Raw genomic sequence first — 115343 nt, 5'->3', positions numbered from 1 at the left:
CGCCACATCCATCGCGTAATAGGAATCGAGATCGGGATCGAGAATCAGATTGGACCCGTCTCCCACCCGGGCGATGACTCCCCGCGTCGCGACGACCGCCGCCTCGATATCGGCGACGGTGGGGTGGGGAAGGGTCGCGGCGGTCAAAGCCTGTTTCAGCGGAAGGATCGTATCGCCGGTTCCCATCGTCTTGCCCAACTCGGCGTCTTGGCGCAGCACGGCATCGACCATCGGCGGCAATAACGAGGCGGTTTCCGCATGGAGCTGCAAGGCGACAAGTCCGACCTCTAGCTCCGCCAGGCGATTGAGATAGGCGACGCCCTGGCGTTCCTTTGCCGCGAAGTCGATATCCTTCGCCGCCTGGGTCAGATAGAGCCCGGCCAGGAAAAGAACGGGAAGAATGAAAACAACCGAAAGTAGGGCCAGTTTGATGCTGAGACGGAGATTATGAAACACCGGTCCCCCCAAATAAGAAAATACTTTCGCACGAAATAACATCTTACAGGCGAGATCGGATCTGCTCATCCTGTGACGGTAAATATCGAATTTACTCCGCCAGAGGGGGGTAAACTTTTCCCGGCGGTGCAGAAAGCAATCCTCGCGGAACTATTTTTTCGGTGGTTGGGGCGGATGGGGCATGGAATAATGCGGCGTGATGTGATGCAGAGAGTCAGGGTTTAGCGCTGCAAACAGACCTTCTCCTGATTGACGATTCCTTGACCGATCTTCGTCTTTTGATGGAGATGCTGGCGGCGCGCCAGTTTAAGGTCAGCGTCGCCTTCGACGGAGCCAAGGGCTACCAGCAGGCGGTGCTGCAACGGCCCGCGCTGATTTTGCTTGATGTCTGCATGCCGGGAATGGATGGCTTTGCCACCTGTCGCCATCTGAAAGCCAATCCGGTCACCCAAATGATCCCGGTCATTTTTCTGACCGCAGCCAATGCGCTCGACGAGCGGTTGGGCGGATTTGCGGTGGGGGCGGTCGATTATATCGGCAAGCCGTTCGATGAGAATGAGGTGCTGGCCCGCGTCGGGGTGCATCTGCGCCTGATGCCGAAGCTGGCGGTCGAACATGCCGCCGCCAGCCCGCTTCCGCCTGCGATGTCGCGCAACAACGCGTTGGTTCAGGCGGCGCAGAAAATCATGGCCGACCAGATCGCCAATCCGCCGTCGCTCGAGGATCTGAGCCGCCTGCTCGGCACCAATCGCCGCCGGATCAACCATGCCTTCCAGGAATGTTGCGGTCAGCCCGCCTTTGGCTGGCTGCGCGAAGAGCGCCTGCGTCAGGCCCGCAATCTGGTTTGTCAGACCGATACGCCGATTTCGCTGATCGGCGACCTGCTCGGCTATTCGTCCCCGGCCAATTTCACCCGAGCCTTTCGCGAGCGGTTCGGCTTCGCGCCCCGCGATCTGCGCTGTCTGGTCCCGTCCTTCGATGGCGCGGGATCGGGGGCGGGCGAAACCGGCCGACGTTGAGCCGGTCGGCCGGGTTGTGTACAGTCTGTGGCCCTGGGCTTATCGTTTCCCGCCCGCGACACCGGATGAGCTGATCTTATGATTGTTGGACTCGGCCTGCTGTGTCTTGCGTATTACGGGGCAAAGAAACTGCCCGAAGACAGCCCGATTGCGATCAAGATCAGGGAGGTAAGCGAAACCGCGATCCGCTATTTGACCGACGAGAAGCCGCCGCCCGAAAATCTTGAAGACGACAAAGAAGCGGAAAAGAAATACGTCCCCGAACCCGCCGAGGTGATCCAGGGGCATTACACCAACGCCAGCGCGTTCTGCCTGGGGGCGCTGGCGGTCCGGCGCTTCGTTCCGCTGGCCGGTCCGATCGGATTTGCCGCCTACGTCTACGGAATGGGGCCGCATCTGCGCGATGTCGAAGCGTCCCTGCTCAAGGAAAAGAAGATCGATTGCGACAGTCTGTTTCTGTTCGCCGACGTCCTTGCCCTGGTCACTGGGAATTATGTCGCCGCCGCTCTCAGCCTGTACATGATCCATCTGGGAAAGCTGGGCGTGCTCCGGGCCAAGGATCTGAGCCGCAAGGAACTGCGTCATCTGTTCCTCGATCTGCCCGGCAAGGTGTGGGTGATCCGCGACGGGTGCGAAATCGAGGTCGATCTCGAATCGGTGCAGAAGGACGAATGCATCGTTCTGCACGGCGGCAACGTGATCCCGGTCGATGGGGTGATCGTCCAGGGCATCGCCGGGATCAATCAGCAGGCTCTAACCGGCGAGGCCCAGATCGTCGAGAAGGGGCCGGGTGAGTCCGTCTTCGCCAATACCTTCGTCAGTTGCGGTCGCATTCTGGTCAAAGCGGAACGGTCGGGGTCCGAGACCACCTCCAATCAGATCGCCGACATCCTTCTCAATTCGATCAGCTACAAGTCCGACGCCCAGTTGAAGGGCGAGAAATGGGCCGATCAATTGACGATGCCGCTGTTCTATTCCTCGCTCGGTCTGCTGCCGATCATCGGTCCGGTTTCGACCTCGGTGTTCATCAACTCGCATATCGGGATGCGAATCCGCGTCTTTGCCCCGATGGTCACCCTGAAACATATCAGCATGGCGTCGAAGAACGGTCTGCTGGTCAAGGATGGGCGGGCGCTGGAACGGTTGATCGAGGTCGATGCGATCTTGTTCGACAAGACCGGGACGCTCACGCACGAAGATCAGGATGTGACCCGCATTCACTGCGTCAACGGGTGCGACGAGGCCGAGTTGATCCGCTATGCCGCGATCGCCGAGCAGAAACAGACCCATCCGATCGCCCAGGCCATCCTGCGCAAGGCGCGCGAGATGGAGGTGTCGTTCCCCGATATCGAGGATTCGAACTATTCGATCGGGTACGGGATCACCGTCGTCTGCGGCGACGAAATCATTCAGGTCGGCAGCGTGCGCTATCTGGAAGGGGAAGCGATCCCGTTGCCCGACGATCTGCGCCAGTTGCAGATCCGCGAGCAGACCGCCGGGCATACCTTCGTGTTCCTCGCGGTCGATGGGCAGGTGCGGGGCGCGGTGCAACTGGAGGCGCAAATCCGCGCCGAGGTCGAACAGGTCGTCGCCGGACTCCGCCAGCAGGGGATCGGCTATATGGCGATTGTTTCCGGCGATCACGACGGTCCGACCCGGGCGCTGGCCGAGCGATTGGGGATGGATGCCTATTTCGCCAACGTGCTGCCCCAGCAGAAGGCCGAGATCGTCACCAGATTGCAAGACGAGGGCAAGGTCGTCTGTTTTGTCGGCGACGGGATCAACGATTCGATCGCGCTGAAGCAGGCCGACGTTTCGATTTCGGTGGCCGGGGCCTCGACGATCGCCAAGGACATGGCCGAGATCGTGCTGATGGACGGCCATCTCCATGAAATGAACCTTCTCCACGACATTTCGTCGTCGCTCGACCGCAATCTCAACAAGAGCCTGTGGTTCTGCATCGCCCCCGGCGTGGTCAATCTGTTCGGCACCTTCGTCGTCAAATTCACGACGCTGACCTCGCTTTTGGTCAACACGTCCTTTGCCGGGATCGGGATGGCGGCGGTTTCCTCGACCCCCGACGTCGTCCGCGAGCCTGCGCCCGAGCCCGAGGATGCGGAGGCGGAGTCCGGTCGATGAGGGACGCGGTCGAGGGGACGCGCGGGCGGGTGGCGGTGTGGTGGCTGGCGGTCGAGTCGGTGGCCGAGAGCCAGTGGCCTGCCTTGGCTGCGCTGCTGGACGAGGCCGAACGCGAGCGCGCCGCCCGCTTTCATTTCGAGCGCGACCGCCACAGCTATATCGCGGCCCATGCCCTGGGGCGGCGGCTGCTGTCGTCGTGGGCCGGCGGCGCACCGCAGGATTGGCGCTTTTCCGTCGGCGAGCACGGCAAGCCCGAAGTGGTGGTGGCGGAGGGAGCGCCGCTCCTGCGGCTCAATCTGTCGCATACGCGGGGGCTGGCGGCGGCGGCGCTGACGGAGGGCGGCGATATCGGCATCGACGTCGAGTGGCTCGACCGCAAGGCGGCCAGCCTCGATCTGGCCCAACGCTTCTTCGCCCCCGCCGAATGCGCCCAACTGGCCCGGATCGCGCCCGAGCAGGCGGGCGAGGCGTTTTTGGACTTCTGGACCTTGAAGGAAGCCTACGTCAAGGCGATCGGCAAGGGGCTGGCCCATGCGCTGGACCAGTTCGCCTTTACCCTGGCCCCGCTCGCGATCCATTTCGAGCCGACGCCGGGCGACGATCCGGCCGACTGGCTGTTCCGCCAGTTCCGGCCGACGCCGCGCCATGTGATGGCGCTGGCGCTGCGTCCGTCCGGGGCGGGCCAGCCCGAGATCGAAGCGGTGGCCCGCACCGCCGCCGACCTGATCGGCTCGGGGTGAGAGGTCTTGACGCTGTTTGCCGCATTGGGGACAATGGTTGTCCTGTTTCCTGGCAGGCAATGCGCCCTTGGGGCAGATCAGGGTGGAGTTCCCGATGCAATCCGCCGTTTTGCCCGATGGCCGTCAGATTTATTGCGTCAATGCCTATGAAGTCGAGTTCGGAATCCACGAAATATTTTCCGACGATCTGACCGCGCGTGGTCTTCGCCTGCCCGCGAACGGCACCTATCTCGACGTCGGGGCCAATATCGGTCTGTTTTCGCTTTATCTGCGCGATCGCTGTCCCCAGGCCCGCATTATCGGCTTCGAGCCGATGCCCGCCGTGTTCGCGCCGCTGGCGGCCAACCTCGCCGCACTGACCCCGCCCGGCGAAGCGGTGGAACTGGCGCTGGGCGACCGGCCGGGCTGGGCCGAGTTCGACTATTTCCCCGGCATCGCCGCACTCTCGACTCAGAACCGCGCGGTGGGCCAGACCATGGCGGCCGGGCTGCGGGCGCTGTTGGGCGGCCATCAGGCCGGGAGCGAGGTTCAGCACATCGTCGAGCGCACCGGGGCGGCCGAGGCGGTGGCCGATGACGGCTTTCTCGACGCCCTGCTGCGGCCCGAGCGGGTGCGGGCGCAGGTCGATACCTTGTCGGCTCAGATCGCGGCCCTGGGGGTGGAGGCGGTCGATCTGCTCAAGATCGACACCGAAGGGTCCGAGCGTGAGGTTCTGGCCGGGCTGGCCGAGGCCGACTGGCCCAAAATCCGCCAGTTGCTGGTCGAGGTTCATTTGGGACCGGAGGTGACGGAAACGATGGCGGCCGATTTGCGCGGCCGGGGCTTTTCCACCACGATCGGTGCCCATCCCCTGTCCCAAGGCGGGGCGGCGGTTTTTCACATCTATGCGGCACGGCCTTAAGCGCCGGGAGGGAGAGGAATGGTTGAGACCGTAGCGGGACCGGTGACCGGACACGATTGGTGGCGGATGCTGAGCGATAAGGCGTTCCTGGCCAACCCTTATCCGGATTTGCACCGCCTTCTGGCGCAGGGACCGGTTCACCTCGACGACCAGTCCGGGATTTATTTTGTGCTGGGCCACCAGGCCTTCGCCGAAGTGGTCCGCTCGCCCGCGATCGGCCGCGACACCCATTATTGGAAGCCGGGCTGGAATTGCGACGATTTCCGCACCCGCGATCCGGTCGGCTATGCCCTGTTCCAGGGCGTTCAGCCGCAGATGATCAACGTCGATGGGGCCGACCATCAGCGGATGCGCGGGATGTGGGAGAAGTCGTTCCGCCCCGGCGCGATCAACGAATTGACCCCGATGATCCAGGCCGAGGCCGACCGTTTGCTGTCGGCCCTGCCCGACGAAGGCGAGTTCGACATCGTCGCCGCCTTTGCCGCGCCGATGCCGTTGCGGGTGCTCGGGAACCTGCTCAACCTGCCCCCCGAGATGGACGACACCATCCATCGCTGGAGCGAGGCGCTGATCCGCATCGCCGACGTTCTGCTCTCGCCCGAGGACAAGCAATCGGCGCTGGACGCGCTGATCGCCTGCAAGGCCTATCTGCGCGACTTCCTGGCCGAGCGCCGGGCCGCCGCCGATACCAGCCTGACCAGCATCATCCTGCGCGCCCAGGACGAGGGCGTGTTGAACGAGGAAGAGACCCTGGTCAACATGGTGTCGATGCTGATCGCCGGGCACGAAACCACCGTCACCCTGATCGGCAGCGGCCTGTTGCTGCTGCTCGACAATCCCGATCAGATGGAGCGGCTGCGGGCCGACCGCTCGCTGGTGCCGCTGGCGGTCGAGGAATTCATGCGCTGCGAGCCGGGCGGCAACATGATTTTGCGGGTGGCGCGCGACGACGTCACCATCTGCGGCACGCCGATCCCCGCCGGTTCGCCGCTTCTCGGCATGATCGGTGCCGTCAACCGCGATCCCGCCCGCTTCGAGGATCCCGATCGCTTCGACGTCGGACGGCAGCCCAATCCGCATTACACCTTCGGCGGCGGGGCCCATTTCTGCCTGGGCGCGCCGCTGGCCCGGCTGGAAGGACTGATCGCCGTCAACGCTCTGCTTGATCGCTGGCCCTCGATCCGCCGCGCCGGTCCGGTCGAGTGGCGGGTCGATCGCATCAACGCGCGCGGTCTGGTCAACCTGCCGGTGCGGGTCGGCAGCGCATGACCCGCCCGGTCGGCGTCGAGGCTCTCGGTGTCTATGGCGGTGCCGCGAGCCTGGACGTCCGGGCGCTTTGTCTGCATCGCGGTCTCGACATGCCGCGTTTCGACAATTTGCTGATGCGCGAAAAGACGGTGGCGCTGCCGTTCGAGGATCCGGTCACCTTTGCCGTCAACGCCGCCAGACCGCTGGTCGAGGCGATGTCGGCCGAGGAGCGGAACCGGATCGAGATGGTGGTGACCTGCACCGAATCCGGCATCGATTTCGGCAAGTCACTCAGTACCTATATCCACCATTACCTCGGACTTTCCGGCCATTGCCGCCTGTTCGAGATCAAGCAGGCTTGTTATTCCGGCACCGCCGGGCTTCAGATGGCGGTGAATTTCATCCTGTCGGGCACCTCGCCGGGGGCCAAGGCGCTGGTGATCTGCACCGATCTGTCGCGCTTTGCCCTGGCCGATGCCGAGGCGATCCAGGAATGGGCCTATTCCGAGCCCAGTTCCGGCGCGGGCGCGGTGGCGATGGTGGTCGGCGATTGTCCCCATATCCTGCGGATTGATCCCGGTGCCTATGGCAATCACGGTTTCGAGGTGATGGACACCTGCCGCCCCGGTCCCGACACCGAGGCGGGCGACGCCGATTTGTCGCTGATGGCCTATCTCGATTGCGCCGAGCGGGCGTGGAAAGACTATGCCCGCCGGGTCGAAGGCGCCGATTTCCGCGACAGCTTCGCCTATCTCAGCTTCCACACCCCGTTCGGCGGCATGGTCAAGGGCGCTCACCGCACCTTGATGCGCAAGCTCTACAAGGCGCGGCCCGACGAGATCGAGGCCGATTTCGCCCGCCGTCTCGGCCCCAGTCTGGCGTTCGGCCAGCGCGTTGGCAACACCGCCGGCGGTTCGGTCTTCCTTGGTCTGGCCGGTCTGCTCGAAACCGCCCCGATCGCCGCGCCGTGCCGGGTCGGCCTGTTTTCCTACGGTTCGGGCTGCTGCTCGGAATTCTTCAGCGGCGTCGTCACCCCGGAAAGCCAGCGCCGGGTCCAGGCCAGCGGGATTGCCGCCGCGCTGGATCGCCGCCACCCGCTGACGATTACCGAGTACGAACATCTGTTGCGGGGCGATCAGGTGATCCGCTTTGGCCAAAAGGATGCCACCATCACCCCCGATATTCTTCCGGCGGCCTGGGCGGCGATCGAAGGGACGGGGCGTCTCGTTCTCGATGGCATGGTCGGCTATCATCGCACCTATCGTTTCGTATGACGGGGAGAGAGATGGACAGCGATCAAATCCTGGACCTGCTGACCGCCGAGATCGGCGAGGTGGTGCCCGATCTGGCTGGGCGGTCCTTCACCCGCGCCGAATCGATGGCCGAATTGGGAATCGATTCGATCGAGCGCAGCGAAATTCTGATCAACACCCTGGAGAAGATCGGGCTGGTGCTTCCCCTGGTGCAGTTGCACGGGCCGCGCAATCTGGGTGAACTGGCCGATCTGATCCATGCCAAACTCGCCGCCGCCTGACATCGTTATCAGCGGGATCGGCGTCGCCAGCGGTCTGGGCTATGGCAAGGCCAGCCTGATCGAGGGCTTGCTGGCTGGGCGCGACGTCTTTGGAATCCTGGCCCGGCCGGGGCGGCAGGCTCAGGACGGCTCGACCGCCTTTATCGGGGTCGAACTGGACGAGCCGCCCGCGATCCTGTCGCCTCGGGTGGCGCGCACCGCCGGGTTTGGTGCCCGGGTCGCGATGGCGGTGCTGGACGAGGCTTGGCGCGAGGCCGGTCTGGACGCGGTCGATCCCCTCCGCATCGGGCTGGTGGTGGGCGGCGCCAACCTGTTCTCCCGCGACTATCTGCTGATGGCGCAGCAAACCGCCGGGCGTCTCGCCTTTGTGCCGCCGCGCGCAGGCCATGTCTATTTCGACAGCGATCTGGGCGGGCTGGCCGCCAGCACCTTCGCCATTCGCGGTTTCGTCCACAGTGTCGGCGCGGCCTCGGCCAGCGGCGCGGTGGCGACGATGATGGCGGCCGAGGCGGTGCGGTCGGGCCGGGTCGATGCCTGTATCGCGTTGGGGGCGATGCAGGACGTCTCCTATCTCGATCTGCTTGGCCTGCGGGCGTTGGGCGCGATGGGCTCGGTCCGTTTCGGCGGCCAGCCGGGCCGAGCCTGCCGACCGTTCGATGCCGATCACGACGGCTTTCTCTTTGGCGAATCCTGTGCCGCCCTGGTGCTGCGCCGAGGCTGCGATGTCGGAGCGGGCTATGGCACCCTGGTCGGTGCGGCGGCGGTGGCCGATGGCCAGCGCGGTCCCGAGCCCGATGGCGCCGGTCAGCGCCGGGCCATTCTCCAGGCGCTGACCCAGGCCGGACTGACCACCGCCGAGATCGACTATGTCAACGCCCACGCCACCAGCACGCCGAAGGGCGATGAGGTCGAGGCGGCGACCCTGCGCGATCTGGGACTGGGGCATGCCTGGGTCAACGCGACCAAATCGGTTCTCGGCCATGGCCTGTCCGCCGCCGGAGCGGTCGAACTGGTGGCGCTGCTGCTGCAAATGCGGGCCGGGATGCTGCATCCCACCCGCAACCTCGACAATCCGCACGAACCGGAATTGCGCTACGTGCGGGGCGAGGCGCAGCCGCATTCGATCCGCCACGCGCTGAAACTGTCGTTCGGGTTCGGCGGCACCGATGTCGCGCTGGCGATCCGGAGCCCGTGATGACCTTCGAGACACTGACCGCCGAGACTCGCGACGGCATCTGCACCGTCACGATGACGCGCGAGCATAGCGGCAACGTCCTCTCCGCCGCCTTGCTGGCCGAGCTTGACCACGTGGTGGCGCGAGCCGAGGCGGCCGACGGCCCGTCCGTGCTGGTGCTGACCGGCGGGGCCCGGGTGTTCTGCGCCGGGGGCGATTTCCAGGCTTTGGCCGAGGGCGACGGCATTCTCGATCCCGCGCCGCTTTATGCGCTGTGGCAGCGTCTGGCGACGGGGCCGTTCGTCTCGGTCGCGGTGACGCGGGGGCGGGTCAATGCCGGGGGAGTCGGGCTCGCTGCCGCCTGCGACATCGTCCTGGCCGAGTCCGGTGCCAGCTTCGCGCTGTCGGAATTGCTGTTCGGCCTCTATCCCGCTTGCGTGTTGCCGTTCCTGATCCGCCGGGTGGGGGAGCAGCGCGCCCATTACCTGACCCTATCGACCCAGCCGGTCGGGGCCGAAACCGCGCTGTCGTGGGGGCTGGTCGATGCGATCGAAGACCCGGTCGAATCGCTGCTGAGGAAGCATCTGCTGCGCCTGAAGCGGCTGTCGAAGCCCGCGATCGCCGCCTACAAACAATATCGCGCCCACCTGTCGCCAAGTCTCGACGCGGCGCGTCCGGCGGCGCTGGCGGCCAACCGGGCGATGTTCGACGATCCGGGTCTGCGGGCCGGAATCCGCCGCTATGTCACCGAGGGGACGTTTCCCTGGGAGGGTTAACACCAAATCCCGATGAGTGGACCTCATAAGGATTTGGTTAGGCGGCGCTGCGCAGATCGACGAGGTGCGTCGGCCGCAAGGCCGGGCGGGCGATATCCTGGCCGGGGACGCCCTCGCGGCGGACGAAGAACCGGTGCAGCAGGACGATCGACAGCAGGAACAGAAAGGTCTGGTTTTCCTTGGGGCTGATCTCGGCGGCGGGGCGGCTTAACACCTTGGCGGTGAGGCGGCGGGCGAACCCGGCATCGAGGAAGGGCAGACCGGCCAGTTCGGTCTCGGACTGGACGAGGTCGAGATAATCCGGCCGGGCGGCGGCAAAGGCGGCGACGTCGGGGGCGCGATAGGGGAATTTGCGCTTGTTGACGACGCAGGCGGGCAGTCCGTCGGCAAAAGCCCGGCGCAGCAGCCGCTTTTCGTCGAAACCGTCGTCGAATCTGAGGTTGCTCGCGTTGGCGGCGTCGATCACGCCGGGATCGAGGAACGGGCAGCGATTTTCGACGCCATGGGCCAGCGCCGGGCGGTCGCCCTGGGTCGAGAGCAGATAGCCGGGCAGCAGCGTCTTGTATTCCAGCCATTGCGCCCGCTGAACCGGGCTCATCGCCGCCAGTTCGGGGTGGGCCTGGACCAGGGCGGTGATCGGGCCGAACGGATCGCCGTCCGGTTTCAGCAGGCGGGCGGAGAAGCGGCCGTTCTGGAAGCGGAGTTCGTGCGAGAACAGGCCGGGCATCCGCTCGGTAGAAAATTGCTGATACAAGCCGGTCAGCGCCACCACTTCCTGCGGGCCGTAATGATCGAGGTGGGGATAAAGCCGTGCCAGTATCTGGCTTCGGGTCGCTTCGTCAAAGCTGTCCCAGCGTCCCCGCACCTGGGTTTCCTTGAACAGATCGTAGCCGAGGAAGGCTTCGTCGGCCCCTTCGCCACTGAGAATCACCTTGATCCCGGCCTCGCGGGTCAGCTTCGACAGCAGGAACATCGGGACGAAGGCGCTGCGGAAGGCGGGGATTTCGCTGTGATAGACCGCCGCCGGACAGGCATCGGCGATCGCGGCGCCGTCGATCCTGAGAGCGTGGTGACGGGTGCCAAGCGCCTCAGCCACCGCGTTCTGCTCGGCCGATTCGTCCAGGGAGGGATCGTCGAACGTCACCGAGAAGGTGGCGGGGGGGCGGGGCGAGAGGTCGGTGGTCAGGCGGGCGACAATCGCGGAATCGATGCCGCCGCTCAGATAGACCCCGACCTCGACATCGCTTCTGAGCCGCAGCCGCACCGATTCGGTCAGGCGCTGGTGGATCAGTTCCTGGGCCTCGGCCTCGGTGGCGGGGGCCGTGTCGGTGGCAAAGCCCAGCGGCGCATAGGTGTGGCGGCTGACCGCGCCGCGCCGGACCTCCAGCCACGCCGCCATCGGCAGGGATTCGATGCCGCGAAAGCCGCTTTGGTCGGGCAGCGGGGTCCAGGTCGCCAGGATCGAGGCCAGTTGCGCCGGGTCTTGCTCGAACGCGAAGCCGGGCACCGCCAGGAACGCCTTCATTTCCGAGGCGAACAGCAATCCGCCGCCATGACGGGCGAGAAACAGCGGCCGCTTGCCGAAGCGGTCGCGCGCCAGCACCAGCCTCTCCTCGCGCCGGTCGTAGAGGGCGAAGGCGAAGCCGCCATTGAGGCGGGGCAGGCAGGCGGCATCCCAGGTCAGCCAGGCCTGGAGCAGCACCTCGGTATCGCAATGCGTCGCAAAGACGACGCCCAGCGCTTCCAGTTCGGCACGCAGTTCGCGGTAATTGTAGATCTCACCGTTATAGGCCAGCCAGAACCGCCCGCTCGGGTCGCTCATCGGCTGGGCTCCGTCGGCGATGTCGATGATCGCCAGCCGGGCCGCGCCCAGCGCCCAATCGTCGCCAACGACCGCCCCCAGCCCGTCGGGGCCGCGATGGCCGATCCGGTTCAGCATCGCTGCGACGATGTCGGGCAGCGCGCCTGACGGCTGATTGGTTCCGACCAGCCCGACTAGGCCGCACATGGGCCGACACCAAGGGGGCCGACACCGGTCATTGCTGCGCGCCTTGGGCCAACTTGGCGGCGACGGTGTCGCGGATCTGGGTCAGGCTGACCAGCACGTTGCCGGTCATCTCGGCCTCGGTGAAGTGAATGCCGAATTCGCGTTCGAGAAAGCGGCAAAGATGGACATAGCCATAGGAATCCATCACCCCTTCCTTGAACAGATTGCTGTCCTCGGGAAAGCTGTCGTCGAATTCGATCAGGCATTGCTCTTCGATAAAAGCGCGGATCTTATCCATGGGCATTCGACCATCGTTTCAGAGGGCGGGAGCAAGCATACCCTGGAACTTCCGGCCTGTCTTGAGCCAGGATCACGCCGCGAGGTGGCGCAGCGCCGCCAGCGTCTTGTGCAGGCGTTCGCTATCGCCGCCGAACGGCGACAGCACGCTGAACAGCCGGGACTGCGAGCCCTTGGCCAGGGTCTGGCGGAACAGCGCGGCCAGGGTGCCCGAGGGGCTGAGATCGACATAGACCGCGCCGCCGCGCGCCTCCAACTCAGCCAGGGTGGTTTGCACGTTCATCGGCTGGCGGACGATCCGCCACACCAGATCGGGACTGGCCGGACCGGTCGGCGTGCCGGTGCAGCAGGACCAGACCGGCCAGAACGCGCTTTCGCGGCGCAGCCCGGCGGTGGCGGCGCGGCAGGACTCTTCGACCGGGTCGATGAAGCGGGAATGAAAGGGATAGGGGACCGGCAAAGGCTGGAACAGAATCTCGCGCCGTCGCAATTCGGCGGTGACCGCCTCCAAAGCTTCGGCCGGGGCCGACAGGACGAAATGGGTGTGCGAGGTGACCCCCGCCACTTCGCTCAAGGATTGCAGCAGCGGGCTTTCGTCGTACAGGGCGGGCGAGGCCAGCACCGCCACCATCCCGCCCGGCGGGCAGGCGGCGCGGAATTGGGCGGGCTGGTCGGCCACCGCCGCCAGCGCGGTCTCGAACGGAATCATTCCGGCGACGCTTTGGGCGACGATCTCGCCCAGGCTGACCCCCAGCAGCGCGTCGGGGCGCAGGCCGTGATGCTGGACCGTCTTGGCCAGGGCGTATTGGACCAGGAACAGCGCGGGATGAGTCTCTTCCAGCCGGTCGAACGGCTGGCTGGGGCGATGGAGGCCGCCGTAAATCGCCTCTCGCACCGAAAAGCCGTGACGGGCCGCGACCAGCGCGTCGCCCGCTTCCATCCAGTGGCGAAACACCGGCTCGTCCGCCATCAACTGGGCGGCCATGCCGTAATATTGCGCGCCCTGACCGGCGAAACAGAACATGACGGGAAGGGGTGGCACGGGCGTCGGTCCTGTTATCGGGACGGGGAAAGCGCGATGTCGCTCGCGGCCAGGGCGGCGTCGAGACGGGCGGCGCAGGATTCGAGATGGGGCGGCCGCAGCAGCGAATCGTGGTCGCCCGCGACCGGCAGGACGGTTAATCCGGCGGCGGCCAGGGTGCGCCAGGCGGTTGGGGCCGCCGCGTCTCCTCCGCCCGCCCGCAGCAGGGTCAGCGGGACGTCAAGCGGCGCGGGGACATAGGCCATCAGCGCCTCGTTCTGGGCGCAAAAGGTCGCGAACAGCGGATGCGACCGCACTTCGTCTCCGGGCAAAAGGACGTCTGTGCCGCCCAGCACGTCGCGGCGGAACGCCCGCTCGACCGGGTCGCCGTCCCCGCCCGCCAGGGCGGACTCGAAACGGGCGATCTCGGCGGGAAGATAGCTGTCGATCAGGCAGAGCAGGGAGACCGTCTCGCCGTTCCGGTGCAGGTGCCGCGCCATCTCGAAGGCGAGCACGCCTCCCATCGACCATCCGGCCAGACGATAGGGGCCGTGCGGCTGAAGCCTTTGCAGGGCGGCGACATGGCGGGCGGCCAACGCGGGCAGATCGGCGGCGGGCGGCGACCCGTCGGCTTCCAATCCATAGACCGGCACAGCGGGAGCGAGACGGCGGGCCAGATCGCGATAGCAGGTCACGGTTCCGGCGGCGGCGTGGACCAGGAACAGCGGCAGTCGCGCCGTGCCCCGGGCCGGGCGCAGCGCCACCGGTGCGCCGCTGTCGGCCGGGTGGTCGGGACGTCCGGCCCGCAGCACTGCAGCCTGTTCGGCCACCGTCTGGGCGGCCAGGATGTCGGCGGCGGCGGGACGCCAGCCGAAGCTGCGGCCAATCTCGTTCAGCAGCCGGACCCAGGCGAGGGAGTGACCGCCGCACAGGACGAAATCGTCGTGGATGCCGATGGTGGCGGGCTCGCGTCCCAGCACCCGCGCCCAGATTTCGACCATTTGCCGCTCCAGCCCGTCCTGGGGGACGTCGCCGGTGATCACGGCGCGGGCCGGTTCGGGCAAGGCGGCGCGGTCGAGCTTGCCGTTGGCGGTCAGCGGCAGTGCCGTCAGCCGCACATAGGCGGACGGGAGCATGTGAGCGGGCAAGCGGGCGGCCATGTGGGCGCGCAGGGCGGCTTCGTCCCAGCTTTCGCCGAAGGGAACGGCGTAGGCCAGCAGCCTGCCGTCGGGACGCGCCACCACCGCCGTCTCGCGTAGGCCGAACCCGGCCAGGGCGGCTTCAACCTCGCTCAATTCGACGCGGAAGCCGCGAATCTTGACCTGATCGTCGATCCGGCCGTGAAAGGCGACCCTCGGCTCGTCGCCCGGACTCCACGCGCCCAGGTCGCCGGTGCGGTACAGCCGCCCCCAGCGGCTGTCGATAAACCGTTCGGCGGTCAGGTCGGGACGGTTGTGGTAGCCCAGCGCCAGCCGGGTTCCGCCGACATACACTTCGCCGATCACCCCTTCGGGCACCAAAGCCCCGGCGGAATCGAGGATCAGCACGCGGGTGCCGGGCAGGGGACGGCCGATCGGAACAGCGGCACCGGGTGGCACGGTCGCCTCGACCGCGTGGGTGAGGCAGGTGATGGTGGCCTCGGTCGGACCATAGGCGTTGAGCAGTTTTACGCTGGCCAGCGGGCCGCGTTGCCACAGCCGCACGGTGTCGGCGGACAACGCCTCGCCGCCGACGATCAACAGCCGCAGCGCGGGCGGCGGCGGTACGTCGCCCCAGGCCAGCAGCACCTCGCGCAGATAAGCAGGCGGCAAATCGGCGACGCTGACCCGCTCCTCGCAGAGGACCCGGGCCAGATCGTCGGGGCTCCAGGCCGGGCAGGTCCGCATCAGCACGCGGGCCCCGGCAACCAGGGTCGGCACGATCTGCTCCAGCGCGGTATCGACGAACTGGGGGGCGAAATGCAGCACCCGGTCGGCGGCGGTCAGTCCGAATTCGTGGGCGATCGCGCCGACATGGTCGGCCAGCGCGCGGTGCGACACCACGACGCCCTTGGGCGCGCCGGTCGAGCCCGAGGTATAGATCATGTAGGCCGGATCGGACGGACGCGGCCCCGATCTTGGACGGCGGGCCGGGCGGGCGGCGATCGCCGCCGCGTCGCGGTCAAGGTCGATCGAGTCCGGCGCGGCCAGGGTGCCGGACCGGGTGACCACCGCCTTCGCGGCGCAATCGGCCAGCATCGCGGCCAGTCGGGCGGGCGGCGCGTCGATGTCGAGCGGCACCCATACCGCGCCCAGGGTCAGGCAGGCGAGCAGGACGACTATGCTGTCGGCCTCGCGCCCCAGCGCCACCGCGACGCAATCGCCGCGCCGCACGCCGTGGGCGCGCAGATGGCGGGCCAGCCGGTTGGCGCGGCGGACGAGGCGGCGATAGCTCAGTTGTTCGTCACCCGCCTGGACGGCGATGGCGTCGGGATCGGTCTTGGCCCGGTCGGCGATCCAGTCGGCGACCAGACCGGACCGGCGGGCCAAAGCGGGCGGGTTGCTGTGCCGTCCCAGCAGCCGCTTGCGCTCGGACGGGGCGATCAGGTCGAGATCGCGCACCCGTTCCTGCGGGTGGCGGGCCATCGCCTCGGTCAGGCGGACGAAGCGGTCGAGCAGGCATTCGATCGTGGCGGGATCGAAGCGGGTGCCATCATATCCGGCGACCAGCCGCCAGCCATCGCCGACTTCGTGGATTTCCAGCCCGAACAGGCTGTCGCCGGGCTGGCGCAACGCGGGCAGGAAGGCGGCGTGGCCGCTGCCGGGCGGCAGCGGGGCGGCGGCGGCCAGCGGGAAGTTCTGATAGGCGAAGCTGATCTGATAGGGCGGCTCGCCCGGGGCCGACCGGCTGAGATCGCGGGCGATCGCGGCAAAGGGAACGTCGCTATGGTCAAGCCCCTCGATCAGGCGGGACTGGACCGCGCGGACCAGACGGTCGGCGCGGTCGCTTCCGCTCAGTCCGACGCGCAAGGCGATCATGTTGACGCAATAGCCGACGGTGCGGGCGAAGCGCCGTTCCGGACGGCGCAGGGTGGGGACGCCGATCACGATGTCGTCGAGCCCGGTATGACGGTGGATCAGCGCCGCCAGCGCCGACAGCAGGAACGCCGCCGGGCTGATTCCCAGCCGCGTTGCCGCCGCCTTGATCGGGCTGGTCCGCTCCGGCTCGATCCGGCGTTCCAGGCTGCGGCCATCAATCGCCGCGCCGGGTTGGCCGGGGCGGTCGGCGGGCAGCTCCACCACCGGCAACGGCCCGGCGAGGTGCCGCCGCCAATATTCGGCCTGGGCCACACCGGCGGGAGAGGCGGCCCGCTCGCGCTCCCACGCCGCGAACGCGCTGAAATCGGCTCCGTCCGGGGCGACCGGCTCCAGCCCCTGGGCCAGTCGGCCATAGGCATCCCACAGCGCCGCCGCCACCACGGCACCCGACGCTCCGTCGAACACGATATGATGGACCAGCAGCAGCAGGATCTGGCTGCCGCCGCCCAGCGCGCCGCCATGCAACAACTCGATCCGGCAGGGCGGCCCGGCACCAAGGTCGAACGGCCGCAGCGAGCGGGTGCGGGCGAAATCGACCGGGTCCATTCCCTTGGGCAGTTCGACCCGCTCCAGCGGGCGAGCGACCGGCTGAGCCACCAGAGCGGGGGCGTCGCCGGGATCCTCGACCCGGGCGGTCAGCACCGGATAGGTCTCGAGCAGCCAGCGGCAGGCCCGCTCCAGCAGGCCGAGATCAATCCCGTCGAGGCGGAAGGCGAGCGGCACGTTATAGACGACGCTGTCGGGATGGAGCGACTGGACCACCCACAGACCCTTCTGTCCCTCGGTCATCGCGATCCGCCACGGCCCGGCGGCGCGGACGGGCGGCGGCGGGGCGCTCTCCGGCCGCGCTTGCCCGGCCAGCCACGCGATCAGACCGGCGGGGGTTTCGGCCTGTTCGACGGCGCGACGGTCGAGCCGGATGCCGGTGGCCTCTTCGACCGCATAGCCCAGCCGCAACAGGATCATCGAGTCCAGACCCAGCGCGGCAAAGCTGGCGGCGGGATCGAGTGCCGTCACTCCCAGTTCGGCGGCGAGGCACCCGGTGACAAGGGCGGCGAGGTCGGTGCCTTTGCGGTGCGCCTGCCGGGGCGGCGGCAGCCACGCCCGCTCGCGGGCAAAGGGATAGGGCGGCAGCACCAGCATCGGTCCCGCCTCGTCGCGGTCAATCTCGTCGGGATCGGGCGCGCCTTTCGTCTCGGGCGGGTCGCCGGGCCGGGCGCGCTCCAGTTTGGCGGCCAGATCGTCGCGGTCGGACGCCACCACGCACATTGCGTGCTCCATCGTCTCGCGGCCCAGGCGCAGGGTGGCGGACAGTCGGGCCAGCGACAGAGCGGGGGTGGCGCGGACGAAGGCGGCCAGTCCGCGCAGCCGCTCAGCCAGTTGCTCGGGGGTACGGGCCGACACCGGGAACCGGCGCGGTTGGCGGGGTTCGGGGGCGCTTTCCCTGGCCCAGGCCGGGGCTTCCTCGATTACCAGATGGACGTTGGAGCCGCCTGCGCCGAACGAACTGAGCGCGGCGCGGCGCGGCTGGACTGTGCCGCCGATCTCCGGCGCGGGCCAGTCGGTGTTCTCCCACACCGGGCGGAAGGGCGAGGCGGCGAAGTCCAGCGCCGGATTGAGCCGGGCCGGGCGCCGCGTCGCCGCCAGCCGGTGGTGCTGCAATTGCAGCAGCACCTTGGTCAGTTGGGCCAGACCCGACGCCGCCTCGGCGTGGCCCATATTGGATTTGACCGCGCCCAGGGCGACGCTGCCATCGGCCCGGCCCAACCGGCGAAAGGCGCGGGTCAGCGCCCGCAACTCGATCGAATCGGCCAAGGCGGCCCCGTTGGCGGCGGCCTCGACATAGCCGATCGTGGCGGGATCAATCGCGGCGGCGCGGATCGTCTCCTCGATCAGCCGGGCCTGGGCGTCGGCGCTGGGGACGCCGAACCCGGCGGAATGGCCGCCATGATTGGCGGCGCTGGCCTTGATCACCGCCAGCACGGCATCGCCGTCGCGCCGCGCGTCGGCCAGCGGCTTCAACAGCACCGCTCCCACCCCCTCGGCGGGAAGATAGCCGTCGCCCTCGGCGAAACTGCGGCTGTCGGGGGCGCTGCCGACCAGCCCGGCGCGGCTGAGGCCCTGGTACTTGGCCGGGCCGAGCGACAGGTTGACCGCCCCGGCGACGGCCAGTCGGCATTCGCCCGCGCGCAGGCTCTGGACCGCCTGATGCACCGCCTGAAGACCGGACGAGCACATCGAATCCACCGCGACGCTGGGGCCTTGCAGGTCGAAGACGAACGACACCCGGTTGGCGATCGCCGAATAGGAGGCCAGTTGCACCAGCGCCTTGCTGTCGGGATCGGTGTCGAGGGTGCCGTAATGCTGGTACATCGCGCCGACGAACACGCCAACTCTCGATTCGTAGCGCTCGCGGCGGCGGGCCTCCGTCTCGCCCGCCCGTTCCAGTAGATCCCAGACGGTTTCAAGGAACAGCCGTTCCTGCGGATCGGCCAGGGCGGCGGCACGGGGCGAATAGCCGAAGAAAGCGGCATCGAAGCCCTCGATGTCGTCCAGGAAGCCGCCCCATTTGCAATGGCTGGTCCCCGGCTGTCCCTTGATCGGCGAATAAGCGGGGTCCCAGCGGTCGGGGGGGACTTCGCCGACAAGGTCGCGCCCGTCCTCCAGCGCCGCCCACAGCGCCTCGGGGCTGTCGGCACCGGGATAGCGCCCGGCCATCGCGACGATTGCGATATCGCCGGTCTGAATCTGGGCCTGGGTCGGTACGGCGGGGGGCGCCGGCTCGGGCCGGGCCGCGTCGTCGCCGAGTGCCGTCGCCAATTGGGCCAGGGTGGGATGCTCGAACAAGATCGTGGGCGGCAACGGCCCGACCTGACGCTCCAGCGCGGCGACGATCTCCAGCGCCGACACCGAATCGACGCCGAAACGGTCGATTGTCGCGTCGGGGGCGAGCCGGTCGGGAGCGATCCTCAGCACCTCGGCGAAGCAGGCGGTGACGAGGGCGAGCGTGGCCGGAGACGGGGACGGGGACGGGCTCGCCGGGGCCTGCGCGCGGATTGGGGCGGCGGGCGGGGCCGCGTCCAGCATCGCGTTGATCCGGGCGGGGTCGCCCTCCAGCACCAGCACCTGATCCTCGCCCGCATGGCCAAGCAGGGCGTCGAACCCGGCCAGACCGGCCGCACTGTCGAGGGGGCGGATGCCGGTTGCGCGCTCGATCGCGGCGATGGTCTCCGCCCCCTGGCGCATGCCGCCGTCTTGCCAATAGGGCCAGTCGATCGACAGGGTCCGGCCGTGCCGCTCGCCCTGCGCCACCAAAAGGTTGCGGTGGGCGGCGAAGGAATCGAGATAGGCGTTGGCGGCGGCGTAATCGGCCTGCCCCGGATTGCCGAGCGCGCCCGAGGCCGAGGCGAACAGCGCCAGGAAATCAAGCTTAAGCGACGCGGTGGCGGCATCAAGCGCCAGGGTTCCGGCGACCTTGGGGGCAAGGACGGCGCGCAGATCGGCCTCGCTCTTGCGGATCAGCAGGCTGTCGCGGGTGATCCCGGCGGCATGGACGATCCCGTCAAGACCGCCGCGCTTGGCAACGATCTCGGCCACCAGCGCCGCCATCGCGGCCCCGTCGCCGACGTCGGCTTGACGATACTCCACTCCGACGGGGCAATCGGCGGGGGCCGAGCGTCCGACCAGCCACAGGCTGGCCTTTGGGGCGTGGCGACGGATATGGGCGCAGAGATGGCGGCCGATGCCGCCCAATCCCCCGGTAATCAGATAGGTTCCCTCCGCCCGCCACGGCGATGGCGCGGCGGCGGCGGGGCGCAGGCTTTGCCAGTGGCGGACCCGGCGCTCGGCCCCGCGATGGCGGATCTCGGCGTCGCCGCTGGCCTGATCGGCGCGGAGCCGCGCGGCGGCATCGGGGTCGGACAGATCGAGCGCGACCGTCTGGGTAAGGAGGCCGGGCCGTTCCAGCCGGGCGCAGCGCAGCAATCCCGCCAGTCCCTCGTGGCGGCTGTCGGGTGGCACCACCAGTTGGACCAGGGCGCTCTCGGGGCGGCGGCGGAACAGGGCCTGGATCAGGTCCAGCAGCCGGGCGGCCTGATCGGGATAGGGGGCGGGGGCCAGCGTCACCACCTCGGCCGGAGCCAGTGCCTCGGTCAGCCCCGCCACGGCCGTGGCGGGCGGCTCGACCAGCACGACCAGCCGGGTTTCGGCGAGCGGGAGCGCCCCGGGGGCGGCTGCGCGTTCGCTCCAGCGGGGGGCAAAGAACAGCGGCAGGGCCGGGGCGGCATCGACTGTCCGGGGCGTGGCGGGCGTGGCGGCGAGGGGCAGTCCCGGCACCCAATAGCGTTCGCGGGCAAAGGGATAGGTCGGCAGCGCCAGACGGGTGGGAACCGGCCCGACCCACAGCGCTCGCCAGTCGATTTCGGCCCCGCCGACCCAGGCGGCGGCGAGTGTCGCCGCCTCGCCCGTCGCGACCCGGCCCTGGCCGCGTTTGGCCCGGCCGCGCACGCCGTCGCCGCGATCAAGCGCGGCGATCAGCGCCTCTTTGCTATCGGCAACGATCGCCAGCCGCTCCTCGAACCCCTCGCGCCCGGTCTGCAAGGTCCAGGCCAGCGCGGCCAGATCGGCCTCCGCCAGCCGGTCGAGCCGGGCGCGCAGCCGCGTTGTCGCCTCCGCCAGCCGGTCGGGATCGCGGGCCGACAATACGAAGACGTGACGGCGCGGCGGCTGGACCGGCTGGGGCGGCGGTAGATACTCTTCAACGATCACATGGGCGTTGGCCCCGCCCGCGCCAAAGGACGACAGCCCGGCCCGACGCGGTTCCTCGCGCTCGCCTCGGCGGGGCTGGGGCCAGGGCGCGGCCTGCTGCTGGACGACGAAGGGGGTTCGGGCAAAATCAATGCCGGAATTGAGCACCCGCGAATGCAGCGACGGCACCAGGGTGCGGTGGCGCATCTGCAACAGCACCTTAGCCAGCCCGGCGATTCCGGCAGCGCTTTCGCAATGGCCGATATTCGACTTCACCGACCCGATCGCGCAAAAGCCGGTGTCGGCGGTATACGCGCCAAAGGCTCGGGTCAGCGCGGCGATCTCGATCGGATCGCCCAATTTGGTTCCGGTGCCGTGGGCTTCGACATAGCCGATCAGGCGCGGGTCGAGGCGGGCGGCCGCCAGCGCCCGGCCGATCACCGCCGCCTGCGCCGCCGGATTGGGGACGGTATAACCGTTGGTGTGGCCGCCATGGTTGAGCGCGCTGGCGCGGATGATCCCCAGGATGCGGTCGCCGTCGGCTTCGGCCTCGGCCAGCGGCTTCAACAGCACCGCGCCCACGCCTTCCCCCGGCACATAGCCGTCGCCGCCTTCGCCAAAGCTGCCGCAACGTCCCGATGATGACAGGAAGCGGCCCTGGGCCAGGGCCAGATATTTGTTGGGGTGCAGCGTCAGGTTGACGCCCCCGGCCAGCGCCATCCGGCACGATCCGGCCCGCAGCGACTCGCAGGCGAGATGCAACGCGGTCAACGACGACGAACACATCGTATCGACGGCGAGGCTGGGGCCGTGGAAGCCGCAGAACGACGACACCCGGTTGGCGATCGAGGCGGCCGAGCCCGACAGCGCCAGCGGTTGACCGGCCTGGGTCCGCTCGGCTCCGTACAACTGGTATTCCTCGTACATCACCCCGACGAAGATTCCGACATCGCCGCCATCCATCGGGGACGCGGCGCGGGGCAGGCTGGCGCGGGTATAGCCCGCATTCTCCAGCGTTTCCCAGGCGCATTGCAGGAACAGGCGGTCCTGCGGGTCGATATAGTTCGCCTCGCGCGGGGCGATGTTGAAGAACAGCGGATCGAAGCACTCGACGCCGTCGAGAAAGCCGCCCCATTTGCTGTTGGTCTTGCCCGGGATACCCGGTTTCGGGTCATAGAAGCGGGCATGGTCCCACCGCTCGGCCGGGATTTCGGTGATGCCGTCAAAGCCCGATTCGAGCCGGTGCCAGAATCCATCGAGATCGTCGGCTCCGGGAAAGCGCCCGGCCATCCCGATGATCGCGATCGGGGTCTCGGCGGCGGCGACCAGCGGCGCGGCGCGGGCCGGGTCGGGCGGAGTGTTGCCGCCCGCAGGCGGCGGGGCCAGTGGCGGGGGCGGCGGAGGGGGCTCGGCTCCGCCCAGCAACCGGACCAGGGCGTCGCGATGGTGGGCGAGGAAATAGCCGCTCAAATGCTCAAGGGTGCGGTATTCGAAGAACAGCGTCTTCGGCAACGGACTGAAATCGGCTTCCAGCGCGTCGGTCAGCCGGACGATCATCACCGAATCTATGCCATAGGCATCAAGCGTCGCCTCGGCTTCGACCTCGGCTTCGGCGACATTGGCCTCGCGCGCGACCAATCCGGCCAGATGGGCGAGGGTGGCGGCGCGAAGCCCGCTGTCGCTCTCGCTCCGGGCCGTTTTCTTCAATTCGCGCAGCGAGAAGCCGGAGAGGCGCTGGCAGAGCCGTCCGCTGTCGTCGGCGAGGTCGATGTCGAACCGGTGAACCTGAGCGCTGCTCTCGGCCCGGCGGACAAAGGCCCACATCGCGGCTTGGGTGGGGGCGAAAACCTCGGCTTCATCCAGACCGAACGGGATCGCCGTACTGGTGCCGCCCTCGGCGGGGAACAGGCCCAGCACGGCCTGGAAGGCGGCATCGACGATGCTGGGATGTAGCGCGAACGAGGTTCCCGCCGCCGCGTCGGGCAGGCGGATTTGCGCCAGCACCGCCCCTTCGCCGACATGCAAGGCCGCCAGCGCCCGGAAGGCCGGGCCATACTCCAGCCCCAACGCGCGGAAGCGCCGGTACAACGTCTCGACATCGAGGCTGTCCGGGCAGCGTTGGCGCAGGGCGGCGAGATCGAGCGGAGCCGGAGCGGGCGCACCGAGCGGCGCGATCAGTCCCAGCATGTGGGGAATCGAATCGGGGCCGCCGCTCAGCAGGCGGACGGCAAAGGCACCGTCCTCGGCCGGGCCGAGCGGCAGTGTCGCGGTGACGCTGCCCTGGTCCAGCCGCAACGGCGATTGCCATACCACCCGGCGCAGCACCACCGGGGCGAATCCGGCTCCGGCGGCAAAGGCGGCGCGGGCCAGTTCCAGCCCCATCGCGCCGGGAAGGAGGCGGGCTCCTCCGACCCGGTGGTCGCGCAGGACGAAATCGTCGCAGGACAGACGCCAGGTGAAGGCCCCGCTTTTCCGCACTGCCGCTGCCGATCCGGCGAAGCTGGCGTTGATGTGGTAGCTGTCGCGGGCGAAGGGATAGGTCGGCAGGCGCAGCCGTCGCCGCCCGTTTCCCGCCCGCGCCGCCCAATCGACCGTGTCGCCTGCCAGCCAGCGCGTCGCCAGCGTCGCCGCAGGCAGGGACGGATCGAGCGGCGCGCCCGCTTTGTGTCCGGCCTCCAGCTTGGCCGTGTCGCCGGTCTCTCCGTTCAGGAAGGCGGTCAGCCGCTCCCGCAATTGCGCCAACGAGTCGATAGCCGCCGCCCAGCGGACCCGCATCGCGTCCCGCCCAACCTGAAGGGTGTAGGCGAGATCGTCGAGGTCGGTCTCGGCGATCCTGCCCGAGGCGACCACCTCCAGCAGATTGCGGGCCTGATCGCGCAGCCGGTCGCCGTCCCGGGCCGACAGCACGATGACGACCGGGCCGGTCCGGGGCCGGGCCGGGGCGGGGGGGTGTTGGTAATGCTCGAGGATCACATGGGCGTTGACGCCGCCAAAGCCGAAGCTGCTGAGCCCGGCGCGGCGGGGCAGCGGGCGGCCCTGGCCGTCCGTGGCCGGTTGCCACGCTTCGGCGGCGCGGACGATGCGGAACGGCCCGTCGCCAAGGTCGATATAGGGGTTGATTTCGGCGCAATGGAGGCTGGGGGCCAGGGTGGCGTGCTCCATCTGCAACAGCACCTTGATCAGCCCGGCGGCTCCGGCGGCCAGTTCGAGATGGCCGATATTGGTCTTGACCGAGCCGATCCCGATCCGGGCGCCCGTGGTGTCGCGGAAGGCCGCTTTCAGCGCGTTGATCTCGACCGGATCGCCAAGCGGGGTACCGGTGCCGTGGGCCTCGATATAGCCGATGGTGGCGGGGTCGAGCCCGGCGCGGGCCTGGGCCTCGCGCAGCAGGTCGGTCTGGGCGGCGGTGTTGGGCGCGGTCAGCGAATTGGCCCGGCCGCCGTGATTGACCGCCGATCCCCGCACCAGTGCCAGGATCGGGTCGCCGTCGCGTTCGGCCTCGGACAGGAATTTCAGCACCACCATGCCGACGCCTTCGCCCCGGACATAGCCGTTGGCCTGGGCCGAAAAGGTTTTGCAGCGGCCATCGGGCGACAGCATCCCGGCCTTGGCGAAATTGATGTGGGCCTCGGGGGTGACGATGGTGTTGACGCCGCCCACCACCGCCATGTCGCAATCGCCGCCCCGCATCGCCTGAATCGCCCGGTGCAGTGCCACCAGGGTGCTGGAGCAGGCGGTTTCGACCGGCTCGCTCGGGCCATGCCAATCGAGGAAATAGCTGATCCGGTTCGGGCCGATCGACGGCACCGCTCCGGTCGCGACATAGCCCTCGGCCCCGGTGTCGTCGCCGATGATGTCGCGATAGCCGCTGGACGAGGTGCCGACGAACAGGCCGACGCGGCGACCGGCGAGGCTGCGCGGGGCGTGACCGGAATCCTCGATCGCCTTCCACACATGCATCATCACCAGACGCTGCTGCGGGTCCATCAGCTTGGCTTCGCGCGGGCTGATGCCGAAGAACAACGGGTCGAACTCGAACACGCCCTCGATGAAGCCGCCCCAATGGATGTTGGTCTTGCCCTGCTCGACCTTGGGGTCGCCGTCGAAGGCCTGCCAGTCCCAGCGGTCGGCGGGAATGCGGGTGATGCAATCCTGCCCGTTCTTCAGATTGTCCCAAAAGGCGTCGCCGTCCCGCGCCTTTGGAAAGCAGCAGGAAAAGCCGACGATCGCGATCGGATCGCCCGCGTCGGGGGCAGGCGCGCGCGGAACCGGGGCCGAGGCGACGACCGCCGGAATCGGCGCGACCCGGAGCGGGGCGGCGGGACGGGGCGCGGCCGGTTTGGGCTGGCGCGGCACCGTGACGCTGCCCGCGATATGGCGGGCCAGCCGGTTCAAGGTGGCGAATTCGAAGAAGTCGGCCGGGGTCAGCGACAGGCCCAGCTCGGCGTTCACCTTGGCGGCGAAGCCGGTCATCGTGATCGAATCAAAGCCGAATTCGCCCAGTTCGGCGTCGGGGTCGAGCACCTCCGGCCCGACCTCCAGCACGCGGGCGGCGATTTCGGTCAGGGCCGCCCGCGCGGCGGCGACCGGATCGGCTTCGTCGCTCCGCTCCTCTTCCACGCTCTCTTCGACCGGTTCGGGCTGGGGCGTCGGGGGGAGTACCGCCGCGACCGGCTGGGGGGCGGCGACATGGTCCGGCCAATAGCGGGTCTCGGCCAGCGGATAGCCCGGCAGATCGACGGCGCGGGGCCGGGATTCGCCATAGAGCAGGGTCCAATCGACCGGGAAGCCCTTGGCCCAGACCTCGATCAATCCGTCGGCGCGGCCGCGTCCGGCCAGCCCGGCGATGGCGCGCGCCACCTCGGCATCGCTTTCCAGCACCGACACCGCGCTCCGGCTGCGGCGGACCCGGCCGAGATGAAGGGCGGGATCGTCGGTTCCGGCCAGGAAGGCATCGAGCCGCAGCGCCGCCTCGGCGGGCGACCCGGCGACGAAGCCGAGCCGATGCTCCAGCGCGTCGCGGCGGGTTTGCAGGGAAAAGGCGATGTCGGCCAGATCATGGCGGTCGAGCATCCCGCGCAGATCGAGCGCCATCCGCCGCAGCGCCTCTTCCGACTGGGCCGACAGCACCAGCAGGGCCGGGCCGGGGGACGCGCGTCCCGTCTGCTCCGGTTCGGGCGGCATTTCCTCGATGACGACATGGGCGTTGGTGCCGCCAAAGCCGAAACTGCTGATCCCGGCGCGGCGGGGCAGGGGCCGCCCCGCGCCATCGACCGGCGGACTCCATGGCCGGGTCTCGCGGATCACCTCGAACGGGCTGTCGTCGAGCTTGAGATAGGGGTTGAGCCGCTCGCAATGCAGCGTCTTGACCAGGGTGCCATGCCGCATCTGCAACAGCACCTTGATCAGCCCGGCGATCCCGGCGGCCAGTTCGAGATGACCGATATTCGATTTGACCGAGCCCAGCCCGCACGCCATCGCCGGAGCCGGGCCAAAGCGGCGTTCGGCGTCGCGGGTCAGATCGGCGAAGGCGGCGCGCAGCGCTTCGACCTCGATCGGATCGCCGAGCGGGGTGCCGGTGCCGTGGGCCTCGATATAGCCAAGCGTTCGGGGGTCGAACCCGGCGCGAGCATAGGTGGCGCGCAGCAGGTCGGCTTGGGCGCGGGGATTGGGTGCGGTCAGCGAACTGGCGCGGCCGCCATGATTCTCGCCGCTGGCGCGGATCACGGCGGTAATCCGGTTGCCGTCGCGTCTGGCTGCGCTGAGGCGCTTCAGCAGCACCAGACCGACGCCTTCGCCGCGCGCATAGCCGTTGGCGGCGTCCGAGAAGGTCTTGCAGCGTCCGTCCGCCGCCAGCATCCCGGCCTTGGCGAAACCGATGAACGAATCGGGCAGCAACAAGGTGTTGATGCCGCCCGCGATCGCGACCTCGCAGGTGCCGTCGCGGATTGCTAGGGCGGCGCGGTGGAGGGCGACCAGCGCGCTTGAGCAGGCGGTCTCGATGGCGACGCTGGGGCCGTGCAGGTCGAAATGAAAGCTGATCCGGTTGGGGCCGAGCGACGGGGCCAGACCGGTCATCGCATAGCCTTCGATCCCCGCCCCGCTTTGGGCCAGCAGGCGGCCATAGCCGGTATCGGCGATGCCGATGAACACCCCGGTATCGGTTCCGGCCAGTTTGCGGGCGGGAATCCCGGCATCCTCGAACAGCCGCCACGCCTGGGTCAGCAGCAACCGCTGTTGCGGGTCGATCATCCGCGCTTCCGGTGCCGACAGGCCGAAGAATCCGGCGTCGAAGCGGTCGATTCCGTCGATGAAGCCGCCCTGGGCCAGGGTGCCCGCTGCCTGCCAGTCCCAGCGCTGGGACGGAACCTCGCCGATGCAATCGCGCCCCGCTTCCAGGTTGGCCCAGAAGGACGAGACGTCGGCGGCCTGGGGAAAGACACCGCTAAAGCCGATGATCGCGACCGGATCGTCGGCGGCGGCGGGCGGGGTCGCGCGCGCAATCGCGGGGGTGGCGAGGGTGACCTGAACCGGAGCGGGCGTCGGCGTTACGACCGGGATGGGCGTTACGACCGGCGCGATTCCAAGCTGTTCGGCCAAGCTTGCGCCGTTGCTCGCGCTCAGATGGGCGGCCAGCGCCGCCAGGGTCGGGTATTCGAAGAACAGGGTGGGGGTCAGGTCCAACCCGAAGCGGAGGTTGAGGGCGTTGGCGAATTGGGTAAACCCGATCGAATCGAAGCCATAGGCGGTCAGTTCCTCGTCGCTGGCGAGGTCGGCGGCCGATACCTTCAATTGGTGGGCAGCGGCGCCGATCAGCGCCGCCAACAGCTTTTCCTCGAGGCCGGGCGGGGCGGCGGCCGGACCGGCGGCGACGGTCGCGGCAGGTTTGGCGGCGGGAGGCCCCTCCATCCGGCGGCGCAACCGCTCGGCATCGCCCGCCAGCACCAGCAGGCGCGGCTCGCTCCCGACCAGGGCGGCGGCCAAGGCGGCCAGTCCCTCGGCGGTGCCGAGCGGCACCAATCCGGTGGTGCGGGTCATCATTGTCCGCGTTTCGGCGTCGATCGTCATCCCGCCCTCGGCCCATAACGGCCAGGCAATGGCGACGGTGCGGCCATGGACCAGACCGGCGCGGCGGCGCACCTCGCGCGCGGCGGCGAAACCGTCGAGGAAGGCGTTGGCGGCGGCATAATCGGCCTGACCGAAACTGCCCCACACCCCAGCCACCGACGAGAACAGCACGAAGAAATCAAGCGGCGCATCGCCCAGGGCGCGGTCGAGGTGAAGGGTGCCATCGACCTTGGGGGCCAGCACCTCGGCCAGGGTCGCCGCACTCTTGCCCGCGACCGTTCCGTCGCGCAGCAGCCCGGCGGCATGAATCACCCCGTCCAGCCTGCCGTCGCGGCGGCGGATGTCCTCGATTAGGGCGGCGACCGCGTCGGCATCGGTCAGATCGACCGGGACGAAGCGGACCGCCTCCCCCTGAGCCGCGAGCCAGCCCTGCGCCTCTTCGCCAAGGCGGCGTCCGGCCAGCACCACCACCGCCTGTGGCGCGGCGGTGCGGATGGCGCGGGTCAATTGGCGGCCCAGCCCACCCAGCCCGCCGGTAATCAGATAGACCTTGCCGTCCCGCCACGGCGGCGATGCCGGGGCGGCGGCGACGTCCTCCCATCCCTCCTGCCACAGCGTTCCGTTTTCCAGCCGCAGCCGGGCTCCGGCTCCGGCTAGGGCGGCCTCCTCCAGCCGTGCCGCGACCAGTGCGCGGTCGAGCCCGGCGGGCACGATCACGACCTGTCCGCCGATCTTCGGCCGCTCCTGGGTGGCGCTCCGCAGCAGGCCCAGCGCGCCCGACAGCGGCTCGCCGGCGGGATCGTCGGTGCAGACCAACTGCACCAGCCCGTCGGCCCCCTGCATCTCGGCCAGCAGCGCCGTCGTCACCAGGGCGTAGCGGGTCTCGAGCGGCACAGCCGGATCGGCGATGTCGTCGGCCCACAGAACCCGGCGGGCGGCGGGCGGCGCGCTCATCGCCCGGAGGGGCTGCCAGCGCGGGGCGAAAGTCAGCACGCTTTGCGGCTCGGGCAGGCGGGTGGCGAACCCGCGCAGCCGCACCCGCACCGTGCCGTCCTCGCCGATCAGGTCGATATCATGGCTGCGGACACGCAGGGCGGCGTCGGACTCGGCGGCGGGGCGAAGATAGGCCCACATCACCGGGGCCAGCGCTCCCACCGGCTCGACCCGGTCGATCGCGAAGGGCAGGGCGGCGCTGTCGCTCGGCCCCTCGGCCAGTGCCATCCCCAGCGCGGACTGGAAAGCGCCGTCGAGCAGGCTGGGATGCAGACCGAACGACTCGAGCGACCCGGCCAGCGCGGGCGGCAGGGTCAGACGGGCCAGCACCTGGGGACCGGGACCGATCGACAGATGCTCGATGGCGCGGTGACCGGGGCCGTAATGAAGCCCCATCCGGTCGAAGATCGCATAGACCTGTTCGGCGCTGTAGTGCGCGGTCTGGGCCGCCTCCAGAGCGGCGAGGTCATGGCGCTCTCCCGGAGCGGGGGCGGCAAAATCCAGCCGGATCTGGGCGTGCAGGATGTCGTCGCGGCCCAGGATTTCGATCCGGGCGGCGGCGCGGTCGAGCCTGATCTCGATCTCGGTCGGAGCGGTCACGCTCAACGGCCTGATCCACACCACGTTGCGGAGCGCGCCCACGGTCAGACCGGCCCGCCCCGCCGCCGCCCGCGCCAGTTCGAGATAGACGACGCCGGGCAGCACCGGCGTTTCGCCCAGGCGATGGTCGGTCAGGAAGACTTCGCGTCCGGTCAGCCCGACGCGCCAGCGATCGGGGCCGCTTTCCTTGAGCGGCGGCAGACCGACCCGTTCCGGGGTCGCTGTCGCTGTCGCTTTCGTCTCCGTCTCCGCCACCGGCAGCCAGAAGCGCTTGGACTCGAACGGGGTCGGTGGCAGCGCCAGCCGATGGCGGCGTCCCTCGCTCCACAGGCGCGACCAATCGACAAAGTCGCCCGCGACCCAGCGGGCGGCGATCCGGGCGGGGTCGCTGTCGGTAATCGTCGAGACCGAACGGCGCCGATCCGGCGTGCCGTAGGCGATGCCGTGGTGCGATCCGGCGACGAAAGCGTCCATCTGCCGGGCCAGATCGGCCGCATCGCGGACGACGAAGGCGACGCGGACGGAGAGGGCATCGCGGCCAGTCTGAAGGGTATAAGCGAAATCGTCGAGATCGGCGGTCGCGACCAGGGGGCGGAGTGCGGCGACGAGGCGGCGCAATCCGTCCTCACTCCGCGCCGACACCGGCACCACCAGCGGGCGGGGACCGGGGGCCGGGGCGGTGGCCTTGGCCGGGCGGTATTCCTCAATCACCAGATGGACGTTGGCTCCACCAGCCCCGAACGAACTGAGACCGGCGCGGCGCGGCATCTCGGCTCCGTCGATCACCGGGCGGGTCCAGGGCCGCGCCTGATCCAACAGACGGAACGGGGTGCCGGTCAGGTCGATCAGCGGGTTGGGCGGCTCGCAATGGAGCGAGCGGTACTGGGTGCCGCTGCGCATCGCCAGCAAGATTTTGATCAAACCGGCCAGACCGGCGGTGGTTTCGCTATGGCCAATGTTCGACTTGATCGAGCCCAGGCCGCAATGGGGCTGGGCGGCGGGGGGAAGGCCACGTTCGGCGTACAGATCGGCGAAGGCGGTCTTTAGCCCCTCGATCTCGACCGGATCGCCTAACCGCGTTCCGGTGCCGTGACATTCGACCAGGGTGACGCTGCGCGGGTCGATCCCGGCCTGGCGGTGAGCGTCGGCGATCATCCGCGCCTGGGCGGCAGGATTGGGCGCGGTCAGCGAGGTGGCGGTGCCGCCATGATGCTCGGCGCTGGCCAGGATCACCCCCAGGATCGGGTCGCCGTCGCGCTCGGCCAGATCGAGACGCTTCAGCAGCACCGCGCCCACGCCGTCGGCGCGGGCATAGCCGTCGGTGTCGCGGCCAAACGGGCGGCAGCGGCCGCCCGGCGACAGCATCCCCAATTGCGAGAACAAGATGTGCTGCTCGGGCGACAAAATCAGGTTCGAGCCACCGGCGATCGCCATCTCGCACCCTTCATGGCGGATGCTCATCACCGCCCGGTGCAGGGCCACCGCCGCACTGGAGCAGGCGGTGTCGATCGCCTGACTGGGGCCGTGGACGTCCAGCAGGAACGACAGCCGGTTGGGGCAGAAGCAATGACCGAGCCCGGTCATCTTCTGGGCATCCATCAACCCGGCCCGATTGATCATCGCGGTGTAATCGAGCAGGTTGATGCCAAGGAACAGCCCGACCCGCTTGCCGCTCAATCCCCCCGGCGCATAACCGCCGCGTTCGATCAGCGACCACACGCATTCGATGAACAGACGGTGCTGCGGGTCGATCAGCTCGGCCTCGCGCGGCGCGATGTTGAAGCTGGCGGCATCGAACCGGTCGATCCCATCGACGAAGCCGCCCCATTTGACCTGAGTGAAGGGGCCTTGGCGCGGATCGCCCCACACTGCCCGCCAGTCCCAGCGCTCGGGCGGCACCTCGCTGATGCAATCGTCTCCGGCGGCGAGGTGACGTTCCAGCGCGTCGAGGTCGGGGCTTTGGGGAAAGCGTCCCTCCATCGCGATGATTGCGACAGGGGCGTTGCCGTTCCCCGTCTCGGCCCGGACCGGGGCCGGACGGCGGAGCGCCCGGTGACGGCGCAGCCAGTCGCCGATCTCGGCTGCGTCGGACGAGACCTGAGCCGGGGCTGGTGCTGGGGGGGCGGGCGGCGGGTCGCGGCGGGCGTAATGGGCCTCGATCGCCGTGCCGTGGCGCTGGCGCAGAATCCGGGCGAGATCGTTGAGGTGGCGGGCTTCGAAAAAGGTGGTGGGGGCTACCGAGATCCCAAACACCCGCGAAATCTGCACCATGATCTCGGTGATAGCGATCGAATCGATGCCGAAATTGGCCAGATTTTCGGTGGGGAGCAAGTGTTCGACCGGCATCCGCAACGCGGCGGCGGCAATCGCCACCACGTCGTCTTCCAGGCGATTGTCCACCACCCCCGGGGCGGTCGCCGCCGCCGCCGCGGGGCGGTCGGCGGCTGGGGCAACGACGCCGATGCTCGCCATCAGCTCCTGCTCAAGCAGGCGGCTCATCGCATCGGCCATGTCGGGGGTGGTGGTCTCGGTCATCGCATGGTCACCGTTGTTTAGTTCCCCGCCAGCATGTCGCGATAATGGCGCATCGCGGCCAGCAGCTTCCACAAATCCGCCTCCCACAGGTGGCGGTAGGATTTGACGAAATATTCCTGGCCCAGGTCGGGCTTATCGACCTGCTTGGCGGCGAGGAATTTTTCCAGCCCCGGCGTCCGCCCGGCCAGGGCGCGGGCGTAATTCTGCACGAACAGACCCTGGGTCTTCAGCCCGTCTCCCAGCCCGGCGGCCGAGTTGATGAAGCCCATGAACAGCAGATTGTCGAGATTGCGCGGGGTGGAATGGAGGAACAGATCGGGGATGCCCGCTTTCCACTCCAGCAGGTCGCGGTCGAGGAAGGGGAACTCGCGGCGATAGCCGGTGGCATAGACGATCAGGTCGAACTCGGACTGGCTGCCGTCCTTGAAGGTGACGGTCTTCCCGGCGAAGCTGTCGATGTCGCCCTTAGGCGTGATGTCGCCGTGGCCGATGTAATAGAGGATCAGCGAGTTCATCACCGGATGCGCCCCGTCGAGGGGATAATCGGGGCGGGGCAGACCGTAATCGGTGGCGTCGTACCCGGCCAGTTTGAACACCTGCTCGATATAGGCCATCGTCTCCTGGCGGGTCTTGAACTTGGCCCCCAGTTCCATCATCCATTGCGGCGTCGGCTTCCCGGCGATGAATTTCGGCTGGTAGTAATAGCCGCGCCGGGTGCTGTGGCTGACCTCGGCGGCGGCGTGGGCGGCATCGACGGCGATGTCGCAGCCGGAATTGCCGCCACCCACCACCAACACCCGCTTGCCGCGCAACTGGTCCAGGCTCTTATAGTCGCGGGCATGCAGCACCTCGCCGGTAAAGCTGCCGGACGGCGCCGGGTCGGGGAACAGCGGCTGGTTATGCAAGCCGGTGCAGACCACGACCAGATCGTAATGCTCGTCGTGACCGGCCCCGCTCTTCAGCCGCCAGCCCTCGCCCTCGCGGTCGAGCCGGGTGATCGGGGCGTTGAAGCGGGCATGGTCGCGCAGACCGAAATGGTCGGCATAGGACAGGATGTAGCGCCACATCAGCTTGTGATTGGGATAGACCGGATACGCGTCCGGCATCGGGAAATCGGGCACCTGGGTGTTGAATTTGGGCGAGATCAGGTGCAGCGACTCGTAGGTGCGGCCGCAGGGCGCTCCGCTGTTCCACACGCCGCCGAAATTGTCGCACGCTTCGTAGAGGTCGAACGCGATGCCGCCGTCGATCAATTCTCGTCCGACGCCGATGCCGGTGGGGCCGCCGCCGATGATGGCAACCTTGAAGGCTTTATTCATGATGTCGTGTTCTCCTCAAGCGTGATGTCTGGCAAATCGGTTGCAGATAACAGTCTCAGTCCGTCGAGGCTCAGGCAAGGCTGGCCGTGCGGATCGAACAGCGTGATCGAAAGGGCGGCGTCGGCGGGGTGGCGCACCCGGACCAGGATCGTCGCGGGCAGGGCTGCGAAAAGGGCGATGCGTTCCACTGCCAGCGGGGAAAGCGTGGCCTCGCCCCGGGCAAAACCGGCCAGACGCAACGCCAGGGTCAGCGCCGCCGGATCGAAGCCACTGGCCGGGGAGTCCAACTCGATCCGGGCCAGCCAATCGGCACCGTGGCGCCAGACGGCGCGGACGGCGCGGGTGTCGGGGGCGAAGCGGTGGAACGCCGCCGTGACGTCGTCGCCGCCGGACCGCGCTTCGACCGGCAGCAGCGGCGGCGGGGCGGAGGGGGCCTCGCTCACCTCGCCGACGGCGCAGGGCGTCGCCTCCGCTCCTTGGGCGACGATCCGGAACAGCAGGCCGAGCGCGTCGCGGTCGATTGCGACCTCCAACCGGCGCTCCCCGTCCTGGGGTCGCCCCCACACCACATGGCGCAATTCCCGCACCTTCCGTCCCGTCTCGCTCTCGGCGGCGGCACGGGCCAGATCGGGCAGGGTCAGCGCCGCCAGGACGGGGAGCGGAGCCGCTGTTTCCCCGACCGGCGCGGGCGGCGCGGTCTCGACCCAATGGCGGTCGCGGGCGAAGGGATAGCCCGGCAGATGGAGGCGGCGGCCCTGGATCGGACGCTGCCAATCGACCTTGGCTCCCCCGGCCCAGGCGGCGGCGAGTGTTTCCGGGCTGGTCCCGCTCGGGGGCGGATTTGTGTCCGACTGGACCAGGGTCCAGTGACTTCCGGCCGGAACCTGCCCCGCCGCCACCGCCGCCAACGGGGCGAGCAGCGAGGCGCGGTCGGTGAAGACGAAGGCCAGCCGGGCCGGGAGCGCCTTGCGCCCGACCTGAAGGGTCAGGGCCAGCGCGGCCAGATCGAGGTCGGGGCGCGCGGCGACGAAGCGGTGCATCTCGGTGGCATAGGCGATCAACCGCTCGCGGCTCCGCGCCGACAGCACGAACACCAGCGGACCGGGCAGGCGGGGCGGGGTGGATGGGCGGGACGGGGCGCTTTCCAGCACCAGATGGGCATTGGTGCCGGAAAAGCCGAACGAACTGACCCCGGCGCGGCGCGGCGCGTCGCCTTGCCACGGACACAAGGCGGTATTGATCCGCAACGGGGTGCCAGAGAGGCGGATATGCTCGTTCAATTGCTCGAACTGGATCGTGGGCGGGATTTCGCCCCGTTCCAGCGCCAACATCGCCTTGATCGCGCCCGCCACGCCCGCCGCGCCCAGCAAATGGCCGACATTGCTTTTGACCGAGCCCAGCGCCACCGTGCCGGGGCGGTCGGCGATTTCGGCGAAGGCGTCGGTCAGCCCCTCGATCTCGATCGGATCGCCGAGCGGCGTGCCGGTGCCATGGCACTCGACCAGCCCGATGCTGGCCGGGTCGATCCCGAACCGGCGGTGGACGTCGGAGATCAGCCGGGTCTGCGCCTGCGGATTGGGGGCGGCGATGCCGTTGGTGCGGCCGTCCTGGTTGATCCCCCAGCCCCGAATCACCGCGTGGATCGGGTCGTGGTCGCGCTCGGCCTCTTCCAGCCGCTTCAGCAGCAGCACGCCGACGCCCTCGCCGGGGACGAAGCCGTTGGCGCGGTGGTCGAAGCTGTAGCAGCGCCCGTCTTTCGACAACATGCCGACCTTGGCGGTGTCGATGAACATCTCGGGGCCGATCATCACGCTGACGCCGCCCGCCAGGGCAAGGTCGCTGTCGCCCACCAGCAGCGAGTTGCAGGCTTCGGCGATCGCCACCAGCGAACTGGAGCAGGCGGTGTCGAGCGACAAAGCCGGGCCGCGCAGATCGAGCAGGTGGGCGATGCGGGCGGCCAGGATCGAACTCGACCGGCCCAGCAGGCTATAGGCGTTGTGCTCGTCGATCAGGTCGGCATAGCCGCTCGCTCCCGCGCCGACGAACACTCCGCACCGGCTGCCGCCGAGTGAGGCGGGATCGAGACCGGCATCCTCGAACGCATGCCACGCCTGTTCGAGGAACAAGCGCTGCTGCGGGTCCATCAACTCTGCTTCGCGCGGGGTGATGGTGAAGAACCCGGAATCGAAACACTCGATCTCGTCGATCGCGCCCATCCATTTGCAATAGGTGGTGCCGGGATGGAGCGGATCGGGATGGTAGAAGCGTTCGATGTCCCAGCGCGATAGCGGCACCTCGGTGATGCAGTCGCGACCGGCGCGGAGATTGTCCCAGAAGGCGGCCAGATCGCGCCCGCCGGGGAAACGTCCCGACGCGCCGATGATCGCGACCGCGTCGGCGGCCGAGCGTTCGGAACGGTCGCGGCGGACGATCCCCACTGCCGCCGGGACGACCGGGGTTGCCGCCGGGGCGACCGGAGCCGGTGCGGCCGGGGCGGGCTTTTGCGTCGCGATATGGGCGGCCAGCGCGTCGAGGGTGGGATGGGCGTAAACCGCCGTGGCGGGCAGGTCGATACCGAACCGGGTGTTCAGACGGCGGACCCAGGTTAGCGCCAGGATCGAATCCAGCCCCAATTCGACGAAGCTGGCCCCGCCGCCGATCTCGGACGGAGCGATCATCAACTCCTCGGCCAGGCTCGCGATCAGTTCGGCCCGCAGGTCGCGGCCGGACGGAGCGGCAGGAGGAACCGGGGCCGGTACCGGGGCTAAGATGGGAGCGGCGGGCGACAACGTCGCCAGCCCGGCGAGATGGTCGATCAGGGTGCCGACGGTGGGATGGGCATAGACGATTGTCGCCGGAAGCTCGGTTCCCAGCAGACCGCCCAGGCGGCGGACCCAGGTCAGCGCCAGGATCGAATCCAGCCCCAGTTCGAGGAAATTGGCTCCCTCGGCGATCTCGCCCGCCGCGATCATCAAATCTTCGGCCAGCGTGTCGATCACGATGGCGCGCAGAGCATCGCGGTTACGGGCGGCGGCGGGCGCGGCAGTGACCGGGGCGGTGGGGGCGGGGAACATCTGGGCGATTCGCTCCTGCACCCGGGAATTGCCGATAAAGGTCGTTTCGTGCATCGCCAGTTCGCGGGCGAAGGTGGCGTCCAACCGGTCGCGGATCGGCTGGGCCGCCGCCGCTTTCAGCGCCCGCAGCCGCTCGGCCGGAAGACGGGCCAGACCGTGGGCCAGCGCCAGGGCGGCGGGACCGATCTCGGCTCCCGGAAGCACCTTAAGGTCGGGCCGCCGCGCCGCCAGATCGCGGCCGCGATAATCGTGGGCGGAAAACAACACCTCGCGCCCGAGCCGGTCGCCCAGCCGGTGCGGGAAGATCAGGGTCGCTCCGGCACCGGGGGTGAAGCCGTACCACAGGTAATTGCTGTGATAGACCGCCTCGGCGGCGAAGAAGGTCAGGTCGCAGAACATCCCCAGCGACCAGCCCGCCCCGATCGCATGGCCCTGCATCGCCGCGATCACCGGCAGCGGGCAATCGAGCGGCAGGGTGTAGATGGTGCGGTCGGTAAAGCGGGTCTCGCCGCGCTGGAGCGAGTCCAGCCCCTCGCGGGTGCCGCCGCAGGCGAAATAGCCGTTAAAGCCGGTCAGCACCACCACCTTGGCCGGGTCCAGCCGGGCGATTTTGGCGAACGCCTCGCTCAACCCGTCCATCAGGGCGTCGGTGAAGACGTTCTTGTGCTCGCGCTCGATCATCTCGAGAACGACGACCCCGTCGGGATACAGCGACAGCGCGACGCAGGACGAGGTCAGAGCGATGGCCTGGGCCGGGCCGGGCGATGGCGCCTCGTCTCGTGGCCAGAGTGCGGCGGCCTCGGGCACGTCGGCCCGGCGCATCGCCCGCTTCAGTTCGATCAGGGCTTGGCGGGGGGCGGCGGCGATCCGGCGGGCCAGCACCGCCGCTTCGTCCGGGGCGGCGGCGAAATCGGCGGAATCTGCCAGCGCGGTGGGTGCTGGTCCTTTGCTGTTGGTCACCACCACCGGCAGCGGGCAATCGAGCAGCAGTTCGGGCCGGGCGATCTCGCCCTCAGCTTCCAGCAGCACGACGCGAACGGTTTCGTCGGCGCGAGCCTGGGCCAGCGCGGACTCCAGCCCGGTTCCGTCGCCGGTCAAGCTTAACGTCCGCACTCCGTCGCGATCGGAGCCGTGACGAACCAAGCCGGGGGCGGCGGGGGCACTGCCCAGCGGCGACAGGGCGACGCGGGCGGCAGCGGCGGTAACGAACGGCCCGGCCAGCCGGGCCGGGTCGGCCAGCCGGAGCGGGAGGCTTGGCCCCGATGGGGACGGCGGTTCCGCTGGCGGCGGGGGCGCGGGACGGACCCAGCAGCGGGTGGCGACGAAGCGGGTCGTCGGCAACGGCACCCGATGCCCGGCGGCGGGGGCGGGCAGCCGTTCGCCGCGCAGGAACGCCTGGACCAGGGCTTGGGGCGATCCGGCCGGGGCCAATGGGGCTGCGGCGCTGTCGGATATGTCGGAGCACGCGATCCCGCTGGCGGCATCGCCGTTCAGCCAGCGCCGCAGCAATCCGATCAGATCGTCGCGGTCGGCGGCGACCAGCCCCAGCCGGTGGCGTAGCGGGCGGCGGCCCGCGATCAGGGTAAAGGCGATGTCGGCCAGGGCCAGATCGGGGTCGGCCTCGATCCGGTCGGCCAGCCGGGCGGCGAGATCGCGCAGCAGATCGGGCGTCCGCGCGCTCAACACCACCGGATGCGGACCGGGCCGGACGGCCAGCGGCGCGGGCGGCGGCGGAGCCTCGACCACGACATGGGCGTTGGTGCCGGAGAAGCCGAACGACGAAATCCCCGCCCGCCGCCGCTCGGTCCAGCGCAGCGGCGCGGCATTGACGGCGAACGGCCCGTCCTCGAAGCGGATGTCGGGATTGCCGCCGTCGAAATGAAGCGTCGGCGGGATGGTGGCGTGGCGGAGGCAGAGCAGCACCTTCAGCAGACCGGCGATCCCGGCGGCGGTGGTGGCATGGCCGATATTCGATTTGACCGAGCCCAGCGCCACCGTGCCGGGACGGCCGGAGCCGAACATCCGGGCCAGCGCGGCATGTTCGATCGGATCGCCCAGCTTTGTCCCGGTGCCATGCGCCTCGATCAGGCCGATACTGGCGGGGTCGATCCCGAACTCGGCATAGGTGGTCCGCAACAGCCGTTCCTGCGACGCCGCGCTGGGGGCGGTGATGCCGTTGGTGGTGCCGTCCTGGTTGATGCCGCTGGCGAGAATCACGCCGTGGATGGTGTCGCCATCGGCCAGCGCGGCGGAAAGCGGGCGCAGCAGCACCGCGCCCACCGCCTCGCCGGGGACGATGCCGTCGGCACCCCGGCCAAAGGCGGCGCAGCGTCCGCTCGGCGACAGCATGTTGGCCTGATTGGCCGAGCGGAAGAAGCGCGGCGTCGATTGGATGAACACGCCCCCGGCCAGCGCCATCTCGGACTCGCCATTCCACAGGCTCTGGCAGGCCAGATGCACCGCCACCAGCGAGCTTGAGCAGGCGGTATCGACCGCCAGCGCCGGGCCTTTGAGGTCGAGAAAATAGGCGATCCTGGCCGGAATGAGCGAACTGGTATTGCCCCAGAACGCCTGCCCCGGCACGCTTCCTTCGAACAGGGCGTCGTAATCGCCCGCGGCACAGCCGACGAACACCCCGACCCGGCGGCCGTGGATGTCGGCCCCGGCATGACCGGCATGGTCGAGCGTCTTCCACGCCTCTTCGAGGAACAGCCGCTGCTGCGGGTCCATATAGGTCGCTTCGAGGCCGGAAATGCCGAAGAAGACCGGGTCGAAATCCTCGATTCCCTCGATGAAGCTGCCATGGCGGCCATAGGAACCGGGCGGGGCGTCGCGGTAAAGCGGGGCGAGGTCGAAGCGGCGGACCGGCTCGACCAGATCGGTGCCTGCGACAAGATGCCGCCACAACGCCTCGGCGTCGGGCGACCCGGCGAAGCGGCCGCTATAGCCGACGATCGCGATCGGTTCCCGCTCCGGCCCGGTGCTGACGGACTTTACCGCAGCGGGAGCAGCGGAGACGGTGGGAGTAGCCGCCGCCGCGACTCGGGGGGCGAGGAAGGCCTCCAGCCGCTGCACGGTGCTGTGATCGAACAAGGCGGTGTGGTCAAGCGCGGCCGGGCCGAAGGCGCGGCGCAGCTTGTGCACCAATTCGGCTCCCAGGATCGAATCCAGCCCGTAATCGGCAAAGGATTTGCCAAGGTCGATGGCCGTGGGGGCGAGGTTCAGCACTTCGCCCAGCACCGCCAGCAGACGGGCGCGGACGCTTTGGTCCGCTGCCGGATTGGCCGTGGCGGGGGAAGCGGTGGCGATTGTGTCGGGCCGGGACATGGGGGCGCGGGCGGCGACGATCTGCTGGCCCAGGGCGCGCTCGGCCTCGGTCGAGCCCGCGACCCATTCCAGCCCGATTGCTTCGATCTGGGTGCGCCACGATTGCGCCGTCAGCGCCGGGGTACCGGGGATGCGGCGCTCGGGATCGGTGGCGCGCCACCAACCCTCCAACAGGCCGAAGGTGACATGGGTGAACAAGGTGGCACGGCTGGTCTCGTTTAGCAGCAGCAGCCCGCCCGGGGCCAGCGCGTCGCGGACGTGGCCCAGGGTGCGGGCGATGTCGGCGGTGGCGTGCAGGACGTTGGCGGCGACGACCAGATCGTAGCCGTGGGGTGCGACCGCCTGCCTCTCCAGCGGTTGTTCGACGTCGAACAAAGCGGTGGTCAGGCACGGCCAGTCGGCCTTGTAGCGGCGCTCGGCATGGATCAGGAACGCCCGCGACAGGTCGGTGTAGCAATACTCGGCGACACGGTCGGACACAGGCGCCAGCGCCTCGAACAGCCGTTCGCTGGTCCCCCCGGTGCCCGCGCCGATTTCGAGAATCCGCAGGGTCGGGCGTTTCGCGGTGCGGACGAACGACGCCGCCGCCTCGGCCAGGGTGCGGCTGAACCGGATTGCGACCGGGTCGTCCTTGTAGGTGGCTTCGACCAGCCCCAGCCGTCCCTCGGGGAACATCACCGCCGTCGCGTCAACCCGCCCGGCCAGGATGTCGGGCAGGGCGCGCAGGGTCGCCTCGGCCAGGTCCATCTGCGCCGCCGGGCCGCCGCTCTGGCGCAAATCCTGCCACGCCGCCCACGGATCGCCGGACGGGGCGGCACCCTTGGTCGCGGCCAGCAGGTCGTCGATGGCGGCGCGCCAGCGGGCCAGTGCCGGAACCGGCGGGGGCAGACCGGGCAGGATCGCGGCCAGGACTCGGGCGATCGCGCCTTCCAGCCGGTCGCTGTTGGCGCGCAAGGCGGGCTCGCCGTCGGGAGTGGCGATCGCGGCGGTTAGCCGGTCGCCGACCGGCAGCCAGAACCTCTGGCGCTCGAACGGATAGGTCGGCAGCGACACGATCGCGGGCCGGGCCGGGCGGGGTAGTTGCTCCCACCCGACCGCGACGCCCTTGACCCACAGCGACAGCAGCCGGTCGAGCTCGCCCCGTTCCCACCAGCGGGCGACGATGTCCGACAGCGCCGCATCGTCGCCGAGTGCGCCCAGGATATCGCGATGCTGCCCGGCGACGCCGGATTGGACGGTTCCGCTTTTGCCCGCCAGCCAGTCGGAGAGCGCGGCCGTGAGCGCGGCGACGCTGTCGACCGCGACGCCCAGCCGGTGTTCCATCGCCTCGCGCCCGATTTGAAGGGTCCAGGCGATGTCGGCCAGCGCCGGGACGGCGGGGGCGGTTTCGGCCTCGTCGCCAAGCTCGGCCAGCAGGCGGTCCAGGCTGTCGAGATGGGCGAAGATTGCAGGATCGAGCGTGCGGCCCAGCCGCGCCTCCAGCCAGCCGCGCAGCGCCAGACGCTGAGTGGGACCAAGACCCAGACTGTCGAACGGTTCGGCACCGTCGATATCGGCGGGAGAGACGGCGAGCAGCCGGGCCAGTTCGGCGCGAACTGCGTCGGCCAGTCCGGCGGCCAGGGTCGGGCGGCCCGCCGGGGCCAGCCGGGCGCACAGTTGTTCGGCCTGCCGGCGCAGGGCGGCGGCGGTGCGGGCGGACAAAAGGATCGCCTGCGGCCCGGCGACGGGTGGCGCGGCGGGCTGGGGCGGGGCCTCGGCGACGATCAGGTGAGCGTTCGCTCCCCCGGCTCCGAACGAGGAAATCCCGGCGATCCTCGGCCCGGTCGGACTCCAGGGGGTGAACTGGCGGACGAGCCGGAACGGGCTGGAATCGAGGTCGAGGTTCGGATTGACCGTCTCGGCGTGGAGGGTGGGGGGCAGGGCGCGGTGGCGCAGCGCCAGGATAACCTTGGTCAGCCCGGCCAGTCCCGCCGCCGCCTCAAGATGGCCGATGTTCGATTTGACCGAGCCGAGCGCGCAGGCCCCCCGCCCGACTCCGTCGGGGGCGAAGGCCTGGGTCAGCCCGGCCAGTTCGATCGGGTCGCCGAGATCGGTGCCGGTGCCGTGCGCCTCGACATAGCTGACGGCATCGGCGCCAAGTCCGCTCTCGGCCAACGCGGCGCGGATCACGTCGCGCTGCGCCGCCGGATCGGGGACGGTATAGCCGTTGCTGTGGCCGCCGTGATTGATCGCGCTGCCCCGGATCACCGCATGGATATGGTCGCCGTCGTCGACGGCGCGGCCGAGCGGTTTCAGCACGACGCAGCCGACTCCCTCGCCGGGGACGAAGCCGTCGGCCCCGGCCCCGAACGCCTTGCACCGTCCGCTCGGGCTTAACATCCGGGCGGCGGACAGATCGACGAAGCTGCTGGGATGGAGATAGAGGTTGACCCCGCCGACCAGCGCCATCGACACGCTGCCCGCGCGCAAATGGGCGCAGGCGAGATGCAGCGCGGTGGCCGAGGCCGAGCACATCGTATCGACCGGCAGGCTGGGGCCGGTGAGGTCGAGCGCGTGCGACAGCCGGTTGGCGATGCTGGCGAACGAGGTGGAGGGCTGGATCAGCGCCCCTTCGTCCGAGACGAACGGCGGATGGCGGCCAAAGCCGGTCTTGGTGACGCCAACGAACACCCCGACCGGATTGGCGGCGGCAAGCCGGTGCGGGCTGTATCCGGCATCTTCGACCGCCGCCCAGCCACACATCAGGAAGAGCCGTTCCTGCGGGTCCATCGCCGCCGCCTCGCGCGGCGACAGGCGGAAGAACAGCGGATCGAAATCGGCGAAGCCGTCGAGGAACGCGCCCCATTTGGCGTAGGACAGCCCGTTGGCGACCGCTTCGTCGCGGTCGGGCTCGAAAAAGCCGTCGAGCGACCAGCGTTCGGGGGCAATCTCGCCGACCGCGTCGAGTCCGCCCGCCAGATTGGCCCAGAAGCCGTCAAGATCGTCGGCACCGGGATAGCGCCCGGCCAGACCGATGATCGCGATCGGCTCCGACACGGCGGCGGCGGCGGCGGCGGGCGACGCGATGGCGGGGCAAGACAGCGAGACCGGGGCGGCCTTGGCGGCGGGCGGGGTCGATCCGGTCCAGCGGCGGCAGGTCTCGCCATGATCGCGGACCAGGGCTTGGGCCAGCGCGGCCAGGGTGCGGTGCTGGAAAAACAGGGTCTTCGGCAACGGCCCGGCCCCGTCGTCGAGCGCGGCGTTCAGCCGGGTGATCATCAGCGAATCGATGCCGTATTGGTCGAGCGGGGTGTCGGCATGGATCGCGTCGGCGGCAAATCCGCCCGCCTGGGCGAACAGGGCGCGCAGACGAGCGGTCACCGCCCGGGTCAAATCGGCATCGTCCGGCCGGTCGGACGGGTCGGGGCGGCCGGTCGCGGGCGCGGGTTGGGTGGTGAAGAAGGCGCGGATCCGCGCGCCGTCCCCGGCCAGCACGGCGGCATGGGGAACCCGGGCGGCAAGGATGCGTCCCAACGCCGCCAGCCCCTGATCGGTCGATAGCGGGCGCTGGCCCATCCGCTCGAACAGGGCGTCCTGGGTCGCGGCATCGGCGCGCATCCCCCCCTCGGCCCATAGCGGCCAGTCGATCGCCACCAGCGGCAGACCGCGCGATTCGGCCAGGGCGGCAAGGTAGCCGTTGGCGGCGGCGTAATCGGCCTGACCGATCGTGCCCACCGCGCCTGCCAGCGAGGAAAACAGCACCAGGGCGGAAAGATCGCGCCCGGCGCAGGCGCGCAGCAGTGCCTCGGTCCCCGTCACCTTGGGAGCCAGCACGGCGGCGAGATCGTCGGCGCTTTTGCCCCCGACCAGTCCATCGCGCAGGGTTCCGGCGCAATGGAGCACGATGTCGAGGCGGCCATGCACCTCGACGATGCCGCCGATCAGGCTGGCGACGGCTTCGGCATCGGCGATGTCGGTTTGGCGATAGACCGCGACCGCGCCCAACCCGCGCAATTCGTCCAGGAAGGCGGCGCGCACGGCATTTTCCGGGCGGCTGCCGCACAGGATCAGCACCGCGCCGGGGACGTCGCGCGCGATCGAAAGCGCCAGCAGCCGCCCCAGGCCGCCCATTCCGCCGGTGATCAGGACGATTCCCCGGCTCGGCCAGGGGGCCGTTTCGGTCTCGGTCCATTCGCGCCAGTCCCGCACCAGCCGCTGGCCGCCCCGATAGCGGACCCGGCTGCTCCGGCTGCCGTCCTGGGCTTCGTCGGCGAGCAGACGGGACAGCGCATCGGGCGACAGGCCGGGCTCGACCGCGATGGTCTGGACGGCAAGGCCGGGGCGTTCCAGCGCGGCGGATTCAAGCAAGGCGGCAAGACCGGACAGCGGACCGTCCGGCACCGCCAACTGGACCAGGACTTCGCCGCCGGTCCGTTGCAGCAGCAAAAGCAAATCGCGCGCGGCGGCGGCGTACTCGGCGGGCAGGGTCGCGCTCTCGGCGCCCCGCCCGGCCGCGATGGCCAGACCCGCACCCACCGCCAGCCGCCGCCCCGGTCGGGGCTGGCCCGGGCGGAGTGCCGCCGGTCGCCAGTCGGGGACGACGATCACCGTCTCGCTTCGCGTTCCCGGCAGCCAGAAGCGGGTATCGGCGAACCGGTGCGGCGGCAACGGATGGCGACGGGGTGGGGTGGCGGGGCGGTACGCCTCGACCACGACATGGGCGTTGGCGCCGCCAAAGCCGAAACTGCTGATCCCGGCGCGGCGCGGATTGGGGCCTGCGGGCCATGGCTCGGCCCGCTCTTGCAGGCGGAACGGGCTGCCGCCCAAATCGAGATAGGGATTGGGCGGGCTGCAATGCAGGCTGGCGGGCAGCATCCCCCGCCCCATCGCGGCCAGCACCTTGACCAGACCGGCCAGACCCGCCGCCGCTTCGAGATGGCCGATGTTGGACTTGACCGTGCCCAGCGCGATGAACGGCTGGCCGACGATCTCGCCACCCAGCAACGCCTCGTAAGCGCGGCGAAGACCGTTGATCTCGACCGGGTCGCCCAATTGGGTTCCGGTGCCGTGCGCCTCGATATAGCTGACGCTGCGGGGGTCGATCCCCGCCATCGCCGTCTGGATCAGCGCCGCTTGGGCGGCGACGCTGGGCGCGGTCAGAGCTCCGGCCCGGCCACCGTGATTTTCCGCCCCGCCGATCAGCACGCCCAGGATGCGGTCGCCGTCGGCCTCGGCCTCGGCCAGACGCTTGGTCAGCACGACAACGATTCCTTCGCCCCGGCCATAACCGTCGGCTGTGGCCCCGAACGCCTTGCAGCGTCCGTCGGGGCTCAGCATCCCCGCCTGGGCCGGGCCGTCGAAGCCCTCGGCCGCCAGGGCCAGATTGACCCCGCCGACCAGGGCGGCCCGGCAGGTGCCGCGCCGCAATGCCTCGGCGGCGCGCAGCAGCGCGACCAGCGACGACGAGCAGGCGGTGTCGATCGTCTCGCTCGGGCCATGCAGATTGAAGGCGTGCGAGACCCGGTTGGCGATCATCGCCAGCGAATTGCCGGTCGAGCCGTACCCGTCGGCGGCAATCCCGCTTTGCCGCAGCAGGCTGGCGTAATCGAGCGCGCTGGCCCCGACGAACACGCCGCAATCGGCGGGCAGTTCGTCGGGACGGTAGCCGGCATCCTCCAGCGCGCGCCACGCCGTTTCCAGCATCAGCCGCTGTTGCGGGTCCATCCGCTCGGCCTCGACCGGCGAGACGCGGAACAACGCGGCGTCGAAGCGGTCGATATCGGCCAGGAAGCCGCCGCGCCATTTGCCGTCGCGGCTGGGGCCGGTCAGGTCGTCGCCCGCCAGCAGGCGGTCGAACAGCGCGTCGATCCCCTCGGCACCGGGGAAGCGTCCCGCCATGCCGACGATCGCGATCTTGTCGTTGCCGTTCGGGTCCAGAGCGGGGCCGGTCCGCGTCGGGGCGGGCTGGATTCGGGCGGGTTGGGCGGGCGGCGGTGCGGTCGGGCGCGGCGGCAGGGCGGCGGTGACGCCGTGGCGGCTGGCGAGATGGGCGGCCAGCGCCTCCAGCGTTCCCGCCTCGAAGAACACGGCGGGCGACAGCGTGATCGCATAGGTCGTGGAGATCAAGGTCGCCAGCCGGGCCAGCGAGATCGAATCAAAGCCCAGTTCGTAGAAGGCCTCGCGCAATCCCACCTGCTCGGGCGGGAATTTCAACATTTCGGCCACCAGGGCGCGCAACTCTTCCGCCAACCCCGGAATGTGTTCCGGCGCGGCGGTGGGGCGTGCCGCCCTGTCCGGGGCGGTCGCGGCGGTGGCGCTGTCGCACATTCCTTCGGCGGCAGCGACGATGCTGCCATCCTCGGTCAGGAACCACAGGGCGAAGCGGCCCGGCCCGTCCTGGCGCGCCAGCACCTGGGCAACCGCGCCGCTGCCGGTCAGGGTTACCCGCTCGATCGCGGCTATACCTTTCGCGTCGAGCAGGGTCAGCGCCTGGAACGCGGCCCCCAGCGCGGGGGCGGACAGTTCGAGCCCCTGCTTGCCATGGTCCTGCTGGGGCGGATTTCGCCGCAGGCGGCAGAGAAGCGAGCCGTCGGCGAGACGGTGCGCCTGCTCGATCCCTTCGAGATAGGGCGCGAAATCAAGCCCCCGGTCCCGCAGCAGGTCATAGCACGCGACCGGCTCGCCTGCCGTTGCGGCTGGTGGGGCCGACAGGGGGGAGGGTCCGGCTTCGAGCCTCGCCCCGACCCAGGCGATGCCGTCGATGGCGAGCGCGACATTGTTGCCATCGGTGGTGGCGGTCAGTTCGCGTGCCCGCGTCCAGTCCGGTTCGGTCGCTACCGTCAGGTCGCGGATCGTCAGCGGCCCGGTGATCCCGGCGATCCTTGCCACCGCCGCCACCACCTCGATCGCGGCGGTGGGCAGGATCGCGGCGACAGGGCCGCGTTTGAACACGTAATCAAGCAGTTCGGACAGATAAAGCGGGGTGACGTAGCTGAGCCCGGCCAGATCGGAGCGATTGCGGCCGACGAAGGGATGCAGCTTCTGCGCCGATCCCAGCGGCCGCACCACCGAGGGGGCGTCGGGCTGCTGCTGATACCAGCAGCGGATCCGCTCGAACGGATAGGACGGCAGCGACAGACGCAGGCGGCGCTGGCCCTGATGCAGCGCCTCCCAATCGGTTGGAGCACCGCTGATCCAGGCGGCGGCGGCGGCGCTCGGGTCGGCGGGATCGGCCGCCGCCACCGGATCGGAATCGAGGATCGAGCGGGTATACCAGCGGCCCGGCCCCGCTCCGGGGGCGGCAAGCACCGCCTGCAACCGCGCGATCGCGTCGGCGCGGTCGGTCGCCAGCAGGGCCAGACGGCAGGGCAATTGGTTGCGCCCGACCTGAAGGGTATAGGCAAGGTCGGCCAGCGCCTGCTCGGGATGGGCGTCGAGATGGGCGAGAAGACGGCGGACCAGCGCGAGCAGGGTCGGCTCGCTCATCGCCGAGACGACCAGCAGAGAGGGTCCGGGCGGCGGCGGCGCGGCGGGCGGGGCGATATATTCCTCGATGACGATGTGCGAGTTCATTCCGCCCGCGCCGATCGAGGTGATTCCGGCCCGGCGCGGAATCGGGACGCCGGTTTCGTCGGTCAACCGGGGCCAGGGGGCCAACGCGCGCTGGACCCGGAACGGAGTCTGGTCGAAGGCGATGTTGGGGTTCAGCGTCTCGGCATGGAGCGACGGTGCAAGCTGGCCGTGCTTGAACTGCATCAGCACCTTGGCGATTCCGGCCAGTCCCGATGCCGCCAGCAGGTGGGCGATGTTGCTCTTGACCGTGCCGATCGGGCAGGTCTGGACCGCGTCGGTCTGCTTGCGCCACACCTGGGTCAGCGCCCGCACCTCGATCGGGTCGCCCAAGGCGGTGCCCGAGCCGTGGCCTTCGACATAGGTGATCGTCGCGGGCGACAGCGCGGCATCGTCTAACGCCTGTTCGATCGCGGCGGCCTGCTGGTGCGGGTTGGGCACGGTAAAGCCGTTGCGGATCCCGGCATTGTTGACCGCCGTGCCGCGAATGACTCCATAGATATGGTCGCCGTCGCGTTCGGCATCCTCCAGCCGCTTCAACACCAGCGCGCCGACGCCTTCGCCCAGGATGGTGCCGTCGGCCCCCAGGCCGTAGCCGCGAATCACCTCGGCGGTCTTGCTGGTGAAATGCTCCTGGCTGGTCGCGATCAGCTTTTGCGGATGGACCAGCAGGCTGACGCTGCCCGCCAGCGCGATCGGGCAGCGTCCGGCCCGCAGCATGTGCACCGCCTCGTGGACGCAGGTCGAGGCGGTCGAGCACATCGTGTCGAGGAAATAAGACGGGCCGGTGAAGCCGTAATAATACGACACCATGTTCGGGACGGTGCCGGTATAGCTGCCGCTGGCCAGACTGCCGCGCATCAGCATGTTCTGGAAGCCGAACAGGTCGTATTCGTTGGTCATCGACCCCATGATGACCGCGACGTTGCCGCCATAGCGGCTTTGCAGCGTTTCGCGCGAATATCCGGCATCCTCGAACGCCTCGACCGAGGATTGCAGGAACAAGCGGACCTCGGGCGACATCAGTTCCGCCTCGTATTGCGAGATGCGGAAATAGCGCGGGTCGAAGGCGGCGATGTCGTCCAGGAAGCAGCCGGTCTTGACCACCGTCTTGCCCAGCACGTCGCGCTCGGGATGGAGCAACGCGGCATGGTCCCAGCGGTCGGCGGGATAGGGCTCGAACCCGTGCAGGCCGTTGGCCAGCATGTGCCAGAACGCGTCCTGGTCCGACGCCTTGGCGACATGAAGCGACAGTCCGACGATCGCGATGTCGTGGCTGCCGCGACCGGGCGCGGCCGGATCGGGATCGGGCGAGGGAGCGGCGGCGCGGAGGATGTCCGGGTCAGGCGCGGCCCGGGCCGGTTGCGCGGGGGGCGGAGCCGGAGCCGGAGACGGGGCCGGGCCCAGCGCCCGGGCCAGGGCGGCGCCATGCTCGGCGGCCAGATAGGCGGCAATTCCGGCCAGATCGACATATTCGAAGAACAGCGTTTTCGACAGCGGCCCCAACGCCTCTTCCAGCCGGTTGGTCGCCTCGACGATCGCGATCGAATCGAGGCCGTATTCGTCGAGCTTGCGGTTGGGGCGAATCTGTCCGCCGTCGAGCCGCAGCACGTCGGCCAGGATGTCGCCGACGAACTCCTGCACTTGGGCCAGCGATGGTGTGTCGCCCGATGGGGTGCGCTCGTCCGGCGGCGGTTCGGCGGAATCGCCGAACTCGGCCAGGGTGCGGCGCAGCCGGAGCGGCTCGCCATAAAGAACGGTCAGCCCGGCCGGAGCCTTGGCCGAAAGGGCGAAATCGAGCGCGGCCAGACCGGCGGCGCGCGGCATCGGATCGGTGCCGAAGCGGCGGTGCAGCGCGGCCAGACTGGCGGCATCGACCGTCATCCCGCCGTCCTGCCACAGCGGCCAGGCGATCGCGACGGTGTGGCCCTGGCGCTCGCCGCTGGCGACCTGGGCGGCGCGGTGTTGGGCGAATCCGTCGAGGAAGGCGTTGGCGGCGCCATAGCCGCCCTGACCGGGATTGCCGAATACCGAGGCGACCGACGAGCATAACAGCAGGAAGTCGAGCGGAACCCGGGCGGTGGCGCGGTCGATCGCGACGGTTCCGGCCAGCTTGGGGGCCAGCACCGCCGCTTCGCGGGCGGCGTCGCGGGTCAGGATATAGCCGTCGTCGAGCAAACCGGCGGCATGGATGATGCCGCGTAAGGCGCCAAGGCTGGCGACCAGCGCCGCGACCGCCGCCTGGTCGGTGACGTCGCATTGACGGTAGACGACCCGGTCGCCCAGCGCGGTCAGGCGGGGATCATCGGCGGCGACGGGAGCGCGACCGCTCAACACGACGCGCCCGGCTCCGCGCTCGACCAGCCAGCGGGCGAAGATCTGCCCCAGCCCGCCCAGCCCGCCGGTGATCCAGTAGGTGGCATCGCCGCGCAGCAACGGCGGCGGCGTAACCGGCGGCGGTGCGATCTCGACCGGCCGCCAGACCAGCCGCTCTCCTTCCGCTCCATAGCGGATTTCCGGCCAGCCATCGGTGCGGCCGCGTTCAAGCGCGACGATCGCGGCGGCGCGGGCCGGGTCGGCGACCAGTACCAAGGCAGCGTCGAGCCTTGGCTGTTCGGCGCGGGCGGTCTTCAGCAGCGCGGCGAGCGGCTGAACCAGCGCCGGGGACAGGCTGTCGGCGGCCAGAACCAGCACCTGACGGAGCGGGCTGGCCCGCAGCGTTTCGACGAGGCGGTCGTGGAGGATCGCGAACCAGAGGGCGGCGGTGGCGGCAAGATCGTCCCCGGCGGGCGGCAGGCGGCAGACCGCACCGTCAAGAGTAGCCTCGATCCCGGCCAGCACCACCAGCGTCTCGCGCCGGGGCGGGGCAAGCGGCAGCGGCGCGGCCAGCCACTCCCCGCTCGCCAACAGCGGGCGGTCGGCCCCGGCCGGGTCGGGCTCCGCCCCGATGGCATTCGTCATCAGTCGCAGCGCCAGATCGCGCAGCACCACCCGCACCGCCCCGCTTTTGTCGGCCAGTTCGATATCGAGCCGCCGCAAGCCCGGCGCGCTGGCGATCAGGCGCAGCCGGGCCGTCATTACCGGCTCGCACGGGCCATACACCTCGACGCGGCGGCAGGCGAACGGCACCGCGCTCCCGTCCATCGACTCGCCGCCCAGCGCGACCCAGGCCTGGATCGCGGCGTCGAGCAGCACCGGATGCAGCGGCAGCGCCGAAAGCGTCGGGTGGAGCCTGCGTGGCAGACGAAGCACCGCCAGCACCGATCCGTTGCCGCCATGGACCTTGGCCAGGGCCTGGAAGGTCGGGCCGTGCTCGATCCCGCTGGCGCGCAGGCGGGCATAGCATTGATCGACCGTCACCTCGTCGCCCGGTGGGGTCGGGTCGATCTGTCCGGGCGTACCCTCCAGCCGCCGCACCACGCCCTGGCAATGGGCGGGGCCGTCGCTGCCGGTCTCGGCGATCGCAAAGGCGACACCGTCCGCTCCGGCGGTGAGGCGCACATCAAGCTCGGTCGGGCCGTCGCCAGCGCGGACCGGTCGCGCCCACACCACGTCTTCGAGCACCAGCGGTGCCGCGACCGCTTGCGACAGGATCGCCGCCGCCCGCGCCATCTCCAGCGCGACCATCCCGGGCAGCACCTGAACCCCGCCGACATGGTGGTCGGCCCAGACATAATCCGGCCCCTTGAGACGGGTGCGGAAGTGAACCCCGCCAAAGCCCGACAGGTTGCGATGGAGCAGGGGGTGGGGCACGCCGCTGTCGTCCTTGGCGGCAATCGCCTCGTCCATCCAATGGCGCAGGCGATGGAATTGGGTCAGCGGGCCATGCAGGCGGCGGGGCGGGGTCGGCCACAACGCCGCCCAATCAATTGTGTCGCCCGCCAGCCAGCGCGCCGCCGGGCTGTCCGGGGCGGGCGGCGGCGGCGGGACGGGGGCGGCCAGGGCACGTTGGACCTCGTCCCAATCCGAGGCGACCAGCACCCAGCGCGCCTCGAACGCCTCGCGGCCGGTTTGCAGGGTATAGGCCAGCCGGTCGAGCCTCAGCCCAGGCGGCCGGGCGGCGACGAAGGCGCGCAACGCCTCGATCTGCGCCGCCAGCCGCGACTCGTCTTTCGCCGACAGCGGCAGCACCAGCGGCCCCGTGGCCGCTTCGTCGGGAGGCGGGGCGGGCGCTTCCTCGACCACCAGATGGGCGTTGGAGCCGCCAAAGCCGAACGAACTGACCGTCGCCCGCCGTGGGCTGGCCGGATCGGACGGCCATGGCGTCGCCTCGGCCTGGATGCGGAACGGGGTGCCGGACAGGTCGATCAGCGGGTTCAGCGTCTCGAAGCCGACATTGGCCGGGATCTGACCGTGGCGCAGGGCGGCGATCACCTTGACCAGTCCGGCGATTCCGGCCGCGCCTTCCAGATGGCCGATATTGGTCTTGACCGAGCCGATCCCGCAGGATCTTTCCCGGATCGGGCTGCCGGATTGGGCGTGCAGGCGGGCGAACGCCTGTTTCAGCCCGGCGATCTCGATCGGATCGCCCAACGGGGTGCCGGGGCCGTGCGCCTCGATATAGGACACGCTGGCCGGATCGATTCCGGCACCCTGATGCACCTCGACGATCAAGTCCGCCTGGGCGGTGGGGTTGGTCACCGTCAGCGAATTGGTCCGCCCCCCGTGATTGAGGCCGACATTGCGGATCACCGCGTGAATCGGATCGCCGTCGGCCAGGGCGCGGTCCAACGGTTTCAACAGCAGCATCGCCCCGCCTTCGCCCCGGACATAACCATCGGCGTCGGCCTCGAAGGCACGGGCGCGGCCGGTCTTCGACAGCATCCCGGCCTTGGCAAAGGCAACGAAATGATTGGGCGACCAGATCAGATTGACCCCGCCCGCCAGCGCCATCGTGCATTCGCCGCTTCTGAGCGCGCGGACGGCATCATGGAGCGCGGTGGCCGAGGCGGCGCAGGCGGTGTCGTTGGTGACGCTGGGGCCATGGAGGTCGAAGACATGCGACACCCGGTTGGCGATGATCGAAAAGGCGATCCCGGTCGGGGTATAGGCATCGACCTGGGCCAGATGCTTTTCCAGCAGTTCGGCGTAATCCCAGTGGCAGACGCCGACGAACACGCCGGTGCGGCTTCCGGCCAGGGCGTGAGCGGGGTATCCGGCATCCTCGATCGCGTGCCACGCCATCTCCAGGGCGAAGCGCTGCTGCGGGTCCATCCACGCCGCCTCGCGCGGCGAGATCGCGAAAAACTCGGCGTCGAAGCAATCGGCGTCTTCGACGAAGCCGCCCCAGATCGCGTTGGTCTTGTTCTCGCGCGTCGGATTGCCGCGCCATTCGTCCTTGTCCCAGCGGCGGCGCGGCACCTCGCCGATCAGCGAGCGTCCCGCCGCCAGATGGGTCCAGAAGCCGTCAAGGCTGTCGGCTCCGGGCAAGCGCAGCCCGAGTCCGATGATCGCGATGGGGGCGGGAGAGGGGGGCGGGGCAGGCGTTTTTTTCATCGCGCCTGACCCTCCAGCCGGGCAAAGCTCGTCTCCAGCACCCGGGCGGTTTCGGCCAGCAGCTTCAGCCCGATCTCATCGACATGGCGGTTGCGCCACGAGGCCAACGGGGTGTCGGCCACCCACTGGTTGAAGGCCCCCAGCGCCGGGCCGCAATGAATCTGGAAATCGACTTTGTGGCTGGTGTCGCCGTCGAGTGCCCAGCGGCTGCAATCCTTGAAATAGCGGCGGAACACCAGCGCCATTTTGTGCTTGGGCATCCGTTCGGCCCGCTCGATCTCTTCGGGCGACAGCCGGGCCTTGACCTGATCCCACACCGCCGCCAGCGGGCGCTGGAAGGTGCGGTCCTCAAGCTGGCGGCGGCTGGCCGGGTCGATCGCATCGAGCGACTCGTACTGGCGGTACAGCGCCACCAGCTTGTCCGCCCGCGCCGGAAAGAACAGCCCCTTCTTCAGCACCTGGACCTTCGAGCCCAGTTCGAACATCTCGCCCGAGGGGGCATAGGCCATGTCCTGGACGGCGGCGCCTTCCAGCAGATCCTTGACCACCGGGCTGGTGCCCGCCTCGATCGTGCATTGGTTGATCGAGCCGGTGACGAGATAGTCCGCGCCCAGCATCAGCACCGCCGCCGCCGCTTCCGGCGTGCCGATCCCGCCCCCGGCACCGACGAAGATCGGCTCGAAATCGGGGAAACGGGCGGCGACGGCGTCCCGGACCCGCAGGATCGCCGGGATCAGGGTGAACGGCATGCCCTGATCGGTGTGACCGCCGGAATCGGATTCGACGGTGATCGCGTCGGCCATCGGCACCCGGCCCAGCCATTCGGCCTGTTGGGCGGTGATCGCGCCGCTGTCGCGCAATCTGGCTACCACCCGCTCCGGCGCGGGCGACAGGAACAGCTCGGCGATTTCGGGGCGCGACAGCTTGGCGACGATCCGGTTGGTGGCGCGGATGCGGCCGTTTTCCTCGACCAGCCCGACGGCGCGATAGCGGGCCAGCGCCGGGGTCACGTCCATGAAGGCCGACGCCTCGACCATCCGCACCCCGGTTTGCACCAGCAGGTCGGTCAATTGCTCCTCAAGGGCGGGATGGTTGACGTGGGCGATGTAATTGACCCCGAACGGCGCGCGGTCGGGAAGCTCGGCCTGGATCGCGGCGATGGCCTGGCCGACCGCCGCGATCGACAGGCCGCCCGCGCCGAAAAAGCCCAGCATCCCGGCCCGGGCCAGCCGGACCACCATCTCGACCGACGAAATGCCCTGATACATCGCCCCGGCGACATAGGCGTGGCGCAGTCCGAACGATTGGCAGAACGCGGCCGAGCCGATGCGGAACCGCCCCGGAACAGCGGCCGGGGGCGCAGAGGCGGGCACCGGCACGGGTGGCGGAGCAGCAGCGGCCGCTTGCGCCTCTTCGGCGGCCAGGATGGCGGGGTCGAGCGGCCCGGCCTCGGTCTCGGTGCGCTTGACCATCGGTTTGACCACCGGCGGCCCGTCCGGACCGATTTCGGTGAAATCCTCGAAGCGGGCGCCCTTGGCCAGCAGCCAGCGGATCGAGTCGCACCAGCGCACCGGGGCGGTGATCTGCTCGACCATCCGCTCGCGCAGCCGGGCCGGATCGTGGGGACGGGCGGTGACATTGGAGATGATGGGAAGAGTCGGCGTGGCGAAGGCGATATCGGCGACGAAGGCGGCGAAGTCGCGCCGCGCCTGTTCCATGAACGGGGTGTGGAAGGCCCCGCCGACCTGCAACACGACGTAATGGCTGGCCCCGGCCGAGCGGAACAGCGGTTCGGCGGCGACGATGGCGTCCTTGGCTCCCGACACCACGATCTGGCGTGGGGTGTTGTAATTGGCGACGAACACGTCGGACAGGCTGTTGTCGCGGATCACCGCCGCGATCTGGTCGGCGTCGAGGCCGATGATCGCGGCCATGCCGCCGCCGGTGGCGCGGTCCATCAACTCGCCGCGTCGCTGCACCAGCTTGAGGCCCGCGACGAAATCGACCGCTCCGGCGGCGAACAAAGCGGCGTATTCGCCGACACTGTGGCCCAGCACGATGTCGGGCCGTGTCTCCATCTGAAGGAATTTGAGCGCCGACACGACATATAGCGCCGGTTGGGTGTGGTTGGTCCGGGTCAGCCGCTCGATCGGCCCGGCGAGGCACAGATCGGCGATCGAATAACCCAGGGTTCTGTCGGCCTGGGCGACCAGATCGGGGAAGGCCTCGAACAATCCGGCGCCCATGCCGATCCGTTGGGCGCCCTGGCCGGGAAACATGAAAATCTTCATGATGACCCTAGACCCCCCGAAAGAATGGACACCCGATCAAGCGGCAAGACATCCGGTCGGTTCAGGGAGGTGCCTCCCACGACCGACGGAAACCGAATTCGATTGTAGCTGTCTGCGAGGAAGAGGAACAGGTCTAGCTTCATTACCGGTTTGTCGGCTGTTGTGGAGGCTCTCTGTAGTTAATATGACGGACTTTTCCTCTTATTGGGTTGGTTGTGGTGCGCAGTCTCTTGGTTTTTTCAGTATAATAGAATAATTTTAAAGTTAAATTATTCATCATAACGACGTTTAATTTTTTAATTAATGCTTGATAAATAATTTTATATAAGGAGTCTCATCTCCTGCATTGACCTCTGGTCTTCGGTCATTGTCGGCGCATCTATCCAATGGCAAGGTGTGCTTGGCTGATCGGCTCTCCCCGTCGATGTCCCGGTGGGGCCGAACTGTCATAAAGAGTCGGTCGTGAAAAAGTCCTTCGGCCTTTGGCCTCAGTGTACTTTTCCCCGGTTCAAAAAGAATCCCCGTGCTCAATCAAGCTTTCCGCGCGGGGATGGATTTGGTTCCCTCCGAGGCCGATGGGCGACGCCCACGGCTTCGGAGGCTGGTGAAACAGACAACACGAAAAATGGGCGCTGGGCCGCCCCTAGCCCATTTTTCTCCTTTTAATCCAACGGGAAAAAGTACACCGAGCGACAGCAAGGGACTTTTTCACGGGAGACTTAAAGAGGGTTTGCGGACTGTCGCCGGGCTATCAACAGGGACGATCTCTTATGGAAAAACGACGTAACGGCGACGTGTTGCTGGAAACCGTCGCGGTCGATGGCAAGCAGGTGGTCGATGTCGGCTGCGGCGAGGGCCACATCGTCCGGTTGCTCACCCGCCACGGCGCGCATGTGATCGGGGTCGAATGCAGCCCGCGGCAATTGGTGGCGGCATGGGCGTATCCGCGTGTCGGCGACGAGCGGATCGTCAGCGGGGTCGGCCAGGATCTTCCCGTCGCGGCGGACAGCGCCGATCTGGTGATCTTCTTCAACAGCCTCCACCACATTCCGCCCGACCAGATGGCGGTGGCGCTGGCAGAGGCGGCCCGCGTGCTGCGGCCGGGCGGGCTGGTGTACCTCTCCGAACCGCTGCCCGAGGGATTGTTCTTCGAGACGGTGCGGCCGATCGACGACGAAACCGCCGTCCGCGCCCAGGCGCTGGCCACGATCGAGCGCTGCGATGCCTGCGGCCTCGCCCTGGCCGGGGAAATCCGCTATTGCCACGAGGTGGCGATGGATTCGTTCGCCTCGTTCCGCGCCCGGGTGATTTCGGCCAATGCCGACCGCGAAGCCCGCTTCGACGTGCTGGATGCCGAGATGCGGGCGTTGTTCGCGGCCAATGCCACGCCCGGCCCGGACGGAACTTTCCGGTTCGAGCAGCCGATGCGGGTCAACCTGCTGCGCAAACCCCCCGCCTGAGCGGGGGGCGGCGGTCGGGCGTTACGCCGTTCCGCCTTGCACCAGCAGCACCGCCAGCACCAGCGCCGCCATCAGCACCGTTTCGACCAGCAGCAGGATCACCGGCTTTGGCCCCAACTGGGTCATCGCCTTCAGCGAGGTCTTCATCCCCAGCGCGGCGATCGCGGTGACCAGACACCAGCGCGACAGATCGTTCAAGCCGGTGGTCACCAGCGCCGGGACCCATCCGGTGCTGTTGATTCCGACCAGCACGGCGAAGGCGACCAAGAACAACGGCAACAGCGGCGGCTTCTTGCCCTGCTCGCTGCGGACGCCGAACGCCAGCGAGACCACCATCACGATCGGCAACAGCATCGCCACCCGCAGCAGCTTGACGAAGGTGGCGGTATCGCCGGTCTGGGTCGATAGGCTATAGCCCGCACCGACCACCTGGGCGACGTCGTGGATGGTGCCGCCGAGGAAGATACCGGCGCTGTTCGGCCCCAGCCCGAACCCGCTGACGATCATCGGATAGAGGATCATTGCGACGGTGCTGAGCGTGGTGACCCCGATTACGGTGAAGATGGTGTCGCGCTCGGACTGCTCGGTGCGCGGCAACACCGCCGCGATCGCCAATGCCGCCGACGCGCCGCAGACCGCGACCGCGCCTCCGGTCAGCACGCCGAAGGCGCGCCCCAATCCCATCAGCCGCGCCGCCCCGACTCCGACCAGGGTGGTGAAGGCGACGGTGACCACCATCAGCAGCGGAGTCTCGAGTCCCAATTCGGCGATCTGGCCGAGGGTGATCCGCATCCCCAGCAGCGCCACCCCGATCCGCAGTACGGTGCGGGACGCGGTGGCGATGCCCTCGACGCAGCGTCCTTCCTGCGACAGGAAGTGAAACGCCATCCCCAGCAGCAGGGCGTACAGCATCGTCGGGCCGCCGTAATGATCCGACAGGAAGCTCGCGGCCAGTCCCACCGTCGCGGCGGCGAGCAAGCCGGGAAATTGGGTCCGCAGCGTCGCGATCGCCGCGCCGCCCCGTTCGGCGATGCCGCTTGGCTCAGTCATGATGCGCCTCCGCCCCCGGCTGGGCAAAGGCGGTTCGCAGCGTCTCGGACAAAGCGGCGGCGGTTGCCGAATCGAGATCGAGCAGGGTGAAGCGGTGTCCTTCGCGGATGCGCAACCGGGCCAGATGCATCCCGCTGTCATAGATCAACGACTGCACCACCACCTCTTTTCCCCAGGGAGCGAGGAGGCGTCCAACCTCGGTTGCTGTCGCCTCGCCGGTCTCGTCATTGCTCATTTGTTTTTTAATCCCTCAAAGGAGTGCCGCATCGGGCTGAAAATCATAATATTAGAATATTGTAAATTATCGTATTGCGATGTTCAAGCGCATGTTATAGCCTGAATATGTTCGGCATAGATCGAGCATAAAGAGCCACCGGATTAACCGGGGTCAGTGCAGGGCGGTTGTGTAGGAAACTCCGACTTCGTCGGAACTGTCTGTTGATTTGAGCATTGCCGATTCAAATTCGGCGATGAGCGGAGTTGTCTGCTTGATCGCGGCAACCCGAACGGACGTTTCTTGCCAAAAATCCCCCTGAACGTCGATGGAAGAGGCGAGGAGACGAGTCGATGTCGATGGAGATGCCCAAGACTCCGATGCTGGATCAGCTGGAAAGCGGGCCGTGGCCCAGCTTTGTCAGCGGCCTGAAACGACTGGCCCAGTCGGAGGACAAGTCCTATGCCCCGATGATGAAGGATCTGCTGGGGCAGCTCGAACGCTCGTACCAGACCCGCAAGGGCTATTGGAAGGGCGGCACTATCGGGGTGGTGGGGTACGGTGCCGGGGTGATTCCGCGCTTTTCCGAACTGAAGGACGAGTTCCCCGCCTCGGCCGAGTTCCACACGCTTCGGATCATGCCGCCGGCCGGGATGCATTATACCGCCGAAATCCTGAGCCAGCTTTGCGACATTTGGGAAAAATACGGCTCGGGCCTGATCGCGCTGCACGGCCAGTCGGGCGACATCATGTTCCAGGGCATCCGCTCCGAGAACGTCCAGCCCTGCTTCGACGAAATGAACGAGCTTGGCTTTGACCTGGGCGGGGCGGGGGCGGGGGTGCGGACCTCGATCTCCTGCGTCGGCGCCGCCCGTTGCGAGCATTCCTGCTTCGACGAGGCGCGGGCGATGCGGATGCTGGTCAACGCCTTCCTCGACGAGATGCACCGCCCCTCGCTGCCCTACAAGTTCAAGTTCAAGGTGTCGGGCTGCGCCAACGATTGCGCCAACGCGATCCAGCGTTCCGACTTCGCGGTGATCGGCACTTGGCGCGACGAAATCCAGGCCGACCAGGACGAAATCCGCCGCATCGTCGCCCGACGCGGCCGCAAATGGCTGATCGATCAGGTGATTACCCTGTGCCCGTCGCACGCGCTGTCGCTGAACGACGACGACAGTCTGGACATCGCCAACCACGATTGCGTCCGCTGCATGCACTGCATCAACGTCCTGACCAAGGCGCTGTCGCCCGGTCGGGTCCGGGGCGCCACCGTGCTGATCGGCGGCAAGCGGACGCTGAAGATCGGCGACCTGATGGGCAGTGTGGTGGCACCGTTCCTCCGCCTGGAGAGCGACGAGGATTACGAGGCCCTGCTCGATCTGGCTCGGCGGGTGATGGATTTCTTCATCGACAACGCGCTGGAGCACGAACGTACCGGCGAAATGATCGAGCGGATCGGGCTGGTCAATTTCCTGGAAGGGATCGGGCTTGAGGTCGATCCCAACATGATCCGCCACCCCCGCACCAATTCCTATGTCCGCACCGACGGGTGGGACGAGGAAGCCGCCAAGTGGAAGGCTCGCCACGGCGCCGCCGAATAGTCCCGCCCCTTACCCCCGCCGATCACGATCGCATCCCGTCCCGAGGAGGAAACCTTGGCCCCACCGCGCAGACCCGTCGAGAGTGGCGTTCCCGACCCCATGCCCTTCATGCATCCGCTGCTGCGGAAGAATTACGGCACCTGGCGCTGGCACGAGCGGCCCCGTCCCGGCGTTTTGCGCCATGTCGCCGCCAGCGGCGACGAGGTGTGGACGGTCAAGGCGGGAACCCAGCGTCAGCTTGACGTCTATACCGTCCGCGCCCTGTGCGCGATCGCGACCGATCTGGCCGACGGCCATCTTCGCTTCACCACCCGCTCGAACGTCGAGTTCATGGTGGGGGCGGCCGAGCGGGTCGATCCACTGATCGCGCGGCTGGAGGCCGAGGGCTTTCCGGTCGGCGGCACCGGCAATTCGGTGTCGATGATCTCGCACACCCAGGGCTGGCTGCATTGCGACATCCCCGGCACCGACGCTTCGGGGGTGGTCAAGGCGCTGATGGACGCGGTTCACCACGAATTCACCCATGAAGAGATGCCCAACAAGGTGAAGATCACCACCTCCTGCTGCCAGATCAATTGCGGCGGCCAGGGCGACATCGCCATCAACATCCAGCACACCAAGCCGCCCAAGATCAATCACGACCTTGTCGCCGGGGTGTGCGAGCGCCCGGCGGTGGTGGCGCGCTGTCCGGTCGCGGCGATCCGTCCGGCGATGGTCAACGGCAAGCCCAGCCTGGAAGTGGACGAGGCGAAATGCGTCTGTTGCGGGGCCTGCTATCCGCCCTGTCCGCCGATGCAGATCAACGATCCGGTCCATAGCAAGCTGGCGATCTGGGTCGGCGGCAAGCATTCCTCGACCCGCTCGAAGCCGACCTTTCACAAGCTGGTCGCGGCCGGGATTCCCAACAATCCGCCGCGCTGGCCCGAGGCGACCGAAATCGTCCTCACCATCCTCGATGCCTACAAATCCGGGGCCAAGCCGTGGGAGCGGGTGGGCGAGTGGGTCGAGCGGATCGGCTGGGCCCGCTTCTTCGAAGAGACCGGGCTGCCGTTCACCAAATATCACGTCGATAACTGGCGGGGCTCGCGCGGCAGCCTCAACAGCTCGGCCCATCTGCATTTCTAAATCGAACGGGGAGAGCAGCAGCGATGAAGTTCGCGATCCTGGTCAACGAGGGACCGTTCAATCATCAGGCCTCGGATACCGCCTACCATTTCGCCCGGGCGGCGCTGGACAAGGGTCATCAGATCCTGCGGGTGTTCTTCTATTACGACGGCGTCCACAACGGCAACCGGCTGTCGTCGCCCCAGGCCGACGAGCGCAACATCGTCGCCCGCTGGTCGGCGCTGGCCGAACAGAGCGGGACCGACCTAGCCGTCTGCGTCGCCGCTGGATTGCGGCGCGGCATCAAGGACGAGGTGCTGGCACCGGGCTTTCGCATCACCGGGCTGGGCCAGTTGGTCGAAGCCGGGATCGACGCCGACCGTACCCTTGTTTTCGGTGATTAGAGGGAAGCCCAAGCGATGACCGATCAACCGGTGATCAAGAAATTCATGGTGGTCAACCGCAAGGCGCCGCACGGCACAATCTATGCGCTCGAAGTGCTGGAGATGGTGCTGATCTCGGCGATGTTCGACCAAGACGTCCATGTCGTCTTCCTCGATGACGGGGTCCAGCAATTGCGCAAGGGCCAGAGCCCAGCCGCGCTGGAGATGAAGGATTTTTCCAAAACCTACCGGGCCCTCGACGGCTACGGGATCGAGAAAGTCTATGTCGAGCGCGAGTCTCTGACCGAACGCGGGCTTGGCGAAGACGATCTGGTGATCCCGGTCGAACTGATCGACCGGGCCGAGATGGCCCGGCTGATGGACGGGATGGACGTGGTGTTGAGCGCCTGATACCGGCGACCGTCAGTAATGGGCTGGTCCAGCCGCCGTTGAGGCGGCGGCCAAGGGCGCGGAGGCGCCCGCCCGGCGAGGGACTATACGGCGGATCAATTCATTGAGCCGCCGGTATGAAGGGAGAGGCCCGAAATGCTGCATACCGTCAACAAATCGCCGTTCGAGCGCAACACCCTGGAAGCCTGTCTGAAGCGGGCGCTGCCGGGGTCGGCGATCCTGCTGATCGAGGATTCGGTCTATGCCGCCCAGGCCGGAACGGTCCTGGCCGACGCGATGAGCCAGACCGCCCGCGCCTTCGACGTCTTCGTGCTCGGTCCCGATCTCGCCGCCCGCGGGATTGATCCCGACCGGCTGGTCGAAGGGGTGTGGGTGGTCGATTACGGCGGCTTCGTCGATCTCGCGATCGAGCGCGGTCCGGTTCAGTCCTGGCTTTGATCCAAACGAACATAAGGGTGTTTCAATTATGGCATACGAAATCGACGGCAAGGTGATCGAGCACGACGAGGAAGGCTATCTGACCGACATCGCCCAATGGAGCGAGCCGCTGGGCGGCGTGATCGCCACCAAGGAAGGTCTGGCAATGACGCCGGAACATTGGGAGGTGGTCAATTTCCTGCGGGAATATTACGCCGAATACCAGATCGCTCCGGCGATCCGGGTGCTGACCAAGGCCCTGACCAAGCGGATGGGGGCCGAGAAGGCCAGCAACAAATATCTCTACGACCTGTTCCCCTACGGTCCCGCCAAGCAGGCCTGCAAGATCGCCGGTCTGCCCAAGCCGACCGGCTGCGTCTGAGCGGGGAGGGGCGACGCGATGGCGGCGGAACTGGCGATGGCGGCGATCCTGGTGGTGGCGGCGAGTGCTCTGCTCGTCGGGCTGACGCTGCGGATCGTGCTGTACGCCCGCACGCCGGCCCCGCTGCCGCTCGCCACCACCCCGGCCCCGACCGGACGGGTCGGGGCGGCGCTGCGGGTCGGGCGCGAGATCGTGCTGTTTCCCAGCCTGTGGGGGGCCGATAAGCCGCTGTGGCTGGCGGCGATGCTGTTTCATCTCGGGCTGGCCCTGGTGCTGGCTCGCCACCTTCGCTACGTGATCGAGATCCCCCCCGCCTGGGTGGTCGCGCTCCAGGGACCGGGACAGCTTGGCGGCATCCTGATGATGGCCGGTCTGGTCCTGCTCGGGCTGCGCCGGACCCTGATCCGGCGGGTCCGCAAGATCAGCCGTCCGACCGATTATGGCTGGTTGCTGCTGTTGCTGCTGATCGGCGGCTCGGGGCTGGCGATGACCTATCGCTGGCACACCGACATCATCGGATTAAAGGCGTTCCTGGCCGGACTGTGGCGACTCGACCTCGTCCCCCTTCCGGGCGATCCGGCCTTGATCGCGCATATGGTGCTGGCGGCGGCGCTGATCGCCCTGCTGCCGGTGTCGAAGCTGCTGCATGGCTTTGCCCTCGTCTTCAGCCCCAGCCGGGCCAGCCCGGATTCGACCCGCCTGGGAGAGCGCCGCCATGGCTGATTTCGTCCCCCCGCCCTTGTGGCCCGAAATCGGGCTGGAGCCGGTTCCGTCGCCCGAGGACGGGCTGATGGCGGCCTGCCGTCCGTTCGTCGCCGCGCCCGCTCATAATCAGGCGCTCGGCTTTCCCGGTGAACTGGTCGAGGATTGGGAGACCCGCGCCGTGGCCCGGCTGGGCGAATTGCTGGCGGGCAACCGGGCGCTGCGGGTCTATCTCGATGCCTGCGTCGGCTGCGGGGCCTGCGCCGACAAATGCCATTTCTTTCTTGGCACCGGCGACGCCAACAACATGCCGGTGGCGCGGCAGAACCTGCTGCGGGCGGTCTATTGCCGTCATTTCACTCCGGCCGGACGGCTGCTCGGGCCGCTGGCCGGGGCGGGGCGGCTTGACCGCGCCCGGCTCGATTCCTGGTACGGCTATTTTCACCAATGCTCGCAATGCCGCCGCTGCTCGGTGTTCTGTCCGATGGGGATCGACACCGCCGAACTGTCGATGGCGGCGCGCGAGATCATGAACAGCATCGGGTTGGGGCAGAAATATTGTAACGAGATCATCGGCAAGGTCTACGCGATCGGCAACAATCTCGGCCTGCCGCCGCCCGCCTTGGCCGACACGCTGGAAGGGCTGGAAGAGGACGTCCGCGACGAAAGCGGCCACGACGTCCGCTTTCCCCTCGACGTCCGGGGGGCCGAGGTGCTGCTGGTCACCCCCTCGGCCGATTTCTTCGCCGAACCGCATGTCGATGGGCTGATCGGCTATGCCAAGGTGTTCCATCAGGCCGGGCTCAGTTGGACGCTGAGTTCGTATGCGTCGGAAGCGGCCAATTTCGGTCTGTTCATCGGCTCGGTCGAGCAGATGCGCAAGATCGCGCTTCGCATCCGCGCCGCCGCGCTTGATCTCGGGGTCAAGCGGATCGTGTTCGGCGAATGCGGCCATGCCTGGCGGGTGGCTCATGCCTTCCTCGAAGAACTGGCCGGGCCGTTCGATTTCCTTGATCCGCGCTATCCCCGCCCCCAGCACATCGCCGAGATCACTGCCGACCTGATCCGCACCGGCGGCATCCGCCTCGATCCCGACGCCAATGCCGGAATGGTGGTGACGCTGCACGATTCCTGCAATGTCGCGCGGGCCTCGCGGATGGGCGACGAGCCCGGCGGCCAGTTCACCCTGCCGCGCGAGATCGTCCGGGCGGCGGTGCCGCGCTTTGTCGAAATGCATCCCGACACCACCCATGACCGCACCTTCTGTTGCGGCGGCGGCGGCGGGCTGCTGACCGACGATCTGATCGAGCTGCGGATCAAGGGGGCGCGCCCCCGGATGCAGGCGTTGAAGCAGGTGGTCGAGCAGGACGGCGTCACCCACCTCTGCGCGCTGTGCGCGATCTGCAAAAGCCAGTTCACCAAGGTGCTGCCCGCCTACGGGTTCGACCGCGAGATGATGGTTTCTCTGCACCAACTGGTCGGCCAGGCAATCCGGCTGGGCACGTCAAGCCTTTGAGGGAGACAGACCGATGACCGCTTTTCCGGCTGCCCAACCGCTCCCCGCGCCGACCTTCCGGCGCTATCGCGACGGAGACGATGCCCACCGCCCCTGGCAGGAGGAAATCTTTCAGGCCGGGTGGTCGCACAAATGCCCGACCTATGTTCACAAGACCTCGCCCTGTCAGGCAGCGTGCCCGTCCGGCCACGACATTCGCGGCTGGCTGGCGATGGTGCGCGGCCGCGACGTCGCCCGCGACGGCACCGGCTGGCAGGAAGCGGCCTTTCGCCGGATGGTCGAGGCCAACCCGTTCCCGGCGGTGATGGGCCGGGTCTGCCCCGCGCCGTGCGAGGATGGCTGTAACCGCAACGAGGTCGAGGACGCGGTCGGCATCAATGCGGTCGAGCATTTCATCGGCGATTGGGCGCTGGCCCAGGGCCTTGCGTTCGATCCGCCGCCCGCTGACAGCGGCAAGCGGGTGGTGGTGGTCGGCGGCGGCCCGGCCGGGCTGGCGGCATCCTACCACCTGCGGCGGCGGGGTCACTGCGTCACCATCCTGGAAAGCCAGCAGGCTTTGGGCGGCATGATGCGGTTCGGCATTCCGGGCTATCGCACCCCGCGCCCGGTGCTGGACGGCGAGATCGACCGCATCCTGGCGCTGGGAATCGAGGTGCGGCTGGGCGTCCGGGTCGGCCGCGACGTCGCCCTCGCCGATCTGGAGCGCGAGTTCGACGCGATCTTCTGGGCGATCGGCACCCATAGCGGCCGGGGATTGCCGGTGCCGGGAGCCGATGCCCCCAATTGCATCAGCGGTATCGCCTTTTTGCGCGCCTATAACCAAGGGCGGTTGCAGACGGTGACCGGGCGGGTGGTGGTGATCGGCGGCGGCGACACCTCGATCGACGTCGCCTCGGTGGCGCGTCGTCTCGGCCATGTCAGCCATCTCGCCGACAAGGACCGTCCCGAGACCGTGGTGCTGGGCCAGACCGCCCACGATGTCGCCGCCAGCGCGCTGCGCCAGGGTGCCCATGTCGTGCTGACCTCGCTGTTTCCGGTCGAAAAGATGATGGCGGCCGAGCGCGAGATCGTCGATGCGACCCGGGAAGGGGTCGAGATCATCGGCGGGGTGATGCCGCTTGAGGTGCTGACGGATGGCGACGGCCGCGCCCGCGCGATCCGCCTGTGTCGCTGCGAGATGGAGGGCACCGCGCCCCGCCCGTTGGTCGGAACCGAATTCGAGATCGAATGCGATCTGGTCGTCGCCGCGATCGGCCAAAAGGGCGATCTGGCCGATCTGCCCGAACTCGACAGCGGCACCGGCTTTATCGCCGCCGACCGTAGCTTGGCGGTGCCGGGACGGCGGGGGCATTTCGTCGGCGGCGATATCGTCCGGCCCCATCTGCTGACCAGTGCGATCGGCCATGGCCGCCTTGCCGCCGACAGTATCGACCGCTTCCTCAGCGGCGAGGAGGCCCGGCTCCGTCGTCCCAAGGTCGAGGGCGTGCTGTTCGATCTGCCCGCCCGGCTGGCCCAGGACGGGCTCGCCTCCGCCGATGGGGCGATCCACAATTACGAGGACCGCGCCCCCCACGAGGTGATCCCCCACGAGGATCTGTTTCTGGCCCATTTCGCGCCCGTCGCCCGCCATGCCCGCCCGCATGTCGAGATCGAAGCGGGGGCGGTGCTGGGCAATTTCGACGAACGGCTGGGGGGCTTGAGCGAGGCCGAGGCGATCGACGAGGCCAAACGCTGCATCGGCTGCGGTCTGTGCCTTGAGTGCGACAATTGCCTGATCTACTGCCCCCAGCACGCGGTCGAGCGTCTGCCCAAGGCCGAGCGCGCCCCTGGCCGCTATGTCCGCACCGATTACAGCCGCTGTATCGGCTGTCACATCTGTCACGACGTCTGCCCCTCCGGTTACATCCAGATGGGGCTGGGGGAATAGCGACGATGATCCCGGTCCGACCGCTTGTGGGCCTGCTCGTCCTGGCCGTCGCCGCCCCGGCCCTGGCCGCCGAGTCCGGCTGTCTTGCGCCCCCCGACCGGATGCGGCGGGTGCATATGGACCTGCTGCGCCACGACCGCGATCAGGCGGTGCGTCTCGGTGTGCAGCGGCCCGGCCACGGACTCGCCGCCTGCATCGACTGCCATGCCCGGAAGGACGAGGCGGGGAGGGCGGTTCCAGCCTCGGATTCCCGCCATTTCTGCGCCGGATGCCATCGCGCCGCGGCGGTCGCGGTCGATTGCTTCGCCTGCCATCGCTCGATCCCCGCCCCGCCGGAGACAACGCCATGACCCCGCGCCGGACCTTCCTGGTGGCCGCCCTGACTGGCGCGGGAATGGCGACGCTGGCCCCCGGTCTGTTGCTGATCCCGGCCCAGGCGGCCGCGGGGGCCGATCCCGCCCGCCGCTTTGCGATTCTGATCGACGTCACCCGTTGTTCGGCCGATTGCACCGCCTGCGTCACCGCCTGTCAGGCCGAGCAGGGATGGGGGCCGCAGGGATTGGGGGCCGCCGATCCCCACTGGGTCCGCAAGGTCGAGGCGACCGATCCCACCACCGGGTCCACCCTCTCGCTGCCGGTGCTGTGCCAGCATTGCGACAATCCGCCTTGCGTCGATGTCTGCCCGACCGGCGCGTCGTTCGTCCGCCCCGACGGCATCGTTCTGGTCGATCGCCATCGCTGCATCGGCTGCCGCTTTTGCCAGATGGCCTGTCCGGTCAAAGCCCGCTCGTTCGTCGCCGCGCCGCAGGACGACCAACGCCCGCACATGCCACGCGGCCAAGGCACCGTCGAAGCCTGCACCCTGTGCGTCCACCGCCTCGATGCCGGGCGCCAACCGGCTTGCGTCGAAGCCTGCGGACGCGACGGCGGCGGGGCGATGCTGTTCGGCGATCTGACCGATCCCGACGGTCCCCTTGTCCGCGCGTTGGCCGCCCGCGCCGCCTCCTCGCTGCGGGCCGATCTCGGTCTGGGCGGCCGCATCCGCTATGCCGGTTTATAGGGAAGGGAGAGACGCCATGGCCGCCGCCACCCCAATCTTCACCGCCCTTGCCGCCAACCGCCGGATCGGTGGGGTCGTGGCCCTGCTGGCGCTGCTGCTCGCCGCCGGGCTGGCCGCCGCCCATCGGGTCGAGCTTTCCGGTCACGCGATTACCGGGATGACCAATCATGTCGTGTGGGGCCTGCCCCATGTCTGCGCCCTCTTTCTGATCGTCGCCGCCTCGGGAGCGCTGAACGTCGCCTCGCTCGCCTCGGTGTTCGGCCGGGTCGAGTGCAAGGGTCTGGCCCCGTTGTCGGCGCTGCTGGCGCTGGCGCTGCTGGTCGGCGGGCTGTCGGTGCTGGTGCTCGATCTCGGCCGCCCCGACCGGCTGCTGGTGGCGATGGTGCATCAGAACCCGACGTCGATCTTCGCCTGGAATATCGGTCTCTATGTCGGCTTCCTGGGATTGGGCGTGGTCTATCTGGGCCTGCTGATCGAGCGGAGGTTGAACCGGTTCGCTGCCCCGGTCGGGCTGGCGGCGTTTCTGTGGCGGTTGGTGCTGACCAGTGGGACCGGGTTGATTTTCGGCCTTCTCATCGCCCGCCCGCCGTTTCACGGCGCGATGATGGCCCCGCTGTTCATCGCGATGTCGCTGGCTCAGGGCGGCGCGGTGTTTCTGCTGGTAGCCCATCTGCTGTCCTGGCTGGGGGCGGCGCAGCCCGCGCCGGAGACCGAACGCTGGCTGGGCCGTCTGCTGGGAGCGTTCGTCGCCATCCAGATTTATTGCGTGTTGCTGCTGCACGTCACCCATCTCTATGCCGCCCGCGATCTGGCGATGGAACGGTTCCTGCTGCGCGACGGCGGACTCTATCCGCTGCTGTTCTGGGGCGGACTGGTCCTGCTGGCCGGGGCGCTGCTGCCGCTGCTGTCGCGCCGGGCGCGTCCGCTGGCGGGGGCGGCGCTGACGGTGGCGGGCGGGCTGGTCCAGCTTTATGCGCTGCTGATCGGCGGGCAGGCGGTCCCGCTCGATCTGCTGCCGGGTCGGGTGGTGCGCTCGGAGTTCGGCGACGGCGTCCCGGCGTCTTATCTCCCCAGCCTGCCCGAGGCGGCGCTGGGCCTGGGCGGGGTTGCGCTGGCGCTGCTGCTGGTGCTGCTGGGCTGCCGGGTGTTGCGCCTGGTGCCGGAGGCCAGTCGATGAGCCCCCGTCTGCTGATCTCCGCCGCCCATAAATCCTCGGGCAAGACGATGGTGACGCTGGGGCTGTGCGCGGCGCTGCGCGCCCGGGGTCTCGACCTGCGCCCGTTCAAGAAAGGACCGGATTATATCGACCCGTTGTGGCTGTCGGCGGCGGCGGGTCGGGTCTGCCGCAATCTCGATTTCCACACGATGGGCCGTGCCGAAATTGTCAGCCATTTCCGCCGTCACGGCGATGGCGGCGATCTGGCGTTGATCGAAGGCAATAAGGGCCTCTATGACGGAGCCGATCCCGAGGGGGGCGACAGCAGCGCCGCCCTGGCCCGGGTGTTGCGGGCGCCGGTGGTGCTGGTGATCGATTGCGCCGGAATCACCGGGGGGATCGCGCCCTTGCTGCTGGGCTATCGCCGTTTCGACCGCGCGGTCCGGATCGAAGGCGTGATCCTCAACAAGGTCGCAGGCCCCCGCCACGAGGCCAAGCTGCGCGCCGCGATCCGGCGTCATTGCGGCGTGCCGGTGCTGGGGGCGATCATGCAATCGGAGCGGATGGCGATCGCCGAGCGCCATCTCGGTCTGATCCCGGCCAACGAACTGGCCGGAGCCGACGCGCGGATCGAAGCGATCGGAGCCGCCATCGCCGCCCAGGTCGATCTCGACGCGGTGCTGGCCGTCGCTGCCGAGGCCGGGGCCGCGCCCGGTCGGCGGCCGAAAGCGGCGGCCCCCGTCCCCGCGCCGTTTGGCCGGGTCGCCTATCCCCGCGACGCCGCCTTTGCCTTTTATTATCCCGAAGACCTGGACGCGCTGGCGGCCGAGGGGCTTGCCCCGGTGCCGTTCGACAGTTTGCGCGAGTCCCGGTTGCCACCCGATATCGACGGTTTGTTTCTCGGCGGCGGCTTTCCCGAGGCGCACATGGAGGCGCTGGCAGCCAACCGCCCGCTGCTGGGCGACATCCGCGCCAAGGTGGCGGCGGGGCTGCCGGTTCATGCCGAATGCGGCGGGCTGATGCTGCTGACCCGCGCCATTGCCTGGAACGGCCGACGGTGCGAGATGGTCGGCGCCCTCGACGCCGAGGCGGTGATGTTCGAGCGGCCCCAGGGGCACGGCAACGTGATCCTGCGCGAGACCGCCGACGCGCCTTGGCCGCAGACGGGGCGGAGGCTGGTCGGCCACGAATTCCATCATGCCGGTCTGGTGGACATCGGCCCCGAAGCCCGCTTCGCCTATGACGTGGTGCGCGGCCACGGCATCGACGGCCGCCATGACGGGTTGGTTCACGCCAACGTCCTGGCCGCCTTCACCCATCTGCGCGCGGTGGGGCCCGATCCCTGGCCCCGTCGCTTTGCCGCCCTGATCCGCCGCCGCCGTCTGTCGCGGCCGGTGGCGGTCCGTTCCCCCCTTATCGTCACAGGAGGCCTATCGCCATGTCCGCACGCCATTCCATCGACGCCCGTCAAACCTTTTGCCCCGGCCCGATGATGGAGCTGATCGCCGCCTTGAAGGAAGCCTCGATCGGCGACGAGGTCGAGGTGCTGTCGAGCGACAAGGGCTCGGCTGACGACATTCCAGCCTGGACCCGCAAGGTCGGGCATCACTTGGTATCGAGCGAGGATCGCGGCGACCATTGGGCGATCGTGGTCCGCAAAATGAAGTGATATCGGCGAACTGTTGAAGGGACCTGTTCGCCGGTATCAGGCCGCCATTGCGGCGGCGGCCAAGCGCCCGGATGGGCGCGCCCGGCGAGGGACAATACGGCAAGTCAATTCATTGACTTGCCGGTATGACGCACCTGCCTCTTTCAAGTCCGGGACGATAACCGGACACGGGGGCGACCAGGGGTATCGGCCAACACATGGGAGGACGACAATGCGCGCCAAGATTCTCATTCTCGGCAGTGGGCTGGCGGGAACGATCATCGCCAACGGTCTGTGCCGCCGTCTCGGTTCGGAACTGAAGGGCGGCGAGGTTGCCATCACCGTGCTGGGCACCACGCCCCGGCATCTGTATCAGCCGGGATTGCTCTATATTCCGTTCGGGCGCATCCGCGAACAGGAATTGTACCGCGAGCAGAAAACGGTGCTGGACCGCCGGGTCAATTTCATCATCGACCCGGCCAAGCGGATTGATGTCGAGGCCAATCGGGTCGAGACCCAGTCGGGCAAGGTGCTTGATTACGATTATCTGGTGATCGCCACCGGGTCGCGGCTGGTGCCGGAAAGCATCCCCGGGCTGAAGGAGGGGGCGCATTCCTTCTACGATATCGAGGGCGCGCGCAAGCTCCGCGCCGCGATCGACGCTTTTGACGGCGGGCGGATCGTCGTCAATGTCAACGCTCCGCACAAATGCCCGGTGGCTCCGTTGGAAATGACGCTGATGCTCGACGAGCATCTCAACAATCGCGGCCTGGCGGGTAAGTTCGAGATCACCTACACCTATCCGATCGGCCGTCTCCATGCGCTGGAGCCGGTGGCGACCTGGGTAACGCCGGAATTCGACCGGCGCGGCATCCGCTCGCAGACCTTCTTCAATACCGCCGCGGTCGATCCGGTGGCGCGGACGATTTCGTCGGAGGAGGGCGATACCCTGCCTTACGACCTGCTGATCACCATTCCGCCCCATCGCGGCGCCCAGGTGATCGAGGAATCCGGGCTGGGCAAGGGTGGCTGGGTGCCGACCAATCCCAAGACGCTGCTGCGCGACGGCTCGACCAACGTGTTTGTCGTTGGCGACACCACCAACATTCCGATCTCGAAGGCCGGGTCCACCGCCCATTTCCAGGCCGATACGATCATCGACAACCTGTCGCTGTTGATCCAGGAGAACCGGTGGGCGCGCGATTATGACGGCAAGGTGTTCTGCTTCATCGAGACCGGGATGAACAGCGGCACCTATGTCTGGTTCAACTACACCACGCCGCCCCGGCCCAGCCCGCCGACCCAGATGGTCCACTGGTTCAAGCTCGCCTATAACCGGATGTACTGGTTATCGGCCTGCGGCCTGCTGTGAGCGGAAAGGAGAACGCGATGAACGCCACCACGCGTCCCCCCCTTGATGGAGCCGCCGCCGCCGTCACCGATGCCTTGACCGACGGAATGGTCGAACGGCTGGTGACGACCGGGGCCAACGGGCTCGAACTGCTCGACCGTCTGAACGATCCCGACACCCGGGCGGCGGTTCACCGCCTGCTCGACGGTCTGACCACGCTGCACAATAGCGGCGGACTCGACACCTTGTTCGAAATCGCCGCCGTTGCCCATGCCGCCCGCTCTGCCGCCAGCGACAGCATGGTCGAGCGTCTGACCGAGTTCGCCGAGAGCATGGTCACCAACATGGCGACCCCGGAAATCGCCGAACTGGCCCGCGACACCGAACGCGCCCTGTACGACGCCCAACGCTGCTGCGACGCTCCCGACGCCCCGAAGAGCCTGTGGGGTGTAATCAAATATCTGTTCAAGCCCGAGACGGTGCGGATGCTGTATCTCGCCATCGCCTTTGGCCGCTGCTGGCAGGACAACGCCAAGACCACCGCGAAAAGCATGGTTCCGGTGCCCAATCAGTGAGCGTCGGGTTAAGGAGGTCTCATGAGTGCGATTCATCCCCGGTTCGGGCGGGTCAGTCTGGTCGGTGCCGGTCCCGGCGATCCCGATCTGCTGACGGTGAAGGCGGCGCGGCTGATCGCCACCGCCCGCTTGGTGGTCCATGACCGTCTGGTCAGCGACGCCATCATGGCCCTGGTGCCGCCCGATGCCGAACGGGTGTTCGCCGGGAAGGAAAGCGGGTGCCATCATCTTAGCCAGACCGAAATCAACCAGGTGCTGCTGCGGCTGGCCCGGTCGGGTCGGGATGTGGTCCGTCTCAAGGGCGGCGACCCGTTCGTGTTCGGACGCGGCTCGGAAGAGGCGCTGGTGCTGGCTCGGGCCGGGATTGGGTTCGAGGTGGTTCCCGGCATCAGCGCCGCCGCCGGAGCGTCGGCCTATGCCGGAATTCCGCTGACCCATCGTGGGCTGGCCAGTGCGGTCTGCTTCGTTCCCGGCCATCGCCACGATGGCGGACGGCTTGACCTGGATTGGTCGCGGCTGGCCGATCCCGACACCACGCTGGCGGTTTATATGGGGCTGCAATCGCTGGCCGAGATTTCGGCCAATCTGATCGCGGCCGGTCTGGCTCCCGACACCCCCGCCGCCGCGATCGAACAGGGGACCACCGACCGGCAGCGGCGGCTGGTCGCGACCGTGGCGACGTTGCCCGATCTGGTCCGCGCCGCTGGCTTCCAGCCCCCGACCTTGATCGTCATCGGCCGGGTGGTGTCGCTGGCGGGCGATCTCGATTGGCGCTCGCGCCCGCTGGCTTGTGCCGAGGGGGCGATCTCGTTATATTAGGTTGTATGAATTTACATAATTCCTGGACATCGGGACGGTGAGCGTCGGGCTCATCGTCCTCGGGGCGGGCGTGGCGGCGGCGGGGCTGGCGGGGATCGCCTATCTGGCGTTGCTGTGGAGTTTCCGGGTTCCCCGCATCGTTTCTGCCACCGATCCCGCCGCTTTTGGCTGTCGGTTCGAAGCGGTGCGGGTGCCGACCGTTCGCTCCCGCTCGCTGTTCGGCTGGTATCTTCCCGCCGCCCCCGGTGCCGCCGCCGTCGCGGTGATCCATGGCTGGGGAGCCGGGGCGGATTCCCTGCTTCCGCTGGGGGCCAGCCTCAACCGCGCCGGTTATGCCGTTCTTCTCGTCGATGCCCGCTCGCACGGGGCAAGCGACGGCGACAGCTTTTCCTCGATGCCGCGTTTCGCCGAGGATCTGGACAGCGCCCTGGACTGGCTGAAGGCCCGTCCCGGTCCGCCGCCGTCGCGGCTGGTCGTGCTCGGCCATTCCGTCGGGGGCGCCGCCGCGTTGCTGTGCGCGTCCCGCCGCGACGATCTGGCGGCGGTGGTCAGCCTGTCGGCCTTCGATCATCCCGAGCGGGTGATGCAGGTCTATTTCGACCGCGCCCACATTCCTTACCGCCCGGTCGGCTGGCTGCTCAACCGGATCGTCGAGCGGGTGATCGGCCATCGATTCGACGATATCGCGCCGCTGGCGACGATCGGCCGCATCCGCTGTCCGGTGTTGATCGGCCATGGCGCCGAAGACGAACTGGTTCCGGCGGCGGTGGCGGCGGCGATCGCCGCGCGGGGCGATCCGGCCCGGGTCGAGGTGCACATCCTGGCCGACAGCACCCACGACCGCCCGGCGTCGTTCGACCTGCTGGGCGAGATCATCGTCGCCTTTCTGGCGCGGAAGATGGCCTGAGCCGTAAGAAGAGCGTCGTGCGTCGTCATACATGACGCACGACGCGATTGCCTCATACCGGCCAACCCTCGATTTGCCCCGTTGGCCGGTATCTTGCCGCCATTGCGGCGGCGGCCAAGCGAGCGGAGGCGAGCGCTAAGGCAGAGGGGCAATACGGCGGGTCAATTCATTGAGCCGCCGGTATCACTCGGCCAGGGTGAAGCGCCACGAACAGACCCATTCGGCGGGATGGGGATCGGGCGGACAGGCGATGCAGGTACAGGCGATGCGGCGGTCGATGGTGTGGGCGAAGGTGGTGTATTCGACGATCCCGCCCGATTTACAGGGATAATCGGTCAGCCCCTTGCGCTGCCGCGCCGTCTGCACCCGGCATTTCCGCATCCGCATCACCAGGGCACCGCTATCCTCGAACAGGATTTCCTGTTCGTTGATGCTGGCATAGAGGCGGTGACGCAGCGCCTCGGCGAGCGCGGTCAAGCCGCCGTCATCTTCTAGTCCGGCCAGCGCCTTGACCCGGGACGCTTCCAGGGGCGAGAACACCGACCAGCACGTATCGTTGACCGTTTTGGCGGCGGCCAGTCCCTCGCGCTGCTCGACCGCCTGAAACCACACCCCATCGACCGCCAGCCAATTGACCGCCAGCGCCCGCAGCAACGCCTGGGCGGCGTCGGGCTCCATCCGGGCCAACGGGGCGGGCAAGCCGTCCTCGACCGCCACGCCCATCGTCTCGCACAGACGGTCGATGATGATCCGGCTGGCCCTGTCGCCCGCCTCGCGCTCCATCTCCAGGGCGCGCTCGATGCCGAACTGTTCGACCGCGTGGGCGAACCACAGGCCATAATGAACGATGGTGCGACGCACCGCGTCGATGGCCGCCGCGGCGACGGGCCGGTCAGAGGGAGTCATGCTGTTTCTCCAGACCTTTGATCGTTAAGGAGTCTGGTGTAACGGCAGGCACCCAGACGGCGCAACCGCAATCTTCGGGGGTGCCCGTCCGGGGGTCGTGCAACTGCTCAGCTTCGCTCGATTTCGGCGGCGGCACGGTCGAGCGCGGCGGCGATCGTCGCGATCTGCGTGTCGCTGAGCGGGCCGCGTTCGAGGCGCAGGCGCAAGGCCAGCTTGAGATTCTCGACCGCGCGAATGACCGGCGGCGAAGCGGCCTCGGCCTGGGCGGCACCGGCCGCCGCCATCCGGTCCAGCAAAAGGGCGACCGTGCCCCGGTTGGCGGCAAGGTAGGCCTGTCCCTCCGGGGTGATGCGGTAGAGCTTGCGATTGCCGTCGCTCGCCTCGACCGTGACGAAGCCCTGATCTTCCAGCATCGTCAGCGCCGGATAGATCGTTCCCGGACTCGGGCTGTAGCTGCCGCAGACCATCGCCGCGATCGCTTTGATGATTTCGTAGCCGTGGCGCGGCTTTTCCGCGATCAGATGCAGCACGACCAGATGCAGGTCGCCATGGGCGAACAGCCGTCCGAGCCGACTGCCCCCGCCGCCGCCGCGATGATGGCGGTGCAGACGCGAGAGCAGTCCGTCTCCGCCGCCGCCGTGGTTGCCTTGTCCGGTCCAATCCTCGTCGCGAGCGGCGCGACGGCCGCTTTTCCATCCGAATATCATGGTGTGTTCCCCTGCTTCTGCCGCCCCGGCAACGCGGCGATAATCCGTGGCGCATCAGCCGGAATCACGGTGAAAAACGTCGCCAGCGGCGCTGCGCCGGTCTCGCCCTTGCGCGGCGGCCGCACCCCGCCCGGCAGGGCGATCGCGACCGGTCCCTGCTCGCACAGGTCAAGGCAGCCGCAGGGTTCGACCGCGATTCCACTATCGCCCGATTCTTGGCGCAGGGCGTCGAAGACGGCGCGTCCCTCGGGGCAATGCTTGCCGACGCAGACATATAATGTTTCCGCCGTGGCGAGATCGGCGGCGGAGAGCGGGGCGGGAGCGGCTTCGCTCCGGCCGCTGCTCGGCTGATCGCAGCCGGGATAGAGGGAATGGTGACGGCCGCGGCGATGGCCGCCTTGGTGACGGTGCCGTCCCCCGGTGGGACGGGATTGGGATAAGAAACGCATCAAAGGTCTCCGATAGGGTTTCGATATAACGATTAAACGATATATCGAAACCCTATCGGAACGCAAGCGGTTTGACTCACGAGATTGTCCCCCGGCGGTGCGGTCGGCACTGCCGGGGGACGAGATGCCACGCTACTTCGCTAAAACGGCGAAGGCGCGGGCGGTGGCGTCGTTGACCTCGGCCCGCCATTTGGCGCGGATCGCCTTGGCCTCGTCGCTGTCGAGATTGTTCATCGCCGCGTTGAGGGCGGGATCGGCGGCGGCCGTTTCGTCGAGAGGAATCCGGGTCGCCAGAGCGCGGGCTTTCTGGGCCTTGGCGCTGTCGCCCTGCTTTTCCGCGTCATGAATGGCGGCAAACAAGTCCTTCAGCTTGGCATGACGGCTGGTGATCGCATCGTCGAACAGAGCCTTCAGCACGGCTTGGCGCGCCGACGCCTTGGCCTGATCGAACGCGTGAGCGGGCGGGGCGGCGTCGAAGGGGCGGGGATATCCGGCGGGCGCCTTGGCATAGACCGACTTCCGGACCGGCAGGCGCGAGACCGCCGGTTCCATCAGCAGCATCTGTCCGGCCGGTGACAGCAGGAACTGAACGAACGCCCGCGCCTGCTCGGGGTGCGGTGCCTTGGTGGTGATGCCGACATGGGCGGGGGTGACGAAAGAGACCGAGGGATAGGTGAAGCTGACCGGCTTGCCTTCGATCCGGGCCGGGCGGACGAAGAAATCCATGATCAGGGCGATGCCCTTGCTCCCGTCGAACAGCTCGTTCAGCAGGGCAGCACCGCCGCCGCCATCCATCAGGCTGGAATTGGCGGCGATTTCGGTCCAGGCCGCCCAGCCCTTGTCCCATCCCTGGTTCTGCAACAAGATTTCGATCATCGCCGGGGCATAGCCGACCGAGGACGGCACCGGCATCACGATATGACCGGCATAGACCGGCTTGACGAGGTCGCTCCAGTCGGTCGGTTTGGGCAGGCGGTGACGGGCAAGATAATCGGGCCGCACGGCAAAGCCGTATCCCGCGATCTCGAACGGCAGATAGGTTCCCGCCGGGTCGGCGATCCGCATCCCCCACACCGAGGTTTCGATCCCGTCGCCCAGCGATCCGAGCGGGCGCAGACCGCCCTCGCGGGCCAAAGCGGGGAAGGCGTTGGCGGCCGGAGCCCACCAGACGTCGATCCCGCTCTGGTCAGGGGCGCGCAACGCCTCCAGCGCCTCGGCGCCGTGGCCGGGCAGGAACTCGATCTTGATGTCGGGGCGGACCTGGGCGAACGCCTTTTCGTACAGCTCCATCATGTCGGGGGGGTAGCTGGTGATGACGCGCAGAGTCTCGGCGCGGACGGGGCCGGCCAGTCCCACCGCGCACAAGGCGGCAAGACACAAACGGGCGATCTTCATGGTGTTCTCCTAATCCAGGCGAAAATAGATGGGGGCGACGATCTCGAGTCGGGGTCGGGGCGGTGGCGTCAATGCCACCCGCTCCACCGTTTCGAGCGCCCCGGCGATCAGCACGGGGTTCCCTCCCTCACCCACGACGTGAATCGAATCGGGGTCGATGCTGCCGTCGGCAAGAATCCGCATTCGGATGCGGACTTCGCCGCGCAGACCGATCCGGCGGGCTTTGGGGGGGTAAATCAGACTGCGTTGCAACCGGGCGCGGACATCGGACAGATAGGCTTCCATGGCGTCGCTATCGCCGCTGCCGCTGCCCGTTCCCGAATCGGTGCCGGGTCCGGCGGCGTGGCCGTGTCCGTTGCCGCTGAATCCCTCGTCGGCCGCCGCGATCGCAGTGGACGCGGCAAGGGATGCCGACGCGGCGGCACCGTCGTTTGCCGATACGGCATCGGATGACGGGGCCGGTCCGGTCGCCACGGTCGGGATGGCCGGGCCGGGCCGGGCCGCAAGCGCGGGACGGCGGGGCCGGTCGATCCGTTCGGGACGCGGAGGACCATCCGCTCCCGCCGCCGGATTGGGGTCCGGATGCGGGGGGGCGGACGGCACCGGAGCCGGGCTCGGTGGCACGAAATCCAGCTCTACGACGATCGGCGGAGACGGCTCCGGCGGGTCCGCGGCGGGAGGTGAAGGTGCCCAGGACAGGGCCGCCATCGCCATCGCTCCATGCACCAGGAGAGAGGCGAGGACGGACCGTGGCCAGAGCGACCCGCCAACGGAAACCGGAACCGATCCCGCGTCAGAACGTAACGCGGACATTGGCGAAATAATTCCGCCCTTCCTCCGGGAACCCGTCGTTGGTCTGGTAATTGTTGTCGAAGAGGTTTTTCGCGCCGGCTTCGACGGTCAGGTCGTCGATCGGCTTCCACGCCACCTTCAAGTTGGCAACGGCCATATCGCCGCCGCGATAGTAAGCGTCGGTCGAACTGTTCTGCATCCAGCGTTCCGAGGCCAGTTCGACCGATGGAACGACGTGGACCGCGTGAAGAGCCTCCCAATCGGCAAACAGCGTGCTCTTGTGCCGGGGGATGCCGGTCTCGCGCAGGGTCTTGTTGGTGACCTCGGCCAGCATGAAGGTGTAATTGGCCCCGAGTTCAAGCGAGGGAAGCACCAGCGACGAGGCTTCGAGTTCGAACCCTTTGTGCCGGGCGCTGCCCGCGTTGATGTTCTGGGTAAAGGTGTCGCCACCGACCCGGATCGAGCGGGTGGTGATCGCGTCGTCGATATAGCTGTGGAACAGGGTCGCTCCGACCTTGGTGTCGGCGCCGATCTTGTCCTTGATCGCAAGCTGGGTGTTGATCGACTTTTCCGACTTCAGGTTCGGACTGTTGTAGGCGGTGCCGAACTTGTTGCTGAAGCGCTCGCTCAAGGTGGGGAACCGGGTCCGCCGCTCGATCGAGGCGCTGACATTGCCGCTGTCGCTGTAGCGATAGACCGTCGCCATCTGCGGATTGAGGGCGTGATCGTCGGAGCGTTCGTAATGGATCGCCCGGCCGACATTGCTGACGATGCCCCAATCGTCGGCCTTGTTGAGGATCCGCAGGTCATAGCTGACCCCGGTAATCAGATCCCAATCCCTTGTTACCTTGAAGGTGTTCTCCAACGCGGCGGAATAGGTGTCTTCGTTCGATTCCTGCCAGGGCTCCAGGACAGTGGCGCTGACGCGCGAGCGCTCCTTGTGGGAGTCCGACCGTCCATGCAGGGCCGCGCGCAGCATGTCGCGGCCAGCCAACATGTTGAGGCCGCCCTCGATGCTGCCGCCCCAGGCGGTATCGCGGTAATTGCTCCACACCCCCTGTCGGGCATGCGCGTTGGTGTAGGTTTCGTTGGCGTAGAAATCGACCGTGTTGTTCATCTGGTCGTAGAAGGCGCGAACCTTGATGTACGACCCGTCGTCGGCGGTGGTCTTCGACAGCCAGTACAGGCTTTTCTTGCCCCATTCCGGCCAGCGCCAATAACGATTGTTGGAGACGGTGTTCGGCGGCGCGCTCTTGCGGCCGTTCTGGTCAATATAGTTGATGCTGTATTCGTCGTCGGCGTTCGGAATATAGCCGACTTTCAGGTTGATCTTGTAATCCTGCTTTTGCGATTCGTTGCGATTGCCGCCGTTTTCAGAGGCGGTCGCCTTGAAATCGTCGGACAGGCCGAAATGGTCTTTCTGCGCCCACTGGCCCGACCCCTGGATGTACCAGTTCTTTTGCAGGGTGCCGACATAGGCGTCGGTGGTGAAGCCGTTGAACGCTCCGTTGGCGTCGAAACTGGTTCCGGTGCGGACGTCGCCGCTTAACGGCGCGGTCGGACGACGGCTGACCAGATTGACCGAGCCTCCCATCGCGCCGGGGCCGTTGATCACCGAGGTATAGCCCTTGGTCACCTGGATTTCGGCGATGTCCGAGGTGGTGAACCGCGCCATGTCGAGGCGGTTGTCATAGGGCAGATAGACCCGGATGCCGTCGATATAAAGCGGCACCCGCAGGCGATCCATGCCGCGAATGTAGTAATTGGATTCGTTGCGGGACGATCCCCCATGGGTGATCGAGGTGCCCGACATTGCGTTCAGGGCGTCGTCGAGCGTTTCGCGGTTCAACAACCGCATCTCGTCCAGAGTCAGAACAGACGTTCCGGGTAACTGACTTTCCGTAGGTGCGCTGACATGAACCTCGCCCAGGGTAAAGACCCCGGATTCTTCGGCAGCCAAGGCCGAAATCGGCCCCAAGGCGGTACAGGCGATAACAGTGACCGTCATCGGTCTCATCATGATGGTTCCCCCCACATCGTCATTGGCTGGTCTTGCGTCCTGGGGAGCGCTGCCCCCAAGGCGGCCCCAATCCAGCCACATCGCGTGACGCTATATAGTTTTTCTATATAGCGATAACCTCAATACGGTCACGGGAAGGAATGGGCAAGAAAAATGTCATCAAAGCTGCCCTATCCAGACGATAGGGTTATGTGAGGGGGTAGAGACAAAATAAAACCCCGCCCGGATCGCGATCCGGACGGGGTTTTATCGGAATGGTAAAGACTTACCGAAGTCGTCACCACCTTTTGTCGGTGGGGCGGCCCGTCCGCTCCGGGGGGTGAGCGAACGAGCCTTGATCCGAACGAATGCGGATCAGGCCGACTTGCAGGTGCTGATGCCGAGCAGGGTATAAGCCGGGCACCAGCCGACCAGACCGCCCAGCAGGGGAGCGACGCCGATCCAGCCCCACACGCCGATGAAACCGGTCAGGGTGGCGACAATCAGCGCGATACCGACAGAGATACGAATGATGCGGTCGAGGCCGCCGACATTGGGGGTCATAAGCTTGGTCTCCTTCGAGAGTGGCGAAATCGCTGAGCCGATATCACCACGACCAAAGCGAGGGCTCAGTGACCTTGTCACACACCTTGAGAAAGCTGTCGCAGCGCGACCGGATCGCTGGGCTCGATCAGTCCGCGTCCCAGGCGGACCCAGCCGCGCCGCTCGAATTCCTTCAACTGACGGCTGATAACCTCGCGGGCGGTTCCCAACTCGACCGCGATTTCCTGATGGGTGGCGCGGATCGGCCCGCCCAGCCCAACGCGGGCGGCCAGCCAGCCAGCCAGACGGACATCAATCCGGCCAAACGCCACTTCCTCGATCAGCAACAGCAGGTCGGACAGGCGGCTGGCATAGGCGGAGAAGACGAAATCGCGAAAGGATTCGGACAGTCCCAGCAACTGGCGAAAGGCGCTGACCGGCAGCACGATCATCTCGACGTCGGTTTCGGCGATGCCTTCGGCGTCGTAATCGCGCGCGGTGATCAGGCAATTGGTGGTCAGGACGCAGGTCTGGCCGCTTTCGACCCGGTAGAGAACGATTTCCCGCCCGCCTTCCGAGATTTTATGGACCCGGATCGCCCCCTCGATCACCAGAACGTAATTCTGGCAGGTCGCGCCATCGCGGAACAGCACGGTCCCGGCCGGTACCCGAACCTGCCGGGCGGCGGCGTCGAAAACCCGCGCCGAGACGGGGTCCAGGTCGGGCAGGCTGGGATGGCGGGAAACGGACGTCATGACGGGCGGCCTCGCGAACGGAAACGGGTGGTATCCTAACCATCTACTGCTCGGCCCTTAAGGACAAGTTGTCCGCATCCCTTATGGCGCAACCGGGTCGGTCGGCAGGGGGCGGTTCAGTCGCCGGTGCAATTCGGTCAGAACCTTGAGCGCCGTCTCGGCTTCCTCGGCGGAGAAGAACGGGGACAGGTCTTCCGTCCACAGCGCGCAGAGGCGTTCCGCCTCCCGCCAGGCTCTTATCCCGGCGTCGGTCAGCGAATAGAGGGGCGACCGCTCGTGGAACGGGTTCGGTGCCCGGACAACGATCCCTTCCTCTACCAGCAGGTTCAGTTGCTTCTGGGCACCTTGCCGCGTGATTCCCATGATCTCGGCGATCTGGGGCGCGGGGACGGGACGCTCGGCCAGCGCGATCGCCCCCAGAACCTGCCAGCGGGCACTGGTCAGGCTGAGGCCCGCGACCAGACGATCGCCCTTTTCGAGAAGCCGTCCATTGACCCGGAAGACGCTTAGCATCAGGTCGGTCAAGGTCTGGGCGGTGGTTGTCACGTGATGTCCTCTTTCATCGGCGTCCTCCGGTCAAAAGCGCGGGAGGAATCCCCGCCATTCTATCGGGAAATCCGGCCGGTCAAGCGAAGACCGTCGCGGAAATTCTGGGAGAGCAAGACGATTTGAACCGCCCCGACCGCCAGTTCAAGCCCCTGGACCGCGAAAAAGGCGGTGTCCAACTCCCCGGCATTGGCTTTGCGGGCGAGAAAAAGGGCGGCGGGGATCATGATGACCAGTCCGTTGATGGCAAGCAGACGCATCCGGCGGCTCTTTGCGGCGGTCAGACCTGCGGGGCGGGATTTGGCGAGCATCGTCCCCGAGGCCCCGGCGGCGGCCATCGCCGGAATCAGGACGAACAGGCCGGACACGATCGCGGTCTTGACGGTGGCGATCGCATCGGCACTCAGAAGCGTTTCCGAAATGGCGGTGGAGAGCCAGAACGTCGCCAAGGTCAGCAAGGCGATGGCTCCGGCGGCGGCATGAAGGGTGCGGATCATGGCGAGGGCTCCGAGGGGGGGCGGGAATTGACAACTAGTAACCTAAGCGGTAACTGGTTGTCAATCGGGGCGCCTCAAGCACGCCAGAGCCGCCACCTCCCGGGCCTGACCGGCGGGCGCGCCCCGATCTTGCTGTCGGGTGTGGTGCGCGCTCGCCGGGTTACCCTCTGGTGCTTCAGTGCCCGCCGCAGGCCGAGGCGGGGGAGAACGCTTCGGCACTGCCGCCCAGCAGCGCCTGCACCGCCGCGCCGACGCTGTCCGCGCCGGTCAGGCGATAGACCGTGATGTTGGCCGACTGAAAGCCCATCAGCGGCCGCATGCCCATGCCACTGGCGATCATCGCAGTCACGCCCTGTTCCGCGAGCAGGCGGACCGGAACCATGCAGCCGCCTTCGGAATGTTCGACACCGTTCACCGTCGTCACGCTGGCGATCTCGCCGTTCTTGACCTGAACGAGCGTATAAAGAGCACACTGGCCGAAATGGGCGCTGACCGGGGCATCCAATCCCCCCGGAAGGTCCGAGGGAATGGCAATAAGGGCGGACCTCATTCGATTAAATCTCCATGCTGATGAAAAAGAGTCAAAGGCAGGCGGGGCGGATCAGCCGATCCGGACCTGGGTGTCGGTCAGGAAGGCATAAGGCGGCACGACCAGATTGGTCGGTGCCGGTCCCTTGCGGGCCCGTCCCGACGTGTCGTATTGCGAGCCGTGGCAGGGGCAGAACCAGCCGCCGAACTCGCCGCGCGGTTCGCCCGGCTTTTGACCGAGCGGAATGCAGCCGAGATGGGTGCAGATGCCGACGACGATCAGCCAGTCCGGCCGCTGAACCCGGACGGCGTCGGTTTGCTGGTCGCGCAGGGAAACCGCATCGTCCTGGACGGCTTGGGCAATTTCTTCCGGAGTGCGGTGGCGAACGAAGACCGGACGGCCGCGCCAAGTCACCGTCACGGATTGTCCGACGGCGACCTGGGACAGATCGACCTCGACCGTTCCAACCGCCTGGGTATCGGCGGCGGGGTTCATGCTGGAGACCAGAGGAATCGTCGCTGCCGCCAGTCCGGCCACGCCCAATCCGGTGGTCGTGGTCACAAGAAAATCGCGGCGGTTACAGTCGCATTGCGTCTCGGGGGGAGGGGCGGTCATGGAAGAGGCCTCCGGCATTTGAGGGAAGAGATGCGGATGTGATTTTCGAGGAGTTTAAGTTTCGATGCGGGCTCGGCCGCAATGAAAATTATCAATCCGGCTGGTATTTTACCGGTAAATATATTTAGAAACGATTCGAAATTATGGGGATAATTACTTAGGTGGATTCATTTCAATATTGTGGAATTGCGGGCAGGGGGCATCCCATCGGTTTGGCGTCGGCGGGTTGTCCGGGGGGGGGATCGCTCGTGGTGTCGTCACGTCCAAGGCTGGGGGCGACCTGTGGAAGGACTTAGGTTCGAACCGTCAGTTTTGACAGAGCCGTTTTTCAGCCCGCTCACCCCGCTCGGCGTCGTCGATAGGCCGCGCCCTCTAGTTTAAATTCCACATATCATTTTCGTTTTTTATTTATTCCCGATGGGCGTTCGAACAGACACCCCTCATCTTCCTGCGACTAAAACTCACCTGCAAACAGCTTGACCCTGCGGGGAGTGCGGACTAAAAATGCCTGATTGATTGCGCCTCGCAATATCATTCGCATTTCTCGGCGCCCCGCGCCGCCATGGGAGTTCGCAGTTATGGACATCAGCGTCCAGGATCTGAAACCGGGCGATTCCGCTCGAATTACCGGCTTTTCGCAGGGGGACCGTGATTATCGCCAGCGTCTGCTGGCGATGGGGTTGACCCCCGGCGTGTCGTTCCGGGTGACTCGGGTGGCCCCGCTGGGCGATCCCGTCGAAATCTCGGTGCGGGATTTCACCCTGACCTTGCGGCGGAGCGAGGCGGCCATCTTGAAGCTGGAGAGGGCATGATCATGGAGCATGTGATCGCCATTGCCGGCAATCCCAATTGCGGCAAGACCACCTTGTTCAACGCCTTGACCGGCTCGACCCAAAAGGTCGGCAACTGGCCGGGCGTTACGGTCGAAAAGAAGGTGGGATCGTACCGCTTTGACGGCGGCACCTATACCATGGTCGATCTTCCCGGCGTCTACATGGTCGGCGGGGTGACCCAGGGGTCCGAGGACGAACGGGTCGCCCGCGACTATATCTTGTCGGGCGAGCCGGAACTGGTCGTCAACATTGTCGATGGCTGCAATCTCGAGCGCAATCTCTACCTGACCGCCCAATTGCTGGAAATGCGGGTGCCGATGGTGGTCGCGGTCAACATGATGGATATCGCTGAACGTCACGGACTCACGCTCGATCTGGCCGCGCTGTCGCGGGCGCTGGATTGCCCGGTGGTTCCGCTGGTTGCCAGCCGTGACAAGGGGATCGCCGACCTGAAGGGGGCGATTGCCCGCGCGCTCGACCGCAAGCACGTTCCCGTCGCCCGGCCCGAGCCGAACCCGGCGGTGACGGCGGCGGTGACCGACCTGTCGGCTTCGCTGGCCGACGCGGCGGCGGCGCGCAAGGTCGATCCCGCCTGGGCCGCGCTGAAGCTGATCGAGGGTGACGCCTTCGCCGAGACCCTGGCCGGTGGCAAGCTTGACGGCGAACTGATCCGCCATCGCGCCGCGATCGAGGCGGCGTGCGGCGACGAAGCCGACATCGTCATCGCCGACGGACGCTTTTCCTTTGTCGCCGGGGTGATGGCGGCGGCGGTGACGCGCAAGCGGCGGGTGTCGAAGACCCTGTCGGCCCGGATCGATCAGGTGGTGCTGAACCGCTATCTCGGCGTTCCGGTTTTCCTGTTCGCGATGTATCTGATGTTCCTGTTCACCATCAATATCGGTGGTGCCTTCATCGACTTCTTCGACCAATCCTTCGCGGCGGTTCTGGTTGACGGATTGTCCGAAGTTCTGGCGTCGGTCGGTACGCCCGATCTGGTGATCGCCATCGCCAAGGGGCTGGGCAGCGGCATTCAGACGGTGGCGACCTTCATTCCGGTGATCGCCTGCCTGTTCCTGTTCCTGTCCTTCCTCGAGGATTCGGGCTACATGGCCCGCGCCGCCTTTGTGATGGATCGGGCGATGCGGTCGATTGGCTTGCCCGGCAAGTCGTTCGTGCCGCTGATTGTCGGCTTTGGCTGCAACGTCCCCTCGATCATGGCGACCCGGACCCTGGAAAGTCGGCGTGACCGCATTTTGACCATCATGATGGCTCCGTTCATGTCGTGCGGGGCTCGTCTGCCGGTGTTCGCGCTGTTTGCCGCCGCCTTCTTCCCCGAGAACGGCCAGAACATCGTGTTCGGGCTGTATCTGCTCGGTCTGGCCTTTGCGGTGGTGACCGGTCTGTTGCTGAAATCGACCCTGCTGCCGGGCGAGCCGACCCGGTTCGTGATGGAACTGCCGCCCTATCACCTGCCGACGGTGCGGGGCATCGTGATCCAGGCGTGGCAGCGCCTGCGCGAGTTTATCTTCCGCGCCGGTCGGATCATCGTGCCGATGGTGATGATCCTCAGCTTCTTCAACACGATGGGAACCGACGGCAGCTTCGGCAAGGAGAACACCCGTGAGTCGGTGCTGGCCTCGGCCAGTCAGGCGATCACCCCGATTTTCTATCCGATCGGTCTCACCGACGAGAATTGGCCGGCGGCGGTCGGGCTGTTCACCGGTATCTTTGCCAAGGAAGCGGTGGTCGGCACGCTGAACGCGCTTTACGCCCAGATCGACGGCGCCGAAGCGGGGGCCGCCTCCGATGCTCCGGCTCCGACTCTGGTCGAGAAGCTCGAAGGCGCGGTGATGACCATTCCGCCCAAGCTGCTGAAGGTGGCGGATTCCCTGGCCGATCCGTTGGGCCTCAACGTCTCCTACGTCGGGGATTCCGAGGCGGCCGCCAGCGAGTTGAAGGTCACCGGCAGTGTGTTCGGAGCGATGGTGGCCCGGTTCGACGGCGCTGCCGGAGCCTTCGCCTATATGCTGCTGATCCTGCTCTATACGCCGTGCGTCGCCGCCGCCGGGGCGATCCGCCACGAAGCCGGTGGGGCGTGGACCGCCTTTGCCGCAGTGTGGACGACGACCCTGGGCTATGTCTCGGCCGTCGCGTTCTATCAAGCGGCGATCTTCACCCGCGATCCGGTCTCGGCGACCGGCTGGTTGGCGGGATGCGTGGTGACGGTTGGTGCCGGTATCGCGGTGATGTGGCTGGCCGGGCGGCGTCAGGTCGCTCGTCTGATCGTCGCACCGGCGGAATAGGGGAGGGCGTTCGATGCTGACGATGAGTTCGGTGCGCGATTATCTCGCCGAAAACGGTCGCGCTTCGCTTGAGGATATCGCTGTTCACTTCGATTCCTCGCCCGAAGCGGCCCGTCAGGTGCTCGACCATTGGCTGGCCAAGGGCCGGGTGCGGCGGTTCGAACAGGGCGGCGGATGCGGCAAAGCCAGTTCGTCGTGCAGTTGCGCCTCGAAGCCGCAGGAGATCTACGAATGGACCTCGGTCTGACGATGTGATCCGAACCGAACCAGGGGGCCGGAGCCGATGCTCCGGCCCCTTTTTTGCGTCTGGTCGGGCCTATGGCAGTCTCCCGTGAAAAAGTCCCTCGCTGTCGCTCGGTGTACTTTTTCCCGTTGGATTAAAAGGAGAAAAATGGGCTAGGGGCGGCCCAGCGCCCATTTTTCGTGTTGTCTGTTTCACCAGCCTCCGAAGCCGTGGGCGTCGCCCATCGGCCTCGGAGGGAACCAAATCCATCCCCGCGCGGAAAGCTTGATTGAGCACGGGGATTCTTTTTGAACCGGGGAAAAGTACACTGAGGCCAAAGGCCGAAGGACTTTTTCACGACCGACTATGGCAGCGGTGAGACCACTTGCTTTAGCTCCAGCAAGGGACGGTCGAGCGACAGGTCGGTCTGCGAATAGAGGCTGATGCCAAAGCCCCACACCCCTCCGGCGGTGACCGGCTCCACCTGATCTGTCCATTCCTCCAATGCGGCGATGATGCTGGCGACCGTCGTCGCCGGATCATAGGCAAAGCGGGGGTGCAGCTTGACCGGCAGCAGCGTTTCGATCGGCGGGTCGGAGGCGACCAGGGTATAGCCATAGCGGATCGACAGGGCGATCTCGCGGCCGGTGGGATCGCCGTCGAACATCGTGTCGAACAGGCTCGTCAGTGGGTTGGTCGCGGGCACATCCGTCCATTGGCCGATATCGAGGCGGTCGCTGAGGGTGATCAGCGGCACCAGCGGTTCGGGGAAGCTGAGCGGTGCGGTGCTGTAGACGAAGGCCGAGCAGGTTTCCGGCCCATCCGAGCCCAGCAGGTGGGCGTTACGGATCACCGACACCGCCGCGTTGGCGTTCTGATAGCGGGCGATGGGCAGGCCGGGGATGACGCAGCGGACGGAAATCCTGGTGAAGGCGGGGACCAGATCGACGAGGTCGCGGGGGAAGGAATAGACCCGCACCTCGGCCTCGGTCGTGTCGGTTGCGGTCAGCGCCACCGCGCGGCCGTCGGCCCGGATCACGGTGAGATCGGGCCAGCCGACATCGCCATCGGCGGCCAGTCGTTTCAGCGTCAGCGTGACATAGACCTCGGTCCCCTCGATCGGGGCGGATTCCAGCGAGGCCAGGTAGTGATAAAATTCGTGCGGCGCGGCGCTGTCGGTGGCCCCGGACGCGGCCCGGCGCGATGGCGGCACCAGCCCGACATGGGCGGGGCGGACCCGCCCGGCGGCGGCGATGTCGGCGTTGCAACTGCCGATGCCCCACCAGCCCGACCACAGCGCAGCGACCCGTTCGGCCAGACCGGCATAGGTGTCGAGCGCGGTGGCGAGCACGGTGTCGGCCGACGAGGCGCCGGAATCCTGAAGCCCGGCCAGGATCTGCCACAGTGTGTCGCTGATCGCGGCATATTGAGCGAGTGCCCGGAACAGCGAATCGTCAAGGACGGCAAGGCAAGTCGCAGTCGGGGCGCGGTTGAACTCGATCTCTAGCCGGATCTGGTCCTGGGCGGCGCTCTGATGCGCGTAGGTGAAGACGTAGGACCAGTTGAACGCGTCTGCCAGCGTTGCCGGGTGCTCGGCGCTCCGTGCCGTTTGTGAGATCAGCGCGGGAAGCTCAGGGTACGCCCGCAGCGGTACCGGAACGAGCGGCGCGCCGAGATCGGACGAGAATGACGTTGGCGGAAAGCGGTCGAAGCTGCGGACGAAGCTCAGCCAGTTCGACGCTTCGTACCCGGCGACGATCGGGGTCACGTCGAACTCGATCTCGTTGACTTCATAGACCGGGTCGAGGGCAACCGAGCGGTGCCGGGCCGGTTGGGCCACGTCGAGCGGGAAGGACACCGTGCCGGTCGCGGTCGGGGCCAGCCGGGTCTTGGCATTGCCCAGTTGCGAGACTTTCCAGGCGTCGGGATCGCCGTTCAGGGCAAGCTGGCGCGCCGTCAGGGTCTCGTCGATCTGACGCAATTTGCCCGCGCCGGACAGACGCGCCGTCGCGGTGGTCGTTGAGGCGGTGATGGCGGCGTTGAAGAGCAGGATCGCGGTGGTGTCGTAGGCGAGGCCGAGGCGGGCGAGCAGCCGCTGATGGAGGCACTCGCGCGCGGCACTCCAGGCCTCGCCGCCGATGCCGCCGCCGCCGCTCTCTTGGGCGACCAGGATGGGGGAAAGACCGTCGGCGACGGCGCAGGCCAACAGCTTTTTGGCGGCGAGCAGGCGGCCGAGCGGGCCGGGCGCGACCCGGTAGGCCGGGGCGGCATAGGGCGCGGTGCAGATCAAATCCATCCCGGCCAGCCACGAGCGCGCCCATACCTCAAGGTCGAGTCCCTGAAAATCGACGATCTGGGACGTCCCCCATCCCCCGGTGGCGGGATCGAGCGATTTGATCTCGACCCCGCTTTCGGAGACCAGCGTGTTGGACAGCGGCCGCAGCGCGAAGCTGAACGGTTGCGCTCCGTCGAGACCGGGAACGAGAGAGGGCGGCGTGATCGCGACCTTGGTGATGCCGTCCGGCGCTAGAAACGAGACCGCCCAGATGTCGGTGGGCGCGGTGTCGCGTTCGGCCGCAAGCACCCGACCGGTCGCCAGCTTCAGCCCCGGAATCGCCGCTTCGAAGGCGGCGGCGAACAGATCGAGGGTAACGGCCCCGTCTTCCTCGCGCTCGGGCGTCGTGCTGCGCGCCGCCGCGATCGCCGATGAGGCCCGGACCACCGGCCCCGGCGCGGCATCGCTGCCGCGAAAGGCCGGATCGACCAGGGCGGGATTGCGGGCAAGAATCGCCCAGCAGCGCAACGGAAAGATCGGGGCGGGGACGTGCCACCCGCTGGTGCCGAACCGGGCGGTGATCCGGGTCTCGGCGGGCGGCAGCAGCAGAAGTGCGCCGGGGGCGAGGAAGGCGACCGCGTGATTGGCGCGGACGATGTCGCCGACGGTGACGGCGAGTCCCTCCGTCGCGAAACGGCGGATGATCGCGTTGACGCTGTCGGCGGCGGCGGTGACGATTGTCGGCTGGTCGGCCAGCGGCGAGGGGGCGAGGGTTACTCCGGCGGCGATGATCCCCGCTGTCGCCGCGTTGGCGCTGAGCACCAGCGTCGCGTCGAGTCCGTAGGTGAGCGCAAGGGACTCGGGGCTGACCGCGTCCTGGCCCGCCAGTCGGGCGGGGGGGCACAGCAGCAGGGCGCCCGCCGCCAGCGCCTGCGGGTCGGCGGCAAGCGCGGTGGCGAAATCGGCGATTGTCACCGGCGGGTTGGCGCGGGCGATCACGGCATCGAAACTGTCGCCGACTTCGGTCGGGAGCGACTGGCCCGCAACGACGAGGACGCGGCTCCCGGCGATGGTGCCGGGCACGGCCCGATTGACCTCTGTCAGCGCCAGTTGATCCGACCATCCCGAGCCGGTTGGGGCCGCCGACAGGAACAGAGCCGCGATTGTGTCGATGGTCTGGCCCGCGCGGATGCGATAGGGAATCCGCAGCCGGGCGGGATCGGCGGGCAGTGCCGCCAGTCCGGGGATCGGCAGTCCGGCGCTGCCGTCGGCCTGGGGCGAGACGGGGGCCTGGGGCGAGACGGGGGCAAGACCGGCATTATGACGCAACAGGTCGCCCGGCTCGATCGCAAAGGCGCGCGCCGCCGCGCCAAGCTCGGCCTTGTCCAATCCGGTGACGGCGGTGCTGGTCAGATAGAGCGGCGTTCCCGCCGGGAACAGGTCGGTGGTGGCGGTATTGGCGGCGGCCAGGGTTTCGACCGACAGGCCGGTCCCATTGTCGGCCAGCGTCCAGTCGGCGGCGACAATCTGGCGATCGACCACCAGGGTCGCGCCGGAACGGAACATGCCGGGCTGGTCGGCATTGGCGACGGCGGCCATCACCGCGTCGAAGGGAACGCCGTTGTCGCGAAAGGCCAGCGCGATATCGGCCAGCGTCGCGTCGGCACCGGGTTCGCCTTCGGGCGGCACTTCGACCTCGATTCCCTGGGCGGTGAAGACGAACCCCGCCGCCAGCAGGGCGGGGCGACCCTGATTGGCGGCAACCAGACTGGCCGGGGTGAGGTTGAGGCGGCGGGCCAACTCGGCCAGGGTCAGCCCATCGGCGGGCTGGGCCTTGACGATGCTGGGGACGACCAGTTCGAGGCCGGGATTGAGCGGCAGGACGCTATTGTCGGGATCGGCCAGCACATTTGCCGGATCGAGCCCGGCGGGAACGAGGTCGGCGACGCTGCCTCCTTGAGCGAAGACGGCGAAGCTCGGCACCGCCAGCCCGGTGGTGGGCACCTCGATCAGCGAGTCGATCGGCCGGTCTTCCCCGGCCTGACCGAGCGCCAGCCAGTCGATGCCGAAATGCGCGATGGTGTCGGCCAGGGTCGGGGTTGTCGTCGGGTCGGCACAGGCGGCTCCCAGGGCAGACGCCGCGCTTGAGAACGCATAGCAGGCCGAGACATGCAGTCGGAGCGGCTCGATCGCGACCGGCAGCGCGACCGGCGCGCCGTCGCTCGGCTGGTCAAGCGAGGTCGCCAGCGACAGAGTTATATCGGGCTGCATCACCTGATACCACGCCGCCGCGAACCGGCTGGCAATGTCGGCGGCGGCGGCTTCCATCGCGTCGCCCGGTGCGGTTCCGGCGGGGACCAATCCGCCCGGCTGCATCGCGATTCGGACCGCCAACACCGCGCCGGTCTGGTCTTGGCCGGGGGGCTGGACGCTCCAGGCGGCGGTCGTCGAGGGCCAGGCGGTGATGCCGATCACCGGATCGGTATAGCCGACCGTGATGTCGATCTGGCCGGAGGCGGCGGAAGAAAGCGGCGCTGCGCTCATGAGGCGCCCCCTGCGGTGCTGTTGCCAAAGATGTCGTTGAAGCCGAGAGCGACGGTGGCGACCGGGGCCGCGGTCGCGTTGGCCGTCGAAATCCCGGCATAGGGATCGTCGGCTGCGGGCGGCAATCCCGCCACGCTCGGCACCGAGGCGGTCTTGGCGAAGCGGTGGATTGGAATCACCTGGGTCACCGTCTGGCTGTCGTCGTCGCTTTCGGCGTCCCGAAGCGGCGCGGCCATCCGCATCGCCCGCGCCGCTTTCCCGCTATCGACCTGGGCTGCGACCGGCTGGCCCTCATGGCTGGCCGCGAAGCGGGGGCTGCCTTGCAGGCGATAGCCCGCAAGGCTGTAGAGCCGACGCGCCATCAGCGCCGGATCGTCGCCATCGTCGGGCGGGTTGGCAAGCCCGAAGGTAAAGCCGACATTGCCCGGCATCACCGTCGCCCGCCGGATCAGATCGCGGTCGTCCGGAGCGGCGACGAACAGCGCGGTCGAAGCCATATCGACCGGATCGCCGATCAGAGCGGCATTGTTGAAGGGGTGCAGCCGACGCTCCGCCTCGGCCTTGGACTGGCTCTCCAGCACCGAGATCAGGGTGATCACCGCGTTGCCGTCGCCGCTCCAGATCGCATCGTCGAAGCCGTTGCCATCGGCATCGCGGAGCTCCAGCCAATAGCCGCCTCCGCCGACGACGCTGGCCTCCCACAGCAGGGTGAGGAAGCCCAGCGGGTTCGACATCGGCGCGAAATAGGGGCCGGACGGCGGAGTCTCTCGCACCGCCAGGGTCCGGGCGCGCCGCGACGGCTGATTGCCCGAGCGGGTTTCGGTGGTGAGGTTGGTGCGGACGAGATAGGTGGAATCGGCATCGGTTGCGATACCGGCCAGACCGGCGGCGGGGGACAACAGGGCGGCGAAGAACAAATCGGCTCCGTCGCTGTCCCGATTGGTTTCGAGATAGCGCCACATTTCGAGCAGAGTCTGACGGTTCGCCGTATCGGCACCGATCATTTCGGCGGTATGGGGCCGACCGGGAATCCGCTTCAGGCGGATTTCGATCGTCGTCGCCCAGGCAAACCGCTCGACCGGGATCGAAGGCGCGGTGGGGCCGCGCTCGGGGTCGGTGCGATAGAGCTGCCAGGGCAGGGAATCGGCGGCGGCGGCGAGCGCGGCCAGAGCGGACGAGAACGGCCAGACGGACGGCATCCCGATGGCGGGCGCGCCATCGCTGCCGCCGAGAATGGGGAGGTCGGGCCGGGTCGCCACCTGCCAGATCACCTGTTGCGCCAGCCCGTGGCGGACCGGCACGTCCTCCCACAGCGGCAGGGCCGCAAGCGGCTGGGGCAGGATTGGGGCCAGGGTGGCGGCGGGATAGCCCGCTTCGAGCATTGCCTCGGTGACGACGACCGACAGCGCGGTCAGGTCGGCGGTCTCGACGATCATGCCGGGGCGGAGCCGGCCGGTCGCTGCGGCGGGATTGCGGGCGGCGAAATCGGGGATTCGGGCGGCAAGGCGCTCCGGCCCGCCCTCTGGCGCGATCACCTCGGTTTCGACCAGGGCGATCCACGGCGTCGCCACCGTTTCGGTCACGGTCACGGTCAGGCGTGGCGTCGTGCCGGGCAGGCTGGGGTTCGGAGCGGGACCGGTGACCTGCTGGCCGACCAGATCGAAAAGTCCGCCCAGCGAATCGTCGGTGGCGTCCGGCACCGGCAGGCGCTGGCCATGCAGCATGAAGCGCGATACCTGCCCCGCAACGTCGCGGATCGGGGTGTCGGCGGTCAGGCGGGGCATCAGGGCGGCGAGCCCGATCGCGGCGAGCGTCGGCACCGCCAGCGGCTGGGCCGGGTCGGGGGCGATCAATCCGGCGATGTCGGCGCCGATCCGCCCCACCGTCTCGATCGACAGATCGTAGGTGGTGGCGAACTGGCGCAGGGTCTGATCCGCCGCAATGGTCAGGGTGCAATCGGTCACCGTCACCGCCGCCAGCGGGGCGAGAATGTCGGCGCTCGCGATCAGGGGGACGAAGGCCGCGCTGGGCGTTGCCGTGGCGGCGGTCGGGTCGGTCACCAGCAGCAGCCGGGCCGACAGCGCCCGCAACGTCTCGACCGGCAGCAGCGCCGTCGTCGCGGCGGGACACCGGACCGCACCGCCGCGATAGCCCGGGTTGGCCGCCTCGAATGCGGCAAGCCAAGGGACGAACGCCGGATCGGCCTCCGGGTTCTGCCACAGCGAGGTCACCGCCGCCAGCAGCGCCAAGGTGTCGCCGGTCAGCCGGGTCCAGGTGACCGGCCCGGTCAGCACGTCATAGGCGGGCGGTAGCGCGATCGACGCGGGCAGCACCCCGTCGGCTCCGATCATGCCGCCGTTGAGGCGGGTGATCGCCTCGGCGTACCAACTGGTCTCGGGCACCAATGCCAGCGCCGCCGAGCCTGCGTTGACGCGGACATAGAGCAGGGCGGCGACCTGGGTCAGGGTCAGCGCGGTCGGGTTGGAATAAGACCACGACGGCACGGCAAGCTGGGCTTCGGCCCGGGTGATCTCGCGCCGGTCGAGCGCGGCGGCACTGCCCAGCCAGATCGCGACGTCGGCCCCCAGCCGGGCGCACAGCGCGGTCGCGGTCTCGCCGCTCTGAATCTGGGTTTCGAGCGCGGCGGCGCCAATGCTCTTGCCTTCGGTCAACCGCCGTTCCGGATTGGCGGCGGCGATGCTTTCGGGGGTCACCCCCAGCACGACCGGGATCGCCGTGCCTGGAACCGCCGCGATCAATTGGGCCTCAAGCCCGGGATTGAGCGCCAGCAGTTCGACCGGCGCATAGCCATAGGTCTCGGCGACCTGGGCGATGGTGTCGCCCAGATGCACCGCGTATTGGACGGTGACGGTTGGGAACGAGGCGGCGATTGCCGCCAGGGTCGAGGTTTCGTCGATGTCGTAGGGAAAGCTGGCGAACAGGGTTTCGGCCGCCTGCACCATCGCCTTGGCGATCAGCAGGGCATAATCGCGGAAGATCACCGAGGCGAGCGATTCGCCGTCATGGATGCCGCCGCCCGCATTGCCCGCGTCGCCGTCTCCGCCCGGACGCGGCGACAATGTGCGGTAATAAGCGGCGATCCGCGCCGCATAGGCATCATCGACCGGCTGCCACACCGCGAAATCGCGGCTGTTCTCGGGCGTGGGCAGGTCGGGGCTGGTCCAGCCCAACACCGGCGGCATCGGGAAGGCGACGCCGCTGACCAGGGTGGGATCGTCGCCGGAGGGGATTCCCGACAACCGGATCGACAGGTTGTTGCCGAAAAAGCCGCTCAGCGTGGCGAAATCGAAGCCCTGGGCGAAGGTCTGCGGGCAATCCATCTGGGCGGCCAGTTCGGCCAGATCGCCCGCCGTCAGAATCGCACTCTGCGGGTCGAGGCCAATCGCCGAAACCGCCCAGCGGAACAGCGCTTCGGCCAGGATCGCGAACGGGGTTTCGTCGGTGGTGGTGGCGCGCGCGGTCGGGGTAAAGGCCCCGCTGCGGGCCGCGTCGAGGCTGGCGGCCGCGATCGGGGCGGGTCCGTCGATCGTCAGCATCATCACGACGCGGTAGGCGGGCGAGTCGGCGGCGGTGGCCGTCGCTCCGCCCGGCCAACTGACCGGGATCGACGCGATGGTGAAGCCGGGCAGAATCCGCACGTCGAGGGAGCGGACCGCGCCGTCCGCGAACACTTTGGCATCGGGCGAGAAGGACAGACGATAGACGCTCTCGCCGCACGGATCGGACAGGGTCGTGCCGATTCCCGCATCGGCAAAGGTGGCGCGGTGCAGCGCCAGCGGGTGGCGCAGACCGTGGGCCTCTGCGGTGCCCAGCCGGGCCAGGGTCAGGGGACGGGTGATCCGGGCAAGATCGGCCGGGCGGCGGCGTCGCGCCGCACCGATCATACGCGACGCGTTGGCGTGCGGGACCGGGCCAAGGTCGCGGCCGGGACGGCGCGCCTGGGCCAGGGTGGTCGCCCGCGCCGCCAGGGTGCGGCCGGACTGGTCGGCCGCCAGCACCCAGGGGGTGGTCCGGGCCGAGCCGATGGTAAACGAGACGTCGAGGCTGGTCTCGAACGAGAAGGAGATGCGGACGAACAGCACCTTGACCGAGGCATGGACGCGGACGCCGACGCTCATCTCGATCAGGACCGGACGGTAGGCGGCCATTGCCAGCATCACCGAGGCATAGGCTTCGAAGCCGACATCGACCGAAATGACCTTGAAATCGACCTTGCCGTAAACCTTGCCGACCAGCGCCGCCGTGCCCTGGAGCGAGAAATACATCGCCTTCGACCGGGCGGTGTCGTCGGGGTTGAACCAGGCCAGCACGCCTTCGAAGATCACCTCGACCTGAAGATATAATCCGGCCGAAAGCGGCCCCTTGCGGAACTCGCGGCCAACTCCGACGGCAAGACCGAGGCCAAGCTCCAGCACCGGAGAGAAGGTGCCGTTGGTGATCGCGGGAACGCGGGTCGAGGTCGCCCCGTTCAGCAACCCGAAATAAATGCCGCCCTTGCCGAGGAACGGTCCATAGGACAAGCCGAAGCTGACCGAAAAGTCGCGGGCATGGGGGAAGCCAAGATCGACCTTGAAATTGCCGTTGGTGAAGATATCGACCGTGATGATCCCGAGCGTAATCGAGACCACCCCGAAATCAATCTGGCGGAACATGTCGGGCACTTGCAGGCGGGCATGGAACACGCCGATATCGTCGGTGACCTTCTTATAAAGCAGTTCGAAGCTGAACCCGGCGAGCGTGCCCGCCTCGGGACCGGCCAGCGCGATCAGCACGCCGTACAGGTCGGGGTCGTGCAGCGCCAACTTGACCGAGACCGTCCCCATCACGGTGACATCGAGGCCGATCAGCCACTGGCTGCTTTCGTCGAAATGCAACTGATTGCCGCTCGGCTGGTCGAGCGGATTGCGCGCCACGTCGTCGATGGGCTGGAGCTGTGCCCGCATCAGCTTGACGATCTCGGCCAGCGAATCCGGCCGGGTCAGGCCGTCGAGGGTGACATGCTGGCCAAAGCCCAGATAGCGCAGGGTGACCAGCGCGTTGCCCTGGCCGGGAATGGCGGGCGGGCTGTCGTTGAGCGCGTCCCAGGCCAGCGGGGTCATGCCGGGCTCGCGGCCATAATCCTTGCCGAGGAAGGTGCCGGTGATCTCGATATTGACCTGGGGCTCGCCGGTCTTGCGGTCGTAGCGGATACCGACCGTCTTGATCGCGACGAAGCCCAGATCGAGGTCGATCACATAGGACAGCGTCACCGCCTGCTCGGTCGGGTCGATCACCAGGGTGAAGCGGCTGAGACTGATGCTGTTCAGCACGCTCCACGGCGCTTCAAGACGGTAATTGGCGTTGGGATTGGCCAGCGCGGCCAGACTCTCGATCATCGTGCCGAGCGAGACGTTCTCCATCTCGACCGTCAGCACCTGATGGCGCTTGTCGCCGGTACCGGTATAGGCGGTCCGTGCCTCGAGACTGGCGCGGTCGAGCTGAAGACGGAACAGCCAGGTCATCTCTTCGGACAGGACCGACAGCCCAACGGTCACGATCAGATTGTTCAGTTCGAATCTGCCCTTGACCGTACCCTCATAGACCATCGTCGGGGTGGCGTCCGCCCCGATCTCGGAGCGCAGGAAGCGATGCAGGTCGGGCCGGTGGGTTTCGAGCGATTTCACCAGCAGGACGTCGCGGGCGGCGCGGGCCGATCTTCCCTCGATCTTGCGGCGATAGCGGATGTCGGCCTCGGCGACCAGCGACAGCTTGATCCCCAGTACCTCGGGATCCCAGCGCAGCGCCAACGCGCCCGAGGCCGAATAGGGGTGCCCCGGCCCGGTCGAATAGAACGCCCACAGCCGGGTCAGCTCCAGCGCGGGCAGCCAGGACGGCGCGGTCTGGCCGAGGAAGGCCAGGGAGAACTCGACCAGATCAAGCGATCCCGCCGCCAGCCCGCCCTCGACGGTCCAACTGCCGTCGCCGGGATAATAGGCGCCCGCCGACAGAACCGCCTTGCGCTCGCCATTGACAAAAACACCGACCAGACCGGCCAGCCCGCCCCAGATCTTGGCGGGGGCGACCGTCACCTCGAACGCGACGGTGTCGAGGGTGAAGCTGACCAGATTGATCGTGATCGTCCAATCGCCATGCGCCGACAGCGTAGCGCCCAGCGTCTTTCCCGGGATCGAGGCGCCGATCGTGATCTTATCGACGACGAGAGACGGGCCGATTTCGGGCTGGGTTCCGGGAAAGAACACCGCCATCGCCTTGGACAGATTGAGCTCGAACGGATTGCGGGTGGCCGCCTCGATCGACAAATCGGGCAGGCTGACTGTGACGTCGAGATAGACCGGATTACCGGATTCGTCGGTGATCTGCTGTTCCGGCGGCACATCGCCGTCGCCGCCCTTGGCACCAAAGCGCAGGGTGCCGAACAGGCTGCCGCTCCAGCGGGATTTCAGCTTGTCCCAATTGACCAGCCAGCTGGCTCCGACCTCCTCGATCCGGATGAAGGGAATCGGCACGTCCCACGGCGTAGTCGAAACCACGGTCACGCCGGTATAGGACATCGCCGTCGGCAGCGGGCTGTCGCCGTCGGTCTCGATCCCGAACCGCACTTGGGACAGCCCGAACGCGTCCAGCGCGGCAACTCCGGGCGGCAGGGTGAACATGTCGGACCGCGCGCCGGGAAACAGCCCCATCAGCGCGACGATTCCATCGGACAAGGTCAGGGGCGGCGCGATTTCGCCGCTGATGTCCCACAGCGGGACGGGCTGAAGCAGCGGGGCGCTGACCTCGATCTGGTGCTCCCGTCCGGTCCGCACCGACACTTCCAGCACCAGCAGCACCGCCGACAGCGGTTGCGGGACGAAATCGACGCTGTAGATATCGGCGTACCCGGTGGTAAAGCCGAGCGACAGGGCCTGCAAATTCATCTTGGGCCAGTCGGTCGCGGCGGTGGTCGAGCGCGCCGACAGAGCGATCTTGGCCCCGGTCGTGGCGGTCGGCCGGGGGTCGAACCCGCCGGTGAGGGCAAGTCGGCTGGTTCCCAGCACCTCGGCGTAGCGGGCCAGACTCGTCCCGGTCAGCACCAGGGTTCCGCCCAGCGACGGGGCCGCCGCCTCGGCCGTGCTGTCGTCGGCGGCAATCGCGGTCACCGTCGCCTGATCCGGCCCCAGATCGGACAGAACCGACGGCCCCAGCATCAGGACGCCGTTCATGTCGGGAGCGGGAACCCGCGACGACGGCAGGTCCGGCACCAGCATCCCGAAAGAGACGAACCCCCGCTCGGTCCGCGCCAGCAAGACGAGGGTCAGCACGTCGCGGCCCTGGTCGTCCTGCGAGCCGGTCAATCCCAGCGTCCAGCCGGTGCCGTTGGCCCACACGGTGGCGCCGGTCAGTTTGGCTGAATTCGCTAACCGCTCGGCCCGCCCCTCGGTCAGCGCCAGTTCGGTCACGCCCAGCGTCGCGACCAGCTTGCCCATCAGCGGCAGGATCGTCGCGCTGATCGTGCCTTGGGTCGCGGCCTGGACGAAGGCGGAATACAGGGTGTCAAGCGACATGGCGGCCTCCCGGCTGCGTCACGAGGCGGCGGAGGAGAGGGCGGCGGGGCGAATTCATCGTCCGTCCCCCGAGGGGGCGACGCGGACGCGGCGATTGGGCGGCAGCGGCCGCGCCGTCGCGCCGAACCGGTGGGCCGGTTCCGCCCGGCCGGGTTCGACCGGGGTGCGGCTGGCGAAAACACCGCTGGAGCGGACGGCATAGCCCGGAATCGGGTCGGGCAACGGGGGGCGTGTCAGCAATAGCGGCCGCGTTTGGCGCGACTGGGCGGTGCTGTCGAATGTTCCATCCCCCATGTCTTTATCCTCGTCTTCGTCGGCGACGATGGCCGGATCGGCCTCGGGGATTCCATCGAAAATGCGCTGTCCGCCTTTGTAGAAACGTGCGCTGGTCCTGAAATGACCTAGGGAGTTTATTTCAAACAACCAGTCGGCGGTCGGAAGTGGGTCTTTGATATCGGTTACAGTCGTGTATGTATTTCTGTTTATATCCTCTATGACTAGCCATCCGGTGTTGTTATCATTCTTTTGGTAGACAACGACATTGTGCGGTTCTGGAAATTCATAACTACTTGCATATTTGCTGACGGATTTCATGACGATAAGATAAGGGTGCTTATAACTGCTCTCTTCACCTGCGCTCGCGAAGGCGGAATAGGGTCGGGTCAATCCGATGAATTCGTCCAGTTCCGGTAGCCCGCTCGCGTCGCCAAGGTTCTTGCTTGTCATCGTGGACAAGGCTCCATGATGCGGGGCCGACAACATGTAGACGAAGGGTAACGGACTGTTGGGCCAGAGTTTTAATTTGGTGCTGGCGGCGACGAGGGTCTGGAAGGTCGCGTCGCCGGGCAGGATGAATCCAGAATTCTTAAGCTGGATCAGGACGACGGCCGAACTGCCGTTAAGGACCGATTTTTTGGCGGAGGGGTCGCAGGCGATCAAGGTTCGGACATGAACGTCGTCCAAGGATAATGTGATGCTAGGGGCGAGGGCAGGATATTGGTAATCGGTATAGCCCGAGCTGAGGGCTTTTGCCTTTTTCGGAGTGCTTGAAAGATAAGTCTCAAGACTGCCTATCGTGGCTTTTGCTTTTGTTTTCCATCCCGTTCCACCGTAAATAATATTTGTTATTGATAGTGGTATTTTGTTTATCTTAACCTGATTCAGCATTTCGCCGATCAGCTTCCAGTGATCTTCGTCCTGATGGCTGAACAGAACGAGATCGAGCGTCGGCGTCTTCCCCGCTTTCATCTGTAATTGAAGCGCGTCGATGATTGTCTTGACCGGGGCGGCGACGCCCAGAACTTCCCTCGATTGATCCAGTCCATCATCGCTGGTGCCGAAATCGAACAGCGCCATCATGTCGGGCGCGGTCCGGTCCGGATCGGCATAGGGATCGTGATAGAGCTTCAGCAGATGGGCCATGCCCTGGCCGCACCACAGCCCTTCCATTCTGGCGAGACCGATGCTCATCGTCTTTCCCCGTCGGCGGGGGGCGGGGCGATCCGCCGCGCCGGACGCGCCGCCTGAATCCGCCGTCTGCCGTCTTGAGCCGAACCGGTCGTGCGCTTGGCCTCGTCGCTCTTGCCGTTGTCGTAGGCGGCGTACCAGCCGAGCTTGGTGTTCGAGGTCTGGTCGGGATTGCCAAAGAGGCTGATGTCGTTATGGCCGGGCGGAAACGAGAAGCCCAGTACATGCAGGCCGAAATCGCGCAGCCGCATCAGATATTGGCGTCTTTCTTCCGCGTCGGTGTAGGTGGAGAACTGGATGGTGCGAAAGCCGAGATCGAGAAAGCCCTGGAGCGGCAGGCTGATCCCCAGCGCCTTTTCGATTCCCGGTAGCGCGACCCCGAAATAGATCGCGGGTGCACCCTTTTTGCCGCCGGCGGGGCTCCAGGCGGCGAGCAGCCGCACCGTGATGCCGACCGATCCGGCCAGCGCGCCCAGCGTGCCGAGATCGACCTCGTAGACCAGGCCGTACCAGGGCTGGGTCAGCCTGCCCTGCGAGATCGGGGCCGAGACCGAAACGAACCCGGCCGCCTCGGGATCGAAGGTCGAGTCCGCGCCGCCGGTGATCTTGGAATCGGGGGTGGCGATCAGCCCGGTCAGCCGCAGCGGGAACCGGGCGAACAGCGAATTGGGCCGGGCCGGGCTGTTGGCGGAATCGAGCGCCAGGGCCGCTTCGGACACGGTGAAGCTCACCGCCTGGGGATCGGACAGCGGGAAGCTCATCGTGATCGCGTAATTGGAATAGAGCAGCCCGTCGCTGCCGTTCAATTCGTCTCGTTCGTCCGAATCGCTGGTGTTGGCCAGCGGTCCCCAACAGAAGGGATCGAACGAGTCCGGCTCGACGAAGCGGAGCCGACCGCTCAACTGGAACGCCGAGGTTACCGTGGTGTCGCCCCCGGCCGGATCGGCCGTCCGCACCGTCGCCAGCCGGGTCTGCTCGACGGTGACATCGTGCAGGGCTCCCAGGATCAGTTGGAAGGTCCCCACCTCGCGCATCGCGAACAGATAGGTCTCGCGCAGGACACCCGCGCCGTCACGTTCGCTCTGATAGACGCCGTCGAGGATGATGTTGTTGCCGTGCTCGCTGGGGAACAACTGGGTTTCCGCCCCGAATAGCCGGTTGACCATCAATTGCACGGTGCTGTTGAAGCTCGAAAGCGCCCCGTTCTCGAAGCCGACAGTCAGTTGCTGGACCCGGAACGCAAAGGCGATGTCGCTCGAAAAATACTGGTCGATCGGGTCTTGATAGTCGATCAGGCCGAAGCTTGAGGTGACGTTGAAGCGGATTACCCCGCTGTCCGAGCTAAACGACGTCGCGCTCAGGCCGAGATGATGGGCATAGAACTTGCCGGGATCGATTCCGGCGGCCAGCGGCTGCAATGGCTCGGGCAGGGAATCGAGCGGCACCTCGACCGACAGCGCCAGCACCCCGCACCAGTCGGGATCGTCGATCACCTTCAGGAACGGCTCGTAGGGCGAGGCGAGCGATTGGGCGTGCGCCGTCGCCACCGCCGCACGGGCGGTGCGGATGATCGCCAGGATGTCTTCCCGCGCCGTCGAGGCCAGACCGTCCTCGGACGAGGCTTCGGGCCAGCTCCAACTCGCACTGTCCGCCACCAGATCGGCCAGCGAGCGCCCGCCGACGAATTTGAAGATCAGCCGCGCGCAGTTCGGGCCGACGCGGTCGGGCGCGGCCCAGTTGCGCGGACTGAGCCGGAACAGCCAATCGCCGATCGCAGGCGACAGCAGACCGGCAAAGCGCTGGAACACCAGCGACTGCTCGGCGGTGATCGCGGGCACCGCCTGGGTCAGCATCGCATTGAAGGCGGTTTCGGTCGGATAGACCGGGTAGAGGGCGGCGGCAACCGCCCGGGCGACCGCGTCGGTAACCTCGATCGGGACGCCCTTCGCGGGGGGCAGGGCCCGGATCAGACCCAGCGAGGACGGGGTGAGCTGGTACTCGACCGAGCCGTTGGCGAGCACCAGCGCCGGATTGCCCAGCACCATGAACAGCCGGTTGCTGAGCAGCGCCTGACGGAAGGCGCCGTCGATTGCGGTAAAGCGCAGATCGGGCAATCCGTCCGACGCGGTGCCGGTATTGCCGATCGCCAGCCACGCCCACGGCACCTCGTCCCCGGCATAGCCGATGGCGAGGCCCGGTGGCGACACGGCGGGGGTGATTGTGGTCGAGAGTGCGGCGGCCTGGGCGTCTCCCCCGCGTCCTTCGGCGGGAAGCAGCCATTGCGCCCCGGTCAGGCGGGCGATCTGGCGACGGCGTTCGGGGGCGATGCCGCGTGCCTCGATCGCGCGGGCGAACTCGGCCTGGGCGGGGGACAGCCCGGCATAGCCGACCATCGGAAAGGCCGGGGTTGCCTCTTCGCTGGTCAGAATTGCCGCCGAAATTTCCAGATAATCGAGGAACCCGGCAGTGCCGCCGCTATAGAACGGCGCGTCCTCGGGCTGGGCGTAATAGCGGACCGGGCTGGAATCGCTGATCCAGACCCAGGCGGTGGTGCCGAGTGCGGTCAGGGCCGGGCGAAGCTCGGTCTCGCCCGCCTGGCTTTGGTCGGCGGCGACCGGGAGGGGGGCAAAGGCGGCATTGCCGGCGCGGAAGCTGAAGATCGACCCGGCGGCGGCGGGCACGCCGACATAATCCAGTCCCGACGTGCCGCACAGCAGCCGCTCGGCCGGAGCGGTGCTGCCGTCCTGGACCTGGGCGGTGACGAGCGCGCGGCCGGAATTGCTCACCGTCACCTCGAAATCGCCGTCCGGGGTCAGGTAATAGAGCCGTGGCACCGAGTCCCTCGTCGCGTCGGCTCCACCGCAGGCCAGTGGCTGCACCGCCAGGACGAAGCCGGGCGGGGTCGGGCTGGCGATAGTGCGCGGAGCCAGCGTCACCCCATGGCCGCGCGCGGTGATGTAGCCGGTGGCGAAACAAGGCGGGGTGGCGATGGTGGCGTTGCGGGGCAGCAGCCCAAGCCGGGTCCGCGCCGGATCGAGCGGGGCCAGCGGGTCGAAGCCGCAATAGAGCGACAGCGGCCCGGTCTGCCGCAGCGGATCGACCCGCAGCATCCGGGCCGAGCCGTCGCCGTTCGGATTGGGGCCGAAGAAGCGCAGGCTGGCACCGAGCTTGGCGAGATCGCAGGCCCCGTCGCCTTCGGTGGCGAGGTCGAGCCGCCAGACGACGCAGCCGATTTGGCCGTCGCCATAGCTCAGTCCCGACCAGCCCTCTGCCGCGTTGACCAGCCCGTTGCCGGTGACGAAGACCAGTCCTGGCGTTCCGCTGAGGCGAAAGCCCCAGCCGCCGAAGCCGCCATCGAACGCGCCGACCGTCACCGTATTGCCCGCCGCGACGATCACCCGGATCGAACCGGTCTCGATCACGGTTCCGGTCGCGACCGAATTGGTCTGGCCCCGGCGGATCATCCCGAGCCCGCGCCCGCGCCAAAGGGCCGGACCGCGATTGGCTCCGCCGATCCACAAGACGCGCGGTCCCCGCACCGGGGGCAGCAGCCCCAGATAGGCGGCAAGGCTTGCGGCAAAGACGGCGGGATCGTCCGGCGCGGCGTCGAGCCAGAACCACAGCCCGCGCCCATCCTCCCAACTCTGCGTCAGGGTGATGCTGGTGCCGAAGGCGACCTCACCCGAGGCGAGGAAGCCCGCCCGTCCGTCCCCGCCGCTCAGCCAATACAGCGCCGAGCCGGGGTCGGATTGCTGGAAGGATGGTTCCCCGTTCCCGCTCATCGCCCGCTCCTGGCTCAGACGAAGTCGATCCGGTCGCCGCCCAGCAGCGGCAGCGTGGTCAGGGCGGCCTTGCCCGCCGGAGCCCAATCGAGGCGCACCTCGTTGGCCGTGGTGAAATCATAGACCGATGGCGAGCCGACCAGCGCCGGGCCGATGCCGCGCCGCACCCGCAGCCCGGTCAGGGGCAGATCGACCGCCGACGGCTCCATCCCCCGTTCCGCCAGGATCTGGCCGATCGTGGTGCCAAGCGGCACGGTCCGCTCGACCCCATCGACCCAGACCCGGATCAGCGGAACCATCGTGGTGCGGCCACGGAAATACAGGGCACCGACAGTGTTGCCGGGGGCGCCGCTGGCGCGGATGCTGGCGGTCGCGGTTTCGAGATCGGACAGTTTCGAGGCCGCGATCAACAGGGCGTTGAATTCCGGATAGGGGGTGCCGGGCTGGTCGGTGCAGGGGAAGCCCGGCGGATAGACCAGCCGCAGGAACGGCCGGTGCATGTGGGTGTAGCCGCTGTCGATCAGCCCGCCCGCGCCCGCCTGTTTGCGGTCGGTTACGTCCGGCTCGTCAACCTCGGTGCCGCCCAGTCCGGTCAACTGCCCGATGAAGGTATCGAGCGCGGTGAAGTTTGCCGTGTCGGTGGCGGCGAGTCCGATTGGATAGTGCGCGACCGCGCTGGTGATGAAGCCGCTCAGCAGATCGGGATCGGCGAGATCGCCGGTCATCGTCTGGTAGCTCTGATACTCGACACGCAGCACCATTCCCGGCCGCAGGTCGGCATAGCCCGAACTGCCGGTGTAGCTATAGGTATAGAGCAGGCTTTCGGCGAAGGTCTGCGGCATCGCCCGGGCGATTGCCGCCTGGACGGTCTGAAGCCCGAACGGGGTCGCGCCCGCGGTTTCCAACTGGCCGAGGAAGGTGGTGTAGGCGGTCCGGAGGTCTTCGCGGATCGGCTCCGCCGTGAAGGCCCAGGGCAAAGAGGCCGCCGAGGCGCCGTCGATCGTCAGCACGTAAGTGTAGGGCGCGGTCCCGGCGGCAAGGGCGAACGGCGCGGTCGCGGGCAGCGTCGCAGGCGTGGCGGTGAAGATCTGCGGCAGCCCGATCGAGATCGTGAACGGCGACATCGCCGGGCTTTTCGCCGGGATCAGCGCCGGGGCCGTGTTGGTCGCGAAGTGGGGATAGAGTCCGGCGGCAAATACGTCTTCGGTGGCGGCCGGGCCGGTGCTGCCGGGGCCGCACGCCTGTACCGCGAGGCGGTAGCTCTTGGTGCTGTCGAAGGCGAGCGGGATCGAAATGTCGGGCGAGGTGGTGAAAGAGGGCGTGCCGCTTTCGGTCTGGTTGAGCAGCAGCGCGACGCGGTAGCCGGTCGCGTTCGGCACGGCGGCCCAGCGGGCGGTGAGTGTCGCTCCGTCATACGACACGGCAAGCGCGGCGGGAGCGGCGACAACGATCGGGGCGGACGGGCTCCACGGGCCGGTGCGCGCGGGCGTGGTGGCGGCCGTCGCGGCGACGCAGAAATGATAGCTGCCCGCGCCGTTGAGGACGCCCGCCGGGACCAGATACGAACAGGTCGTCGCGGTCGCCTGATGGACCGAGGTGATGCCGTCGAAAATCTCGATTTTGTAGCCGTCGGGTGTGGCACCGTTTCCGGTGGGAGCCTGCCAGTGCAGGCTGCATTGAGTCGCGGTCGAACTCCACACCCCGCCGGGTTGGCTGGGCGGGGCGGTGATCGCCGTTACCGCTGGACTGGCCGGGCCGGTGACGTTGCTTCCCAGTCCGGCGATCGAGAAAGTGATGCCGTCCCCGCTGACCGCCAGGGTGCCGCTGGTCCCGGTAAACACGTTTTCGGCGATCACGGTTTTGCCGATACTGGCCTGAACCAGATAGCCGACGAGACCCGCATCCGCGATCGCTCCCCAATGCAGCGTCGCGATGCCGTCGTCGATCGCGATCGAGGTCAGCGCGGGCAGCGAGGTGATCAGCGGCAGACCGGTGCCCGAGGGGGTGCCATCGCCGGGATAGGTGAGTCCGCCGCTCCACGGGCCGATGCTGCTGCCCTGCGCCTGGGCGCCAAACAGGCTGTAGGCTCCGCCAATGGTGGGGGCCGTCAGGGTCAGCGTGGGCTGGAAGCCGGACGTCAGCGCCCCGGTCGTGTGGCTCGTGTTGGGGCCGTTGACCGCGATCCGCGATCCATTGAGCCCGACCCCGCCAAAGGGGGCGATCCGGGCGGTGACGACGCGGTCGTTTCCTTGTGCCGTTACCGTCGCCGAGACATCCTGCGGGGCTTGCAGGACCAGAGCCGAGGCGATTCCGACCGGGCCGGTGGCAATGCCCGCCGTTGCCGTCGATTGTGCCGCCGCGACCTCGAACCCGGCGGCGAGATTGAAGGGATAGGTGAATGACACGCTGGTCGAGCAGAACCGCGAGGCGGTGCCATCGACCCAGGTGCCGGTGATCGGGGCCGAGGTCTGCACCGTCCTGCCGTCGGCCTTCAACACCGCGACGAAGCTGGTTTCCTCCGCGTCGGCGGAGGGCAGGGTGATGTCGAGGCCGAGATGAACGGCGGTCGCCGATCCCGACGTGGTCTGGACTCCCAGCACGGTCAGAGCCGTCACCACCGGGAGCAGGGTGTAGACGGTGGCGGCGTCGCTGTCGGGGCCGCCCGACATCCCGAGCTGGGGCGTCACGTACACCGACCACTCGCCGGTCGATCTGCGCAGATTGGCCGCGACGACCATCTGGTCGAACCCGCTGCCCGACGTCACCACCGCCTGCGCCCCGGCCGGGGTCATCAGCAGGATCTGATAGGTACCAGCGGGCATTTGCGAGACCGGAGCGGTCCAGCCGACCGAAAGGGTGATCCCGTCATACTCGGTCTTGATCGCGGTGGCGGGGGCGAACAGCAGGGCGACCTTGTCGCTGACGACGCCCGTATTGGCCGCGACCGCGACCCGGACATAATAAGACTGGGTGGTGGCGTCCATCGCCCCGGTCGCCGTCCAGGTTCCCCCGTTCGGCCCCAGGTTGGAGTTTGTTCCGGTGACGGGCGCGTCGGTGCTGTCGAACACCAGGATGGTGAACGGTCCCTGGAAATTCTGTTGCGGCTGCCAAGTCAGGGCGAAGACCGGAAGCGTTCCGCCGGTCTGGCAATTGACAGAGGTGATCAGCGGCGCGGACGGCGTGGCGGTGGCGGTCATGATGGGGCACCCCGATAGGAACGAAGCGACGTCAGGGGGATGATGAAGCGGAGGCACCCGGCATGAGGCACCCGGACGGGGCTCATGCCGGGCCGTTGCCTCCGGCTAGACGGAAAGGCGTTCGACCAGGGGAAGGCCCTGGGCCAGACGCTCGCTGTTGACGATGTCAAGCCGCCAGTCCTGCCCCAGCAGCTCAAGCGGATCGACCTCGACGCGGCGGTTGGCCCGTTTCGACCACACCCCCTGCATCCGGTTGTCGCCGACCAGGATGCCGCCCGCGACGAAGCCGGTGATCGCGTCGTCATCGACGTCGGACGCCGATACGGCGTCGTCGGGCAACAGATCGAGATTGCACACCGGGCCGTCATGGGACACGGTCTCGACCGTGCAAAGCGCTTCGTCGCCCCGCGCCGTTGTCACCACCATCCCCGGCACAAGATCGCGGGCCAGCACCACCCCGTCCGCAGTCGGAACCGGATGCTCCTCGGTCAGCAGAACCTCGGCCCCCGAGGCGGTGACCAGCCGATAAAGCGGCTTTGCCTCGTGGCCGGTCCAGACCTCGCTGATCCGCAGGCTGCCGCCCTGGCCGTCGGCGACCCGTTCGCCCACGCGCAAGGTCTCGATCCGGCGCGTGCTGCCGTCTTCCATCCGGATTTCAGTGCCCCGCGCGACACAGCCCCACACGAACTGAATCGGAACGAGCGCGGCGAGGTTGGACGGCGTCGTCACCGCCTGGGGAACGCTGGTCACCCGCAGCGAGGCCGTGCCGTTGGGGACGATGTTGAAATTGAGGGTGAAATCGAGGTCGATCACCTGATTTTGGTCCCACGGCGCGCCGCTAAACCAACTGGGGCCGATGTTCCAACTCACCGCGTTGCCGCCACCGCTGCACAGACTTGGAATCTTGGACACCGGGAAGGCGAGCGTTGCCCCGGCCCCGACATCGGAACGGCGGAACAGCACGCAGGAGCCGGTGAAATTGGGGGTCGCCGCGACGGTGAAGCCGGACAGCAATTGCGCCGACCCGTTGACCTGCAATCCGACGATCGGCTTCGATCCCTCATTGCCGTACTGGTAGTAATAGTCGCAATCGGCCACCTGGGACGAGGTGCGGTTCAGCCCGACCTTGATGTAGTCCCGGGTCGGGTGGGCGTTGTGGTTGGGGTTCAACACCGTGATCGACTGAACCGGGATGATCGCGGCGACGGACTCGGATTCGTTGGGGCTCCGGTTTTGAGTGGTGACGATGTCGGTGCCAGTCAGCAGGGCGGAGGTGGTGATCTGTTTCGCGACGGTGCTGCCGGGCAGCAGAATCTGGGCGGTCAGAGTCGCGGTGACGCTCACGATCCCGGCTATTTCCGGCAAGGTTCCGGTGATCTCGATCGTCTGGGTCGTCAGGTTGTATTGATTGGGAACCGACGCCACCCCGAAGATTGTCCCGGTTAGATTATCGAACAGCGTGAAGCTGGTGGTGATCATCGCCGCCGGTTGCGGCAGGGTCACGATCCCCTGGCCGATCACGGTGCGGCCGTCCTCCTGGAGCGCGAGATAGGTGATGTTGACCAGCGGGTACCAGGTGCTGAGATCGGGATCCTCAATCTCCATCAGGGTCCAGGGCTTCGGCCCGCCACTCACTTCGTGCGCCGCCCGCGACCGCTCCACCAACTGGCGGGTCGAGGGGAAATAGCGCCCGAGATACTCGTCGCCGCCGAACTGGTCGAGCACGAAGGCGCGGTGGTGGGGCTTGCTCATGTCCAGACTGAGCACCCTGTTCCGGGCAGCCTCCACGTCCTTGGAGACGGAATCGAAGGCGTCCCGTTGCTCGGGAGTCAGCACCGGGACAGGCCGGCCGAAACAATCGATGATCGGTGTGTTCTGTCCCGTCTGCATGATCTTGCTCTCCTTTGGTCTGGCCCGTTTCGGCAGAAATGTCATCTGTTTCATGGTTCCGCACAGGAACCGTGAAACCAGGAGTGCTGGGGCGTTTTACTCGGAATAGTATCTACATTTAAGGTTTACGCATCCCAACACCATTGCCAAATCATATATCGGTATCGCAATTACATCAACGTCGGGTTGCCTGATCTTCGAAGAATGTTCTATAACAAGTCAAAATAAGACCGTTATGGTTGTTTACGTGTGGCGTAGCGATCGATGACCTTCAATGCGGCATTAACGCCATGCTATTCTTTTGTTTTAGGAGAAATGGTTTGGAGTCGGTGTCGTCGCTTTTCGGTTAGAGCGCATTCCCCTCAAACGAAGTCAGTCCGGGGATCGGATTTTGTCATCGCATCGCGTTGGCGAAGGATGGGCTGAGCGATCTATCGAACGGAAGATTGGACTCGCTGGGAGCAAGGCTCGGTGGGCCTTGCATTAAAACTCTATCAATTATAAATTGACATAGGCGGCACGTATTGGTGCCGTCTTCGTGGTATGCAACACGTCCCTTTGGGGTGGCCCGCCCCGTCGCGCCGCTTGCCAAGAGAGAGCCACACCCCGCGAGTCGGGGTTCAATCATCTCCCGATGATTGATATATCCGCGGTCGCGACCGCACGCATTACTCGTCCTATCCTTGCTTCAATTGGAAAAAATTGAATCGGGCGATTTTAATCAATCAATTGTTTTTATTGTGTTTTTTGCCGTAATGTAGCTTCCCTACAGAGACTAGATCTATTTTAGATAAAAGCTAAGGTAAGGATAAGGGAATATACCTGGGGATAATTTTCAAAAATTTTAAATTAAAGAGACATTGCATTTCCGATCATAATCCTGGTTTACAAAATTAAACTGACTGGGATAGCCTCCATACATCAAGGTTCGGCGAGTGCTTGGATTTGGTTATTGAAATAGTCTTCGCACCGGTCCGCTTCACCTCGCCGCGCGTGACCCTATCGTAGCCGCCAGGGAGACCGAAGTATGATGCCGACCCTTCGCACCATCGCGACCGCCGCCGCCGTAATCCTGTTCTCGTCCGCCCCGCTTCTCGCCGATGACGCGCAGCCGACCGCCCACGAGGTCGAAACGTTCGTCACCCGCATGACCGCGCATGTCGCCGCAGTCGGCACCGACAAGGCGTTCGCCGACTTCTCCGACCAGAAAGGCCCCTGGGTCAAAGGCGAGCTGTATGGTTTCTGCCACACCCTCGAAGGCATCAGCGTCGCCCATGGCGGCAATCCGGCCCTGTTGGGCAAGAACGTGCTGGGCTTCAAGGATCCCGATGGCGTCCTGATCAACGTCCTGGTGGTCGATAAGGCCAAGGGCGACGGCAAGGGCTGGGTCGAATACAAGTGGCCTAATCCGATCACCAAAAAGGTCGCGCCGAAGCGCGTCTATGTCGAGAAGGTCGCCGAAAAGTTCGTTTGCGGTTCGGGCTATTACGTTCAGTAAAATCTGTTCGCGTTCTTTTGCCTGACCATAGGGATGGATGCTCACCCGATGCACGCTTTCGCCAATTTGCCTCTTTTCCAGAAAGTCGTCGTCGCCCCGGCGGTGGGCATCCTCGCTCTGATTGCCCTGGCGGTTCTGGTCGTCAGCAACGCCCGCGAGGTCAACAGCAACATCGCTCAGTTGAATGATGTCTTCGTCCAGACGCAACGGAGCCTTGAGATCAAGGATTCCGTTGCCGTCTACCATTCCCATCTGTTCGCCCTGATGTCGGCGGCCGCCAACGAAACCGACGATTCGCGGCGGACCAAGACCGCCCAGGAAATCGATGCCGAGATGACGAATCTGGCGGCGGCGATGGCGGCGGCATTCCCCCAGGATGGGTCGGACCGCGCCACCACCATCACCAAGCTGTTCAAGACCTATCGCGACGCCGCCCAGCAGGCGGTCGATATCGGCACCACCGACGCCTCTTATGGCGTCATCATGATGGGCGACGCCGACGTTCAATTCCGTCATCTGCGCGCCGGGCTGGAATCCTGGGCTCAGGCCCTTCAGGCCGAGCGGGTCAAGGTGGTCGGCCAAATGCTTGAAAACAATTCATCAAGCTGGAAGAACACCGTCCTCATCGTCGTCCTGGTCTCGCTGGGGACTCTGGCGGCGGCGATTCTGATCTCGCGCCAGATCGCCAATCCGATCTTGCGGCTGACCGGGATCATGAGCACCCTGGCCGCAGGCGATCTGACCGCCAGAATCGAGGGCAGCGACCGCAAGGACGAGGTCGGCGCGATGGCCCGCGCCGTGCTGGTGTTCAAGGACCATGCGGTCGAAAACAGTCGGTTGGAGGCCGAGCGGGTGGTCGCCGACCGCCGCGTCGCCGAGGAAAAGCAGCGCGATTTGCGCCAATTCGCCTCCAATCTCGAGGCGAGTGTGGGCAGCGTGGTCGAATCCGTCAGCCGTGCCGCCGGGAACATGCAGGTTTCGGCGCAATCGATGACCGAAACCGCCGAGGACGCCAGTGTTCAGGCCGCCAATGTCTCGGCGGCGATTGGACAGGCGTCGGGCAATGTCGGGACCGTCGCCAGCGCCGCCGAACAGATGTCGGCCTCGATCGCCGAGATCAGTTGCCGTATCCAGGAATCCAGCGCGATTGCCCAGCGCGCCGCCGAAGAGGCGGTTCGCACTCGCGGTAAGGTCCAGGTGCTGGACGAATCGGCGCAAAGAATTGGCGAGATCGTCAATATCATTAAGCTGGTCGCCAATCAGACCAACCTGCTCGCCCTGAATGCCACGATCGAGGCGGCCCGCGCTGGCGATGTCGGCAAGGGCTTCGCGGTCGTCGCCGCCGAGGTCAAGGCTCTGGCGCGGCAATCCTCGACCGCCACCGAGGGGATCGCCGCCCAGATTCTGGAGATTCAGCAGGCCACCCAGGAAGCGGTGCAGGCGATCCATGCCATCGACGGCACGATTGGCGCCATCAACGAAATCTCGTTCGCCGTCGCCTCGGCGATCGAGCAGCAAAGTGCGGCGATCCGCGAAATCACCCGCAACACCCACGAAGCCGCCGCCGGAACCCAACTGGTCGCCAGCACGATGGCGACGGTCAACAAGGCGGTGACCGGCAGCGGCGTTTCGGCCAATCAGGTGCTGGTTGCCTCGCGCGAACTCGACGCCCAGGCCCGGGTGCTGAAGGACGAGATGAACCGCTTCTTGGGCAACATCTTGTCGGCCTGAGACCTCGCCGCCTTATCGCCCGTGATCGGCACAAGAAAAAAGGGTCTGGATTGCTCCAGACCCTTGATCCTTGTGCCTTTCGGGCGAACCGAGATCAGCGCTTGCTGAACTGAGTCGACCGGCGGGCCTTGTGCTTGCCGTACTTCTTACGCTCGACGACGCGGGGATCGCGGGTAAGGAAGCCGCCGGCCTTCAACGCCGGGCGCAGCGCCGGGTCGAAGAAGGTCAGCGCGCGGCTGATGCCGTGACGGACCGCACCGGCCTGACCCGACAGGCCGCCACCGGTGACGGTGCAGACCACATCGAACTGGTCTTCGACCTGAGCGGTCTGGAACGGCTGGTTGATGATCATACGCAGGACCGGGCGGGCGAAATACACCGGAAGCTCGCGTCCGTTGACGGTGATCTTGCCCGAACCGGGCTTCACCCACACACGGGCAATCGCGTTCTTGCGCTTGCCGGTGGCGTAGGCGCGGCCAAAAGAATCGACCTTGCGCTCATGAACGGGAGCGGCCGGATTCGTGGCCTGAAGATCGGCCAAGCTGGAGAGATCGGCCATGGGATTACCTCTTGTTCTTCGGATTCATCGCGCCGACATCCAGCACTTCAGGCTGCTGGGCCTCGTGCGGATGGGTGTCGCCGGCATAGACGCGCAGGTTCTTCATCTGCTGACGGCCAAGCGGACCACGCGTGATCATGCGCTCGACGGCCTTGACGATGACCCGCTCGGGGTAACGTCCGCCGAGAAGCTGGCCGATCGTACGGTCCTTGATCCCGCCCGGATGGCCGGTATGCCAATAGAACCGCTTGTTGGCCAGCTTGTTGCCGGTCAGATGGACCTTCTCGGCATTGACGACGACGACGTTGTCGCCCATGTCAACGTTCGGGGTGTAGGTGGGCAGATGCTTGCCGCGCAGCCGCATCGAGATGATGCTAGCCAAACGGCCGAGCACGACGCCGTCCGCGTCGATCACAACCCACTTCTTAACTACTTCGGACGGTTTGGCGTTATAGGTCTTCATGGCACCCACGGCAAAACCAGTTGACGTCACCGTGGCAAACACGGCGTCGAGGGCGCGGAGTATGCCACAGGGACGATTTGAGTCAATCCATTTCTTTTCGTTTAAAATCAACGACTTGGCATTGAGGTATCATAATACCCTGTCGGAGGGGCGCGGAAAGCCTGGGGTTTCGGCCCATCGTCGGTTCGCGTCGTTGACTTGCCTTCGGGGCCATGCCACACCATCTCTACGGGAAGCTTAGCCGGAGTGTTCGCAAGATGACCCTGACCATTATCGTAGCCTTGCTGTGCGCCGTCGCCATTGCCGGCATCGGCGGCGCCATGACCGTGATCGGTCCGTGGTACCGGGCGCTGCGCAAGCCGAGCTGGCAGCCGCCGGATTGGGCGTTCGGTCCCGCCTGGGCCGTAATCCTGGGCATGGCGGCCTGGGCTGGCGTGCTGGCGTGGGAAGCCGCCCCCGACGAAGCCGCCCGCATTCGCGTTATCGCCCTGTTCGCCGCCAACGGCGTCTTCCATGTCTTGTGGAATCCGCTGTTCTTCCGCTGGCGCCGTCCCGACTGGGCGCTGATCGAGGTGATGTTCCTGTGGCTGTCGGTGCTGGCCCTGATCGTCGGGATCGCGCCGTTCTCGACCGAGGCGGCGTGGTTCCTGGCTCCCTATCTGGCCTGGGTCGCGTTCGCGGCCTATCTCAATCTGGCGGTGGTTCGTCTCAACCGTCCGTTCGGCGTCAGTCACGAAGTGGTCTGATCCGGGTCAACCCTTTGGGCGGGGGCCGGTTCCGGCTCCCGCCTAGAGCCTTTTCCATTCAAATGGAATCGGCTCTAGGATTTTGCCTAAGGCCGCAGCCCCTCCGGGGCTGGCGTGGCTCAAGTGCCGCTCGGGCTTGTCGCGCTTCCACTCTGACTTCGTTTGAGTGGAATGCGCTCTAGGGTCAGGACTCATAACCAGTAACTGACGGTTGCGGCAATGCAGACCGCCGCCATGAAGTTTTTGGCGAGTCGGTCGTATCTGGTGGCGATGCGGCGGAAGTCCTTGAGTCGGCAAAACATTCTCTCGATGGCGTTACGGTCTCGGTAGAGAACGGGCGAGAAGCAGTTTTTCCAGCGTCGATTGACCTTGGGGGGGATGTTTGGCGCGGCGCCCTTACTCTCGATCTTGCGGCGGACGGCGTTGCTATCGTAGCCCTTGTCGCCGTGCAGAATGTGGGTTTCGGGCATCTGGTCGAGCAGAGC

At 67.4% G+C, this 115343-nt stretch carries 65 protein-coding genes (1 of these 65 running past the window's edge); 34 read left to right on the top strand and 31 right to left on the bottom strand.

Translation table 11 applies throughout. From position 1 onward, the window contains the following. Nucleotides 1–456 carry the 5' portion of a methyl-accepting chemotaxis protein gene (locus BLW40_RS17195; RefSeq protein ID WP_170834561.1) on the bottom strand. The gene continues 1545 nt to the left of window position 1, outside the view, so the window shows 456 of its 2001 coding nt (coding positions 1–456); the start codon lies at nucleotides 454–456; its stop codon lies beyond the left edge, outside the window. A 227-nt stretch (nucleotides 457–683) separates the two neighbouring features. On the opposite strand from BLW40_RS17195, the gene BLW40_RS10810 reads away from it, so the two are divergent. From BLW40_RS10810 to BLW40_RS10770, 9 genes are all read left to right on the top strand, one after another. After that, nucleotides 684–1475 carry a response regulator gene (locus BLW40_RS10810; RefSeq protein ID WP_074768437.1) on the top strand — a complete coding sequence of 264 codons (792 nt, stop codon included), beginning with the start codon at nucleotides 684–686 and terminating at the stop codon, nucleotides 1473–1475. Nucleotides 1476–1553: 78 nt separating this feature from the next. Then, nucleotides 1554–3614 (top strand): heavy metal translocating P-type ATPase, encoded by a 2061-nt coding sequence (locus BLW40_RS10805; RefSeq protein ID WP_074768435.1) that lies wholly within the window; start codon nucleotides 1554–1556, stop codon nucleotides 3612–3614. Beyond that, nucleotides 3611–4354, top strand: coding sequence for a 4'-phosphopantetheinyl transferase family protein (locus tag BLW40_RS10800; RefSeq protein WP_074768433.1), 744 nt, complete (start codon nucleotides 3611–3613; stop codon nucleotides 4352–4354). The genes BLW40_RS10805 and BLW40_RS10800 overlap by 4 nt, the downstream gene beginning before the upstream one ends. A 94-nt stretch (nucleotides 4355–4448) precedes the next feature. After that, the gene (locus BLW40_RS10795; RefSeq protein ID WP_139305567.1) at nucleotides 4449–5255 is read left to right on the top strand and encodes an FkbM family methyltransferase; all 807 of its coding nucleotides are present in this window, start codon (nucleotides 4449–4451) and stop codon (nucleotides 5253–5255) included. A gap of 18 nt (nucleotides 5256–5273) precedes the next feature. Then, nucleotides 5274–6524, top strand: a complete 1251-nt coding sequence (locus BLW40_RS10790) for a cytochrome P450 (protein WP_083386744.1) — start codon at nucleotides 5274–5276, stop codon at nucleotides 6522–6524. Beyond that, entirely contained in the window at nucleotides 6521–7777 is a 1257-nt protein-coding gene (locus BLW40_RS10785; RefSeq protein ID WP_074768427.1) for a hydroxymethylglutaryl-CoA synthase family protein, read from the top strand. The genes BLW40_RS10790 and BLW40_RS10785 overlap by 4 nt, the downstream gene beginning before the upstream one ends. An 11-nt stretch (nucleotides 7778–7788) precedes the next feature. After that, nucleotides 7789–8037, top strand: coding sequence for an acyl carrier protein (locus BLW40_RS10780; protein ID WP_074768425.1), 249 nt, complete (start codon nucleotides 7789–7791; stop codon nucleotides 8035–8037). Further along, complete coding sequence (locus BLW40_RS10775; RefSeq protein WP_074768423.1) at nucleotides 8015–9232, top strand: beta-ketoacyl synthase N-terminal-like domain-containing protein; 1218 nt, start codon at nucleotides 8015–8017, stop codon at nucleotides 9230–9232. The genes BLW40_RS10780 and BLW40_RS10775 overlap by 23 nt, the downstream gene beginning before the upstream one ends. Further along, nucleotides 9232–9987 carry an enoyl-CoA hydratase/isomerase gene (locus BLW40_RS10770; RefSeq protein ID WP_074768421.1) on the top strand — a complete coding sequence of 252 codons (756 nt, stop codon included), beginning with the start codon at nucleotides 9232–9234 and terminating at the stop codon, nucleotides 9985–9987. The genes BLW40_RS10775 and BLW40_RS10770 overlap by 1 nt, the downstream gene beginning before the upstream one ends. A 37-nt stretch (nucleotides 9988–10024) precedes the next feature. Here the strand turns inward: BLW40_RS10770 and asnB are convergent, their stop codons facing one another. The 7 genes from asnB to fabD form a co-directional block, all read right to left on the bottom strand. Then, on the bottom strand, nucleotides 10025–11995 hold the full coding sequence (gene asnB, locus BLW40_RS10765; RefSeq protein ID WP_074768419.1) for an asparagine synthase (glutamine-hydrolyzing): 1971 nt from the start codon (nucleotides 11993–11995) through the stop codon (nucleotides 10025–10027). A 28-nt stretch (nucleotides 11996–12023) separates the two neighbouring features. Continuing rightward, a complete protein-coding gene (locus BLW40_RS10760) occupies nucleotides 12024–12278 on the bottom strand; it encodes an acyl carrier protein (protein ID WP_244511139.1) in 255 nt (84 codons plus the stop codon). A 66-nt stretch (nucleotides 12279–12344) separates the two neighbouring features. After that, entirely contained in the window at nucleotides 12345–13313 is a 969-nt protein-coding gene (locus tag BLW40_RS10755; protein WP_139305566.1) for an acyltransferase domain-containing protein, read from the bottom strand. Nucleotides 13314–13327: 14 nt separating this feature from the next. Further along, nucleotides 13328–32311 carry a non-ribosomal peptide synthetase gene (locus BLW40_RS17405; RefSeq protein WP_074768413.1) on the bottom strand — a complete coding sequence of 6328 codons (18984 nt, stop codon included), beginning with the start codon at nucleotides 32309–32311 and terminating at the stop codon, nucleotides 13328–13330. Nucleotides 32312–32328: 17 nt separating this feature from the next. Beyond that, a complete protein-coding gene (locus BLW40_RS10745) occupies nucleotides 32329–33630 on the bottom strand; it encodes a flavin-containing monooxygenase (RefSeq protein ID WP_074768411.1) in 1302 nt (433 codons plus the stop codon). Further along, on the bottom strand, nucleotides 33627–53075 hold the full coding sequence (locus BLW40_RS17400; protein ID WP_074768409.1) for an SDR family NAD(P)-dependent oxidoreductase: 19449 nt from the start codon (nucleotides 53073–53075) through the stop codon (nucleotides 33627–33629). Before BLW40_RS17400 ends, BLW40_RS10745 begins: the two co-directional genes overlap by 4 nt. Next, the gene (gene fabD / locus BLW40_RS10735; RefSeq protein WP_074768407.1) at nucleotides 53072–55366 is read right to left on the bottom strand and encodes an ACP S-malonyltransferase; all 2295 of its coding nucleotides are present in this window, start codon (nucleotides 55364–55366) and stop codon (nucleotides 53072–53074) included. The genes BLW40_RS17400 and fabD overlap by 4 nt, the downstream gene beginning before the upstream one ends. Before the next feature lie 770 nt (nucleotides 55367–56136). On the opposite strand from fabD, the gene BLW40_RS10730 reads away from it, so the two are divergent. Next, complete coding sequence (locus BLW40_RS10730; protein WP_074768405.1) at nucleotides 56137–56826, top strand: class I SAM-dependent methyltransferase; 690 nt, start codon at nucleotides 56137–56139, stop codon at nucleotides 56824–56826. A 21-nt stretch (nucleotides 56827–56847) separates the two neighbouring features. Here the strand turns inward: BLW40_RS10730 and BLW40_RS10725 are convergent, their stop codons facing one another. Beyond that, a complete protein-coding gene (locus BLW40_RS10725) occupies nucleotides 56848–57876 on the bottom strand; it encodes a YeiH family protein (protein WP_083386743.1) in 1029 nt (342 codons plus the stop codon). Beyond that, a complete protein-coding gene (locus BLW40_RS10720; RefSeq protein WP_074768403.1) occupies nucleotides 57869–58111 on the bottom strand; it encodes a DUF6967 family protein in 243 nt (80 codons plus the stop codon). The genes BLW40_RS10725 and BLW40_RS10720 overlap by 8 nt, the downstream gene beginning before the upstream one ends. 332 nt (nucleotides 58112–58443) lie before the next feature. On the opposite strand from BLW40_RS10720, the gene dsrA reads away from it, so the two are divergent. From dsrA to BLW40_RS10630, 18 genes are all read left to right on the top strand, one after another. Continuing rightward, nucleotides 58444–59691, top strand: a complete 1248-nt coding sequence (gene dsrA, locus BLW40_RS10715; RefSeq protein WP_074768401.1) for a dissimilatory-type sulfite reductase subunit alpha — start codon at nucleotides 58444–58446, stop codon at nucleotides 59689–59691. A 99-nt stretch (nucleotides 59692–59790) separates the two neighbouring features. Continuing rightward, on the top strand, nucleotides 59791–60816 hold the full coding sequence (dsrB, locus tag BLW40_RS10710) for a dissimilatory-type sulfite reductase subunit beta (RefSeq protein WP_244511138.1): 1026 nt from the start codon (nucleotides 59791–59793) through the stop codon (nucleotides 60814–60816). A gap of 23 nt (nucleotides 60817–60839) precedes the next feature. Continuing rightward, nucleotides 60840–61199: a sulfurtransferase complex subunit TusD gene (tusD, locus tag BLW40_RS10705; RefSeq protein WP_074768397.1), complete on the top strand. Its 360-nt coding sequence runs from the start codon at nucleotides 60840–60842 to the stop codon at nucleotides 61197–61199. Between the two features lie 15 nt (nucleotides 61200–61214). Next, a complete protein-coding gene (gene tusC, locus BLW40_RS10700) occupies nucleotides 61215–61589 on the top strand; it encodes a sulfurtransferase complex subunit TusC (protein ID WP_074768395.1) in 375 nt (124 codons plus the stop codon). 135 nt (nucleotides 61590–61724) lie between these two features. Then, on the top strand, nucleotides 61725–62027 hold the full coding sequence (gene tusB / locus BLW40_RS10695; RefSeq protein ID WP_074768393.1) for a sulfurtransferase complex subunit TusB: 303 nt from the start codon (nucleotides 61725–61727) through the stop codon (nucleotides 62025–62027). Nucleotides 62028–62055: 28 nt separating this feature from the next. Continuing rightward, the gene (locus BLW40_RS10690; protein WP_074768391.1) at nucleotides 62056–62388 is read left to right on the top strand and encodes a TusE/DsrC/DsvC family sulfur relay protein; all 333 of its coding nucleotides are present in this window, start codon (nucleotides 62056–62058) and stop codon (nucleotides 62386–62388) included. A gap of 18 nt (nucleotides 62389–62406) precedes the next feature. Further along, nucleotides 62407–63111, top strand: a complete 705-nt coding sequence (locus BLW40_RS10685) for a respiratory nitrate reductase subunit gamma (protein WP_074768389.1) — start codon at nucleotides 62407–62409, stop codon at nucleotides 63109–63111. Beyond that, entirely contained in the window at nucleotides 63104–64606 is a 1503-nt protein-coding gene (gene dsrK, locus BLW40_RS10680; protein WP_074768387.1) for a sulfate reduction electron transfer complex DsrMKJOP subunit DsrK, read from the top strand. The genes BLW40_RS10685 and dsrK overlap by 8 nt, the downstream gene beginning before the upstream one ends. Before the next feature lie 13 nt (nucleotides 64607–64619). Then, the gene (locus BLW40_RS10675) at nucleotides 64620–66533 is read left to right on the top strand and encodes an NAD(P)-binding protein (protein WP_074768385.1); all 1914 of its coding nucleotides are present in this window, start codon (nucleotides 64620–64622) and stop codon (nucleotides 66531–66533) included. A 5-nt stretch (nucleotides 66534–66538) separates the two neighbouring features. Continuing rightward, on the top strand, nucleotides 66539–66883 hold the full coding sequence (locus BLW40_RS10670; protein WP_074768383.1) for a hypothetical protein: 345 nt from the start codon (nucleotides 66539–66541) through the stop codon (nucleotides 66881–66883). After that, nucleotides 66880–67593: a sulfate reduction electron transfer complex DsrMKJOP subunit DsrO gene (dsrO, locus tag BLW40_RS10665; protein WP_074768381.1), complete on the top strand. Its 714-nt coding sequence runs from the start codon at nucleotides 66880–66882 to the stop codon at nucleotides 67591–67593. The genes BLW40_RS10670 and dsrO overlap by 4 nt, the downstream gene beginning before the upstream one ends. 16 nt (nucleotides 67594–67609) lie before the next feature. After that, a complete protein-coding gene (nrfD, locus tag BLW40_RS10660; RefSeq protein WP_074768379.1) occupies nucleotides 67610–68770 on the top strand; it encodes an NrfD/PsrC family molybdoenzyme membrane anchor subunit in 1161 nt (386 codons plus the stop codon). Continuing rightward, nucleotides 68767–70242, top strand: coding sequence for a cobyrinic acid a,c-diamide synthase CobB (locus BLW40_RS10655; RefSeq protein ID WP_074768376.1), 1476 nt, complete (start codon nucleotides 68767–68769; stop codon nucleotides 70240–70242). The genes nrfD and BLW40_RS10655 overlap by 4 nt, the downstream gene beginning before the upstream one ends. Continuing rightward, nucleotides 70188–70418: a sulfurtransferase TusA family protein gene (locus BLW40_RS10650; protein ID WP_074768374.1), complete on the top strand. Its 231-nt coding sequence runs from the start codon at nucleotides 70188–70190 to the stop codon at nucleotides 70416–70418. The genes BLW40_RS10655 and BLW40_RS10650 overlap by 55 nt, the downstream gene beginning before the upstream one ends. 211 nt (nucleotides 70419–70629) lie before the next feature. Further along, nucleotides 70630–71769, top strand: a complete 1140-nt coding sequence (locus tag BLW40_RS10645) for an NAD(P)/FAD-dependent oxidoreductase (protein ID WP_074768372.1) — start codon at nucleotides 70630–70632, stop codon at nucleotides 71767–71769. Nucleotides 71770–71786: 17 nt separating this feature from the next. Then, nucleotides 71787–72323 (top strand): hypothetical protein, encoded by a 537-nt coding sequence (locus BLW40_RS10640; protein WP_139305565.1) that lies wholly within the window; start codon nucleotides 71787–71789, stop codon nucleotides 72321–72323. 21 nt (nucleotides 72324–72344) lie between these two features. Beyond that, the gene (gene cobA / locus BLW40_RS10635) at nucleotides 72345–73142 is read left to right on the top strand and encodes a uroporphyrinogen-III C-methyltransferase (protein ID WP_074768368.1); all 798 of its coding nucleotides are present in this window, start codon (nucleotides 72345–72347) and stop codon (nucleotides 73140–73142) included. Nucleotides 73143–73179: 37 nt separating this feature from the next. Further along, entirely contained in the window at nucleotides 73180–74049 is an 870-nt protein-coding gene (locus BLW40_RS10630) for an alpha/beta hydrolase (RefSeq protein WP_211656763.1), read from the top strand. 183 nt (nucleotides 74050–74232) lie between these two features. Here the strand turns inward: BLW40_RS10630 and BLW40_RS10625 are convergent, their stop codons facing one another. From BLW40_RS10625 to petA, 12 genes are all read right to left on the bottom strand, one after another. Next, the gene (locus tag BLW40_RS10625) at nucleotides 74233–74955 is read right to left on the bottom strand and encodes a DUF6125 family protein (protein WP_074768366.1); all 723 of its coding nucleotides are present in this window, start codon (nucleotides 74953–74955) and stop codon (nucleotides 74233–74235) included. A 107-nt stretch (nucleotides 74956–75062) separates the two neighbouring features. After that, the gene (locus tag BLW40_RS10620) at nucleotides 75063–75662 is read right to left on the bottom strand and encodes a PadR family transcriptional regulator (protein ID WP_074768364.1); all 600 of its coding nucleotides are present in this window, start codon (nucleotides 75660–75662) and stop codon (nucleotides 75063–75065) included. Further along, entirely contained in the window at nucleotides 75659–76111 is a 453-nt protein-coding gene (locus BLW40_RS10615; RefSeq protein ID WP_074768362.1) for a (2Fe-2S) ferredoxin domain-containing protein, read from the bottom strand. The genes BLW40_RS10620 and BLW40_RS10615 overlap by 4 nt, the downstream gene beginning before the upstream one ends. 132 nt (nucleotides 76112–76243) lie before the next feature. Continuing rightward, nucleotides 76244–77506, bottom strand: coding sequence for an ABC transporter substrate-binding protein (locus BLW40_RS10610; RefSeq protein WP_074768360.1), 1263 nt, complete (start codon nucleotides 77504–77506; stop codon nucleotides 76244–76246). A gap of 9 nt (nucleotides 77507–77515) precedes the next feature. Further along, complete coding sequence (locus BLW40_RS10605; protein ID WP_074768358.1) at nucleotides 77516–78109, bottom strand: TonB family protein; 594 nt, start codon at nucleotides 78107–78109, stop codon at nucleotides 77516–77518. Between the two features lie 190 nt (nucleotides 78110–78299). Then, entirely contained in the window at nucleotides 78300–80306 is a 2007-nt protein-coding gene (locus tag BLW40_RS10600; RefSeq protein ID WP_170834559.1) for a TonB-dependent receptor plug domain-containing protein, read from the bottom strand. 366 nt (nucleotides 80307–80672) lie between these two features. Then, nucleotides 80673–80861, bottom strand: coding sequence for a YgaP family membrane protein (locus BLW40_RS10595; protein ID WP_074768354.1), 189 nt, complete (start codon nucleotides 80859–80861; stop codon nucleotides 80673–80675). 77 nt (nucleotides 80862–80938) lie between these two features. Then, nucleotides 80939–81595, bottom strand: a complete 657-nt coding sequence (locus BLW40_RS10590) for a Crp/Fnr family transcriptional regulator (protein ID WP_074768352.1) — start codon at nucleotides 81593–81595, stop codon at nucleotides 80939–80941. An 81-nt stretch (nucleotides 81596–81676) separates the two neighbouring features. Further along, nucleotides 81677–82141, bottom strand: a complete 465-nt coding sequence (locus BLW40_RS10585) for a MarR family winged helix-turn-helix transcriptional regulator (RefSeq protein ID WP_211656759.1) — start codon at nucleotides 82139–82141, stop codon at nucleotides 81677–81679. A 59-nt stretch (nucleotides 82142–82200) separates the two neighbouring features. Then, entirely contained in the window at nucleotides 82201–82638 is a 438-nt protein-coding gene (locus tag BLW40_RS10580; protein WP_074768350.1) for a hypothetical protein, read from the bottom strand. A 175-nt stretch (nucleotides 82639–82813) separates the two neighbouring features. Further along, a complete protein-coding gene (locus tag BLW40_RS10575; protein WP_074768348.1) occupies nucleotides 82814–83188 on the bottom strand; it encodes a NifB/NifX family molybdenum-iron cluster-binding protein in 375 nt (124 codons plus the stop codon). Between the two features lie 51 nt (nucleotides 83189–83239). Further along, nucleotides 83240–83782: a ubiquinol-cytochrome c reductase iron-sulfur subunit gene (gene petA / locus BLW40_RS10570; RefSeq protein ID WP_139305564.1), complete on the bottom strand. Its 543-nt coding sequence runs from the start codon at nucleotides 83780–83782 to the stop codon at nucleotides 83240–83242. 578 nt (nucleotides 83783–84360) lie between these two features. On the opposite strand from petA, the gene BLW40_RS10565 reads away from it, so the two are divergent. From BLW40_RS10565 to BLW40_RS10555, 3 genes are read left to right on the top strand one after another with little or no spacing between them, the layout of a single operon-like run. After that, nucleotides 84361–84594 carry a FeoA family protein gene (locus BLW40_RS10565; RefSeq protein ID WP_139305563.1) on the top strand — a complete coding sequence of 78 codons (234 nt, stop codon included), beginning with the start codon at nucleotides 84361–84363 and terminating at the stop codon, nucleotides 84592–84594. Beyond that, a complete protein-coding gene (gene feoB / locus BLW40_RS10560) occupies nucleotides 84591–86918 on the top strand; it encodes a Fe(2+) transporter permease subunit FeoB (RefSeq protein WP_083386740.1) in 2328 nt (775 codons plus the stop codon). Before BLW40_RS10565 ends, feoB begins: the two co-directional genes overlap by 4 nt. Before the next feature lie 13 nt (nucleotides 86919–86931). Continuing rightward, nucleotides 86932–87165, top strand: coding sequence for a FeoC-like transcriptional regulator (locus BLW40_RS10555; RefSeq protein WP_083386739.1), 234 nt, complete (start codon nucleotides 86932–86934; stop codon nucleotides 87163–87165). Between the two features lie 340 nt (nucleotides 87166–87505). Here the strand turns inward: BLW40_RS10555 and BLW40_RS10550 are convergent, their stop codons facing one another. The 6 genes from BLW40_RS10550 to BLW40_RS10525 all read right to left on the bottom strand — a co-directional run bounded on the left by BLW40_RS10550 (nucleotide 87506) and on the right by BLW40_RS10525 (nucleotide 109723). After that, entirely contained in the window at nucleotides 87506–91960 is a 4455-nt protein-coding gene (locus BLW40_RS10550) for a hypothetical protein (protein ID WP_074768342.1), read from the bottom strand. Continuing rightward, nucleotides 91957–99525, bottom strand: coding sequence for a hypothetical protein (locus BLW40_RS10545; RefSeq protein WP_074768340.1), 7569 nt, complete (start codon nucleotides 99523–99525; stop codon nucleotides 91957–91959). Before BLW40_RS10545 ends, BLW40_RS10550 begins: the two co-directional genes overlap by 4 nt. A gap of 54 nt (nucleotides 99526–99579) precedes the next feature. Further along, nucleotides 99580–100995: a ComEC/Rec2 family competence protein gene (locus tag BLW40_RS10540; protein WP_074768338.1), complete on the bottom strand. Its 1416-nt coding sequence runs from the start codon at nucleotides 100993–100995 to the stop codon at nucleotides 99580–99582. Further along, nucleotides 100992–104774 carry a hemagglutinin protein gene (locus tag BLW40_RS10535; RefSeq protein WP_074768336.1) on the bottom strand — a complete coding sequence of 1261 codons (3783 nt, stop codon included), beginning with the start codon at nucleotides 104772–104774 and terminating at the stop codon, nucleotides 100992–100994. Before BLW40_RS10535 ends, BLW40_RS10540 begins: the two co-directional genes overlap by 4 nt. 14 nt (nucleotides 104775–104788) lie before the next feature. Further along, a complete protein-coding gene (locus BLW40_RS10530) occupies nucleotides 104789–107971 on the bottom strand; it encodes an autotransporter outer membrane beta-barrel domain-containing protein (protein WP_074768334.1) in 3183 nt (1060 codons plus the stop codon). A 105-nt stretch (nucleotides 107972–108076) separates the two neighbouring features. Next, nucleotides 108077–109723 carry a Hint domain-containing protein gene (locus BLW40_RS10525; RefSeq protein WP_244511137.1) on the bottom strand — a complete coding sequence of 549 codons (1647 nt, stop codon included), beginning with the start codon at nucleotides 109721–109723 and terminating at the stop codon, nucleotides 108077–108079. A gap of 1165 nt (nucleotides 109724–110888) precedes the next feature. On the opposite strand from BLW40_RS10525, the gene BLW40_RS10520 reads away from it, so the two are divergent. Together BLW40_RS10520 and BLW40_RS10515 are read left to right on the top strand one after the other, a co-directional pair. Next, nucleotides 110889–111359, top strand: a complete 471-nt coding sequence (locus BLW40_RS10520; protein ID WP_074768332.1) for a cache domain-containing protein — start codon at nucleotides 110889–110891, stop codon at nucleotides 111357–111359. A 48-nt stretch (nucleotides 111360–111407) separates the two neighbouring features. Next, nucleotides 111408–113090: a methyl-accepting chemotaxis protein gene (locus BLW40_RS10515; protein WP_170834558.1), complete on the top strand. Its 1683-nt coding sequence runs from the start codon at nucleotides 111408–111410 to the stop codon at nucleotides 113088–113090. A gap of 94 nt (nucleotides 113091–113184) precedes the next feature. On the opposite strand, the gene rpsI is transcribed toward BLW40_RS10515, so the two are convergent. Together rpsI and rplM are read right to left on the bottom strand one after the other, a co-directional pair. After that, on the bottom strand, nucleotides 113185–113649 hold the full coding sequence (rpsI, locus tag BLW40_RS10510; RefSeq protein ID WP_074768328.1) for a 30S ribosomal protein S9: 465 nt from the start codon (nucleotides 113647–113649) through the stop codon (nucleotides 113185–113187). A 4-nt stretch (nucleotides 113650–113653) separates the two neighbouring features. Further along, a complete protein-coding gene (rplM, locus tag BLW40_RS10505) occupies nucleotides 113654–114112 on the bottom strand; it encodes a 50S ribosomal protein L13 (RefSeq protein WP_074768326.1) in 459 nt (152 codons plus the stop codon). A gap of 257 nt (nucleotides 114113–114369) precedes the next feature. Between rplM and BLW40_RS10500 the strand changes: the two genes are divergently transcribed. After that, a complete protein-coding gene (locus tag BLW40_RS10500; RefSeq protein WP_074768324.1) occupies nucleotides 114370–114858 on the top strand; it encodes a TspO/MBR family protein in 489 nt (162 codons plus the stop codon). A gap of 191 nt (nucleotides 114859–115049) precedes the next feature. On the opposite strand, the gene BLW40_RS10495 is transcribed toward BLW40_RS10500, so the two are convergent. Then, a partial coding sequence (locus tag BLW40_RS10495; RefSeq protein ID WP_074768322.1) for an IS5/IS1182 family transposase occupies nucleotides 115050–115343 on the bottom strand: 294 nt, incomplete at its 5' end.

The organism is Magnetospirillum fulvum, assembly GCF_900108475.1.
In the GTDB taxonomy this organism is placed as follows: domain Bacteria; phylum Pseudomonadota; class Alphaproteobacteria; order Rhodospirillales; family Magnetospirillaceae; genus Phaeospirillum; species Phaeospirillum fulvum_A.
The sequence above is the reverse complement of the archived record's forward strand: the minus strand, read 5'-3'. Positions and strand labels throughout refer to the sequence as shown.

Coding starts and splice junctions, on each gene's coding strand:
- BLW40_RS10655 (WP_074768376.1), top strand. CDS start 68,767: ATGAGCCCCCGTCTGCTGATCTCCGCCGCCCATAAATCCTCGGGCAAG.
- BLW40_RS10775 (WP_074768423.1), top strand. CDS start 8,015: ATGCCAAACTCGCCGCCGCCTGACATCGTTATCAGCGGGATCGGCGTC.
- cobA (WP_074768368.1), top strand. CDS start 72,345: ATGAGTGCGATTCATCCCCGGTTCGGGCGGGTCAGTCTGGTCGGTGCC.
- BLW40_RS10790 (WP_083386744.1), top strand. CDS start 5,274: ATGGTTGAGACCGTAGCGGGACCGGTGACCGGACACGATTGGTGGCGG.
- rplM (WP_074768326.1), bottom strand. CDS start 114,112: ATGAAGACCTATAACGCCAAACCGTCCGAAGTAGTTAAGAAGTGGGTT.
- BLW40_RS10725 (WP_083386743.1), bottom strand. CDS start 57,876: ATGACTGAGCCAAGCGGCATCGCCGAACGGGGCGGCGCGGCGATCGCG.
- tusC (WP_074768395.1), top strand. CDS start 61,215: ATGACCGATCAACCGGTGATCAAGAAATTCATGGTGGTCAACCGCAAG.
- BLW40_RS10745 (WP_074768411.1), bottom strand. CDS start 33,630: ATGAATAAAGCCTTCAAGGTTGCCATCATCGGCGGCGGCCCCACCGGC.
- BLW40_RS10670 (WP_074768383.1), top strand. CDS start 66,539: ATGATCCCGGTCCGACCGCTTGTGGGCCTGCTCGTCCTGGCCGTCGCC.
- BLW40_RS10780 (WP_074768425.1), top strand. CDS start 7,789: ATGGACAGCGATCAAATCCTGGACCTGCTGACCGCCGAGATCGGCGAG.
- BLW40_RS10770 (WP_074768421.1), top strand. CDS start 9,232: ATGACCTTCGAGACACTGACCGCCGAGACTCGCGACGGCATCTGCACC.
- tusB (WP_074768393.1), top strand. CDS start 61,725: ATGCTGCATACCGTCAACAAATCGCCGTTCGAGCGCAACACCCTGGAA.
- fabD (WP_074768407.1), bottom strand. CDS start 55,366: ATGAAGATTTTCATGTTTCCCGGCCAGGGCGCCCAACGGATCGGCATG.
- BLW40_RS10610 (WP_074768360.1), bottom strand. CDS start 77,506: ATGAAGATCGCCCGTTTGTGTCTTGCCGCCTTGTGCGCGGTGGGACTG.
- BLW40_RS10620 (WP_074768364.1), bottom strand. CDS start 75,662: ATGATATTCGGATGGAAAAGCGGCCGTCGCGCCGCTCGCGACGAGGAT.
- BLW40_RS10520 (WP_074768332.1), top strand. CDS start 110,889: ATGATGCCGACCCTTCGCACCATCGCGACCGCCGCCGCCGTAATCCTG.
- BLW40_RS17400 (WP_074768409.1), bottom strand. CDS start 53,075: ATGAAAAAAACGCCTGCCCCGCCCCCCTCTCCCGCCCCCATCGCGATC.
- BLW40_RS10720 (WP_074768403.1), bottom strand. CDS start 58,111: ATGAGCAATGACGAGACCGGCGAGGCGACAGCAACCGAGGTTGGACGC.
- BLW40_RS10575 (WP_074768348.1), bottom strand. CDS start 83,188: ATGAGGTCCGCCCTTATTGCCATTCCCTCGGACCTTCCGGGGGGATTG.
- asnB (WP_074768419.1), bottom strand. CDS start 11,995: ATGTGCGGCCTAGTCGGGCTGGTCGGAACCAATCAGCCGTCAGGCGCG.
- BLW40_RS10690 (WP_074768391.1), top strand. CDS start 62,056: ATGGCATACGAAATCGACGGCAAGGTGATCGAGCACGACGAGGAAGGC.
- BLW40_RS10550 (WP_074768342.1), bottom strand. CDS start 91,960: ATGAGCGCAGCGCCGCTTTCTTCCGCCGCCTCCGGCCAGATCGACATC.
- dsrA (WP_074768401.1), top strand. CDS start 58,444: ATGTCGATGGAGATGCCCAAGACTCCGATGCTGGATCAGCTGGAAAGC.
- BLW40_RS10530 (WP_074768334.1), bottom strand. CDS start 107,971: ATGACCGCCACCGCCACGCCGTCCGCGCCGCTGATCACCTCTGTCAAT.
- tusD (WP_074768397.1), top strand. CDS start 60,840: ATGAAGTTCGCGATCCTGGTCAACGAGGGACCGTTCAATCATCAGGCC.
- BLW40_RS10650 (WP_074768374.1), top strand. CDS start 70,188: ATGTCCGCACGCCATTCCATCGACGCCCGTCAAACCTTTTGCCCCGGC.
- dsrB (WP_244511138.1), top strand. CDS start 59,791: ATGCCCTTCATGCATCCGCTGCTGCGGAAGAATTACGGCACCTGGCGC.
- BLW40_RS10580 (WP_074768350.1), bottom strand. CDS start 82,638: ATGATCCGCACCCTTCATGCCGCCGCCGGAGCCATCGCCTTGCTGACC.
- BLW40_RS10555 (WP_083386739.1), top strand. CDS start 86,932: ATGCTGACGATGAGTTCGGTGCGCGATTATCTCGCCGAAAACGGTCGC.
- BLW40_RS10785 (WP_074768427.1), top strand. CDS start 6,521: ATGACCCGCCCGGTCGGCGTCGAGGCTCTCGGTGTCTATGGCGGTGCC.
- BLW40_RS10795 (WP_139305567.1), top strand. CDS start 4,449: ATGCAATCCGCCGTTTTGCCCGATGGCCGTCAGATTTATTGCGTCAAT.
- BLW40_RS10590 (WP_074768352.1), bottom strand. CDS start 81,595: ATGACGTCCGTTTCCCGCCATCCCAGCCTGCCCGACCTGGACCCCGTC.
- dsrK (WP_074768387.1), top strand. CDS start 63,104: ATGGCTGATTTCGTCCCCCCGCCCTTGTGGCCCGAAATCGGGCTGGAG.
- BLW40_RS10730 (WP_074768405.1), top strand. CDS start 56,137: ATGGAAAAACGACGTAACGGCGACGTGTTGCTGGAAACCGTCGCGGTC.
- BLW40_RS10600 (WP_170834559.1), bottom strand. CDS start 80,306: ATGACGGTCACTGTTATCGCCTGTACCGCCTTGGGGCCGATTTCGGCC.
- feoB (WP_083386740.1), top strand. CDS start 84,591: ATGATCATGGAGCATGTGATCGCCATTGCCGGCAATCCCAATTGCGGC.
- BLW40_RS10545 (WP_074768340.1), bottom strand. CDS start 99,525: ATGTCGCTTGACACCCTGTATTCCGCCTTCGTCCAGGCCGCGACCCAA.
- BLW40_RS10645 (WP_074768372.1), top strand. CDS start 70,630: ATGCGCGCCAAGATTCTCATTCTCGGCAGTGGGCTGGCGGGAACGATC.
- BLW40_RS10515 (WP_170834558.1), top strand. CDS start 111,408: ATGCACGCTTTCGCCAATTTGCCTCTTTTCCAGAAAGTCGTCGTCGCC.
- petA (WP_139305564.1), bottom strand. CDS start 83,782: ATGACCGCCCCTCCCCCCGAGACGCAATGCGACTGTAACCGCCGCGAT.
- BLW40_RS10685 (WP_074768389.1), top strand. CDS start 62,407: ATGGCGGCGGAACTGGCGATGGCGGCGATCCTGGTGGTGGCGGCGAGT.
- BLW40_RS10595 (WP_074768354.1), bottom strand. CDS start 80,861: ATGACCCCCAATGTCGGCGGCCTCGACCGCATCATTCGTATCTCTGTC.
- BLW40_RS10500 (WP_074768324.1), top strand. CDS start 114,370: ATGACCCTGACCATTATCGTAGCCTTGCTGTGCGCCGTCGCCATTGCC.
- BLW40_RS10805 (WP_074768435.1), top strand. CDS start 1,554: ATGATTGTTGGACTCGGCCTGCTGTGTCTTGCGTATTACGGGGCAAAG.
- BLW40_RS10565 (WP_139305563.1), top strand. CDS start 84,361: ATGGACATCAGCGTCCAGGATCTGAAACCGGGCGATTCCGCTCGAATT.
- BLW40_RS17405 (WP_074768413.1), bottom strand. CDS start 32,311: ATGACCGAGACCACCACCCCCGACATGGCCGATGCGATGAGCCGCCTG.
- nrfD (WP_074768379.1), top strand. CDS start 67,610: ATGGCCGCCGCCACCCCAATCTTCACCGCCCTTGCCGCCAACCGCCGG.
- BLW40_RS10675 (WP_074768385.1), top strand. CDS start 64,620: ATGACCGCTTTTCCGGCTGCCCAACCGCTCCCCGCGCCGACCTTCCGG.
- BLW40_RS10800 (WP_074768433.1), top strand. CDS start 3,611: ATGAGGGACGCGGTCGAGGGGACGCGCGGGCGGGTGGCGGTGTGGTGG.
- BLW40_RS10760 (WP_244511139.1), bottom strand. CDS start 12,278: ATGCCCATGGATAAGATCCGCGCTTTTATCGAAGAGCAATGCCTGATC.
- BLW40_RS10540 (WP_074768338.1), bottom strand. CDS start 100,995: ATGAGCATCGGTCTCGCCAGAATGGAAGGGCTGTGGTGCGGCCAGGGC.
- dsrO (WP_074768381.1), top strand. CDS start 66,880: ATGACCCCGCGCCGGACCTTCCTGGTGGCCGCCCTGACTGGCGCGGGA.
- BLW40_RS10615 (WP_074768362.1), bottom strand. CDS start 76,111: ATGCGTTTCTTATCCCAATCCCGTCCCACCGGGGGACGGCACCGTCAC.
- rpsI (WP_074768328.1), bottom strand. CDS start 113,649: ATGGCCGATCTCTCCAGCTTGGCCGATCTTCAGGCCACGAATCCGGCC.
- BLW40_RS10535 (WP_074768336.1), bottom strand. CDS start 104,774: ATGAGCGGGAACGGGGAACCATCCTTCCAGCAATCCGACCCCGGCTCG.
- BLW40_RS10640 (WP_139305565.1), top strand. CDS start 71,787: ATGAACGCCACCACGCGTCCCCCCCTTGATGGAGCCGCCGCCGCCGTC.
- BLW40_RS10625 (WP_074768366.1), bottom strand. CDS start 74,955: ATGACTCCCTCTGACCGGCCCGTCGCCGCGGCGGCCATCGACGCGGTG.
- BLW40_RS10525 (WP_244511137.1), bottom strand. CDS start 109,723: ATGAGCAAGCCCCACCACCGCGCCTTCGTGCTCGACCAGTTCGGCGGC.